We start from the raw sequence: 113,621 nt of genomic DNA on the forward strand, positions 1-113,621 counted from the left end.
CGGGGTGCCGGGGCGATCGCGGTCGCGCCGGCGCAGCCGACGACGGCGGGCACGCCCATCGAGCGGGCGAGGATCGCCGTGTGGCTGGTCGGCCCGCCCTGCTCGGTGACGAACGCGGCGACCACGTCCTTCGACAGCAGCGCGGTGTCGGCCGGGGCGAGGTCCTTGGCGATGAGCACGAACGGCTCGGCGGCGCTGGCCGGCACGCCCGGCATGGGCAGGCCGGTGAGCACGGCGATCACCCGGTCGCGGATGTCGTCGAGGTCCGCCACGCGCTCGGCCAGGTAGCCGCCGGCCGCCGCGAGCAGGTCCCGATACTTGCCGAATGCGTCGAAGACGGCGCGCGGGGCGGCCACACCCCGGTCGATGAGCTCGCCGACCTCCATGGCCAGGCTCGGGTCGCGGGCCATCAGCGCCTGCGCGCCGAGCACCTCCTGGGCCTCGCCGCCCGCCCTGGCGCCCCTCGCCTCCAGGGCGGCGGCCACCTCCTCGACCGCCCGCTCGGCGCGGGCCCGTTCGGCGGCGGCGTCGCCGTCGTGGCGCGCCTCCTTGTCGGGCTCGGGGATCTCACCCGCGAGCACGTGGGCCGGGCCGTACCCGGCCCCGGGGCTGACCCCGGTACCGGCAAGCACAGTAGTACCGGGAAGCACAGTGCCGGCCGACGACCGCGCGCCGTTGTCGTCCCCCGCCGTCGTCCCCGTCTTCTCCTGCCCGTCCACTGGCGTCAGGAGGCCGAGGCGATCTGGGCGAGCTCGTCGAGCAGCTCTTCGGCGCCCTCGCCCTCCGCGCTGATCACGATCGACTCCCCCTGCCGTACGTCGAGCGCCAGAACCGACAGGATGCTCTTCGCGCTCACCGGCGAACCGCCCGCCTTCGCGATGGTGACGTCGAAGGGCACCTTCGCCGCGGTCTGCACGAACGTCGCCGCCGGGCGCGCGTGCAGCCCCACCTCGGACGCGACGCTGACTGTGCGTTCGGCCACGTTTCCTCCTCCTGCAGCGGTGGTCTAGACCGCCGGTAGTTCCGTCAAAGGCCAGTCAATACCCGACATATCGGGTATTACCAGATCCGCGTGCGAGAGTTCATCCGGATGATGGGTGGTGGCCACCGCAACGCAGGTCATACCCGCGGCCCGAGCCGCGGCTATCCCGGCGAGCGAGTCCTCGAACACCACGCATTCGGCCGGATCCACCGCGAGCAGGTCGGCCGCCATGAGATAGCCGGACGGGTCGGGCTTGCCCACGGTCACGTCCTCAGCGGAGACGATGGTCCGTACCACCTCCACGACGCCGATGTCGGTGAGCCGCTCCACCGCCCACCATCGCTGAGCCGAGGTGACCAGGGCCAGCGGAGCCCCCTGCTCCGCGACCCGGGACACCAGTTCCGCCGCCCCCGGGACCGGCACGATGCCGGGCAGGTCCGGATGGTCGTAGTAGGAGCGGATCTCCTCCATCACGACCTCAGGATCCATTCCGGGCAGCACCTCGGGGATCACGTCCACCCCGCGCCTGCCCATGACGCGCCGCAACAGCGTCTCGTCGTACGTGATGCCGCGGTCGTCCAGGAACATCCGCCACAGGGCGCGGCTGCGGACCTCGGTGTTGACCAGGGTGCCGTCGAGATCGAAGAGCGCCGCCTCCGTCACCTGAGCATCACGACCACTCGAACAGCGGGTCACCCGCGGCCACGCCGCCCTCGGCGATCTCGCCGACCGAGCCCGCCACGGCGTCGAGCGCCACCACGGGGCAGACCGGCGAGCGCCCGCCGGCCTCGACCGTCGCGGGGTCCCAGGCGACGACGGGCTGCCCGGCGCTGACGCGGTCCCCCTCCGCCGCGAGCAGGCGGAAGCCCTCGCCCTTGAGTTGCACGGTGTCGATGCCGAGATGCACCAGCACGCCCCTGCCGTCGTCCCCCACCACGACGTACGCGTGCGGGTGCAGCTTCACGATCGTGCCGTCGATCGGGGCCAGGGCCTCGACGGGCTGCCTGAGGGGGTCGATCGCGGTTCCCGGGCCGACCATCGCCTGCGAGAACACCGGGTCCGGTACGGCGGCCAGGCCGATGGCCGCCCCCGCGACCGGGGCGAGAACAGTCGTCAATGAAGAGCCCTTCCCTGAGATCCGGGCAGGCGTCGCCACAGGTCCGCCGAGACCGGCGGACCCGCGACGATCTCCCGGGTTCAGCCGATGATGTCCTCGATGTCGCTGGCGATGGTGTCGGCCTCGGGGCCCACCACGACCTGGACGACGTTGCCCGCCGCCATCACTCCGTGGGCGCCGGCCGCCCTGAGCGCGGCCTGGTCCACCTTCGAGGCGTCGTGCACCTCGGTGCGCAGCCGGGTGATGCACGGCTCCACTTCGATGATGTTGTCGGCGCCACCGAGCCCGGCGATGATCGCCTCGGCGTCTGCAGCCATGGGGGTCCTCCTGTTGTTCGGCCGGTCTGTCGGTCAGTCGGTCTGCGTGACCTTCTTCAGACCGCGGGGGGAATCGGGGTCGATACCGAGCCTGCGCGCGAGCGCCTCGGTGAGCAACTGCCCGGGGACGATCAGTCCCAGCGGAGCCACCCACTCGGGCAGGTCCGGACCGTTCAGGGCGGCGGTCGAGGCGGAGGCGAGCCGTTCGCCGCCCCCGACGCCGAAGGCGGCGGCGCCCGCGCCGGTGACCCGCTCGGCCAGCGCGACCGTGCCCGCCAGGGTCGGGCCCTGCCCGGCCGCCACCAGGATCGCCGGGGTCTCGGCGTCCACGACGGCGATCGGGCCGTGCAGCAGGTCGGCGTACGACAGGCCCATGGCGTGCAGGTAGCACGCCTCCTTGAGCTTCAGCGCCAGCTCCAGCGCGGTCGAGAAGGCCAGGCCGCGGCCGGAGACGACGACGCCGGGCTTGTCGGCCAGGCCCTCGACCACGGCGTCCAGGTCGCCGGGGTCGGAGATCAGCTTCTCCACCGCGTCCGGCACCCGGCGCAGGTCGTCGGGGTCCACGTCGGCGCCGAGGCCGATCGCGAGGACGGCCAGCGCGGCGAGCTGGGTCGTGTAGGTCTTCGTGGCCGGGACGGCCTTCTCCTCGCCGGCGAGCGTGCACAGTGCGAGGTCGGCGGCCTGGGCCAGCGGCGACTCCTCGCCGCCGTTGGTGATCGCGACGGTCTTCGCACCGCAGTCCTTCGCCCACTGGAGGGTGTCGACGATCTCCTCCGTACGGCCGGACTGGGACAGGCCGACGGCCAGCACCCCGTCGAGGTCGAGCTTGCGGCGGTAGGTGGTGGCCACCGAGGGGGCGCCCATCGCGGCCATCCGGCCCGCCCGCGCCTCGATCAGGTAGCGGCCGTAGACCGCCGCGTTGTCCGAGGTCCCGCGGGCGACGAACAGCAGGTGGCGGGTGCCCCGCGCGACCGCCTCGACTTCGCCCGTCCTCGGAAGGAGGGCGTCCAGCGTCGCCCGAATCGCGGCGGGCTGCTCGGCGATCTCACCGCGCATCCTGGTCGTCATCGATGATCATCCTCTGCTTGGCGAGATTTGTCCGTTATCGATCCGTCGCCGGCCCATACATTGACACACATTTCCCGGCTGTGGTCTAGTCCGGACTAGACCAGTAAGAACCTTAACTTATTCGGACGATCCAGAGCGAGAGGGGAGGGATCAGTGGCCCAGATCGATCCGGCCAGCCCGGTGCCCAAGTACTTCCAACTGCGGGAAATCCTGCTCGATCTGATCGAGAACAACGAGCTGCCGATCGGCGCGGCGATCCCCTCCGAACGTGACCTGAGCCAGCGCTTCGACCTGTCCCGTATGACGGTACGGCAGGCCGTCGACCACCTGGTGTCCGAGGGCCGGTTGCACCGGGTCCCGGGCAAGGGCACGTTCGTGGCCCGCCCGAAGATCGAGCTGGCGCTCCAACTCACCTCCTTCACCGACGACATGCGGGCGCGCGGCATGGAGCCGGGCTCCCGCGACCTGGACCGGCGGGTGGTCCGGGCCAGCGCCCACCTCGCACGGCAGCTCGGCATCCAGCCGGGAGACGCCGTCCACTTCATCGAGCGGCTGCGCACGGCGGACGGGGAACCGCTGAGCATCGAGCGCGCCCACATCCCGGTCGCGCTCGCACCCGATCTCGATGCCTACGACCTGACCGGACGATCCCTGTACGCCCTGCTCGAGTCGCGCTACGGGCTCGTGATGGACGCCGGGGAGCTGACCATCGACGGCGGCCTCGCCGATCCGAGCGACGCCGACCTGCTCAAACTCCCCCGTGGCGGGGCCGTCCTGCTGCTGCAGCGCCGGTCCTTCGCCGGCGGGGTATGCGCCGAACTCGGCGTCTCCACCTATCGCGCCGACCGCTACCAGCTCCGGACGCTCCTCGGAGCCCCGGCCACGACGCCTCTAGTAGTCCCCCCATCCTGGAGGAACACCCGATGAGTTCCACCTCCGCCGACGCGGGCCTGCCCGCAGCACCTTCCAGCCAGAACGCGCTGATGACCGCGCTGTCCCGCATCGGCCGTTCCCTGATGCTCCCGATCGCGGCGCTGCCCGCCGCGGCTCTCCTTCTCCGGATCGGCCAGGACGACCTCCTCGGCCGTACGGACAACGCGACACTCGACAAGATCGCACAGGTCATCGGCGGCGCGGGCGGCGCCCTGTTCGACGCGCTGCCGCTGCTGTTCGCGGTGGGCGTCGCAGTCGGCTTCGCCCGGCGGGCCGACGGCTCGACCGCTCTGGCGGCCGTGGTCGGCTACCTCGTCTGGGACCGGGTCACGCACCTGATGTTCTTCGACGCCTCCGCGGACGCGGCGGTGCACAAGAAGGTGGCCCAGACGCTCGTGGGGGCGGACGGCAAGCCGGCGGAGGCGCTCAACCTCGCGGCGGCCAACCCGACCGGAGTGCTCGGCGGCATCCTCATGGGTCTCGTCGCGGCCGTCCTGTGGCAGCGGTACTACCGGACGAAGCTGCCCGCCTACCTGGCCTTCTTCGGCGGCCGCCGCTTCGTGCCGATCCTCACCGCGCTGGCCGGGCTCGTCCTCGGCGTCGTCTTCGGCCTGATCTGGCCGCCCATCGGGCAGGGGCTGACCAACTTCGGCGACTGGCTCGCCGGCAACTCCACGCTCGGCGCGGGAATCTACGGCGTCGTCAACCGCGGCCTCATCCCCTTCGGCCTCCACCACTTCGTCAACTCGATCGTGTGGTTCACCGTGCCGGAGTGCACCGTCGGCGCGACCCACGCCGCGGGCGACCTGAACTGCTACTTCGCCGGGCAGGACGGCGCCGGCGCGTTCATGGCGGGCTTCTTCCCGGTCATGATGTTCGGCCTGCCGGCCGCCGCGATCGCCATGTGGCGGGCCGCGCCGCCGCACCGCCGCGCCACCGTCGGCGGCATCATGATCTCCTCCGCCCTCATTTCGTTCGTCACCGGCATCACCGAGCCGATCGAGTTCGCGTTCATCTTCGTGGCCCCGATCCTGTTCGCCGTTCACGCACTGCTCACCGGCGTCTCGATGGCCCTGGTCGCGGCACTCGACGGCCGGCTCGGCTTCGGGTTCTCCGCGGGCTTGATCGACGCCGGCCTCAATGCGTCCAAGGACAACACGCACAACTTCTTGCTGATCATGCTGATCGGCGTCGTCTACTTCGTCCTCTACTACCTGATCTTCAGCTTCCTCATCAAGAAGCTGAACATCATGACGCCCGGTCGCGAACCCGAGCCCGACGTGGACTCCGGGGAGAGCGCCGACACGGCGCGTGCCCGCGCCTGACGCGTCAGGTCCCCCTCTCAGGGAGCAGGGGCGCCCGGTGATCCCGGGCGCCCCTGTTGTGTTTCCCGCCATTGCGGATGCTGCTAATTGCCGATCAACCCGTGCTCAAATCCGAGGCGGCCACGCCAACCCGGAGGAATCTTCCCGGACGAACGGCGGCACAAAGGCTCGCGACTCGGCAAAGTTGGCGTTTCCCCGTATCAGGGCGGCTGACCGCAACCTCTATTAGGCGTCAGATTCACGGCGCACGAGAGCGGAGTCCCCCGATGCCCAAGCCCGTCCCCCCTGCCACGGCTCGCGTCCGTCCCCCCCGGCCGATCCTCCGTACGACGAGCGTGACGGCGGCGGCCACGTGACGCGTCCCGGCACGTACGGCGCGCTCGCCCTGGCACCCGTGCCGCGCCGTACGGGCACGCCCACGGACGAGCGCCGCCTGCGGGGGCTCGGCCAGGCGCTCGCGGAGATCCTGGCGGGCCGCAGGCGCCGGAGACCGTCCAGGACCGGCTCGACCGAGCGGGCCTACCGCGAACTGGTCCGGGCCGGGAAGATGATCGACACCGAGCGGCCGCCGCTGACGGGCCTTCCCCACGTGCAGCGGCCGCGTGACGGCGTGATCGAGATGTGCCTGCTCGTCCACTGCGGGCCGCGCAGCCGCGTGCTCGCCGTACGGCTGGAGCGGCAGGGCGTGCAGTGGCTGGTCACCGAGTTCGAGACCGCATGACATGCGAAGGACCCCACCGGAACGGCCGGCGGGGTCCTTCTCACGTCACGTCACGCCTGCTGGTTGCGCGGGTCGCCGTGGCAGCGCTTGAACTTCTTGCCCGAGCCGCAGGGGCAGGGCGCGTTGCGCTCGGTGTCGCCGTACGCGGCGCGCTGCTCGGGGGTCGACCGCACCCGGCTGACCTCCACGTCGCCGCTCTCGCCCGGCGCGGTGTAGACCATCTCCGTCGGCCGCGACGGCTGCCGCAGCGCCCGGGCGATGATCGAGCCGGTCTCGGAGAGCGCCGTGTCCTCCTCGGCGTTCTCCTCGACGATCGGGTTGGCCTGCACCTCGACCTCGAGGTTGAACAGGTAGCCGACCGACTCCTCCTTGATGCCGTCGAGCATCGCGGAGAACATCTCGTAACCCTCGCGCTGGTACTCGATCAGCGGGTCCTTCTGGGCATAGGCACGCATGCCGATGCCCTCCTGGAGGTAGTCCATCTCGTAGAGGTGCTCGCGCCACTTGCGGTCGAGCACCGAGAGGATGACCCGGCGCTCCAGCTCGCGCATCGCCTCGGCGCCGAGCTGCTCCTCGCGGCGGTCGTAGGCCGCGAACGCGTCCTCCTTGACCTTCTCGGCGATGAGCTCCGCCGTCAGCTCCTCCCGGTCGCCGCCGGCCTGCTCGATGAGCTCGTCGACGGTGAAAGAGATCGGGTAGAGCTGGCCGAACGCCTTCCACAGCTTCTCGAGGTCCCACTCCTCGGCGAAGCCCTCGGCGGTGGCGCCCTTGACGTAGTCGTCGATGACGTCGCCGACGAAGCCGCGCACCTGCTCGTGCAGGTCGGCGCCCTCCAGCACCCGCCGCCGCTCGGCGTAGATCACCGTGCGCTGGCGGTTCATCACCTCGTCGTACTTCAGGACGTTCTTGCGGATCTCGAAGTTCTGCTGCTCGACCTGGTGCTGCGCGGAGGCGATGGCCTTGGAGACCATGCCCGACTCGATCGGCACGTCGTCCGGGATGTTGAGCCGCGTCATGATCATCTCGACCCTGGCCGAGTTGAACAGCCGCATGAGGTCGTCCTCGAGCGACAGGTAGAAGCGCGACTCGCCGGGGTCGCCCTGACGGCCGGAACGGCCGCGGAGCTGGTTGTCGATGCGCCGCGACTCGTGCCGCTCGGTGCCCAGCACGTAGAGCCCGCCGAGCTCGGTGACCTCCTCGTGCTCGGCCTTGACGGCCTCCTTGGCCTTCTCCAGCGCCTCGGGCCAGGCCTTCTCGTACTCCTCCGGAGTCTCGGACGGCGACAGGCCGCGCTGCTGAAGCTCCAGGTCGGCGCGGAACTCGGGGTTGCCGCCGAGCATGATGTCGGTGCCTCGACCGGCCATGTTGGTCGCCACGGTGACGGCGCCCTTACGGCCCGCCTCGGCGACGATCGCGGCCTCACGGGCGTGGTTCTTCGCGTTCAGCACCTCGTGCGGGACGCCCTGACGCTTGAGCATCCGCGACAGCTTCTCGGACTTCTCGACGCTGGTGGTGCCGACGAGGACCGGCTGGCCCTTCTCGTAGCGCGCCTTGATGTCCTCGACGCACGCCTGGAACTTGGCGTCCTCGGTCTTGTAGACGACGTCGGGCTGGTCCTTGCGGATCATCGGCCGGTTCGTCGGGATCGGGACGACGCCCAGCTTGTACGTCTGGTGGAACTCGTTGGCCTCGGTGGCGGCCGTACCGGTCATGCCGGCGAGCTTCTCGTAGAGGCGGAAGTAGTTCTGCAGCGTGATCGTGGCGAGAGTCTGGTTCTCGTCCTTGATCTTCACGCCCTCCTTGGCCTCGATGGCCTGGTGCATGCCCTCGTTGTAACGACGGCCGTGCAGGACGCGCCCGGTGAACTCGTCGACGATCAGGACCTCGCCGTCGACGACGATGTAGTCCTTGTCCTTCTTGAACAGTTCCTTGGCCTTGAGGGCGTTGTTGAGGAACTGCACGAGGTGGGTGTGCTCGGGCTTGTAGAGGTTGTCGATGCCGAGCCAGTCCTCGACCTTCTCCACACCCGCCTCGAGGATGCCGACGGTGCGCTTCTTCTCGTCGACGACGTAGTCGCCGGTGCTCTCCTCGCCGTCCTTGCCCTCGGTGCCGCGCCGCAGCCTCGGCACGATCTTGGCGAACTCCTGGTACCACTTGCCCGACTGCTCGCCCGGGCCGGAGATGATGAGCGGGGTCCTGGCCTCGTCGATCAGGATCGAGTCGACCTCGTCCACGATGGCGAAGTTGTGGCCGCGCTGGACGCACTCCTCGATCGACCACGCCATGTTGTCGCGGAGGTAGTCGAAGCCGAACTCGTTGTTCGTGCCGTACGTGATGTCGGCGTTGTACTGCTTGCGGCGCTCCTCCGGCGGCATGTTGGCCAGGATGACCCCGACCTCCAGGCCCAGGAAGCGGTGGACGCGGCCCATGGTCTCGGCGTCGCGCTTGGCCAGGTAGTCGTTGACCGTGACGACGTGGACGCCCTTGCCGGAGATCGCGTTGAGGTAGGCGGGAAGCGTACAGGTGAGCGTCTTGCCCTCACCGGTGCGCATCTCGGAGATGTTGCCCATGTGCAGGTTGGCGCCACCCATGAGCTGCACGTCGAAGTGGCGCTGCCCGAGGACCCTGCGGGCGGCCTCGCGGACGGTCGCGAACGCTTCCGGCAGCAGGTCGTCGAGGGACTCCCCCTCGGCGTGACGCTGCTTGTACTCGGCGGTCAGCGCGCGGAGCTCGGCGTCGGACAGGCTCTTGAAGTCCTCTTCGATGGAGTTGACCTGCTCGGCGATGCGCTTGAGCTTCCGCAGAGTCTTGCCTTCGCCGGCGCGAAGGATCTTGTCGAGAATGGCTGGCACTTTTAGTAAAGCTCCTCGCAGGTCTACCCCGGCCGATCACCGGGGTGTGAGGACGAGACATACTTCCCCGCTAGCCATCGTAGGCGGTTCCCGTACCAGACACACCCACCTGCAATCGACGGAGCGCCGCGGCACAATCGCATATCTCAAAGGGGAAAACCGCCCCCAAGGTTCCCCCGATGTTCCGACCACCTCCGCCATCAGGTAGAAAACGGGGTATGGCACAGAGCGGACACCAGGGCAGCCACGCGGGAAGCGCCAAATCTTGGCTCGCCGTCATCATCATCCTCATCGGCTTCACGTTCGGGGGTGTGGCGCTGACCCTCGGGCCGAACTGGCTCTTCGTCTGGATCGGCGTGGGCATCTGCGCCGTGGGCGGGCTGCTCGCGCTCGCGTTCGACATCTTCTCGGACGTGATCGTGGACGCCCCCCGGCAGGTTCCGGTCCAGGAGCACCACTCGCCGTTCGAGCACCGGTCCATCACCTCCTGAGGCCTTCCAGGCCCGCGCCCCAACCGCCGTAAGCGTTTTGTCGGTCACGGCGTCTAGCATCTCTGGCTGTGACCGACCTGACCGCCGACGAGGCCCGCAGGATCATCCTCCGGGCCCAGGGTTTCCTCGGCGCCACCGCCCGCGGCGGCGGCGTTTCCGCCATGCTGCGGCGCGTCGGCGCCGTCCAGCTCGACACCATCTCCGTCCTCGCCCGCTCCCACGAGCTCGTCGCGTACGCGCGCCTCGGGCCGGTCGGCCGCTCCGTGGTCGAGCGGGCCTACTGGGACGATCCCGCCCGTGCCTTCGAGTACTGGTGCCACGCCGCCTGCATCCTGCCCATCGAGCAGTGGCCGCTGTACGCCTTCCGCCGCCGCGCCTACCGGGAGCGGCGCTTCCGCTGGCACGAAGTGCCGCCCGTGGTCGACAAGGTCCTGGAGCAGGTGCGCTCGGACGGCCCGATCACGACGGCCGACATCGGCGGCGCCAAGAACGGAGGCCCGTGGTGGGACTGGTCGGACACCAAGATCGCCATCGAGTTCCTGCTCGACATCGGTGAGGTCGTCTGCACCCGCCGCGTCGGCTGGCGGCGCGTCTACGAGCTCGCCGAGCGCGCGGTCCCGGCGGACCTGCTCGCCCAGGACCTGTCCGACGACGAGTGCGTGACCCGGCTGACCACGATCGCCGGGCGGTCGCTCGGCGTGGCGACCAGGGCGGACCTGGTCGACTTCACCCGCGTCAAGGGCGGGCACGCCGCCATGCTCGACGAGGCGCTGCTGAGCGGCGCCGCCGGCCTCGTGCCCGTACGTGTGTCTGGCTGGCCCGCACGGCGCGGCGCCGGCGCGGACGGGCCGAACGCCTGGGCGGACCCCGCCGCGCTGGAGAGCGAGCCGCGCGGGCGGCACCGCACCACGCCGCTGTCGCCGTTCGACTCGCTCATCTGGGAGCGGGCGCGGGCCGAGCGCGTGTTCGGCCTCAACCACCGCCTGGAGGCGTACGTGCCGAAGGACAAGCGGGTGCACGGCTACTTCGCGATGCCGGTGCTCGCGGGCGGGCGCATCATCGGCCGGTCGACCCGGCCCGCGAGGGCGCCACGCTGGTCGCCCGGCAGGTCGGATTCAAGCCGGGCGGCGGCCGTGCCAGGGCCGTGGAGGCGATGAGCGACGCCCTGTGGGAGGCCGCGAGCTGGGTCGGCTGCACCGACGTGCGGGTGGAGCGGGTCGGCACGCCGGACCTGGAGGCCCCGCTGCGCGCCGCTGTGGCCCGCGGCCCTCTCTAGGCCGGCGCAGCCGGGCGTGCCGTCGACCGCAGGGGCGACAGCCCGGTCACGGCGGACCCTCGTACCCCGCCGGCGGCGCGGCGGCGGTGTAGGAGGGAAGAGGCAAGGGCCGATGGGTGAGGAACGCCGTGATGGCGGCCACCACCGTCGTGTTCCCATCGTGGTAGACGTTGTGGCCGGCGCCGTTCACGTAGATCAGCCGGGAGTTCGGCAGCAGATCGCGGTACGTCGTGGCGGAGCGCCAGGACAGGTAATCGCAGGAGCCCTTGATGATCAGCGTCGGCGTGGGCAGGCCGGCCAGCGCCGGGCGGGGGTCGCTCGGCCGGGGGGCGGTCGCCGACTGCGGGTACTGCATCGCGTAGAAGCCGGTGCCCTGCACGGGCCGCTCCGCAGGCATCGCGCCCCGGCAGTACAACGCCGGCCGGGCCAGTTCGAGCACAATGTCGTTACGGGCGTCGGCCTCGGCGTCGGGCAGGAACGCGTGCGCCGCGGCCGGATTCACCTGCAGCAGGAGGTAGCCGAGCAGCGAGCGCGGCTGCAGCAGGGTGCCGTAGAGCTGCGCCTTGCGGGCCGGGTCGAGCCGGCCGCTGACCAGGTTGACGCTGGTGTCGGCCGGATCCAGCGGCCCGGGAGAGGTCAGGACCAATCCGGCGACACGGTCAGGATGGGCGGCGAGGTATCTCGCGGCGATCTCACCGCCGTTTGAGTGGCCGATCAGGATGACCTTGGACAGTCCGAGTCGGCTGCGCAGGCCTTCCAGGTCCGCCACCGCGCGTCCGCGGGTGTAGCCGCGCGGATCGTCCAGCCGCGTCGAGCCGTCGGTGCCGAGCTGCGCGTAGAGGTAGACATCGAATCCCTGGTCGGTGAGGGAGGCGAACGCTTTGGCGTTGTCCTGCAGTTCCGGCACGCCCGGGCCCCCGTGCACGACGACGATCGGCGAGCGGCTCGCCCCGCCGCGTGCGGGCAGCTTGATCACGGTGAGCGTGGACCCGGTGGACACCTGGACCGGCGAGGCGCCGGCCATGGCCGTGGCGGGCGACGGGGGCGCGGGCGCCAGGGCCGCCCAGGCGAACACCGCGCCGGGCACCAGCGAACCTGCCGTGAACGCCACCCGTCGTGCCGTGCGCCGGTGTCCGGGCGACACCCGCCTCGCCGTGACAAGCACTGCGCCGGCGTAAGCGACGGCCAGGAAGACGATTGCCGCGGCGGTCATGGAAAGGATCGGCACAGGGGTGACGACGGCGGCCGCCAACAGCACGGCCAGACCGCACAACCCCGCCCCGGCGGTGACGGCGGCTACGGCCAGGCAGGTCACCAGCCGCGATCGTCGCCGAGACGTCGGCCGCGATCCCGGCTCAGCGCTCTCGTCCATGGTCTCCTGGGTCACGGAGCCACAGTCAATCCCAACCCCGGCTCCGCGCGCCTCAGGGAAAAACCTGAACGTCCCCCTGAAAAAGCCTGAATGATCAAGGCTGACGCGGTCGCCCCGCTGCCCTGCACCGGCCCGCACCGCGACGACCCGGCGCTCACCTCCCGCCGGACCGGGGCGACGGCGGCCCGGGTCCACCTACGTCAGGCTCCCTCGGCGGCCCCTTCGGGTCGCCTCGGTCAGGTGATCTCCAGCAGCCGTTCGCGCACCGCGTAGACCACGGCCTCCATCCGGGAGTGGAGCTGGAGCTTCTCCAGGATGTTGCGGACGTGGTTCTTCACCGTGTTCTCGGAGATGAACAGGTCCTTGGCGATCTCGCGGTTGTTCATGCCCTTGGCGACGAGGCGCAGGACCTCCATCTCCCGCTCGGTCAGGCGGGGGACCGGGAGCTGAGGGGGCCGCTCGGCCTCCTTGCGGCTCATGTTCGCGAACTCGCTGATCAGCTTGGCCGCCATGGCGGGGTTGATGAGCGACTGGCCCTCGTGGACGCCGCGCACGGCGTCGGGCACCTCGTCGATCTGGACGTCCTTGAGCAGGTAACCGGTCGCACCCGCCTTGATCGCCTCGAAGAGGTCCTCCTCCTCGTCGCTGACGGTCAGCATGATGATCCGGGTGCTCGGCACCGACTCCTTGATCTTCCGAGTCGCGCCGATACCGTCCAGCTTCGGCATGCGGACGTCCATCAGGACCACGTCCGGCATCAGCCGGTCCGCGAGCTCGACGGCCTCCTTGCCGTCGCTCGCCTCGCCTACCACCTCGATGTCCGCCTCCGCGGCCAGCGCGAGCTCAAGGCTGCGGCGGATCAACGCGTGATCGTCGACGATCAGCACACGAATCGGCTCACTTCGACCGGCTGCTCGGGCCGCCTCGTCGGGTCGGGTCACGGAACCTCCTTGCGGGGGTCAAGGACGCTGTCGCTCCGCCCGGCGAACCGTGGCGGTCAGCGCGCTGATCGCCATCATGGCACGGTTCCGGAACCGGTGCGGATCTTCATCGAGGCGTTACTACCCCCGGCACCAGGACATACCTGGGCGAACAACACCTGATGCGGCACGCGCCCTTCCTCCTCACGATAGGTGCCCGCACCCTCCGATTCATGCACTCCGCTTCGATGCCGCAGGCTTGTGTCCGGCGTCGTACGGCCCGGCTCCGTCAGAGGACGCCGTACCGGGAGAGCACGTCCGAGACAACGGGACCCACCGGGCTCATCTGACGGAGGACCCCTCTCAGCACATCCTCTGGAGACAGCGGCTGCGGGATCCCCGGCGTGAGCGTACGCGGGACGGCCGCCGCCGCATCTCTGAGTAGCACGGCCCGCTCTCGCAGGCTGCTGCTGACCGTCCCGGTGCCGCGCCGCATCGCCCCCAGCTCGGCCTGCACTCGGTCCCGATGCGGGCCCTTCCACCGCATCCGGTCCATCAAGGCGCTGATCGGCTGAAGCACTTCATCAATCGCCTCGGCCAGATCCTCATGTTCATGCGCCAATCGGCTCAAATCATCATGCAGCGACATCCCCGTAATCCCATCCGATCGAGTCGGGCGGTGTGAGAATACTTCCACATTGTGTAAAGACGGGCTAGGTTCTAGTCCCGTGGAGCCGGAACGGGTGGTCGACGCCGACGATCTGGAACGACTGGCCAAGCTGCTCACCGACAAACGACAACTGGCGGAGCAGTACTACGCACGGGCATGCCGACTTGTGGGACAGGCCCAGGCCACCCCGCTGGCGGCCATGCTGCGATGGGCCGGGGAAACCGCCACAGAACTGGGCAACCGCGCCGCGATCGCCCGCTCCGCGGAAAGGGCGGAGACCCATTCGGCGCGTTGTCGGAATTCGGCCTCACCACTGCGATCGGCACAGTTTCCGGCCAGGATAGAACACGGCTCAAAAAAGACCTAAAATCAGTCATCGATCGCAGTGCGACAGCCCGTCCGGAACAACGCACAGAGGCGATCCGTCAATTCTTCGCAAAACTGACCGCGGCCGAACGAGCCTCGCTCGCCATCGAACAGCCCGACGTCGTCGGGCGCCTGGACGGCGCTCCGGCCACAGTGCGCTACGCCGCCAACCGGCTCCTGATCGAGCGCGCCCTCGCTCATGAACAGAAGGACCTGGCCGCGTTGAAGGCCAGCGACCCGAAAAATCCCCAGGTGACACTCCTGGAGAAGCGGGTGGCCCGCATGGCGGAATTCCTCCAACCCCGGGTGACCGGCGACGGCCGGTCCGTGCCGCGCCAGTTCCTGCTGTTCGATCCGGCCGGCGACGGCCGCGTCGCGGAGGTCTTCGGCGACCTCGCCAAGGCCAAACACGTCGCCGTCATGGTGCCGGGCATCACCAACCGACTCGACAACTACGACAGCATCGCGAACGATGCGGTGGCTCTCTTGAAGGATCGTGCCTCTGGTGGGGAACTCCCGGAGAGCGCCGTCATCACCTGGCTCGGATATGACACACCCGAGTTCGGCGACTCGGTGCTGCCCACGAAGGCCAAAGCAGGGGCTCCGGCTCTTCATTCGTTCCGGGCGGGGCTGGAGGCGGTCAAGGGGGCGAAGTTCGCGCTGTTCGCCCATAGTTACGGCACGCTGCTGTCCAGCAAGGCCCTACAGGAGGGGACCCCGTTCGACTCGGTCGTGTTCATGGGGAGCCCCGGGCTCGGCCCCACCATCAAGAGCGCGGCCGATCTCAAGCTTAAGCCCGCCACCCAGGTGTTCGCCATGCGTGCCCCGGGCGACTGGGTCTCCTACACGGAAGCACACGGCAGGGATCCCGCGGAGATGGCCGACATCCGACGGCTGGCCACCGGCCGATCGTCCGGTCACTCCGAGTACTACATACCGAAGAACACGAGCTTGGATAATCTACAGACCATCCTCACCGGTGACGGGTGTGTTCAGACCTTCATGGGGTCGCCGAAGCTGGATGACGAGCAGTTCGGCGCCGCCAACGTACGGGTCCTGGTCAAGGAACTGCAGAGCAGGGTTCCGCAATGGAAGGCGGGCGAACTCGCCACGGCGTTCGAGCCGATTATCAAAGGGGTAATGAACGGCGGCACGGACATACCCACGCTCGTTGCCCTGACGACGAAAACGCTCGCCGACTCCGGCCTCGGCGGCTACTTCGCCTCACAGGACATCGCACAAATCGTCGGCAGGTCCCTCACGGAAGCCGGACCCAATCAGAGATGACCTTCCCGCTCAGGCTTCGCCTCCTCGCCGCAGTCTTGGCCCCGCTCGCGCTTGTGAGTGCCTGCACAAGAGAATCGGAGATGAAAATGACCCCTGGGGAGTCTCGGCAGGTCTTCATCGCCGAGGCCAAGGCCATCATCCAGGCAGTCTTCCCCGACGCCGACCCTCTCGTCGTCGTACAGGTGAAGGACGCACCCTGCGGTGGGCCAGTCGGCACCGAACACACCAGCGTCAAAAGCGCCATCAATGTCCACAGCGACGCAACCGACAAGAACCTCAACCCGGACGACGTGTTCCAGAAAGTCCTCACAGTGCTGCGCCAACGCGGCTGGACCATCAACTACAGCCATACTCGCGTAGCCGGCGCCGAACACGCAGGTGTGGGCGGCATCAGCGCCGGAGTGGGAGAGTCACCCGTCGGAATCAACATCTTCGGTGACACGGAATGTGTGAAGAACCCCCGCGAGTAACCTGACCTCAGTTTCCCTGATCCTGTCTCCGGGTGCCCATAAATGGGCCATGCGAGACGTGGGCCGGGCCCCGCCGGGCGGGGCGGCCACGGAGGGCGAGGTGCTAGCTCTCTACGAGCCTGAGAACTCCGTAGTCGTAGCCACGGCGCCGGTAGACGACGCTGGGCTGGCCCCCTTCCTTGTCCCGGAAGAGGTAGAAGTCGTGACCCACGAGCTCCATCTCGAGGAGCGCCTGGTCGATCGTCATGGGGTCGGCCTTGTGGAACTTCTCGCGTACGATCAGTGGTCCTTCGCCGTCCATCTCGATGGGCACGATGGGCTCGGAACTCTCGGCCCGCCCTCCGGCGGTCTCCGCCGGGATCTCGGCGACCGGCTCCGGCTCCTGCCGGACGGTCGTGATCACCCCCTGCGCGCCCTCCGTCACCGCGGTGAGCTCTGCCATCGAGGGAGGGCAGTTCTTCCCGTGATGGATCTTGCGGCGATCGGCGAGCCGCCTCAGCCGCTCCTCCAGCTTGCCGATGGCTATGTCCAGCGCCGAGAACCGGTCGTCCGCGCAGGCCTCCGCGCGGATTGCTGGGCCCCGCGAGTGGATCGTCAGCTCCACCCGTTCACGCTGCCCGCTCTGCCGGTGATTGGGCTCCTTCGAGACCTCTACGTCGATCTGGATGAGCTTGTTGTTGAGCTTCTGGATTCTGGCCAGCTTGGACGTCACTTGATCGCGGAACCGGTCACCCACAGTGGTGTGCCGTCCCTTGACGATGATTTCCACGCAAAGCCCCCCTTCGCACATCGACGGTGGTGCACGCGCTCCTGGACACCCGTCCGGCCGACCTGGTCTTCGTCCCCACATCCGCCTGCTGAGGGGTTCGCAGCTCACTCGCCACTACTGCCCTTCTCCTCTTACGGGGGACATCTGGACCCCCGGGAGGGCAGGACTTACCTCTAAGCCGCACCGTGATCGGTCGACCAAGAGTCGCCTTACGTGGGCCGTTTCGCCTGCGGCTGGCATCGGCTAGCCAGGCCGGACCCCACGAGGGAGTCGGCCCGGCGCAACCACGGACCCGAACGGGTGCCATGTCTGAACGCTAGTCGCTACCGCCTCGAATGTCAGCCAGGAGATCGGCTAAACGATCACTTTGCGTGATCCCGGTTGCCGTCTCGCCGCCGGAAAATTCGTGGTCATATTCTGGGAATCCCCGCAACCGCGGCATCCACACCTGCATTGAGCAGGGAAGTCGCCGCGAACCAGGCCGATAGCCGCGCCCCGGCGGGAAGCCGCGAACTTGCCCCAGTCTTTACGGTGAGTAATGTTCACCAATCCGGCGTCTCCGGCGTGTCGCGGCTACGGTCACCGCCGCGGACGGCTCCGCCCCGGCGGCACGCAGCGCCCTGGCCGCCTCCGCCAGCGTCGTCCCCGTCGTGACGACGTCGTCCACCAGGACCACGGCGACGGCCCCAGGACCGCGCCCAGCGGCCCGTAGCCGCGCCACCGGGCCCGGCACGGCCTCGAACGCCCCGGACAGGTTGACGGCCCGCTCCGCCGATCCCAGCCCCGCCTGGTCGGCGACGCGCCTGCCCTGCCGCAGCAGGGGCGCGAGGACGGCGGGCCGGCCTCGCCGGCACAGCTCGCGGGCCGCCGCCGCGGTGAAGGCGCGGACGGGGTCGTGTCCCCGGCGGCGGGAGGCGGCCCGGGCGCTCGGCACCGGCACCAGCCACACCTCCCGGTACGCTCCCCCGCCCGCCGCCCACGCGGTCACGCAGGCGCTCACGGAGGCCGCCAGGACCGGCACGAGGGCCGTACGGCCGCGTTCCTTGCAGGCGAGGATCATCCGGCGGGCCGCGCCGTCGTAGGCGGTGGCCGACCAGCAGTCCGGCAGGCCCGCAGGCGGCGGGTCAGGCGGGCGGGGAGCCGGTTCCCGCAGCAACTCGGCCGTGCAGGACGGGCAGGCCGAAGCGCCCGAAGCGCCGCATCCGGCGCAGCGGGGCGGGAGGATCAGATCGAGCAGGGCGGACGGCACGCCCTCAGGATGCCGCCCGGCACCGACAATCCACGTCGCGCGGTCAGCCGAGGGGATAGACGGGGTTGGTGGCGCCGTTGTCGGCGCGCGGGGTCCAGGCGTGCTTGTCCACGCTGTAGGTGAGCACCTGGCCCTCGTCGGCCGCCGCGAGGACGTGGTCGGGGACGGCGGCGATCGACTTGATCTTCGAGTCGAGTTTGATGGGGCCGTCGTTGGGGACCACGCCCTCCATCACCGACCAGGTGGCGAGCTCCTGACCGCTGCTGCCCTCGGACAGCACGAGCAGATCGGCGGCGTCCTGCCAGGCGATGTCCTTGATCTTCCGCGCGTCGCGCGGCTCGATGAGCGACCGTACGGACTCGATCCGCGTCTGCTGGCCGTTGCGGACGATCGTGCCGATCTTCACGGAGGTGCCGAGTCCGTCGTCGACGATCGCGGCGATCCGGGCTCCGTCGCGGGAGACCCGCAGCTCGATGATCCGCCCGTACGACAGGTCGTCGTCGATGTCCACGCGGCGGGCCCGGCCGTTCTCGGCCGTCCAGACCCGGCTCTCGTGCGGGTTCACCCTCTCGGCCGACCAGACGGCCCCGTAGCGGTCCCAGGAGGGCGGGCTCATGTCCCCGCCCGCGATCCACCGCTGCCACTGGCTGTTCGGGGTCATCGGGGCGACGTAGACGCCGTCGCCGTTGACCAGGGCGGCCACGAGGGGCGGGAACTGGTTGGTGTTGGAGACGGCCGGCTGGGAGAACTTCCCGGCCTGCTCGCCGGCCGCGCCCGGCACCGGCGTGCCGTCGCCCTTCTCCTTGAACTGCAGCAGCCTGCCGCCCTGCATGTAGTACGCCTGCAGGGAGCCGGCCAGCACGTTCGGGTCGTACCGCGCGTAGTCGGCGGGCCGGAACCGCATCCCGGACTCGCCGTTCACGCGGATCTCGACGGTCCGGCCGGTGACCAGTTCGCCGAGCGTCCACACGAGCTGCGCCTTCAGCGCGTCGAGGCGGTCGGTGGGCACCGACTCCAGCTCCGAGGAGAAGTCGAGCACGACCGTGTCGCCCTCGACGGTGATCCGGTTGAGCCGGGTGCCCGGCGGGAACGCGCTGCTCACCGCGTTCCTGATGGACGAGGTCGGCCCGGCGAGCAGGCGGCGGACCAGCGTCTCGGGCACGCCCCTGCTGGGTTCGATCGGCACCCACACCCGGTCGGCCACGAGGCCGATCTCCCGGGTGGCGGGCGGGTAGTAGAGGTCTACTTTCCGGTACGCACGCCACAGGTCGTCGTACGACAGGAGGCGGGCGTCGGGCGGCACGTCGATCCGCCACTCGCCGTTCTGCTTGACCAGCGTGAACGGCTCGACGAGGTTGCCGGCGGCCGGGGTGGACCTGCCCTCCGCGTCGATCGTGGCGACCGCCGTGCCCTTCAGCGTCACCGTCGTCCGCGTGGCCTCCTGGAGATTCTGCGCGCGGTCCGACTCGATCTTGCCCTCGTAGATGCGGGTCTGCCGCCACGGGTTCCAGTGCTTGGCCGCGCCCGGGGTGAGGTACTCCCTGGCGATGGTGAGCTCGGAGTCGTCGAAGGCCGCCATGGCGGCCTGGAAGCCCTTGACGATGTCCTCGGGCGGGGCGCCCTTCTTGGGCGGGGTCGCGATGAGCCGCACGTACGGCTGGCTGAGCGTGTCCTTGCCGTGGTCCTCCTGGGCGGCGCGGGGACTGCCGCTCGTGGGCACGGTCGGCGCACCCGGCCCCGCCGGAGACCAGGACGAGCGCCGCGCCCGCGGCGGCGGTGAGACGGCGGGCGCCGAGCCGCTCACTCCGCATCGAAGGCCCCCGCATCCACGTTCTCCCGCGCCCTCGGCGCCGTCTCCGCCGGCGCCGGGGTCAGGACCGGTGTCGTATGGCCGCGCCACGTGCGCCGCATCTCGACCTCCGGCGGCACGAGCGGCAGCGGCGATCCGCGCAGCGGGGCCCCGGCCACGCGCGGCAGCGACAGGCGGAACTGGCTGCCCTCCCCCGGCGCGCCCCACGCCTGGAGCCAGCCGCCGTGCAGCATGGCGTCCTCCCGCGAGATCGCCAGGCCGAGCCCGGTGCCGCCGATGGTCCGGGCACGCGAGGGGTCGGCCCGCCAGAAGCGGTCGAACACCATCGTCTCCTCGCCCGGCTTGAGGCCGACCCCGTGGTCGCGTACGGCCACGGCCACCGCGTCGCGGTCGGCGCCGAGCGTGACGACGATGTCCTTGCCCTCGCCGTGCTCGATGGCGTTGAAGAGCAGGTTGCGCAGGATGCGCTCGACCCTGCGGCTGTCCACCTCGGCCATGCACGGCTCGTTGGGCAGGCGCAGCTCGAACCGGGTGGCCTGCCGCTCGGCGAGCGTCTCGGAGTCGCCCACCGCGCGCAGGACCACGTCGCGCATGTCGACGGGCTCCAGGTCGAGGGTGGCCGCCCCCGCGTCGTAACGGCTGATCTCCAGCAGGTCGGCGAGCATCGACTCGAAGCGTTCGAGCTGGTTCTGCATGAGCTCGGCGGCCCGCGCGGAGGCGGGGTCGAAGTCCTCGCGGCCCTCGTACAGCAGGTCGGCGGCCATGCGGACGGTCGTCAGCGGTGTGCGCAGCTCGTGGGAGACGTCGGAGACGAACTGCCGCTGCACCTGGGAGAGCTCCTCCAGCTGGTGGATCTTCACGGCGAGGTTGGACGCCATCTCGTTGAACGACGTCGCCAGCCGGGCGAGGTCGTCCTCGCCGCGCACCTTGAGCCGCTCCTCCAGCCGGCCGGCGGCGAGCCGTTCCGCCGCCTGGCGCGCGAGCCGTACGGGGGTGACCACCTGCCGGGTGACCAGCGAGGCGACGCCGGCCAGCAGCAGCACGAGCGCGGCTCCCGCGCCGAAGACCATCTGCTGGACCGTGAGCAGCGTCTTCTCCTCGTCGCCGAGCGGGAAGACGTGGTAGATCTCGTAGGTTCCGTTCACCCGGCCGCCGACGACCCAGGCGCTCTCGGGCTGCTTCGCGCCGATGTACCGGATCTTCACGGTCTGCACCCAGAGCGACTGCTCCTCGCTGCTCTGGACCTTCGCGCGCAGCAGGGCCGGGATGCTCGACCAGTCGACCTGACCGGACGCCCGGCCCTCGCCGACCGAGCCCTCGTTGAAGATGACGACGTCGTAGCGGCCGCCGGAGCGGTCGGTCAGCGCCTTGGCGGCCGCGTCGACGGGGTTCACCGTCTGCCCCTGGGCGGTGCCGTCCTGCGAGATGTCGGTCGAGTCCGCGGGCTGCGTGAGGTAGCCGCTCGCGGTCGCGATGTTCGCCCGCGACTCCTCGACCGCGGACACCTCGGTGCTGGTCAGCACCGAGGCGACGATCGACTGCATCAGGAAGACGCCGAGGACGACCACGACGGCCATCGACAGCACCAGGGTGCTGGTGACGACGCGAAGCTGGAGCGAGCGCCGCCAGGCGTGCCGCAGCCGGCCCGCGAGGCGGCGCGCGCGCCTGCGGACCCCGCGGGCGATCTGCCCCGGGGTCCGGCGACGGCGTTTCCTCGCGGAGACCGGCATGACGGTGACGTGCGGCTTACGCCGGGCCGGCCTTGTAGCCCACACCCCGGACCGTGACGACGATCTCCGGGTGCTCGGGGTCCTTCTCGATCTTCGCGCGCAGACGCTGGACGTGCACGTTCACCAGACGGGTGTCGGCGGCGTGCCGGTAGCCCCAGACCTGTTCGAGCAGCACCTCGCGGGTGAAGACCTGGCGGGGCTTGCGGGCCAGCGCGACCAGCAGGTCGAACTCCAGCGGCGTGAGGTTGATGGTCTCCTCGCCGCGCTTGACCGAGTGGCCGGCCACGTCGATGGTGATGTCGCCGATCTGCAGGATCTCCGGCGTGGGCTCGTCGGTGCGGCGCAGTCGGGCGCGCACGCGGGCGACGAGCTCCTTGGGCTTGAACGGCTTGACGATGTAGTCGTCCGCGCCGGACTCCAGGCCGAGCACCACGTCGATGGTGTCGCTCTTGGCCGTGAGCATCACGATCGGGACCCCGGACTCGGCGCGGATGCGGCGGCAGACGTCGATGCCGTCGGCACCGGGGAGCATCAGGTCGAGCAGGACGAGGTCCGGCCGGGTGTCCCTGAAGGCGTCGAGCGCCTTGTCGCCATCGGACACGAACGACGGCTCAAAGCCCTCCCCGCGCAAGACGATGCCGAGCATCTCGGCGAGAGCGGCGTCGTCGTCGACGACCAGCACGCGTCCTTTCATGGCCCCTCATTCGTACGCGTATGGGAGATTTGGGCGTTTGTCACAGTTTCCCCCGCAGGCTACCGTGGCCACCGCTTTGGTGTTACACGACCACGACAGAGGTTGGAGTTTAGGCGCAGCAGACGAAGCGCGCGATTATCTGACCAGATGCGGTCACACCGGCGGGAATCCCGTGGTGCGGTCACGTTCCAAGTGTGCGCCCACACCCCCGTTTCGGCCATCCCCCAACAGCCCTCCCGTACGGCCGCGCGGCACGCGCGTACATCATGCCAGGATTGGGACATGACAGACGGCCCCGGCTCCACCCCCGACATGCCCTCCGGCTGGGCGGCCGAGCAACCTCCCCCGTACGGCGGGGCCGCCGGGGCGGCCGGGCCCTCCTGGGCCTCTCCCGGCGCCGGCGCGCCGCAGGGCGCGAACCCGTCCGCTTCGTACCCGTCCACCCCGCCCCCGTCCACTCCGTACGCGCCCTATGCGGGCGGGCAGTACGGGTACCGGGCGCCGGACGCGCCCCGGCCGGGCATCATCCCGCTGCGCCCGTTGACGCTCGGCGACATCCTCGACGGCACGATCAAGCTGATCCGGTCGAACCCCAAGGCCACGCTCGGCCTGTCGGCGATCGTGGCGGCGGTGACCGGAATCCCGGCCGCGATCGGGCAGGCCATCTCGTTCGGCTCGATCGGCGACCTCATGGCCGACCCGTACGCCACCGACGCGGTGAACGGGCCGCTCGCCGGAGTGGCCGCGCAGTACATCGGGGCGATCATCAGCTACATCATGACGTTCGTCGGCACCACGATCCTCACGGGCGTCCTCACCCGGGTGCTGGGCCGCGCGGTGTTCGGCGGGCGCATCACGGTGGGCGAGGCGTGGCGGCTGGCGCGGTCGCGGGTGCCCGCGCTCTTCGGGCTGGTGCTGCTGCAGGCGCTCATTCTCCTGCTGCCGTTGCTGGCGCTCGTCGCGGTGCTCGTGAGCCTCGCGGCGGCCAACGCGTTCGACGGCACGGGGAACGCCGGCGCGGGGGCCGCGGTCCTCGTCGTCCTGCTGTTCTTCGCGGCCTACGTCCCTTATCTGCTGTTCTTCTACACGCGCCTGTCGCTGTCGGCCCCCGCCATCGTGCTGGAGGGCCGCGGGGTCACCGACGCCATGAGCCGGTCGTGGCGGCTGGTGAAGGGCGACAGCTGGCGGGTGCTCGGCATCCTGCTGCTCACCGCCATACTCGCGGCCATCATCAGCAGCGTGCTCGCGATCCCGTTCACGTTCGGCGGCTCGCTCATCGGGATGCTGAGCGGCGGCACCGCCGGCGGCACCGCGATCGCGGCGCTCCTCCTGGCGGTCGGCCAGGTCATCGCCTCCATGATCACTTATCCCTTCCAGGCGGGCGTGGCCGGGCTGCTGTACGCCGACAGGCGGATGCGGGCCGAGGCGTTCGACCTCGTGCTCCAGACGGCGGCGGCGCAGAACCAGTCGCAGGGCTGGGTCCACGCCGGGGTCGACGACCTGTGGCACCCCAGCTACGCCGCCGGGACGGGACCGGGCTCCGGGCCGTACCACGGGGCTCCGCCGTACGGGCCGTACGGGCCGTACGGGCCGCAGGCGTGACGACCGTGCGGGCGGCGGCGCTGCTCGCCTCGCCGGTCGACGTCGGCCGCGACCAGGCCGCGCGGGAGGCCGCGCGCGAGCTGTCCGGGGCGGGCTACCAGCACGAGGCGCTGGTCGACCGGCTGCAGCGGGAGATCTCCCAGTTCCTCGGCGATTTGATGAGCGGCGGCGGGACGGGCGGGGGCGGCGTGACGTCGCTCGTCGTGATCGCCGTCGTCCTCGCGGTCCTGGCCGTGCTGCTCCTGTGGGCCCTGCGCCGTTTCTCCGGCGGCCGGCGTACGGCGAGCGGCGCCGTTTTCGGGCAGCGTGAGCGGACGGCCGCCGAACATCGCGCCGAGGCCGAACGCCTGGCGGCCGAGGGCGGCTGGGCCGGGGCCATCCGGGAGCGGCTGCGCGCGATCGCCCGCGAACTGGAGGAACGCGCGATCGTCAGCCCGATGCCGGGCCGTACCGCCGTGGAACTGGCCGAGGTCGCCGGGCAGGCGCTGCCGCCCCACGCGGCGGACCTGCGCGCGGCGGCACGCCTGTTCGACGACGTGACCTACGGCGGGGCGGGCGGCACCCGGGAGGGCTACCTGACGCTCACCGCCCTGGACGAGCGCCTGCGGTCGGCCCGCGCGGGCGTGGCCGCATGACCGCCGTGACCGGCCCGGCGAAAGCCCGCAGCCGAGGACGGCAGACGGCCTGGGCCGCGCTGCTGGTGGTGCTCGTGCTGGTCACGGCGGTGCTGCCCCTGCTGCTGACGGGAGGCCAGTCCGGCGGCCGCACCCTCGATCCCGACGACACCTCGCTGAACGGCAGCGCCGCACTCGCCCGGCTGCTGGAGGCGCACGGGGTGGAGGTGACCCGGGTGGAGACCCCCGGCGCGGCGGTGGCCGCCGCCGGGCCGCACACCCTGCTGCTGGTCACCGAGGCGAGCTTCCTGGACCGCGCCGCCGCCGGTCGCGTCTCCGCGGCTTTCGGCGACCGGCTCATCGTGGGCTTCGTGCCGTACCTCGACGTGCTCGCCCCCGGCGTACGCAGGCAGGGCGAGGCGCGCACCCGGTCCCGGGCCCCGGAGTGCGCGCTGCGGGAGGCGGTGCGGGCCGGCAACGCCTACACCGGGGGCGTGTCCCTCACCGGGCCGTCGGGGGCCACGGGCTGCTACCCGGCCGGCGACGGGCACACCATGGTCCGCTACACGCTGGACGGGCACACGGTGACCGTGCTGGGCGACGCGTCGTTCATGACCAACCTGCGCCTCGCGGAGGACGGCAACGCGGCGCTCGCGCTGAACCTCGCCGGGGCGCGGCAGAAACTCATCTGGCTCGCCGAGCCCGACGACCCGGCCGAGGCGGGCGGTCCCGGCGACCCCGGCGAGGGGGCGGACGGGCAGGCCCGCTCGCTCGGCGACCTCATCCCCCGCGGCGTGAAGTGGGCGGTCCTCCAGCTCGCCGTCGCGGTGGCCCCTGGCCGCCCTGTGGCGAGGGCGCAGGCTCGGGCCCGTCGTGGCCGAGCGCCTGCCCGTGGTCGTGCGGGCCGCGGAGACCGTGGAGGGGCGCGGACGCCTGTACCGGTCCCGCCGGGCCAGGGACCGGGCCGCCCTCGCGCTGCGGGCCGCCGCGGCCGACCGGCTCGCCCCCCCGCCTCGGACTGCCCCGCACCGCGACCGCGGAGGAGGTCGCCGTCGCCGCGGCCACGCGCACCGGCCGCGACCCTGAGCCGGTGCTGACGCTGCTGTGCGGCCCGCCGCCCAGTGACGACACCGCGCTGGTGACCCTCGCCGCCCACCTGGACACACTCGAAAGGCAGGTACGAGATTCGTGACCACACCTGAATCGGACGCGGACGCCGCCCGCGAGGCGCTCGCGGCGCTGCGGGCGGAGGTGGCCAAGGCGGTCGTGGGCCAGGACCCGGTCGTCACCGGCCTGGTCATCGCGCTGCTCTGCCGGGGTCACGTGCTGCTCGAGGGCGTGCCCGGCGTGGCCAAGACCCTGCTCGTACGCACGCTGTCGGCCACGCTCGCGCTGGACTTCAAGCGGGTGCAGTTCACCCCCGACCTGATGCCGGGCGACGTCACCGGGTCGCTGGTCTACGACGCCAGGACGGCGGAGTTCGAGTTCCGCGAGGGGCCGGTCTTCACCAACCTGCTGCTCGCCGACGAGATCAACCGCACGCCGCCGAAGACGCAGGCCGCCCTGCTGGAGGCGATGGAGGAACGGCAGGTCAGCGTCGAGGGCTCGGCCCGCGCGCTGCCGGACCCCTTCATCGTCGTGGCGACGCAGAACCCCGTCGAGTACGAGGGCACCTACCAGCTCCCCGAGGCGCAGCTCGACCGGTTCCTGCTCAAGCTGACCGTGCCGCTGCCGCCGCGGGAGCAGGAGATCGCCGTCCTCGAACGGCACGCGCTCGGCTTCGACCCGCGCGACCTGACGGAGATCAAGTCCGTGGCGTCCGCGGCCGACCTCGGCGGCGGGGCGCCGGGCGGTCGCGCAGGTCCGACGCGGGCGCGAGGTGCTCGGCTACATCGTGGACGTCGCACGGGCCACCCGGCAGTCGCCCTCGCTCCAGCTCGGCGTCTCGCCGCGCGGGGCCACCGCCCTGCTGGCCGCCGCACGGGCGTGGGCGTGGCTGTCGGGACGGTCGTACGTGACGCCGGACGACGTGAAGGCCCTGGCGCGGCCCGCCCTGCGCCACCGGATTGGGCTGCGCCCGGAGGCCGAACTGGAGGGTGCCACCCCGGACGGCATCCTGGAGGGCATCCTGGCCGCCGTCCCCGTTCCCCGGTGAGGGCCGCGTGGCGCTGACCGGACGCGCGGGACTGCTCGCCGCCCTCGCCGCGATCGTCGTGCTCCTCGCCCCCGAGCCCGGCCTGGTCGTGCTGGCCGCTGCGCTCGTGCTCACCGTGCTCGTGGCGGCCGACCTGCTGCTCGCGGGCGCGTGCGCGGGCTGCGGTTCCAGCGCGACGGCGAACGGCGGGTGCGGCTCGGCAGTCGGCGGCGATCGGCCTCGTGGTGGACAACCCGGGCCCGCGGCGGGTCCGGGGCGTGCTGCGGGACGCCTGGCAGCCCTCGGCCGGGGCCGCCGTGCGCCGGGTGACGCTCGACGTGCCGGCTCGCCAGCGGCGGCGCCTGGTCACGACGCTGACGCCCACCCGCAGGGGCGACCGGGAGGCCGTCGCCGTGACGGTCCGCTCGGTCGGACCGCTGGGCCTGGCGGCGCGGCAGCGGACGTTCCACGTGCCGTGGACCGTCCGGGTGCTGCCGCCGTTCCTCAGCCGCAGGCACCTGCCGGCGCGGCTGGCCCGGCTGCGCGAGCTCGACGGACGGCACCCCGCGCTGGTGCGCGGCCAGGGCACCGAGTTCGACTCGCTGCGCGAGTACGTGGTGGGCGACGACGTCCGCTCGATCGACTGGCGGGCGAGCGCCCGGCGCAGCGACGTCGTCGTGCGCACCTGGCGGCCCGAGCGCGACCGCCGCGTGCTGATCGTGCTCGATACGGGCCGCACCTCCGCGGGGCGGGTCGGCGTGGCGCCTGTCGGCGGTGACCGGCTCTCCGGCTGGCCGCGTCTGGACTGGTCGATGGACGCCGCGCTGCTGCTGGCCGCGCTCGCCGCGCGGGCCGGCGACCGCGTCGACTTCCTCGCCTACGACCGGGCCGTACGGGCCCAGGTGTCCGGCGCGTCGCGCACGGAACTGCTGTCGTCGCTGGTGAACGCGATGGCGCCGATCGAGGCGGAGCTGGTCGAGGCCGACGCCGCCGGGATGGTGGCGGCCGTGCTGTCCAGGGCCAGGCGGCGCTGCCTGGTCGTGCTGCTGACCGACCTGAACGCCACGGCCATGGAAGAGGGCCTGCTGCCCGTGCTGCCCGGCCTGTCGTCCCGGCACATGGTCCTGGTGGCCTCGGTCGCCGATCCACGGGTGGCCGGCATGGCGGCCGGGCGCGGCACCGCCGAGGCCGTCTACGACGCCGCGGCGGCCGAGCGGCTGCGCGGCGAGCGGCGCGAGATCACCGCGGTGCTGCGCCGCCACGGCGTGGAGGTCGTGGACGCCCTGCCCGAGGACGTCGCCCCGGCGCTCGCCGACGCGTACCTCGCTCTGAAGGCCGCCGGTCGGCTCTGAGTCTCCCGCGGTGGTCTCAGGAGGTCGGGGCGAGGTCGGGGGCGTGCTCGATGTCCCCCGTCTCGTTCGCGCGTTCCGCCCGGCGGCCGAAGACGATCACGTACGCGAGGAAGAGCACCTCCGCGAGGGCCCCGATCGAGATGCGCGCCCAGGTCGGCAGGCCCGACGGGGTGACCCCCGCCTCGATGAGCCCGGAGACGAACAGCACCACGACCAGGCCGAGCGCGACGCTCATCACGGCCCTGCCCTGCTCGGCCAGCGCCTCCGCGCGCCGCCTCGGGCCGGGGTCGACGACGGTCCAGCCGAGGCGCATCCCGGCGCCCGCCGCCAGGAAGACAGCGGTCAGCTCCAGCATGCCGTGCGGCAGGATCAGGCCCCAGAACACGTCCGCCTTGCCGTGCGCGTGCATGAGACCACCGATCAGGCCGACGTTCAGCGCGTTCTGCAGCAGGACGTACGGGATGAACACGCCGAGCAGGATCGCGGAGACCACGACCTGCATGGACAGCCAGGCGTTGTTCAGCCACACGTGCCCGGCGAACGACGCGGCCGGGTTCTCCGAGTAGTAGTCGGCGAAGTCGTGCTCGACGAGTTGCCTGATCTCCTCGGGCGTGCCGACCACGGCCTGCACGCCCGGGTCGTTCGCCACCCACACGCCCACGACGTACGCGACCGCGAGTGAGGCCACTGTGGCGCCGATCCACCATCGGCGCGCCCGGTAGGCCACCACGGGGAACGACACCGTGAAGAACCGGACGACCTCTCGCCAGGCCGGGCTGTGGGCGCCGGTGACGGCCGCGCGGGCCCTCGCCACCAGCGACGACAGGCGTCCGACGAGAAGGGCGTCGGACGACCCCGACCGCACGATGGACAGGTGGGTCGCCGCCCGCTGGTAGAGCTCGACCAGTTCGTCGACCTCCGCGCCGCGCAGCCTGCGCTGCCGCCGTACGAGATCGTCCAACCGGTCCCAGGACGGCTTGCTCGCGGCGACGAACGCATCGATGTCCACGGATCGGACCCTATCGGCGGTAGCCGCGAGGTGCGCGGCCGTGTCTGGACTGAGGAGCGCGCGCAGCGAGGAACGAGCGAGCACGCACCGAGGGAAGACACGGACTGTCGGCGCCCGAGCCGCCGTGCCGAAGGCGTGGCAATCAAACACAGTAGGGTGCGCAGTGTGTCCGAAGTCGTGACCGGCGAGGCGGTCGTCGTAGAGGTTCGCGTCGCCCAGCTCCCCAGCCGCGCCCTGGCCTTCCTCATCGACTGGGCCGTCCAGTGGGCCGTCATCATCCTGGCCGTCGTGCTGGTCGCGCAGGCGTCCCTGGTGACCGACGAGTCGCTGGCCACCGGGCTGCTCATCCTGTTCGTCGTGCTGGTCACGGTGGGCTACCCGGTCGCGTTCGAGACGATCACCAGGGGCCGCTCGCTGGGCAAGCTCGCCCTCGGCCTGCGCGTGGTGAGCGACGACGGCGGGCCGGAGCGCTTCCGGCAGGCGCTGTTCCGCGGGCTCGCCGGGTTCCTGGAGTTCTGGACGTTCGTCGGCGCCCCCGCGCTCATCACGTCGCTCCTCAACCAGCGCGGCAAGCGCCTCGGGGACGTGTTCGCCGGGACGACCGTCATCGGGGAGCGTTCGCCGCACCAGGCGCCGCCGCCGGAGATGCCTCCGCCGCTCGCGTCGTGGGCCGCGACGCTGGAGCTGTCCGGGCTGTCCGACGACCTGGCCAACACCGCCCGGCAGTACCTGTCCCGGTGGCACCAGCTCAGCCCGCGGATGCGCGAGGAGATGGGGCTGCGCGTGGCCGGGCAGATCAGCGCGCAGGTGGCGCCGCCGCCCCCGCCCGGCGTTCCGCCGTACGCCTATCTGGCCGCCGTGCTGGCCGAGCGCAGGCGCCGCGAGGAGATGCGGCTCGCCCGGGCCCGTTCCACGCCCCCGCCGTACGGCCCACAGGGGTACGGCGCGCAGGGGCACCGGGTGCCGGCGCCTCCCCCGCCGCCACCGCCGCAGCCGAGGGAGGCGGGACCGCCGCACGGAGAGGCTCCGAGGACATCGGGCGGATTTGTTCCTCCCGTTTAGGTGTAGATCCCGATTTGCGGGGCACCTGTGGTCATTGCAGGTCATGGGGCATACCTGCAGTGGGGTTGAGGCGGGCATCGCCGGTGCGTTGCGGGAGAGGCCGCACCGGAGATGCCCGCCTCCTTGTATCACTCGGACGGGTCACTCAGGCTTTCAGTGGCCGCCAGGCACACCCTCGCCGTGCTCACGGTACGAGCCCTGGCTCTGCACGTTGAGGATGTCCATCTTCACGCTGCCGGCCTGGTTCGTACGCGAATCGTTGATCTTCAGGACGTCGAGTCCCAAGTTGAAGTCGCTGCCGTAGATGTAGCCGTTGTAGTAGTACGCCGACCAGAAGCCGCCGCTCAGCGGCTGCGACCACGGGCCGCGCTCGAAGTAGCCGATCTCCTGCGGGTGGGCCGAGTCGGTGAAGTCCCAGATCGAGACGCCGCCCTGGTACCACGCCTGCACCATGATGTCGCGGCCCTTGACCGGGATCAGCGAGCCGTTGTGCGCGACGCAGTTCTCGGTGTCCGCCTGATAGCGGCCGATCTTGAAGTAGCTCCTGAAGGTGAGCTTGTTGCCGGGGGCGATGTCGTAGATGGCGTCGGCGCCGCGGTTCGGGCCGATCGCCTCGTTGCAGGTGGCCCGGGAGCCGCCGCCGAGCTCGTCGGTGAAGACCACCTTGGTGCCGTCGTTGTTGAACGTCGCGGAGTGCCAGAAGGCGAAGTTCTCGTCGTCGCGGACGACGTCGAGAACCTTCGGGTGCTCGAGGTCACGGATGTCCATCAGGATGCCGTCGCCCATGCAGGCGCCCGCCGCCAGGCCCTTCTCGGGGTAGGCGGTGATGTCGTGGCAGCCCTCCGTCGCCGACGTGCGGTACGGGTACTGCTTGCCCGGCTCACCGGGGTTGCCGCCGTCCGGGAACAGCACCGGCGTCGCGATGACGGACGCGGCGGTGGGGTTCTTGAGCGGCACCCTGACGATCGAGATCAGGTCGTGCGGCGGCTGGCAGTCGGGGAAGGTCGCCAGCGGTGCGTAGGAGGAGACGTAGACGTAGACGTTCTCACCGGTCTTGTCCGGCACGAGCGTGTGGGTGTGGGACCCGCAGTTCGTCTCCACCGACTTGATGTACTTCGGATTCGACTTGTCGCTGACGTCGAAGATGCGGATGCCCTCCCATGACTCCTTGACCGACGCCGGCTGTGCCGTGCTGGAGCACGAGTCGTTGTTGCGGGAGGAGTCGACGGAGCCGATCAGTAGGTCGCCGTACACGGACATGTCCATCTGGGAGCCGGGGCAGACCACCGAGCTCACCACTGCCGGCTGCTTCGGGTTCCTGATGTCGAAGATCGTGAACCCGCCGTAGTTGCCGACGTAGGCGTAGTCGCCCTGGAAGGCGATGTCGGTGTTGATGGTGCCGGCCAGGGCGGCCGGGGTCGGCACGTTCGCGACGTGCGTGACGTTCGCGCTCATCGCGATCTCGTCCGGGGCCAGCACGTCGGCGGCCTGCGCGGGGCCCGCGGACAGGGCCAGGACGACCGCCGCTCCTGCCACGGCCAGCGCACGACCGCTGCGGCGTAAGGTGAACAACTTGCTGTCCTCCATATAAGAGGGAGATAAATGATCAGATCGTCACCTTTGACAGGGATGTCCCGCCAGTTGTCAATCTGTCAAGAAAACTGGCACATGTAGGCCTTTGACCAATTGCCCATGTCGGGTTAGCGTCGTGATCTCTATACGCTCCGTGACAGGGAGGCAGGGTGCGAATCGCATGGCAGGGCGGGGCGCGGCTGGGGCTCGTCCTCGTGGCCGGTGCCGCGTTCTTCCTGAGCGCCTGCGCGGAGGACGTACGCGGAAGTGCCCCCGTCTCGACCGCCCCCGTGATCGCGCCCGGCCGGCCCGGCGAGGAGGCCAGGACCCTGAGCCCGGCCGAGGCCGCCACCGCGGTCCCCTCCCCCTCCGTGAACGCGGCCGACGTGCGGTACGTCCAGGACATGATCGTCCACCATCGGCAGGCACTGGACATGACGGCCCTGGTGCCCGCACGTGCCTCCTCTCCGAAGCTCAAGGCGCTCGCGGACCGCATCCACGACGTGCAGGAGCCGGAGATCCGGGCCATGACGACCTGGCTGGACCAGGAACGCCTCCCCCGGCCCGACCATCACGCGAGCCACGAGGGCATGCCGGGCATGGCCTCCCCGGAGCAGATGAACGCGCTCAGGGCGGCGTCCGGCGCCGCGTTCGACAGCCTGTTCCTCCAGCTGATGGTCGCCCACCACGAGGGCGCGATCACGATGGCCACCACGGTGCTCACCGAGGGCTCGCACCTCACCGTCGAGCAGTGGGCCACGGACGTGATCGCCGAGCAGACCGCCGAGATCCGGCGGATGCGCGAGATGCAGGGGACCTGACGCCTTCTCCGTGCCGCGGGGGACGGTCGACGGTCTGCTGAAGGATTAGGACCCGATGCGCCAGGAGTGGAGATACTCCTCCTGCACGTCGGTGAGCGCGTCGATCGAGATCCCGGCGGCGGCGAGCTTCAGGCGAGCCACCTCGGCGTCGATGTCGGCCGGGACGTCGTACACGCCGGGTTCCAGCCGGGCCGACTCCCGGACCAGCCACGCGACGGCGAGCGCCTGGGCGGAGAACGACATGTCCATCACCGCGGCCGGGTGGCCCTCGGCGGCGGTCAGGTTCACCAGGCGCCCCTCGGCGAGCAGCAGCAGCCTGCGGCCGTCCTCCAGGACGTACTCGTCGGTGTTGGGCCGGATCCCGAAGCGCACCTCGCGCGCCATCTCCTCCAGCGCCCGTACGTCGATCTCGACGTCGAAGTGGCCCGCGTTCGCGAGGATCGCGCCGTCCTTCATGACGGCCAGGTGCTCGGCGCGGATGACGTCACGGTTGCCGGTGACGGTCACGAACACGTCGCCGGTCTCGGCGGCCAGGCTCATCGGCCGTACGTCGTAGCCCTGGAGGGCGGCGTCGAGGGCCTTGACCGGGTCGATCTCGGTGACGATGACCCGCGCGCCGAGGCCCTTGGCCCGCTCCGCGACGCCCCGCCCGCAGAAGCCGAAGCCCGCGACGACCACGGTGCGGCCCGCCAGCAGGACGTTGGTGGCCCGCATGATGCCGTCGAGCGTCGACTGGCCGGTGCCGTAACGGTTGTCGAACATCCGCTTGGTCCGGGTGTCGTTCACCGCGACCATCGGGAAGCGCAGCGCGTTCTCGGAGGCCATCTGGCGCAGCCGGATGATCCCGGTCGTGGTCTCCTCACAGCCGCCGATCACGCCGTCGAGGAGTTCGACCCGCTCGATGTGCAGGGTGTTGACGAGGTCGCATCCGTCGTCGAGCACGACGTTCGGCGCGATGTCGAGCGCCTGGTGAATGTGCCGGTAGTAGGTCGCCTTGTCCACCCCGGCGCGGGCGTGCACGGCGATTCCGTACGTTCTCAGCGCCTCGGCGACGTCGTCCTGCGTGGACAGGGGGTTGGACGCGGCCAGGGCGATCTGGGCGCCGCCCTCCCGCAGCGCCCCGAGGAGCACCGCCGTCTCGGCGGTCACGTGCATGCAGGCGGCGATGCGCAGGCCGTCGAGCGGCCGGTCGGCGCCGAAACCGGCGCCGATCGCCTGGAGGACCGGCATCGACCGGGCCGCCCACTCGATGCGCCGCTCCCCGGCCTCCGCGATGTCCGGCTGAATCACGCCGTCTGCCTCCTGACGAGGGGCGCGGGCCGGGCCCGCGCCCCCGTCGTGTGAGTCGCCTCAGTAGCGGTAGTGGTCCGGCTTGTACGGGCCCTCGACGTCGACGCCGATGTACTCCGCCTGCTTCTTGCTGAGCTTGGTCAGCTTCACGCCGAGCGCGTCGAGGTGGAGGCGGGCGACCTTCTCGTCGAGGTGCTTGGGCAGCACGTACACGCCGACCGGGTAGTCGTCGGTCTTCGTGAACAGCTCGATCTGCGCGATGACCTGGTTGGTGAACGAGTTCGACATGACGAACGACGGGTGGCCGGTGGCGCAGCCGAGGTTCATCAGGCGGCCCTCGGCGAGCACGATGATCGAGTGCCCGTCGGGGAACACCCACTCGTCGACCTGCGGCTTGATGTTGACCTTCTTGATGCCCGGGATGCGGGCCAGGCCGGCCATGTCGATCTCGTTGTCGAAGTGGCCGATGTTGGACACGATCGCCTGGTGCTTCATCTGCGCCATGTGCTCGGCGCTGATGATGCCGTAGTTGCCGGTGCAGGTGACGAAGATGTCCGCGATGCCGACGACCTCCTCCAGGGTGGTGACCTGGAAGCCGTCCATGGCGGCCTGGAGCGCGCAGATCGGGTCGATCTCGGTGACGATGACCCGGGCGCCCTGGCCGCGCAGCGCGTCGGCGCAGCCCTTGCCCACGTCGCCGTAGCCGCAGACCACGGCGACCTTGCCGCCGATCAGCACGTCGGTGGCGCGGTTGAGGCCGTCGATCACCGAGTGGCGGCAGCCGTACTTGTTGTCGAACTTCGACTTGGTCACCGAGTCGTTGACGTTGATCGCCGGGAACAGGAGCGTGCCGGACTTGTGCATCTCGTAGAGGCGGTGCACGCCGGTCGTGGTCTCCTCGGTTACACCCTTGATGCCCTCGGCCACGCGGGTCCACCACTTGTCCTCGGAGACCGTACGGCGGAGCGTGTCGAGGATGACCGCCCACTCCTCGGGGTCGTCCTCACCGGCGACCGGCACGGCGCCGGCCTTCTCGAACTCCACACCCTTGTGCACGAGCAGCGTGGCGTCGCCGCCGTCGTCCAGGATCATGTTGGGGCCGGAGCCGTCGGGCCAGCGGAGGGCCTGCTCGGTGCACCACCAGTACTCCTCGAGCGTCTCGCCCTTCCAGGCGAAGACCGGGACACCGGAGGGGTTGTCCACCGTGCCGTCCGGGCCGACGACGACCGCGGCGGCGGCGTGGTCCTGGGTGGAGAAGATGTTGCAGCTCACCCAGCGGACGTCGGCGCCGAGCGCGACCAGCGTCTCGATCAGCACGGCGGTCTGGATCGTCATGTGCAGGGAGCCCATGATCTTCGCGCCGCGCAGCGGCTGGGCCGCGGCGTACTCCTTGCGGGTCGCCATGAGGCCCGGCATCTCGTGCTCCGCGAGGCGGATCTCTTTGCGGCCGAATTCCGCAAGCGAAAGGTCGGCGACCTTGAAGTCCATGAGTGTCTCCTCCGTTGTCCGTCGGTGCGAGTTTAGGCGTCGCGGACGCACGAACGCATACGGAGGCGTGCGAACCTGACACAAGAATGTGAGATTCCCTCGCCGACGGGTGCCGGAGGGTCGCTGGACTGTCTAGCGTGGACCCCAGGGAACGGGGACCGGAGGCACGATGCGCATCACCGAGGCGGCCAGGCGGCTCGGCATGTCCCCCCGGATGTTGCGCTACCGGGAGGCTCTCGGCCTGCTGCCGCCCGTACGGGACAAGGGCGCCCATCGGCGCTTCGGGCCCGACGAGCTGGAGGCGGTGCGTCAGGCGATGGAGCTGGAGCGGCGGTTCGACGTCTCCCCGGCCGAGCTGGCCTTCGCGCTGCGTGCGCTGTCCGAGCCCGCGGTGGCCCAGGCCGTACGCGACCTCGGCGTGCGCATCGGGCGTATCCAGGCGCCGCGCCGGGCGCTGGACTTCGAGAAGGAGAAGGCCCTGCGGCTGCTACGGCACCGGTGAGTCAGGCGCTCGGAGGTCAGGCGCCGACCACGAGGTGGAGGTCGTCCGCGCGCAGGGAGTCGGCCGTGACGTACGGCTGCTCGCTGACGATGTCGGTCATCGTCAGCGGGACGTTCAGGGACGGCACCAGTTTGAGTGCCCTGACCAGGAGGTTCGGGTGATCCGCCGTGAACTCCTGGGGCACGCCGAGGAGCTTGGCGGTCATCTTCGTCGTGCAGATCACCACGTTGCCCTCGAAGGTGAACGCGCTGCCGGTCAGCGTCGTCGAGCCCATCGTCTGCTGGGGCCGCTCCAGCACGGCCTTGTCCATGGTGAAGCGGAGCATCTTGACCGTGCCGGTCGCAGTGGGCATCTTGACCACGCCGGTGAACTTCATCCCGGTCATGGTCAGCGAGGGCGCGCGGACGGCGGCCGTCTCGGTCGCGACCGTCACCGCTCCCAATGCGCCGCCGCCGGGCGTGGAAGAGCCCTCCGGTCCGTCCTCGCCGTTCTGCCCGGGCGACGGTGAGGGGCTCTTCCTGCCGGTGAGCGACCCCACGGCGTCCTGCAGATCCGAGGGCAGGCCCGAAGGGACCGCGCTGGGCAGGACGCCGCCGAGGACGTCGGACAGGCCGCTGGGAACGGCGCTCGGGACGACGCCGGGCAGGAGAGAGCCGCCCTGCCCGTCCGGTGCGGGGTCCTCCCGGGCCATGCCCGTCCCGGCCGCCAGGATGACGGGCAGCACGGCGATGGCCAGCGCCTTGGCCGCGGGACCCGGACCGGTGTCCCCGCGCCCGCCGCCGTCCGGCCGTACGCCTCCGTCGTCGTGGCCCTCACCAGAGCCCTCACCGGAGCCGTCGGGACCGTCATCGGGGCCGTCACCGGGGTCTTGTAAGGCGGGATCGGCTTCGCGGCGGACGCGGGCGACCAGGACGCGCGGGGCCTCGTCCGCGGGTTCTGCGGGCTGCTGCGGCCAGGTGGCCTCCAGGCGCTCGTCGCCGCTGACCACCCGGCGCTCGGTGAAGGTGATTCCCCCTTCCGACAGCACGGGCGGCGCGGCGGGCTCGATCGGCGCCCCGCCGGCCTCGGTGGTCTCCGCGGGTGCCCAGGCGACCGCGAGCGCGCCTCCGACCAGGCCGAGCAGCATGCCGATCAGGAAGCCGCCGAGGTTGGCGTAGACGAACGACGCGATCGAGACCAGTACGGCGACCACGCCGAGGAAGGCCCGCTGGCCGGGCTGGAGCCAGATCATCAGGCCCAGGATGATCAGCACCAGCGCGATCAGGTAGGTGGCGCCGACCGTGCCCGACTGGATGACGAGCGGCAGGGCCTGCGTCGCGAACGGGATGCTCAGCAGTTCGAGACCGGCCGCGAGCACCAGCAGGCCGCCCCAGAACGGCCGCGACCGCCGCCATTTCACCGGCCGCTCCATCAGAAGCACTCGTGCTCGCCCGGCTCCACGGCCAGCTTCAGCCCCGGCAGCTTGAACGTGGCCGCGTTGACCGCCCAGGAGACCTGCCGGAAGTCCTTGATGGTGATCCCGCTCGCCTGCTGGCCGAACATGCCCGCCGCGCCCTGGCCGTCCGGCAACTGGTCGAGGGCGCTGGCGTCGCGGCCCGCCTCCAGCTTCGTGAAGACCGCGTTGCCCTCGATCTGGGTGGCGTCCACGATCATGTTCTCGGCGGTCACCGGGTCCTTGCCGGTGCCTGCGGTGATCCGGATGGTCACGGCGCCGACGGGCGACTTCACCAGCACCGTCTGGCACATGTTGGTCAGGGTGGCCTTCCGGATGCCGGAGACGGCGACCGGGATCTTCTGGCCCTTCTTGTTCTCGACCGTGCTGCCGTACTGCACGAAGCCCTGGCCCTGCAGCGTGTCGGCGGAGACCTTGAACGTGTCACCCGAGACCACGAACGACGCGCCGATCGCCCCCTCGGCGGTCGCGCCGACCAGCACGGAGGCGACCGCGAGCGCGGGCACGAAGACGAGAGCGAATCGTTTCCACCGCACGCGTCCCTGAATCATGAGTCACCTCCGGGGTAACCAGCCGTAATGTAAGGGTAAAGTTACCGACCGGTACCGCCAGGGCTGAAGTGACTGTGCATCACATTTCAATTACGGTGCGCAGTGAGAAACGGCTCCCCGTAACGGGGGGTTATGCGCCGGTACGCTGCCCCGAGGCGGCGTCCGCCCGGTAGAGGTCCGGCTCCAGGTAGATGACCCGAGCCATCGGAACCGCCTCGCGGATGCGCCGTTCGGCCTCGTCGATGCCTCGCGCCACCTCGCCGGCGGTGTCGTCGTGCTCCACCGCGATCTTGGCGGCGACCAGCAGTTCCTCCGGGCCGAGGTGCAGGGTGCGCAGGTGGATGACCCGGCTGACCTCGGGCGCGGACTCCAGGGCGGCGCAGATCTTGTCCTCGACCTCGGGCGTCGCGCTCTCACCGATCAGCAGCGACTTGGTCTCGGCGGCCAGGATGACCGCGATCACCGCGAGCAGCAGGCCGATGACGAGGCTGCCCACACCGTCCCACGCGCCGTTGCCGGTGACCACGGCCATCGTCACGCCGAACAACGCGAAGATCAGACCGAGTAGCGCGCCGAAGTCCTCAAGCAGCACCACGGGAAGTTCGGGGGCCTTCGCCCGGCGGATGAACGCCACCCAGGATTGGTCGCCCTTGAGCGCGCTCGACTCCTTGATGGCCGTGCGGAACGAGAAGCCCTCGGCGACGATCGCGAAGACCAGCACCGCGAAGGCCCAGACCGGCGACTCCACGGGCTGCGGGTCGGCGATCTTGTGCCAGCCCTCGTACAGGGAGAACAGGGCGCCGATCGTGAACAGCACGACGGCGACGACGAACGCGTAGAAGTAGCGCTCCCGGCCGTAGCCGAAGGGGTGCTTGCGGGTCCTCCCCTTGGCGGCGCGCTTGCCGCCGAGCATCAGCAGCGCCTGGTTGCCGGAGTCGGCCACGGAGTGGACCGACTCGGCGAGCATCGACGACGACCCCGTGAACAGGAACGCCACGAACTTCGCCACGGCGATCGCCAGATTGGCGCCGAGCGCCGCGAGGATCGCCTTGGTACCGCCACCCGCACTCACGTTGAACTCCTCAATTCGATCGGCCGAGGCGATCCTATTGGGAAATCCCTATTGGGAAATCCTGGCCTGGAGCTCCGTCGCCGCCGCGGCGGACGCCGGATCCATCCCGTACCCGAGAGCGAGGTAGACACTCGCGTAGTCGCACAGGCCGACCAGGGCGGCGAACCGGTCCAGCGGGTGCACGCCCTCGGCCAGGATCTCGGACACCGGAACCCCCCGGTCCTCGGCCAGCCGTACGGCGGCCGTGCGGGACCTGGTCACCTGCGGGTGCTCCTCCACGTCGCGCAGCAGCAGCAGGCGCAGGCGCGCACCCTCCCCCGGCTCGTCGGCGAACGGGTCGGCGAAGATGTCCCGCCCGGCGAGGGGGCCGTCGAACGTCACGATCTGGTTGTGGGCGGCCTCGGGCAGCTCCCCCCAGACCGCCGGGTAGCCCGCGTCCTCGCTCAGCCGGCCGGCCAGGCGGTGGGCCGCCACCGCGGCGAGCGGCGAGGTGCCCCAGATGACCGGAAGCGTCCCGGCCAGTTCCATCGCCAGCGTCTTGCCGGGATTGATGAACGACTCGCTCGACGGGCGGCACCGATGGGCCAGGTCCTCCAGCCGCTTGGCCACCGACTCGAACTCGCTCTCTCCGGCCGAGACCAGCCCGAGCGCAGCCGCCGCCAGGATCGGCGGCACCATGAGCGACCACAGCGTGGCCCTGGGCTGCCCGGCCACCCCGGTCGCCCCGCCCACCGGCACGTACGGCCCGCCCGCCCGCTCGACCAGGGCCGACAGCGGCGTGTCGGGCGTGCCCACGCCGACGAGCGCGCACCCGCGCCGTACGGCCTCGGCGGTAACGGCGACGGTCTCCTCGGTCCTGCCGGAGCGGGAGACCGCGATGACGAGATCGGCGGCGCCGACCCAGCCGGGCAGCCGGTGGCCGCGCACCGTCACCACCGGGACCGGGGCGCCGTAGCGGCACAGCGCCTCGAGCACGTCGCCCACGAGAGCGGAGGCGCCCATGCCCGCCACGACGATCGCGCGGGGGCGGCCGTCCCGGCCGACCCGCGCCACGCCGTTCTCCACCGCCGACCGGTACGCCGCCCGCACCTGGGCGGCCGACGACGCGACGGAGCGGAGCATGCCGGAGGGGTCGCCCTCCACCAGATATGCCTGGTCGTCGAGCCGGTCGGGCTCGAACCGGGCCCCTCCGGCAACGCTCATGCCTTGCGGGCCTCGTCGACGAGGAGGACCGGGATGTCGTCACGCACCGGATAGACCAGCCCGCACGACTCCGAGGTGCAGGCCAGCTCGTCCGCGTCGGGCACGGCGCGGAGCGGGGACTTGCACGCCGGGCAGGCGAGGATGTCCAGCAGCCAGTCGTCGATCTTCAACTCGTCAGCTCCTTACCACGGCGAGCACTTCGTCGCGGACCGCGGCGACCTTCTCCTCGTCGCCGGCCTCCGCGTTGAGCCGGAGCAGCGGCTCGGTGTTGGACGGACGCAGGTTGAACCACCAGTCCGGACCGCTGACGGTGAGTCCGTCCAGCTCGTCGAAGGTAACACCCTCCCGGCCCGCGAAGGTCTCGCGTACCCGGGCCAGGGCGCCGGCCTGGTCCTCGACCCTGCTGTTGATCTCCCCGGACGCGGCGTAGCGCGAGTACTGGGCCAGCACCTCCGACAGCGGCCGGTCCTGCTCGCCCAGCGCGGCGAGCACGTGCAGTGCGGCCAGCATGCCCGAGTCGGCGAACCAGAAGTCGCGGAAGTAGTAGTGGGCCGAGTGCTCGCCGCCGAAGACGGCGCCGGTGCGGGCCATCTCCGCCTTGATGAACGAGTGGCCGACGCGGGTGCGAACGGGCTTGCCGCCGTGCTCGCCGACGATCTCCGGCACGCCCTTGGAGGTGATCAGGTTGTGGATGATCGTGGCGCCGGGGTTCTTGGCCAGCTCCCGCACCGCGACCAGCGCCGTGATCGTGGAAGGCGAGACCGACTCGCCCCGCTCGTCGATGACCCAGCACCGGTCGGCGTCGCCGTCGAAGGCGATGCCGATGTCCGCCCCCTGCGAGACGACCGCCTTCTGCAGGTCGCGCAGGTTCTCCGGCTCGATCGGGTTGGCCTCGTGGTTGGGGAAGCTGCCGTCGAGCTCGAAGTAGAGCGGGGTCAGCTCGATCGGCAGGCCCTTGAAGACCTCCGGGACGGTGTAGCCGCCCATGCCGTTTCCGGCGTCCACGACCACCTTCAGCGGCCGGATGCCCGACAGGTCGACCAGCGTCTTGAGGTGGGCGGCGTAGCCTTCCAGCAGGTTCCGCTCGGTCACCGCGCCCTTGCCGGGGTCGCCGCCCAATCCCGCGTCGAGCAGTTCGGCCGCGCGGTCGCGGATCTGCAACAGGCCGGTGTCGGTGCCCACCGGCACGGCGCCCGCCCGGCACATCTTCATGCCGTTGTACTTGGCCGGGTTGTGGCTCGCGGTGAACATGACACCCGGCAGGTCGAGGCTGCCGCTGGCGTAGTAGAGCATGTCGGTCGAGCCGAGCCCGGCGTTGATCACGTCGGCGCCCCGGGAGGTGGCCCCGCGCGCGAACGCCGCGGCCAGCGGGCCGGACGAGGTGCGCATGTCGTGCGCCGTCACCACCGAGGACGCGCCGGTCAACTCGACGAAGGCCGCCCCGACGGCCTGTGCGATCTCCTCGTCGAGTTCGTCCGGCACCACGCCGCGCACGTCGTACGCCTTGAAGATCCTGCTGAGGTCGGCCACTGCACGCCCCTAAAAGTCGTTAAGTCTTCGCACCTGAGCCTATAGCGCCCGATTGCCCACACAATGAGCCCTCCAACGCGCCGCGTGCGGTCTCATCGCGGGGTGTCATGGCGGGGTGTCATCGCTCCCTGTTGGGCTGGGCGGACTTGAGCACCCGCAGGTGACCTCGGCGGCCCACCTCGACCGCCTGGCCGACGGGTTCGCCGGCGGCGGGAGCGGGGCGCGCGGCCTCGCGGACCGCGTTCGCCAGGGCCTCCAGGTCGTCCCCGCTCGGGGCGACGGACTCGGACGGGAGTCGCACGACCTCCCATCCCCTGGGCGCGGTGAGCCGTTCCGCGTGCTCCGCGCACAGGTCGTAACAGTGTGGCTCGACGTACGTCGCCAGGGGGCCGAGTACGGCGGTCGAGTCGGCGTAGACATACGTGAGTGTGAAGACGGCAGGCTGCCTGCAGGCGGTACGGGAACAGCTGCGGACGGGGCTCACGGAGGGACCGTATCCGGTCCGCGTTCACATTGCCACCACCCCGCCGCTCTTATTGAACGTGTCGCCACAATTCAGCGATCTCTGAAGTCGACATGACGTTGATGGGCAAAGCGGACACGACCCGCCGGACCCACCGCACCGGCGGGACGGGCTTTAAGCTGACTGCGTGAGCGATCGGAGCGGTGACAGGCCGGATCGAGGGCGGCGGGTGCGCCGGCGTGACCGGCACGGCCGCGGCATGCGCGGCCCCCTCGCGCCCTCGCACGTGCCCATCGCCAAGTCCCGCGGCGAGCGGTTCGACGACCTGGTGCTCGACGCGGTCGACCGGCTCAAGCCGCGGTGGGGCACCCAGCTCGCGTCGGTCGAGTTCGCGGTCGAGGAGGTGCCGCCGGCCGCGGAGCTGGTGGACGGGCCCGCCCGGCTGTCCTCGGACCCGATCCCGCTGGGACGGGCGGAGTCGGCCTCGGGGGACGAGCCCGCCTCCGTCGTGCTCTACCGCCGCCCACTGGAGGCCCGCGCCCGCGACCGCGACCAGCTCGGCACACTGGTCCTGGACGTGGTCGTCGAGCAGGTGGCCAGCCTGCTCGGCCTCACGCCGGAGACGATCGACCCCGGCTACGACGACCGGCACTGACGACCGGCACTGGGGCCCTACGGCAGCACGGCACCCGGCGAGTCGACGGTCGGGGGCACCAGCGCCCAGGTCCTGGCCATGGCCAGCGGCTGCGCGGTCACCAGCTGGCCGTCCTTGGCCGTCTCGTCGAGAGCGCGCCCGCCGTACACGGGCCCCGAGCCCGGCATCGGCCGTACGACCACGCTGAAGCCGCCCTTGCTTCCCTTCGGCGGCGCGAGCCTGAGCTCCTTGGTGCGGCCGGCGGGCAGCTTCACCTCGACCGGGGCCGGCGCCGCACCCTTCGAGGGCACCAGCCGGACCTCCACGGTGGCCGCGGCGAAGGGCGCCGACAGCACCAGCCAGGAGGTCTGCTTGCCTTCCGCCCGGCCGTCCGCGACGACGCTGCCGAGGTCGACGGAGGCGGCGCCGGCCGTGAAGGCGACGTCCTGCCTGGTCCCCGTTCCGGTGATCTTCAGGCCCGCCACGATCGGGACGTCGGACTCCAGCACCAGCGCGGCCGGCTGCCCGCCGATCCCGGTGGACAGGTCGAGCGAGGCCGCCGATCCGGCCGGCACCTCGATCGTCTCCTTGTTCTTCAGCGCGTAGGAGCCGTCCTCCAGCACGGCCCTGATCCGCACGACCGTGTCCCGGTCCCCCGGCGTGGCGACGTACAGCTCCCGCTGCCCGGCGGTGCCGGGGATGCCGGGGACGACGACCCGGGTGGCGGGGGCGGTGGCGACGGGCAGCCAGTCGACGCCCCTGCCCTCGCCCAGCACGGCCTTCACCGCGGCGGCGACCCGGCCGCTACGGGTGCTCACCTGGAGGGCCATGATCAGCGGGGAGGGCGCGAGGTCGCGCAGCCTGATCACGCGGTGCTGGCCGGGCTTGACGACGACGCCGTTGCCGCGCTCGCTCAGCACGGGGCCTTCCCCCGAATAGACCATGAACGAGACGTTGGCCGGGGCCGAGTCGGGGTTGGCGAGGTAGAGCGTCATCTCCGCCGCGGCGGGCCCGGGCCCGACGAACCAGCTCTCGGCGCCCGGCTCGACGCAGCGCACCCCGGCGAGCCCCCGCTGGGCGCCCGACGTCTCCCTGGCGGTCTGGGCGCTCTCCAGCCCGGCGGCCATCGAACCGGTGGCGTCGACCACGAGAGGGCCGCCCCCGGGGGCGATCTCGCGCTGCCACAGCAGGCCCGGTCGGTCGATCACGTCGGCCTTGCCGCCGCTCTTCTCCTCCGGAGCCTTGATCGCCGACAGGGTGGCGCTCCCCTGCCCCCGGTTCTGCTGCTGGTCGGCGGGAGTGACCACGCTCACCCGGCTGCCGGACGGCGCGGGGCACACGGCGGTCACCGACTCCACCGGCGCCTTTACGGCCTGCGGGCGCACCTGCGCGGCCGGCGCGGGCCGGCTGACGAAGGCCACGCCGTACAACGCGCCCAGCGCGACCAGCACCAGGGCGAGCAGGCCGAAGCGGTTCTCGATCAGTCTCCTCACGCGGGCACCCGATCTTCCTTTGCTCGGCGGCGGCCCCGCGGCCCCTCCTCGACGGGCGCGTCGGCGTAGTCGCCCTCCGGCTCCTTCGTACGGGCCCCGGGCGAGGCCAGGATCAGCACGAGCACGAGCAGCGCGCCCTGGGCCCACAGCCAGCCCCGATGCAGCGCGCCCGCGGTCGCCGGACGCGGGGGCACCGTCACCTGTCCGGCCACGCGCCACAGCCCGCCCGTCTCCGAGAGGCTCACCCTGACCAGGGCTGGCTGCGAGTCGAGCGCCCGTTGCAGGGCGGGGTCGACCGGGCCCGGCACCGTCACGAAACGGACCCCGGACGACGCGAGCGTCTGGACGTACGTGCTGCCCCGGCCCGAGGCGAGCCCGGCGACCGCGGTCGTGAACCGGTCGGTCGCCTCCCGGGGCGATTCGAGGTCGGACTCGCCGATCAGCGGGCCCCGGCCGCGCATCAGCGTGTAGCCCACCACGCCGTCCCTGGGACGCAGCAGGAGCGTGCCCTCGCCGGGCTCCGACTGGAGTTCGGCGAGCACCGGCACCGGGTCGCTCAGGTCGCCGCGCAGCGGGTCGTCCGCGCCTCTGGCCACCCACAGCGCGGCGGCGGCGAGCGGGGTCGCGAAGGCGACCACGACGATCAGCATCGCGCCCAGGCGGCGCAGCCCGCCCGCGGCGCGGAACTCGGCGATCCGGTGCGCCTGGTGTCCCGCGGCCACCAGCAGGCCCGTCGCCGCGAACGCCAGCGGCACCCCCGGCCACCGCCGCGTCGTTGATCCGGCTGACCACGATCGCCACCAGCAGCCCGAAGAGCATGACGCCCCAGCCGATGGCGACGATCATCTGGTGACGCCGCAGCAGCAGCGCGGCCAGCGCGACCGCGATCAGGCCCGCCGTCGCCCACACGGGCGGCACCCCCGGCCCGCCGGGGCTCAGCATGAGCAGGGATTCGGCGCCGAGGCGGGGGGCGGTGAGGCGCCCGTCATGAAGGCCGGACTCGAGCAGGATGCGGCCCGGCTCTCTGACGATCTGGACCAGCCACGGGAACAGCAGGACGACCGGGGTGCCGAGGCCGATCACGAGCGACCGCCTGACGCCCCTGCGGATACCGCCGAACGACACCGCGGCGAGCCCGCCGAGGATCGCCACCAGCACGTACACGAGGGGGACGAAGGCCGTGCCCACGGTCAGGAGCAGGCCGAAGCCCCAGGCAGCCCGCCGCGACCCGGCGATCACCCGCGTGGCGAGCGCCGCGTAGACGGGCAGCAGCACGATCACGATCGCGGTGCCGAGCCGCCCGCCCGCCACCGCGCCCGTCGCGACCGGCAGCAGGGCGTAGGTGGCGGCCAGCCAGACCCGCGCGGCGTGTACGAGATCATCCGCTTGGTCGCCGCGTACGCCGAGATCCCGGCCAGCGGCACGCAGCCGAGCAGCACCACGGCAACGGCCAGCCATGTCTTGCCCAGCGCGACCGCCGACAGCCCGGCCAGCACGGCGACGTACGGCGGGGCCCAGGTCTGCGAGCCGAGGCCGGCGGCGTGGTGGTCCTCGATGTAGAGCCGCCACAGGTCGGACGCGCCCCCGGTGACCGGCACCAGAGCGCCGCCGCCCAGGTGCCCGTCGGAGGACAGCAGCCCGGGCAGCAGCGTCCTTTCGGCCGCCAGCGTGAGCACCACCAGGATCAGGCAGAGCACCACGCCGGGGCTGCTGAAGACGCGCTGGACGCCGCCCGAGTCGGTCAGCAGTTCGTCGCCGTCGTCCTCTTGGGCGCGGTCCGTGGCCGCGTGGTGGCGGCCCGCCGAGTCCACCGGACCGGCTCCGGCGAGGAAGCCCTGCACCATGTCGGTCAGCCGCCGCAGCGCGGCGCCCGGCGGGGTGAGCTTGCGCCGGATCGCGGGCCAGCCCTGCTTCCTGCCGTTCTTCCTGGCCTTGCGGGCCCGCCGCAGGCGCAGGGGGTGGCCGATGACCGAGCCGAGCGCGGCCAGTTCGTCGAGGGCGTTGGCCGGCTGCTTGGCCAGCAGGAACAGCAGGGCCCGCAGCGTGGACGCGAGGACGTTGCGCAGCACCGATCGCACGAGCGCGCCGAACGGCAGGTTCGCCATCAGGACGAACAGGCCGTTGCGCCGGTCGAGCCTGCGCGGGTGCTCCTCGCTGGTGGCGATCCTGCGGCGCCGCCGCGCCGACGCCTCGGCGTGCCAGGCCACCGCGTCGCTCACGTTCAGCACGCGGTGTCCGGCCGTACGGGCCCGCCAGCACAGGTCGAGGTCGTCGCGGAACAGCGGCAGCGCGGTGTCGAGGCCGGACAGTTCGTCCCAGACGTCCCTGCGGATGAGCATGCCGGCCGTGGACACCGACAGGACGTCGGCGATCCCGTCGTGCTGACCCTGGTCGTACTCCCTCGGCTCCAGGCCGGTGTCGCGCCGTCCCGACCTGCTGACGGTCACGCCCATCTCCAGCAGCACCCGCCGGTCGAGCCAGTCGCGCAGCTTCGGGCCGAGGATGGCGGCCTTGGGGTCCTGCTCGGCGGCCCACAGCAGGGCCTGCAGCGCCTGCGTGTCGGGCGCGCAGTCGTCGTGGAGCAGCCAGACCCATTCCTGGCCGGGCGCGGGCGGCAGCCGCCGCAGCACCTCGTGGACGGCCTCGCCGAATCCGGTGGACCGGGGCAGGGTCAGCACGTTGCCCGAGCCGAAGGCCTCGGTCAGCAGCTTTCCGCTGCCGTCACGGCTGCCGTTGTCGACGCCGACGACACGGTCGAGAGGCCGGGTCTGGCGCAGCACCGCCGCCAGCGTCTCCTTGAGCCAGCGGGCGCCGTCGTGGGCGACGACGATCGCGGTCACCGAGTGCACGTCGAGTCCTAGGGGGGTCGTACGGCTGAGCGCCGACCACGATACGGCAACCCGGACTCACCCGATCACATCCAGGCGAAACAGGATGTCAGCAGCAACCCAGACATGAGTGCGGGGCCGCGCGCCGAGCGCACGGCCCCGTCGACGTCGTCCTCAGGGACACGACCCGGACCTAGACGGCCTGGCGCTTGATCTTGCGCCTTTCCCGCTCGGACAGGCCGCCCCAGATGCCGAAACGCTCATCATGCTGAAGCGCGTATTCAAGGCACTCCGCGCGCACCTCACACGAACGGCACACCTTCTTGGCTTCCCTGGTGGAACCGCCCTTTTCAGGAAAGAACGCTTCGGGGTCGGTTTGCGCACACAAAGCGCGCTCCTGCCACCCAAGATCTTCACCATCGAGCGCCTGTGCCATGACCAGATCGGTCATTGCACACCTCCCTGTCGCTCGCCCGCCCACATGGAGCCCCCCATAAAAACGCCTGCCCTATACCCACCCTTGGGAAGGCGTAACAACATGTCTGTAATTACACGCGCGTGGCGCGTGTGGCGTCAAGCGGCATAACGATACCCGGGGAAAGACCTGCTCGCCCCGGTTCGTACGCCCCGATCTACGGTCCTATCAGCGTTCGGAACCATACCAAGGGAGGTCGGGGTCGGTTCTGCGGCCTGCCTGATCAGGGGCGGAACCTTCCTCATACTTTGCCTGCGACCGGTCCGGGGTGTAGATGGCCGTCGGATCGAGCGGCTCCTCCCTGCGCAGCGGGTCGCTGAGCGGGTCTCCGTGGTAGGCGGAGGGGTCGAAGCGGACCGTCTGGTCGGCGGGGCCGGGCGCCGGGGGCTGGAACGGCGCGGGCTCGGACTGGGGGTGGCCGAGCGGGTTGTCGTAGTACTCCGGCATGTCCTGCGGGCCGGTGGGGTGGTCCGGCAGGGCGCCCTTCTGGTAGCTCTGCGCCTGCTGGTAGGCCTGCGCGAGCTGCTGCTCCCTCGGGTCGGCCGGGCCCTCGTACGCGGGGGGAGCGTCGAAGGCCGGGCCACCGGCGGCGTGCTCGGCGGCCTGGCGGGCGAACGCCTGGCCCGAGTAGCCGGAGAACGGCGACCCCTGTCCGTACGCCTGGTCCTGCTCGTACGGCCTGGCCTCGGGGGCGGGGCTCGGGCTGTAGGAGGAGGGCTGGCCGTAACCGCCGGGGGCGTTGTCGGGCGCGGCGGGGGGAGCGCTCGGGAACTGCCCGTAGCCGCCGGAGTCCGTCTGCTGGCCCGCGTAGCCGTACTGGTCGAACACCGGGCCCTGCGGCGGCGGGGAGTAGTCGGGCCGCTGGGGGGCCGGCGCCTCGGGCTGCGCGCCGTACCCGCCGTAGTCGGGGTAGTGCGCGCCGGTCTGGACGTCCTGCAGCGACGGCCGGGGCTGCTGCTGCGCCTGTCCGTGGCCGGGACCCTGAGCGGGAGCCGAGGCGGGAGCCGGGGTGCTCGGCTGCCCGAACGGCGGGGGCTGCGGGGCGGTCGGGGCGGGGTTGTAGGAGGGCTGCGGCTCGTATTCCTGGCCGTAGACGTCCTGGGGCCGCTCCTGACCGAAGGCCCCCTGGCCCCGCTCCTGGCCGTACTGGTCCTGCGCGTACTGGTCCTGGCCGTACTGGTCCTGCGCGTACTGCTGCTGCTCGGCGTACCGGTGCTCGGCGGGCGGCAGCTGGGGGTGGGCCGGCGCCGGCGCGCTCTGCCCGTACGCGGGCCCCTGCGGCTGGCTGTGGGGCTGCCCCTGGGGCTGGCCCTGGTGGGGGGCGTCGTACTGGCCGGGGTGCGGGACGTTCTGCGGCGGGTTCTGCGGGCCGTTGTGCCGGCCCTGGTGGGGGGCGTCGTACTGACCGCCGGGGGCGGCGGCGTGCGGAGCGCCCTGGGGAACGTTCTGCGGAACGTTCTGGGGGACGTTCTGCGGGTCGCCCGGGGCGGGGTGGCCGAACTGCTGCTGACCGGGCACCGGACCAGGGTTGGCGTGGGGGTTGTGGGCCGGCGCGCCCGCAGCCGCCGCGCCCGGAACCTCGCCGTACCCCTGCGGCCCCTGAGGACCTTGAGGGGCCTGGGGGCCTTGCGGGCCCTGCGGCAACGCCGGAGCGTACGACTGGGGCGGGTAGGCGTCCTCGCGCCTGCCGAAGTAGTCGGCCGCCGGTTCCCTGGCGGGCTGGAGCGCCGATGCCGTGCTCAGCGCGAACAGCGCGCCGAAGACGGCGAGGACGATCATCGGCAGGCCGGTGATCAGGTGTTCGAACCGGTCGCGGAACGTGGCCAGGTCGCCCACGAGCACGCCCAGCACAGCGATCACGCCGAAGACCATGCCGAGACCGAGCGACCCGGCCGCGCCGAGCGCCACGAGGCGGGCCCTGGGGGTGGGCGCGCCGGCCTTGGCGACGAGCAGCACGGCGCCGGCCGCGAGCGCGGTCGAGACCGGGGACACGAGGGAGTACAGGCTCGCCGCCGCGCGGATGCCGAACGTGCTGCTCAGCGAGGAGCCGATCAGCATGCGCGCGATGCTGACGAGGACGGTGGTGATCACCACCGCGAGCATCGTCCACGCGGCCGGCTCACGGAGCCGGCCGGTATCGACCTTGAGCACGACTACCCCCATCGGTCCAAACGGCACTCGGGGAAGTTTTGCACATGACGGACTTAAGCGTCGGCAGACCCAAGAACCTCACAAGCCGAACACACCCTACATATGGCTGTTCATCCCGGTTCCCGGGGTGGGTGTCGGCGATCCCGCGGGCGGCCGATGGAAGACTGGCGGCATGCGCATCGTGTCCCTCGCCGGAGGAATCGGCGGCGCCCGGTTCCTCCGAGGTCTCAAGGCGGCGGCCCCCGATTCCGAGATCACCGTGATCGGCAACACCGGCGACGACATCACCCTTTTCGGCCTGCGCGTGTGCCCTGACCTCGACACGGTCATGTACACGCTCGGCGGCGGCATCAACGAGGAACAAGGCTGGGGACGGGCCGATGAAACGTTCACGGTCAAGGAGGAGCTCGCCGCGTACGGCATGGAGCCCCAGTGGTTCGGCCTCGGCGACCGTGACTTCGCCACCCACATCATCCGCACCCAGATGCTGGCGGCCGGTTATCCGCTCTCGCAGGTGACCGAGGCCCTGTGCGACCGGTGGCGGCCCGGGGTGCGGCTGCTGCCGATGTCGGACGACCGCACCGAGACCCACGTGGTCGTCTCCGACGAGACCGGCAGGAGGGCCATCCACTTCCAGGAGTGGTGGGTGCGGCTGCGCGCCTCCGTGCCCGCCGAGCAGATCGTGCTCGTCGGCGCGGACGAGGCCCGTCCCGCGCCCGGCGTGCTCGACGCCATCGCGGCGGCGGACGTCGTCATCCTCCCGCCGTCGAACCCGGTCGTCAGCATCGGCACGATCCTCCAGATCCCGGGCATCCGGGCGGCCCTGGAGGGCAAGACGGTCGTCGGCGTCTCCCCCATCATCGGCGGCGCGCCGGTGCGCGGCATGGCCGACGCCTGCCTGACGACGATCGGCGTGGAGACGAGCGCCCAGGCGGTCCTGGAGCTGTACGGCTCCGCGCTGCTCGACGGCTGGCTCGTGGCCGAGGAGGACAAGGGCGTGGCGCTCGACGGCGTAGTGGTGGAGGCCCGCCCGCTCCTGATGAGCGACCCCGAGGCCACGCGGGACATCGCCGCCGCGGCCATCGCCCTGGCCCAGTCACTCAAGTCCTGAATCCAGATGTCAGAGGAGCACATGCCCCAGATCACTGTCAGCGGCGTGCCCGGCCTTCCCGAGGTGCGGCCCGGCGACGACATCGCCCTGCTCGTGGCGCAGGCCGCGCCCGGCCTCCGGGACGGCGACATCCTGGTCGTGACCTCGAAGATCGTGAGCAAGGCCGAGGGCCGCGTCCGCCAAGACAGCAGCCGTACGGCCGCGATCGAGGAGGAGACCGAGCGCGTGGTCGCGCGGCGCGGGGACACGGTCATCGCGCAGACGCGGCACGGCTTCGTGATGGCCGCGGCCGGCGTCGACGCCTCCAACACCTCCCCCGGCACCGTGCTGCTGCTGCCCGAGGACCCGGACGCCTCGGCGGGCCGGCGATCCGGCCGGGGGCTGCGCGAGCGGCTCGGCGTGCGGGTCGGGGTGATCGTGTCCGACACCTTCGGCCGGCCCTGGCGGCACGGCCTGACCGACGTCGCCATCGGCGCGGCCGGGGTGCGACCGGCTCGAGGACCTGCGCGGCGGCACCGACGGCTACGGGCAACCCGCTCAACGCCACCGTCACGGCGCTGGTCGACGAGATCGCGGCGGCGGGCGACCTGGCGAAGGGCAAGCTGTCCGGCGTTCCGGTGGCCGTCGTCCGCGGGCTGGGCGACCTGGTGACCGACGAGGACGGCCCGGGCGGGCGGGTCCTCGTCCGCCCCGCCGACGAGGACATGTTCCGGTACGGCTCGTCCGACGTCGTCTTCGCCCGCCGCACGATCCGGGAGTTCTCCGCCGCCGAGGTCGATCCCGCGGCCGTACGGCGGGCCGTGGCCGCCGCCGTCGCCGCGCCGGCCCCGCACCACACCACGCCGTGGCGGTTCGTGCTGCTGGAGACCCCGGGGGCGCGTGCGGAACTGCTCGACGCGATGCGGGACGCCTGGATCGGGGACCTGCGTTCCGACGGCTTCTCCGAGGAGTCGATCGCCCGGCGGATCCGGCGCGGCGACGTGCTGCGGAACGCGCCCTACCTGGCGGTGCCGTGCCTGGTGATGGACGGCTCGCACACCTACAGGGACGAGCGCAGGAACGCCGCCGAGCGGGAGATGTTCGTGGTGGCCACCGGCGCCGGCGTGCAGAACTTCCTGGTCCAGCTCGCCGTGCAGGGGCTGGGCTCGGCGTGGGTGTCGTCCACGATGTTCTGCCGCGACGTGGTCCGCAAGGTGCTCGACCTGCCGCAGAACTGGGACCCCATGGGCGCGGTGGCCATCGGCCATCCCGCCGCGCCGCCGAAGGACCGGCCGCCGCGCGACCCGGCCGACTTCTACGTCACGAGGTGACCGTCACTTCTGGGTGCACGTCACTTCTGGGAGCACGTGGGGTGGCACAGCCGCCGGGCCAGCGCCGACAGGAACACGTCGATGATCTGGCCCGGCTCCTGCGCCACGTAGAGCTGCCCGTTGGTGGCCGAGACGATCTCGTCGAGCGCCGGCCGGTCGGCGGCCTTGCCGAACGCGACGATAATGATCTGCACCGGCCGGTCCGGGTCCCACTCCTTGCGCAGCCGGTCGACGAGCTCGCGCCGCGACACGCCCTTCCCGTCGTCCACACCCGCCGTCAGCACCAGCAGGGCGTTGCTCATCAGCGGGTCGTAGCCCTTCGACACCGACCGGAAGCCCGCGTCGATCGCGTCGTACAGTGAGCTGCTCCGGTCTCCGAACGCCTTGATGCCGTCGGCCACCCGGAACAGGGCGGTCTTCCGGATCTCCTCCTGACCGTCGTCGGGCTTGGTGATCGGGCCGAGGCCGATCAGCTCGCGGTGGTCCGCGCCGCCCTTCAGGTCGCGGGCGAACTCCCACAGGCCCATGTGGGTCTCGTTCGGGAACAGCTGCAGGCCGAGCTTGGCCGCCTCGACCGCGACGTCCAGCCGGGTCTTCCCGCCCGTTTTGATCGGCTCCGCGTTCTCCTTCGACACGTCGGCCAGCACGAGGATCCGGCTCGGCGGGGCCAGCCTGCTCCACGCCTCAAGCGCCTCGTCGATCACCTCGGCCGTGATCGACGGCCGCGGGCGGGGCAGCTCGGTCGAGATGCCCGCACCGCTGTCGAACGGCGGCTGCCCGTCGGCGCCGCGGAACCCTGCCTTCCGTACGGCCTCCTGCGTGGCCGCCGACCGCAGCCACGCCGCGAACAGCCGCGAGGCCGCCGCCCGGTCGGGGTCCGCGGCCGTCACGACGTACGGGTAGTCGAGGTTGATCGTGCCCTCCTTGGGCTGAAGGGCGACCACGGGCTCGGCGCCGCTCGCGCGGTTGTGCGCCCACACCGACTGCTCGGGGACGATCACCACGGGACGCGACCAGAAGCCGGGGGCGTCCACCGCGCCGAGCATGCTGCGGTAGTCGGGGGCCGACCCCGCCTGCGCCATGCGCACGAACGCCGTGAGGTCGCGGTCGGCCTTCTCGCCCGTGCCGACGATGTCGCGGGCCGCCGCGACGGTCGCGATCCCCGCTCCCGACACCGACGGGTCGGGGATGCGCACGATGTCGGGTTCGTGCTCGGTGGGCTGGAGGCGTCCCCGCACCGTGGCGGGGAAGACCATGTCCCAGCTCATGGCCGTCCCCCCCGGCGGCGAACCGCTCGGCGAGCGAGCGCCGGGTGGCGAAGACCAGCGGGGAGGTCGCGACGACGGTCTCGTCGGCGGCGATGTCCTGCCCGCCCTGCTTGCGGGCGAGCCGCACCCACACGGAGGAGTCGGCGATCCAGCCGTCCGGGCGGTCGGGCAGGACGCCGGCCCGGTCGCCGATCAGCGTGCGGAGCACCGGCGCCGGAGGCTGCTCGGCCACCTGGACCTGGACGCACCGCCCCTCCACGCCCGCGCCCGAGGCGTTGAACCGCCCGGCCGCGTCCATCACGGGCGGCGCGACGTCCACGGCCGCCGCGACGCTCACGAGGATCGGATCCCGGGCGGAACACGTTCCCGTCGAGCGCGTGAGGAAGAGGACGGCCCCCGCCGCGACGATCGCCGCGGCCGTCAGGACCGCGACCACGCCCTTCCACCTGGCCTGCCTGCGGCGCCGCTCGACGGTGAAGGCGGCGCGGTGACGACCGGACGGCACGGTGCGGGTCCGTCCCCAGTTCTCAGTGACCGGTGCAGCGGCATTGCGATTTTGCCCACCCACCCGCATGCGGCGCAAGAGCGAAATAGAACTTGTTATATACAGCGCGTCCAATTACTCCTGGCGTGCGATGGGCGAGATCGTGAGCAGCGGCCTGCGGACCGACTGGCACACCCCGTCGCTGCGCCGGGCCGCCTCGGCCCGCTCCTCGCTCGGCCGGCCGTACGACGTGGTGCGCTGGCGCAGCGGGCGGCCGGTCGGCGCGACCATGGCCGCGATCTCGCTGATCGTCTTGTAGGAGCCGTTCTCCGAGCCGGCCATCCGGCTGATCGTCTCCTCCATGAGCGTGCCGCCGAGGTCGTTCACGCCGCCGGCGAGCACGTCCCGGCACAGGTCGTCGCGCAGCTTCACCCAGGAGCACTGGATGTTGCGGATCGCGCCGTGCAGCATGATCCGCGCCAGCGCGTGGACGGCCCGGTTCTCCCGCACGGTCGGCCCCGGCCGGGCGATCCCCGCCAGGTAGATCGGGGCGCTGTGGTGCACGAACGGCAGCAGCACGAACTCGCTGAATCCGCCGGTCTCCTCCTGGATCGACCGGATCAGCCGGATGTGGCGCACCCAGTGCTCGTGGGTGTCCACGTGGCCGTACATCATGGTCGAGGTCGTCGGGATGCCGACCCGGTGGGCGGTGGTGATCACCTCGATCCACTCCCGGGCGGGCAGCTTGCCCTTGGTCAGCACCCACCGCACGTCGTCGTCGAGGATCTCGGCCGCCGTGCCGGGCAGCGAGTCGACCCCCGCCTCCCGCGCCGCGTGCAGCCACTCCTCGACCGACAGGTTCGTACGGCTCGCGCCGTTGACGACCTCCATCGGCGAGAACGCGTGGACGTGGATCTCGGGGCAGCGTTCCTTCACGGCCCGGGCGATGTCGAAGTAGGCCGTGCCGGGCAGGTCGGGATGGATGCCGCCCTGCATGCACACCTCGGTCGCCCCGGCCTCCCACGCCTCCTGCGCCCGGTCGGCCACCTCGCTCAGCGACAGGGTGTAGGCGTCGGCGTCGGTGCGCCGCTGGGCGAACGCGCAGAAGCGGCAGCCGGTGTAGCAGACGTTGGTGAAGTTGATGTTCCGGTTGACGACGTAGGTGACGTCGTCGCCCACAGCCTCGCGGCGCAGCCCGTCGGCGATCCGGCACAGCTCGTCCAGGCCGGCGTCGTCCGCGCCCGCCCCCGACTGGTCCCCGGCGAGGTCGAGCAGCGTCAGCGCCTGCTCGTCGGTCAGCCGCGCCGGGTCCGCCTCGGCCTGCCGCAGCGCCTCCCGCACGTCCGCCCTGACGGCGTGGCTCCGGGCGCCCGGCAGGCGTTCGCGCAGGGCGTCCCAGTCGCCGTACACGCTGTCGAAGTCGGCGCGGCGGTCGCCCGTGCGGCCCTCGGCGTCGACGGCGGTGTGCAGGTCGGCCCGTCCGCCGGTGACGAGCCCGCCGAGCCCGCCGTCGGGCTCCTGCCAGGGACGCCCCTGAAGCACGGCGTCCTCCCGCGCGAGCCCGGTGGCGGGGTCGGCCAGCGCCGCGACGTGCTCGGTGAGCCGGGGATCGAGCCACGGCTCCCCCGCGAGCACATACTCGGGATAGATCGTGAGGCGCTCGCGCAGCGTGAACCCGGCGGCGGAGGTGCGCGCCGCCAGGTCGTCGATCTGCGGCCACGGGCGCTCGGGGTTGACGTGGTCGGGCGTGAGCGGGGAGACCCCGCCCCAGTCGTCGATGCCCGCCCGCAGCATCAGCGCGTACTCCTCGCCGATCAGGTTGGGCGGCGCCTGCACGCGGACCTTCGGGCCGAGCACCAGCCGCGTCACCGCGATCGTCGCGGCCAGTTCGTGCAGGTCGGCGTCGGGCATGCCGCGCATCGCCGTATCGGGCTTGGCGCGGAAGTTCTGGACGATGACCTCCTGGATGCCGCCGTACTCCCTGGCCACCCGGCGGATCGCGAAGATCGACTCGGCCCGCTCCTCGATCGTCTCGCCGATGCCGATCAGCAGGCCCGTCGTGAACGGCACGCTGGAGCGGCCGGCGTCCTCAAGCACACGCAGCCGTACGTCCGGGTCCTTGTCGGGAGAGCCGTAGTGGGCCTCGCCCTTCTCGGTGAACAGCCGCCGTGAGGTGGTCTCCAGCATCATGCCCATCGAGGGCGCGACCGGCTTGAGCCGCTGCAGGTCCTTCCAGGTCAGCACGCCGGGGTTGAGGTGGGGCAGCAACCCGGTCTCCTCCAGCACCCGGATGGCCATCGCCCGGACGTACGACAGCGTGTCGTCGTACCCGTGGGCGTCGAGCCACTCGCGCGCCTGGTGCCACCGGTCCTCCGGCCGGTCGCCGAGCGTGAACAGCGCCTCCTTGCAGCCCATCGCCGCGCCCTGGCGGGCGATCTCCAGCACCTCGTCCGGGGACAGGAAGGCGCTCGGCAGCTTGTGCGGGGCGGTGGCGAACGTGCAGTAGCCGCACCGGTCCCGGCACAGCCGGGTCAGCGGGATGAACACCTTGCGGCTGTAGGTGATGACGCCGGGCCGTCCGGCGGCCTCCAGTCCCGCGTCCCTGACCCGTGAGGCGTGCGCGAGCAGGGCGTCCAGGTCGTCGCCGCGGGCGCGCAGCAGGATCGCCGCCTCGGCGAGATCGAGGGTCTTGCCGTCCCTGGCCCGCGCCAGTGCCCGGCGGGTGCCGCTGTCGGAGCTGACGTTCGGGGATCGCTTCGCCGTCATACGCCGCACCCTATGAGGCGTGGGTCCGTCCGGCGCACTCAGCCCCCGGCCGCACGTACGGGAGAAGTCATGGTGTACGCCCTCCGGGGAGTTTGCGGCCGGAGGGTATGAGTTCCGGGGCGGAATCGACGAACGGGTGGGTAATTGATGGCCGTTATGGGGGTGGATGGCGCGTTTTGTCTAGCCTCGGGGGTCCGGTCGCTGGCCGTCGCGACGCTCGTCATCGGGTTGTCGGCACTGCTCGCGGGTGAGGCGTTCGCGGCGCCGTACGCCGGGCACGGCGGCGGATCGGGCAAGAGACACGCCAAGCAGGTCACGGACGGCCGCAACACGGCCAACGCGCCCACGATCGCCAGCGCCCCCCGGCAGGTGTCCACGGGCAGGCGCAACGTGAACGCCCCCGCCGGCAACAACGGCGTCGCGGTCACCGGCCTCCAGCAGGAGACGAGCGTCAGCGTCTTCACCAACACCCTCAGCGGCAGGTGCCACGCGGGGGTCGAGCACTGCGGGATCAACCAGGACCTGAAGACGCGCGAGGCCGGTGGGGCTCGGCACACCGGGCGCGGTCAGAAGGACCGGTAGTCGCGCGGGGCCATGCGCGGGCCGCGCGCCGGCGGCCTGACGCCGCTGAGCTCGATCAGCCTGACCACACGGTGGCGGTGCCCCCGGAACGGCTCGAGCAGGTCGAGCATGCCGTCGTCGTCGGTCTTCCGCCCGGTCAGCGCGTAGCCGACGATTCCCGGCAGGTGGAAGTCGCCCACGCTCGGGGCGTCCGGGTCGCCGTGGGCCCGCTGGCGCACCTCGGCGGAGGTCCACACGCCGATCCCCGGCAGCGCCCGCAGCAGGCGGTCCGCCTCCGCCGACGCCTCCGTGGTGCGCTCAAGCTTCTCGGCGTGCCGGGCCGCGTTGACGATCGTCCTGGCCCGTACGGCCTCCGCTCCGGCCCGGTGCCAGTCCCACGACGGGATCGCCCGCCACACCTCGGGCGGCGGGATCACGTACATGCCCTCGGGGGCCGGGCCGGGGGCCGGCTCGCCGTACCGGCGCATGAGGAACCGCCAGGCCCGCCACGCCTCCCTGCCGACCACCTTCTGCTCCAGCACGGCGGGCGCGAGCGCCTCGAAGACCCGCAGGGAACGCCCGATCCGCAGCCCGGCGGCACGGTCGGCCAGGCCCGCGACGAACGCGGCGGCGCGGGCCTGCCGGATATCGCCCGAGCGGGTGAGCCGCGCGAGCATCGCGGCGAAGCCGGCCACGTCGTCGTCGGCGCCCAGCAGAGAGGGAAGCGTCTCCAGCAGCCACTCCGCCCCCGGCCCCCACGCCTGCCCGAGGACCTCGCCGTGGCTCGCCGTCACGCGCAGGGTGCCGGACCCCTCGGGAGTGCGCGAGGTGCGCCAGATCGCCCCGTCCGGGGTACGCCGCCAGGCCGGGTCGCCTCCCCCGTGCCGGTGCGGCGACAGCGTCAGCGCGACGTCGAACGGCGCGGACGGCCGCCAGCGCCGCTCGCTTCGCCGCCCGGTGGAAGCCGTACGGATCACTTCAGACGTCGCTGGAGAAGCGGACCGCGCACTCGGGCAGATTTACCCCCGGCCAGACGCGCATACCGGAGGTCAGCTCGTTGCCGGGGCCGATGAGCGCGCCGTCGCCGACCACGACCTCACGCAGCACGGCGCCGGAGGCGACGCGGGCGCCGATGCCGACGACCGAATCCACGACGGTCGCGCCGGACTCCACGTGGCAGTCCTCGGACAGCACGCTGCCGCGTACGTTCGCGCCTGCCTCGACCGTGGCCCGGGCGCCGACGACCGTGCCACCGGTGACCTTGGCCTCGGGCGACACGACGGCCCCGTCCAGGAGGAGGCTCTCGCCCACCGGTCCCGGCAGCGCGGGCGAGCCGAGCTTGCCCAGCACCAGGTCGGCCGAGCCCTGCACGAACGCCGCCGGGGTGCCCACGTCCAGCCAGTACGACGTGTCGGCGTAACCGAGCACCAGTTCGCCGGCCGCGATCAGCCCGGGGAAGGTCTCCCGCTCCACCGACACCACCTGGCCCTCGGGGATCGTGTCGATGACCGAGCGCTGGAACACGTAGCAGCCGGCGTTGATCCGGTTCGTCACGGGATTGGGCGTCTTCTCCAGGAAGGCGCTGACCCGGCCGTCGTCGTCGGTCGGCACGCAGCCGAACCTCGACGGGTCGTCCACCTCCGTGAGATGGAGGGTCACCGCGGCCCCCCGTGAAACGTGCAGGTCCACCTGCGCCGCGATGTCGTGGCCCGAGAGGATGTCGCCGTTCAGCACGAGCACCGGCGCCTCGGGCGGGCAGGTCAGCGCCCGCGCGGCGTTGCGGATCGCGCCCCCGGTGCCGAGCGGCGTGTCCTCGGTCATGTAGACGATCTCCAGGCCGAAGCCCGACCCGTCGCCGAACGCCTCGCCGAACATCGAGGCCCGGTAGGACGTCGCGAAGACCACCCGGCGCACCCCGTACGCCCGCGCCTTGGCCAGTTGGTGCGCGAGGAAGGGCACCCCCGCCGTCGGAAGCAGCGGCTTGGGCGTGCTGAGTGTCAGCGGCCGCAGACGCGTGCCCTGGCCGCCCACGAGAAGGATCGCCTCAAGAGCATCCGGCGACCGCACAGAACTCTCCCTCACAGCCGCGAGGGTAGCCTAGCCGGGCCCTCCGCATGGCTCGCCGCCGCCGACCGTTGTGCGGACGTTTCAAGACAGGCGCGGAATCTCCGTTCACGAACCCGGAACCGGGCGATACGCGGGGCTGAATTCACCTCAACATGAGCAACTAAAACGGACGCCCGAAACTGCGCGGTTCACGGTGGGATCCCGGTTTCCAGTGGCGCAGGCGGGGCCGTGCGAAAGACCGTGGAAACCCCAGGTGACGCAGGTCACCATCCTGATGGGAGGAATGAAGTGATGCCGGTGAACGGGGCCGCACACCCGGCGGCCGAGGTGAGGACCTCATTCGGAAATTGGCTGGCCGCTCGTCACGAGCTGGACGAGACCGTGGGGAGGCTCCTCGACACGCCGGGCAGATGGAGAAGTTGGGGCGCTGTGCAAGAACTCCGGGAGACGGAATCTCGCGCCTGGCAGCAATTCATCCACATCTGGACGTCCGCGATCGACAGCTGAAAGGCGTTTGTTCCTATGTCGTCGCAGGAGATCGCCGACGCGATGGAGGCGTTATTCCACGCTCGTGACGCGCTCAACGACGTCCTGGCGAACCTCGCCGGTGTCGATGTCACCGGGATCGATGTCGGCGGCATCGAGAAAGCACGCCAGGAGGAGGCGGCGGCCTGGCGATATGTCGAGGACGCGCTCGCGAGAGACGCACGCGAGCGGTAGGCCGGCCAGCGGGAAACGACCTGATGGTCCACGCGTCGTTGGACGCCACCCTCGCGGCCGTTCGCGCCCTCATCGAGCCCCTGTTGCCTGCCGCTGCACCAGGTCCGCGGCTTCGGCCGCCCGTTGGTAGGCGAGCAGATGGGCTTCCGCCGAGTGCCGCCAGGTGAACTCGCGCGATCGGGTGACCCCCGCCTGTGCCAGCGAGTCACGCCGTTCCGGCGACTCCAGCAGGGCGCGCAGTGCCCGCGCGATGCTGTCGGCGTCGGGCTCGGTGTAGGCCCGGCCACGCCCATCGCGCGCACGACGCCGTCGTGCTCGGCCGCGCCCGCCAGGCCGTGGGTGTGCGCGGCCACAGCCGCCAGCCGGGCGAGCCCGGCCTCCAGCACGGCCACGTCCTGCGGGCTCGCACCCTTCTGCGGGCCGTAAACCGCCGCCGCGCCGTACGGCCCGAGCAGCGGGTTGTCCACGTCGCTCGCCACGACCACCTCGAACCCGCGCAGCAGGCCGGAGGCGTCGATCGTGTGCAGGTCGCGGAGCGCGGCCCCGCCGGGCGGCAGGTCGGCTCCGTGGGCGTCCAGCAGCCGTACGCCGAGGGCCTGGGCCATCCCCGCGCCGCCGTCGGTGCAGGCGCTGCCACCCAGGCCGAGCACGATCCGCGTCGCGCCGTGCCGTACGGCGTGGGCGATCAGCTCGCCGGTGCCGCGGCTGGTGGCGGTCAGCGGCACCGGGCCGCCCGGCAGCCGGCGCAGGCCCGACGCCTCGGCCAGTTCGATCACCGCGACCCGCGCGCCGGGCTCGTCGCGCACGGCGTAGCTCGCGGTGACCGGGTCGCCGGCCGGTCCGGTCACCTCCGTCTCGACCCGGGTGAAGCCGCTCGCCACGACCGCGTCCACGGTGCCGTCGCCTCCGTCGGCCACCGGCAGCTCGACGACCGGGACGTCCCCCGATCCCGGGAGACGCAGTCCGGCGGCCACGTGCGCGGCCACCTCGGGCGAGGTCAGCGACCCGCGGAACTTGTCCGGCGCGATGACGACGTGTCCTGTCATGGTGCGGCTCACCTGTGGCCCTTCGATCGTGTCCGGGAACGCCTCAGACATGATCCATGGTGGTCAGCCTGCGGTGGGCGGCGGCCCCCGCCCGTGCGGCCTCCGCCCCCGAGACGGTGCGCAACTCCCCGTCGTCCACCACGGTCCGGCCGCCCACGAGCAGCCGGGCGAGCGGCGGGGTGGCGCCGTACGCGAACGCGACGACAGGATCGTCGATCGCGGCGTGGAAGCCGCCGAGCCGCCACAGCGCCACGTCGGCGAGCTTGCCGGGCTCCAGCGAGCCGATCTCCGCCTCACGGCCGAGGCAGCGGGCGCCGCCGAGCGTGGCCATCTCCAGGGCCTGGCGGGCGGTCAGCGCGCGCGGGCCGTACCTGGCCCGCTGCGTGAGCACGGCCATGCGGATCTCCCCGGCCAGCGGGGTCATCTCGCTGGAGGCCGCGCCGTCGACGCCGAGGCCGACCGGCGCGCCCGCGGCCAGCAGGTCGGAGATCCGGGCGATGCCGGCGCCGAGACGGCCGTTGGAGGACGGGCAGTGGGCCGTGCCCGTGCCGGTCTCGGCGAGGCGCCGCACGTCCTTGTCGGTCAGGTGGACGCAGTGGGCCAGCCACACGTCGGGGCCCAGCCAGCCGAGCCGGTCGAGGTATTCGACGGGCAGCACGCCGAACTGCTCCCTGCAGTGCTCGTCCTCGTCGGCCGTCTCCGCCACGTGCGTGTGCAGCCGTACGCCGTGGGAGCGGGCGAGGTCGGCCGAGCGGGTCATGAGTTCGCCGCTGACCGAGAACGGCGAGCAGGGGGCGACCGCGACACGCAGCATCGACCCGAACGACGGATCATGATATTTCCGGATCGCGTCGTCGGTGGCCCGGAGGATCTCGTCGACGTCCTCCACGACCTCGTCCGGCGGGAGGCCACCGCGCGAGGCGCCCCGGTCCATGGACCCCCGGCAGGGATGGAAGCGCAGCCCGACCCGGCGCGCGGCCTCGATCTCCGCCTCGAAGAGGTCTCCCCTGCCCTTGGGGAAGATGTAGTGGTGGTCGGTCGAGGTCGTGCAGCCCGACAGGGCCAGCCAGGCCAGCCCCGCCGTCGCGGCGCCCGCCACCACCTCGGCGTCCATCCGGGCCCAGAGCCGGTAGCTCGCCACCAGCCACTCGAACAGCGTGCCGTCCGGTGTCACCCCCTGGGACGCCCACTGGTAGAGGTGGTGGTGGGTGTTGACCAGTCCGGGGGTGACCAGGCAGCCGGAACCGTCGACGCGTTCCGCCCCCTCGGGCACGGCCGTCGCCGGTCCGGGGCCGACCGCCGTGATCAGGCCGTCCTCCACGACGACGTGGCCGGACGGGATCTCCTCCCCTGCGACGGGGACGACGTAGGCGTTCTCGACGACCACGGGACGTGGGCTCTCGGGCAACGGGACTCCCGGTGTGGACGATGCGGGCGCGGCCGGACGATCCGCGGACCCCGTCATGTGCGAAGGCCCGTTCATGTGCGGCCCCGTCATGTGCGAAGCCCCGTCATGCGCGGGAGCCGGAGTCGGCACCCGCGCGGCGGGCGGCGGCCAGGCGCACCGCGTCGAGGATCTTCTCGTATCCGGTGCAGCGGCACAGGTTGCCGGCCAGGGCCTCCCGGATGTCGGCGTCCCGTGGCACCCCCTCGGCGTCCGCGAGCAGCGCGTGGGCCTGGACGACGAGACCGGGCGTGCAGAAGCCGCACTGCACGGCCCCCGCGTCCACGAACGCCCGCTGCACGTCGCTCAACCCGGTGTCCGGCCCGCCGCCGGAGGTCGCCAGGCCCTCGACCGTCACCACCTCGCGTCCCTCCGCCTGACCGGCGGCGACGAGGCACGCGCAGACCGGGGTGCCGTCGAGATAGACGGTGCAGGAGCCGCATTCGCCCTGCTCGCAGGCGTTCTTGGCGCCCGGCAGGCCGAGCCGCTCGCGCAGGACGTACAGCAGGCTCTCGCCCTCCCACACGTCGTCGGCCGTCATCGGGCGGCCGTTCACCGTGAGGTTCACCCTCATGAGTTCCCCCTGAAGTCGTCCCACGCCCAGCCGAGCGCGCGGCGCGCCATCACGGTCAGGGCGTGCGTGCGGTAGGCGGCGCGGCCCCGCACGTCGTCGATCGGCGCGGCGGAGGCGGCCACGAGTTCGCCGAATCGGCGTGCCACACCGGGATCGAGCGGGCGGCGGCCGTCCCAGTCCAGTTCGCCGGACGCGAAGTCCTCGGCCCGCGGGGCGTGGCGCGGTGTCGGCGCGGCCGAGCCGATGCCGGTGCCCACCCGGCGCCCGGACGGGTGCAGCGCGACCGCGAACGAGCACACCGCGATCACCATGGCGTTCCTGGTGCCTATCTTGGAGAAGTACTGCGGGCCGGTGGCGGCCGGGACGCGCACGGCGCGGATCAGTTCGTCGGGGGCGAGCGCGTTGCGCTTCACGCCGGTGTAGAACTCCCCGATCGGGATCAGCCGGGTGCCGCGCACCGACTCGGCCTCCACGACCGCGCCGCAGGCCAGCAGCGGCGGGTGGCTGTCGCCCGCGGGCGAGGCCGCGCCGAGGTTGCCCACGACCGTGCCCCGGTTGCGGATCTGCGGCGACCCGACCGTGCGGGACGCCTGGGCCAGGCCGGGCAGCTCGGTCCCGAGCTCGGCGATCAGCCGGGAGTAGGTCACGCCCGCGCCCACGCGGATCTCGACGCCCTCCCGCGACCACTCCCGGAGCTCGGGGATCGGCGTGAGGTCGAGCAGGGCGGCCGGACGGCCCTTGTCGAGGTTGATCTCCACCATGACGTCGGTGCCGCCCTGGAGCGGCGTGGCCTCGGGCCGCCCGGCCTTCAGCGCCAGGGCCTCCGCCCAGGTCCGCGGTCGCAGGAAGTCCATCGGCTACTCCCAGGCCGGGCCGGCGGCGGGCGCGTCCTCGCGCAGCACCGTGCCCTCGATCAGCCCGTACGGCCGGTCGGCGGCGAAGAAGACCTCGCCGTCGTTGTCCAGCCCGAAGGGCGCCAGGTCCACCAGGAAGTGGTGCTTGTTCGGCAGCGACAGGCGCACCTCGCAGACTCCCGGGCACTCGGCCAGCACGCGCGTGCCCATGGCGTACAGCGTCTGCTGCAGGGACAGGCTGTAGGTGTCGGCGAAGGCCGCGAGCAGCGCGCCCCGCGCGTTCTCGTAGACCTTGTCCCAGTCCTGCGAGGCGGCCTGCGAGGCGTCCGTGTGCCGCCACGCCGCGTCCACGGCGGTGGCCAGGACGCGGTCGCGGGTCTCCGGCAGCGTCGTGTACTCGTCCTTGGCGAAGCCCCAGAACTCGGAGTTGGTCGTGTTGAGCACGACGAGGTCGCGCAGCCCGGAGACCACCCACGACCGCGTCCCGTCGTAGTGGGCCACGCAGGTGCGGACCTCCCGGCCCGAGCGGACGAACGAGTGCCCGAACGCGCCGTTGCGCTCCCAGGCGTGCTCCTCGACGGCGACCCTCGCATGGTGGATCGCGGGCTGGGAGTCCGCGAAATGACGCGCGAGCAGCAGCGCGAAGTCCTCGATCGCCCCGACGCCGTGCTTCTTGGCGAACGCGAAGACCGTGTTCTTCTGCGTGTCGGTGGGCAGGACTGCGGAGTTGTCCCCGCTCAGGTGCACCTCGGTCATGTCGCCCGACAGCGAGGTGCTGACGGTGAGGTCCTTGATCCGGTGGGCGTCGCCGTGCCGGGTCACCCGCACGACCCTCGTCTCGGCCTTGCCGTACCTGTTGGGCCCCAGAACGGCCACGTCAGCTCCCCCGGTAGGTCGAGTAGGCGAACGGGCTCAGCAGCAGCGGCACGTGGTAGTGCTCGCCGGCCTCCCGGATGGCGAACACGACGCTCACCTCGGGGAAGAACGCCTCGTCCCCAAGGTAGCCGCCGGTGTCGAACACGAGCCGGTAGGTCCCCGGGCGGGGATCCGCCGCCGGGTCCCACTCCCGGCCCAGCGGGGTCCACTCCCGGATGCGCCCGTCGCCGTCGGTGCGGCCCTCCGCCACCGGCACGAACCCGTGCGCGGCGCGCCGCGACAGCCGTACGGACAGGTCCTTGGCCGGCCGCCCGGCGGCGGTGTCGAGCACGTGCGTCGAAAGGCTCACCGGCCCTCCCAGAGCTTGGCCAGCCGCAACGCGACGATCTTGGACAGCTCGTCCCCGACCACCTTGCGCTCGGTCTCCTCGTCGTTGCCGAGCCGGTCCCGCAGCAGCGCCAGCAGTTCACCGGCCTCCCGGCCCGTGGCGCAGACCAGGTAGACGTGGCCGAACCGGCTCTCGTAGGCGGCGTTGCCCTCGCGGAGCGCGCCCAGCACGTCGCGTCCGGCCTCCGCGGTCCCGGACTGTTCCGCCCGCGACCACGCGGCCTCGCGTCCCCCGCCGCCGGGCCGCTCACCGATCCGCGGGTGCGCCGCCAGCGCCTCCAGCACGTCGTCCCAGGTCAGCTCCGCGAGAGCCGACTCGCTCGCGCGGCGGAGCCCGTCGAGATCCCGGAACGGCCCGCGCGCGGCGACCGCCTCCACCCACCTGGCGGAGGCGCAGCAGGACCGCAGGTCCTCCCGGCTGAGTTCGCGCATGCCCGTCAGTCAACCGCCGGGCCCGAGGCGGGTCCAGCGGCGCGAAGTCCGAACCGGACGCCCTGCTCGGGGGGCCGCTTTGTACGTTGTGACAAAGGGGGCGGCACCAGCCTGCAGCAACATCCCGTGCCAATACTCTGGGGGCATCATGACTTCTTCCAATCTCATCGGCGGGCACGTCTTCGTCGCCGGCGGCCTGGCCAAGGGCGGGCTGAAGTACGCGGCCGACATCGGCGCCGAGATGATCCAGGTCTTCGTCACCAACCCGCGGGGCTGGGCGCTCAGCGAGGGGAACCCCGCCGAGGACGCCAAGCTGCGCGAGTCGGGCGTGCCGGTCTTCCTGCACGCCGCCTATCTCGTGAACTGCGGGTCGCCGACGCCGGAGACCCTGGAGAACTCGATCGCGGTGATCCGCCACACCCTGCGCAGGGGCGTCGAGACCGGCGCGCTCGGCGTGGTCGTCCACACCGGCTCGGCCGTGAGCCAGCCGCGCGAGGCCGCGATGCGCCAGATCCACGAGCGCCTGCTGCCGGTGCTGGACGAGCTGCCCGACGACGGCCCCGACCTGCTGCTCGAACCGATGGCGGGCCAGGGCCAGATGCTGTGCGCGACCGTCCAGGACCTCGGGCCCTACCTGGAGGCCCTCGACCACCATCCCAAGGTCGGCGTCTGCCTCGACACCTGCCACGCCTTCGCGGCGGGCCACGACCTGGCCGCGCCCGGCGGGGTGAAGGAGATGATGGACGCGCTGAACGACGTGGCCCCCGGCCGGCTCAAGCTGATCCACGCCAACGACTCGAAGGACCCCTGCGGCTCGAAGCGCGACCGGCACGAGAACATCGGGGCCGGGCACATCGGCGCCCAGGCGTTCGGCGAGCTGATGCGCCACCCCACGACCGCCGGGGTGCCCATCTGCATCGAGACCCCGGGCAAGGTGGAAAAGCACCGCGAGGACATCGAACTGCTCAAGAAGCTGCGCGGCGACTGACCGGTCGCGTTCCCCGGCCCGCCGGTCGCCGCACCGCAGCGGGGTTTCTCGGCAGCACCCGCCGTCCGGGGCAGCGGCACCGGGCGTTCCGGAGGTGGCGGCGCCTGGTGTTCAGGGGCAGCGGCCTCGCGGGGAAAAGCAGGAATGGGGCGTTCGCGGCGATCCGGCGCCCCCGTATGGCCGGATCGCCGCGCACCCCCCGATACGCGTGGGCGGGGCCCTTCCCCCCCGAGTAGGGCCCCGCTTGGTAACCACTTGGTGACAACCTGCTCACTTTGTGATTACCCCGCGTGTCTTGCGACGTGCGAAAGACTACGAGGTGTAGTCGGGCGGCGGGATGGCCGTTCGGACGAGCGGTCTCTAGTTAGCGCCATGCGGCCCGCTCCCGCACGACGAGCGGGCCCCGGGAGACGACGAGCGGTAGATCGGGGCGCGCGAAGACACGCCCCCGCCCAGCCGCGCGCCCCCGGCGAGTGTGCACGGCTCACCTGCCGAGGCGGCGGTAGCGGCGGGCCGACAGGGGCAGGAAGACGAGCGTGATCAGCAGTGGCCAGCCGATCGCCAGCGTGAGGGCGTGTTCGGCGGCCCAGGACCCGCCCTGCCATCCGGGGTTGCCGAACAGCATCCGGCACGCGGCGACCGTCGCCGACAGCGGGTTCCACTCCGCGATCGCCCCGAGCCAGCCCGGCAGGAGCGCCGGGGACACGAAGGTGTTGGCCAGCATCGTGAGCGGCAGCAGCGGCAGCCAGGCCGCGCTGGCCGCCTCCGGGGCGAGCGCCAGGCCGAGGTAGATCCCCACCCAGATGAGCGCGAAGCGCAGCAGGAGGAGCAGGCCCACGGCGGCCAGGGCGTCGCCGATCCCCCGGTGCCAGCTCCATCCGGCGACCAGGCCGCACGCGAGCAGGACCAGCAGTTCGAGCACCGAGTTGACGATGTCGGCGAAGGCGCGGCCGAGCACCACGCCGGGCCGCGATATCGGCATCGAGCGGTAGCGGTCGGTCACCCCGCGGGCGGTCTGCAGGCTGACCACCGTCATCGTGGTCATCACCCCCATCGCCATCGTCTGGGAGAACATGCCCGGCATCAGGAACTCGCGGTAGTCGCCGCCGCCCGCGACGTTCATCGCGCTGCCGAGGACGTAGCCGAACAGCACGACCATGACGATCGGATACAGCGTCAGGTTGAGGACCGCGGCCGGGTTGCGGACCCAGTGCTTGAGGTTGGTGCGGGCGATGACCGACGCGTCCGACAGCGTCCAGCGCAGCCGCTCGCCCCAGCGGGGCGGCGCGTCCACCGGGGCGTCCACCGGGGCGTCCGGGGCGGCGAGGGCGCTCACGCGGCCGCCTCCGCCGTCAGGCTCAGGAACACCTCGTCCAGCGTCGGACGGCGCAGGGAGACGTCCTCGACCTCGATGCCGCGCCGCTCCAGCTCGCGTACGACCGTGGTGAGCGCGCCGACGCGATCGCGTACGGGGGCGGTCAGGCGGCGCGTGTCCGCGTCGGCCACGGGCTCGGCCTGCGCGACGCCCGCGAGGACCGCGGCGGCGTCGCCGAGGCGGGCGGGATCGCGCACGACGAGGTCGAGATGGTCACCGCCGATCAGCGACTTCAGACGCTCGGGGGTGTCGTCCGCGATCACCCTGCCTCCGTCGATCACCGCGATCTGCCGGGCGAGCTGGTCGGCCTCGAACAGGTACTGCGTCGTCATGAGCACGGTGCTGCCGGCGTCGGCGAGCCCGCGCACGCTGCGCCAGACCTCCGTGCGGCTGCGGGGGTCGAGCCCGGTGGTCGGCTCGTCGAGGAAGAGCACGCGCGGAGCCTGGATGAATGCGGCGGCCAGGTCGAGACGGCGCCGCATGCCGCCGGAGTAGTGCCTGACCCGCCGGTCGGCCGCCCCGGACAGCCCGAACCGCTCCAGAAGCTCACCGGCGCGGCGGCGCGCCGTCGCCGCGCCGAGATGGTGGAGCCGCCCCCACATCTCGAGGTTCTCCCGCCCGGTGAGGATCTCGTCCACGGCCGCCTCCTGCCCGGCCAGGCCGATCCGGCGGCGCACCTCGGCCGGCTGCCGCACGACGTCGAACCCGGCCACGAGCGCGCGGCCGGAGCCCGGCCGCGCCAGCGTGGTCAGCACGCGGACGGCGGTGGTCTTGCCCGCGCCGTTCGGGCCGAGAACCGCGCACACGCTCCCGTCGGCGACTCTCAGGTCGAACCCGTCGAGGGCTCTGGTGTCGCCGTAGCGCTTGCCCAGCCCCTCGGCGACGATGGAGTAAGATTTCATAAGCTCATAATGAGACATCGATGTCCCACGATCAAACGGTGAAGTCTCCTATTGGGCGCCGCTGCTAGCCTTCCGGGCGTGACCGACACCAGGGAATCGGGCACGCGCAGCCGCACGCGCCGTGCCATCCTCGCCGCGGCGGCCTCGGTCCTCGCCCGCGATCGCGGCGCGACGCTCGCGGACATCGCCGAAGCCGCCGAGATCGGCCGCAGCACGCTGCACCGCTACTTCTCCGACCGGCAGGACCTCGTGAACGCGGCCGTCGTCGATTCCTTCCGCGTGGTGGAGAGATCGACGGCCGAGGCGGCCATCGACCAGGGTCCGCCGCTCGAGGCGATGCGCAGGCTGATCGCCGCCCTGGTGGACGCCGGGGACCGCCTGGCGTTCCTGTTCGGCGACCCCCGGGTGCTCGAGGAGTTCACGGCCTGTTTCGAGCCCGACCTGTCGGTGCCGACCACCGTCGGCCTGATCGAGCGCGGCCAGGCCGAGGGCGTGTTCGACCCCGGCGTCAGCGCCGAGTGGATCCAGCAGGTGCTGTGGGCCCTCACCTATACCGGCTGGGAGGCGGCCGAGAAGGGGCTGCTCCCCCGGCACGGCGTCGCCGCCGCAGTGACCCGCGCCTTCGAGAGCGGCATGGTCGTGTCCCCGGCCCGCCCCTGAGCGCCGTACGGCCCGCTACGACGGGCGCGGGGACCCCGAGGTGATCGCGCGGAGGCTCAGGGACGGAACTGGCGGACGAGCTGCTCGCGCACCTGCCGGGTGTGCCGCCTGCTCACCGGCAGCGTCTCGCCGCCCACCTGCAGGACCACCCGCCCGGCGTCGAAGCGCAGCTCGCTCACGTGCCGCGCGTTGACCAGGGTGCTGCGGTGGGCCCGGACGAACCCCGCACCCGCCCAGCGGCGTTCCAGCGCCGCGAGGGACATGCGTACGAGGTAGACGGCGTCGGCCGTGTGCAGGCGGACGTAGTCGCCGTGCGCCTCGGCGTAGCACACGTCCTGCCGGGCCACGAACTTCGTGCGGCCCCCGAGCTCGACCGGGATCGTCTCCAGGTCCTCCTCGGCGCCGGGAGGCGCGACGGCGGCCGAGAGCCGGCGCACGGCCTCCGCCAGGCGTTCCGGGCGTACGGGCTTGAGCAGGTAGTCGACGGCCTCCAGCTCGAACGCCTGGACGGCGCAGTCGTGGGCGCTGACGAAGACCAGACGGGGAGGCGCGGGGAAACCGCCGATGAGCCGGGCCAGGTCGAGGCCGTCGAGGCCCGGCATGCGCACGTCGAGGAAGACGCCGTCGAGGCGCTCCCCGTCGGCGATCATCTGGACCATGTCGTGCAGGGCGGCCCCGCCGTCGGTCGCCGTCCTCACGTGCTCCACCCGGGCGCCTGGCGGAGCAGGAAGGCGAGCTCGGACAGGGCGGGGACCTCGTCGTCCACCGCGAGGACACGCAGCATGGCGTCCACCGTGCCGCGTTCCCCGCCCTCCGCGCAAGGGGTGACCGAGCGGTAGGTGACATTCCCGATACTCTCCGCCACCGTCGCGGTGGGTGCCCGGGCAAGCTCCAGGCCAAGACTAGGTAGAGCTATTCGGCTTTTGCCGCCTAAAGGGCTATTTGTTCGCCAGGGCTGCCTACCGTTGACAGGGAGACCAGGCCGAACGAGGAACTTCGATGAGCATCAGGCCGGGCGTGTTCCTTCCCCTCCCCCACTCCATCCGGGTGCGCGTGACCCTGACCGTGGCGGCGGTGTCCGTACTCGTCGCCGCGGTGATCGCGACCGGCCTGTGCCTGCTGATCCGGCACCGGGTCGAGAGCGAGGTCTTCAAGGAGACGCGTCGCGTCGCCACCGAGTGGATCGGCCTGATGGAACGCGGGCAGATTCCGCCGCCGTCGCCGACGGCGCGGGTCCCGCTCGTCCAGCTCGTCGACTCGCGGGGCCGGGTGACGATGGCCGGGCCCATGGCCGGCGACCGGCCGCTGAGCACGGTCCAGCCGACCGAGGAGAACCGTTTCCAGGACGTGACCGAGTGCCCCGAGAGCGAGCGGTGCGTCATGCTCACCGCCGGCCGGGTCCCGTCGTTGCAGGCCTGGGAGCTCTGGCACGGCGAGCCCCACTTCGTCTACGCCGGCACGGACCAGCCCCCCGCCCTGCGCGGGCTGCGGCTGGAGTTCCTCATCGGCTCCGGCGGGGCGCTGCTGGCGGCCCTGTGGACATGGACGACCTGGCGGGCGGCGGGCCGCATCCTACGGCCGATCGACGCGATCCGGCAGCGGATGTCGGAGATCACCGCCAACGACCTGTCCCTGCGGGTGCCGCAGCCGTCCGGCCGGGACGAGATCGCGCAGCTCGCCCGCGCCGCGAACCAGACGCTCGGCCGGCTGGAGGCGGCGGTGACCCGGCAGCGGGAGTTCGCCGCCGTCGTCTCCCACGAGCTCAAGTCCCCGCTCACCGGTCTGCGCACCGGGCTGGAGGAGGCGCTGCTCTACCCGGAGACGGACGCACGGCAGGCGATCGCCAGGTCGCTGCCGGCGGCCGGTCGCATGCAGCAGATCATCGACGAGCTGCTCGCCTTCGCCCGGCTCCGCAACACGCCGTGCTCGTCCGAGCCGGTCGACCTCGGGGCGCTCGTACGCGACGAGGCGGCGGCGCGCACCACGGGCGTGCCGGTGCACGCCAGGACCGAGCCGGACGTACGTGTCCTCGGCAACCGCGTGCAGTTGGCCAGCATCGTGACGAACCTGCTGGTGAACGCGCAGCGCCACGCCACCGGCCAGGTGGACGTGAGCGCCGAGCGCGCCGGCGACCAGGCGCTGGTGGTCGTGCTGGACGACGGCGACGGCGTCGACGAGGAGGACAGGGAGCGCATCTTCGAACCCTTCACCCGCCTGGAAGCGGGGCGGCGCCTCGATCCCGGCGGCAGCGGCCTCGGCCTGGCCCTGTGCCGGGCGATCGCGGTCGCGCACGAGGGCAGCCTGTGCGTCGAGGAATCCCCGCGCGGCGCCCGGTTCGTCCTGCGGCTTCCGCTCCTGACCGGCTGAGCGCAGGGATCCGGGGCGCCTGCCCCGGCACCTGCTCTACGGGAGCCGGCCTTTCAGGAGCGGGCGGGGACGGCGCGGGGGCGGGTCTTGGGGATGCGCAGCCGGATGCGGGTCCCCTTGCCGGGCGCGGTCTCGACCATGAGCCCGTAGTCCTGGCCGTAGAGGTGACGCATGCGCAGGTCCACGTTGCTCAGCCCGATCCCGCTGCTCTCCTCGGCGAGCGCGGCCCGCAGATGCTCGGGGTCCATGCCGACGCCGTCGTCCTCGACCCAGATGTGCGCCTCCGGCCCCGCGTCCCTGATCACGACCCGGACCTCCCCCGGCATGCCGTGCTTGATCGCGTTCTCCACCAGGGGTTGCAGGCACAGGAACGGCACGTCCACCCGCAGCACCTCGGGGGCGACCTGGACGGTGAAGCGCAGCCGGTCGCCGAACCTCGCCTGCTCGAGCAGCAGGTAGCGGTCCACGCAGCTCAGCTCGTCGGCGAGGGAGGTGAAGTCGGCCGCCCGGCGCAGCGCGTACCTGATGAAGTCGGCGAAGTCGAGCAGCAGCTCGCGGGCGCGCTCGGGATCGGTCCGGACGAACGAGGCGATCGTGGTCAGCGAGTTGTACACGAAGTGGGGCGAGATCTGCGCCCGCAAAGCCCGCGCCTCCGCCTCCAGGGTCCGCCTGCGGGAGGCGTCGAGTTCGGCGAGTTCGAGCTGGCCGGACATCCAGCGGCCCACCTCGGCCGCCGTGCGCACCAGGCCGGTGCCGATCTCGGCGTCGTACGCCGCGAGCGCGCCGACCGTCCTGCCCTCCACGGTCAGGGGGACGACCACCCCGTATCCGTCGCCGCCCGCGGCGCGGGCGAGGCGCGTCCTGCCGCCCGCCATGGCGGCGCGCACCTCGGCGAGGACCGCCTCGTCCGGCGGCGCACCCGTGCCGTCCCTGGCCAGGACGCGGTCGTTCGTGGCGACCACCAGGCCCGCGGTGCCGAGCAACGTCCGCAGGTGCCGTACGGCGCGGCGGGCGGAACCGCGGGTCAGCCCGGCGCGCAGCGAGCCCGCGGCCAGCCCGGCGACGCGCAGGGCGAGGAACGTCGCCTCTCCCGGCAGTTCGCCGGGAGCCGGCCCGCGACAGGCGAGGGCGCGGCCCAGCGCGCCGCCGCAGACCCCGCAGAGCGCGCACAGCGTGACCCAGACGGCTGAAGACACGCCGGACACCGTAGCCGCTCGGCGGCCTCAGGGAGGGCCGTCGCCCGGGTCCTCCTGGTATGAGTAGCGCTGCTCCTTCCAGGGATCGGCCACGTTGTGGTAGCCGCGCTCCTCCCAGAAGCCGCGCCGGTCCTCGGTCAGGTACTCGACCGCGCGCACCCACTTCACGCTCTTCCAGGCGTACAGGTGCGGCACCACGATCCGTACGGGGTAGCCGCGCTCGGGGGACAGCGGGTTCTCGTCGAGGTGGGTGGCCAACAGCGTGGTCGGGCGGTCGAAGTCGGACATGCGCATGTTGGCGCTGTAGCCGTACTCGGCCCAGACCATGACGTGGCGCACGCCCGGCGCCGGGGGGACGCGGTCGAGCAGCGCCGACGCGGGAACGCCGCCCCACTCGTTGCCCATGAGGGAGAACTTGGTGACGCAGTGGAAGTCCGCCACGACCGTCGTCCTCGGCAGCGCGGCGAACTCCTCCCACGAGAACTCGTGGACCCGGCCCGAGGCCGTGGCGCCGAACACCTGGAAACGCCAGGTCTCAGGGCGGAAGGCCGGGACCCTCCCGTAGTGGACGACGGGCCGTCCGCGTGGGACGTACTGGCCCGGCGGCAGGCGCGTCTCCTCCTCAGGTTTCTCCGGCACGCGTGCCATCCTGCCATCCGCCCGGAGGACGGCCGCACCGGACCCCGGAGGTGCGGGTGCGGCACGATCAAGGAAGCGTGCGCTATATTGCGTCACATGCGCACCGCTTGGTCGTTTTGGTATGGCGACGGACCCGTGAGGACCGATCGCCTCCATGCGCTGCGCTGACAGCCACGGCGAACGAAGGCCCCGGGTCCACACGGACCCGGGGCCTTCGTCGTTTTTCCTGACCCGCACCGTCGACAGCAACAGGAGTCACCATGGTCATCGTCATGACCCCCGAGGCCACGCAGGACGACATCGAGGCGATCACCGACCTCGTCGCCGCCGCCGGAGGGGAGGCGTTCGCGAGCCGCGGTGTGAACCGTACGATCATCGGCCTCATCGGCGACGTCGAGCAGTTCGCCACACTGAACCTGCGCGCCATGCCGGGCGTCGCGGACGTCGTACGGGTCTCCACGCCGTACAAGCTCGTGAGCAGGGAGAACCATCCCCAACGTTCCACGGTGACGGTGCGCGGCGTGCCGATCGGCCCGGACACCGTCACCCTGATCGCGGGCCCGTGCGCGGTCGAGACGCCGGAGCAGACGCTGGAGGCCGCGCTGATGGCCAAGGCGGCGGGCGCGACGCTGCTGCGCGGCGGCGCCTTCAAGCCGCGCACCTCGCCGTACGCCTTCCAGGGGCTGGGCGAGAAGGGCCTGCGCATCCTGGCCGAGGTGCGCGAGGAGACCGGCCTGCCGATCGTCACCGAGGTCGTGGACGCCCACGACGTGGCGCTCGTGGCGTCGTACGCCGACATGCTGCAGGTCGGCACCCGCAACGCGCAGAACTTCGCGCTGCTGCAGGCCGTGGGCGCGGCGGGCAAGCCGGTCATGCTGAAGCGGGGCATGACGGCGACCATCGAGGAGTGGCTGATGGCGGCCGAGTACGTCGCCCAGCGCGGCAACCTCGACATCGTGCTGTGCGAGCGGGGCATCCGCACCTACGAGCCCGCCACCCGCAACACGCTCGACATCTCGGCGGTCCCGGTCGTGCAGCGGCTGTCGCACCTGCCGGTGATCGTGGACCCGTCGCACTCCGGCGGCCGGCGCGACCTCGTGCTGCCGCTGTCGCGGGCCGCGGTCGCGGTCGGGGCCGACGGCCTGATCGTCGACCGTGCACCCCCACCCCGAGCAGGCCCTGTGCGACGGCCCGCAGGCCCTGGTGAACGGCGACCTGGACGACCTCGCGGCGGTCATGCGCGACTTCCCCCCGCTGGTGGGCCGCACCGCGACCGTCACGTCCACCGCGACGGCGTCCCCGATCCCCGCCTGAACCCGTCCCCGCCCGATCGCCTCCCGCCGGGCCGGCGGCGAACGCCGTCTCAGACGTCGAGCTTGTACGGCTGGATCGAGTCGGCGAGCTGGGCGGCGAGGTCCTCGGCGTCCAGGCGCCGCTCGATCTGCTTCAGATCCTCGATCTTCGCGCGGGTCTCGGCCTGCCGGGGCGCGAGCAGCGTGCAGCAGTCCTCGTCGGGCAGCTCGGAGATCTCCAGCGTCCCGATCCGGCGGGCCTCGGCCATGATCTCGGTCTTGTCCAGGCCGATCAGCGGGCGCAGGATCGGCAGGTCCACGGCGTGGTCCTGGGCCGTGATGTTCGCCAGGGTCTGCGAGGAGACCTGACCGAGGCTGTCGCCGGTGACCAGCGCCTCGGCGTGGATGCGGTGGGCGACCTCCTCGGCCGTCTTGAGCATCAGCCGCCGCTGCGCGATCACCGCGAGCCGGTCCTGGCCGGAGTTCCTGATCGACTGCTGCGCCTTGCCGAACGGCACCACCCACAGCCGCGACTTGCCCTGAAACTTGTCCAGGTTGCGCACCAGCGCGTACGCCTTGTAGATCGACTCGGAGGTGGTGAACGGGATGCCGGAGAAGTGCAGGAAGTCCACCCGCAGGCCACGCCGCATCATGCGGTAGGCGGCGACCGGCGAGTCGATGCCGCCGGACAGCAGCGCCAGCGCGCGGCCGCTGGAGCCGACCGGCAGGCCGCCCTGGCCCGGCCGGCCCCCGGTGAACAGGAACGCCTCGTCCTTGTCCACCTCGATGTGCACGGTCAGCTCCGGCCTGCTCAGGTCGACCGGCAGCCCGTAGGTGTCGTTGATCGCCCCGCCGACCACGCGGTCGAGCTCGTTGGAGCGCAGCGGGAAGCGCTTGTCGCGACGGCGCGACCGTACGGCGAAGCGCGCCTTGCGGGCCACCTCGTCGCTGTCCCTGATCAGCTCGATCGCGGCCTTGGTGATCGCGTCGGGGTCCTTCGGCACCCGCCAGGCCAGGTGGACCAGCACGATCCCGGGCACGTCGGCCACGCGGGCCGCCACCGTCTCGGCCTCCTCCACGTCGGTCCCGGCGGGCAGGAACAGGGCGATCACCCCGTGCCGCTGGCGGATGTCGACCCGGTGGTCCTTGAGAGCGTGCTTGATGTTCGCCCGCAGGCGCATCTCGAAGATCTCGCGGTTCCGGCCCTTCAGAACCACCTCGCCTAACTTGAGCAGCACCGAGGGCTCTCCGAGGGCGGTCATGGTCATCTGTGGAAACCTCCGGACGGACATGGACGGCCGGCACGCCGGGGAGGGCACGGCCGGGCGACATACTCCAAGGAACAACGCGTCACCGCGATGCGGGCTTCCCCACTGTAATGCCGCCGCCGCGACAGCCCTAGTCGAGTTCGGCCAGGCCCTTCTCTATCGCGTAGCGGACCAGCTCGACCCGGTTGTGGAGCTGGAGCTTGCTCAGCGTGTTCTGCACGTGGTTCTGCACGGTGCGATGCGACAGCACCAGGCGTTCGGCGATCTGCCGATAGGTCAGGCCCTTGGCGACCATGCGCAGCACCTCGGTCTCCCGGTCGGTCAGCCGGGGGCCGTCCCGCTCCGCGTCCCGGCCGGGCCGGGCGTCCGGTGGGCCAGCCTGCGGTACTCCCCCAGCACCAGCCCGGCCAGGCCGGGAGTGAAGACGGCGTCGCCCTCGGCGGTGCGGCGGACCGCCTCCAGGAACTCCTCCCGCCTCGCCGATTTCACGAGATATCCGGAGGCGCCCGCCTTGACCGCCTCCAGCACGTCCGCCTCCTCGGCGCTGGCCGACAGGACGAGCACGCGCGGCGGGACCGCGGACGCGCCGAGCCCCCTGGCCACCTCCACACCCGGCAGGTCGGGCAGCCGCAGGTCGAGCACCACCACGTCCGGCCGCACCGCCGCCGCGACGCGCAGCGCCTGGCGGCCCTCCCCGGTGGCGGCGACGACGTCGTACCCGGCCTCGGTCAGGTCGCGGGCGACCGCCTCCCGCCACATCGGGTGGTCGTCCACCACCATGACCCGCACCCGCGGGCGTTCCCCGCCGCCGGCCGCCACCCCGTCCTCGGCCACTGCCCCCGTGGGCGGGCGCGCGGAATCATTCGCGCGCAGCCGTTCGTCTCCGCTCACGACCGCCTCTCGTTCCCTTCGTCCGCCCACACCGGGACCGACAGCTCGATCTCCGTTCCCGCCCGCGACGAGGTGATCGCCACCGTGCCGCCGAGGTCGGCCACGCGGCCCCGGATCGAGCGGGCCACGCCCATGCGTCCCTCCCGGGCCGCCTGTTCCAGCCGGCCCTCGGGGATGCCCGGTCCGTCGTCGCGTACGGTGACGACCACCGCGCCGCCGTCCTCCTCCGCGAGTATCCACGCGCGGGTGCCCTCGGGGCAGTGCCGCACGACGTTGTCGAGGGCCGCGCCGACGGCCGCCGCCACCTCCCGGGCGCTCTCCGGCGGCAGCGGCAGCGGTGTCGCGGGCGCGGACACGATCACCCGGGACGTGCCGTACGGCCGCAGCAGGTCACGCAGATCGACCTCGGGCTCCGCCGTGAGGTCCGTTCGAGGAGGGATCCCTGCGCCGGCGGGGGAACGGCGAGCCCGCGCCGCGACCGGAGCCGGCCGCGAAGACCGGGCGGCGCGGCGGGTCCGGCGCGTCCGCGACGGGCGGCGCCTGCACCAGCGCCCGCAGCGCCGCTCCTGCTCCCCCCGCGAGCCTGCCCAGCTCCGCCGCCTCGCCGCCGATCTCCGCGCCCCTGCGCTGCACCAGGGCCAGCACCTGGAGCACCGAGTCGTGGATGCCCCGGGCCAGCCGCTCCCGCTCGCGGCCCGCGGCCTCGATCCGCGCGGCGCGCCGCATGCGCTCCTCGGCCTCCCGCGCGAGCCGGGCGACGTGCCCGACGACGACTCCGGCCATGAACATGAGCACGGCGCCGTTCACCGGGATCGAGGCGAGGTCGACCCCGTTGCCGCTGCGCAGCCACAGGTCGGCCGCCGACATGACCGCGGCGGCGACCGCACCGGCCCGGCGTCCCCGGGCCACGCCGTACGCCAGGACGGGCCCGGCCACCCAGGTCGCCGTGATCGGGATCGCCCCGGCCAGCATGTCGCCGCGGCTCTGCGCGTACGGCGTGGCCAGCAGGCAGCCCACCGTGACGAGGAGGTCGGCGGCCAGCAGCGGCCCGCGCCGCGCGGCGGCACGCGGGACGAGCATGACGACCGTCCAGACGGCCATCACGCCGACGACGGCCCAGGCCACGGCGGGACGGGCGTAGCCGCCTGCCCTGAGCACGAGCAGCGCCGCGTACGCGAGCGACGCCACGCGGAAGACCGCGATCGCCCGCCAGAACGGTCCCTCGATGCCCATCGCGCGGCGCCCTCTCCTGATCGAGTCCGAGAGGGCCGGGCCCTCCGCTCACATACTCAGGCAATCGCCGCGCCCCCGCGGCTCACATGGCGCCGTTCGGGGCCACGCATGCGTACGGCTCCCGCGGGGCGACGCGGGAGCGTACCGGATCGTGCGCGGGCCGTGGTGACGGGCCCGCGACCGATCAGCCGAAGAAGACCTCGGCCTCCTCGTAGCGGGAGGCGGCACGGTCTTGAGCTCGGCGGTCGCCTCGGCGAGGGCCACGCGGACGATGTCGGTGCCGCGCAGCGCGACCATCTTGCCGAAGTCGCCCTCGTGCACCGCGTCGATCGCGCCGAGGCCGAAGCGGGTCGCGAGAACGCGGTCGTAGGCGGTCGGCGTGCCGCCGCGCTGGATGTGGCCGAGGACCGTGGTGCGGGCCTCCTTGCCGGTGCGCTTCTCGATCTCCTTGGCGAGCATCTCGCCGATGCCGCCCAGGCGCACGTGGCCGAACGCGTCCAGCTCGCCGGTCTGCAGCGCCATCTGGCCCTCGAGCGGGTGGGCGCCCTCGGCGACGACGATGATCGGCGCGTAGCGGGTCTTGAAGCGCGACTCGACGTAGGCGCAGACCTTCTCGATGTCGAACGGCTTCTCCGGGATCAGGATGACGTTGGCGCCGGCGGCCATGCCGGCGTGCAGCGCGATCCAGCCCGCGTGGCGGCCCATGACCTCGCAGATCAGCGCGCGGTGGTGCGACTCGGCGGTGGTGTGCAGCCGGTCGATGGCCTCCATCGCGATGTTGACCGCGGTGTCGAAGCCGAAGGTGTAGTCGGTGGCGTTGAGGTCGTTGTCGATCGTCTTGGGCACGCCGACGACCTTCACGTCGCGGTCGAACAACTGCTTGGCCACGCCCAGCGTGTCCTCGCCGCCGATGGCGATGAGCGCGTCGACACCCTGCGCGGCGAGGTTCTCCTTGATCCGCTCGACGCCGCCCTCGATCTTGATCGGGTTCGTGCGGGAGGAGCCGAGGATCGTGCCGCCGCGCGGCAGGATGCCCCGGACGGCCTGGATGTCGAGCGGCATGGTGTCGCCCTCCAGAGGGCCACGCCAGCCATCCCGGAATCCGACGAACTCGTGCCCGTACACGCCGACGCCCTTGCGGACGACGCCGCGGATCACCGCGTTCAGCCCGGGGCAGTCGCCGCCTCCGGTCAGGACTCCAATACGCATGACGGGTTCTTCCTCCATCTGGGATTACGCGTGGAATGGCGCGGCCGGCCCGACGCAGACCCCGGCGCTCCACCGCACCGCATTCTGCATGAGCCTATCTCAATGGTCTAGACCAAAAGGAGAGGCTACGCCACCTGGCCGACCAGACCAACTCAGTCTCGCACGGCGAGACCGTCCGCGTCGTGAGAGGCGTCTTCCCAACGGCTCGCCGCGGATCTATGTTTGACTCCGTCAATCATTTCCTTGAGTTAGGCAAGGGAAAAATGGACATCGTTCCGGAAGTCCGCGCGTTCAACCGCTTCTACACGTCCGTCATCGGCGTGCTCGGGGCGGGAATGCACGACACCTCCTACTCTCTGACCGAGGCGCGGGTGCTGTTCGAACTCGGCACCCGGGAGGCGGCCGACGCCGCCGACATCAGGGCCATGCTCGGTCTCGACCCCGGCTACCTGAGCCGGATCCTCGCCAGGTTCGAGAGCGACGGGCTCGTGTCCCGTGAGCGTTCGGCCGAGGACGCCCGCCGCCAGGTCGTACGGCTCACCGCCAAGGGCCGCGACACCTTCGCCATGCTCGACCGGCGCTCGGGCGCCGAGATCGAGACCCTGCTGGCGAAGCTGACCGATCCAGAACGCCGGCGGCTCGTCTCGGCGATGGGCACCGTGCGGAGTCTGCTGGAGCCCGCCGAGCGGCGCGAGCCGTACGTGATCAGGCCGCCGCGGGCGGGCGACCTCGGCTGGGTGGTGCACCGGCACGGGGTCCTCTACAGCGAGGAGTACGGCTGGGGCGCCGCGTTCGAGGCCCTGGTCGCGCGGATCGTCGCCGAGTACGTCGAGAACCACGACCCCCGCAGGGAGGCGGGCTGGATCGCCGAGGTACGCGGCGAGCCGGTGGGATGCGTCTTCTGCGTCCGCAAGGACGACACGACGGCCCAGCTCCGCCTGCTGCTGGTCGAGCCGTCCGCGCGCGGCATGGGCATCGGCGGGCGGCTGGTCGAGGAGTGCCTGCGCTTCGCCACGGCGGCCGGCTACCGGCGGATCATGCTCTGGACCCGCGACGCGCTCGCGAGCGCCCGCCGGATCTACCAGGCCGCGGGGTTCGAACTGGTGGAGCAGCACCCGGGCGAGGAATCGGGCATCCCCGTCAACGAGCAGGTATGGGCCAGAGACCTGTGACCTTCCTGGCCCGTCCGGGCGGTCCGTACCATGATCCCCATGCGGCGAGTGGTGTGGCGGGGCGCGGGAGCGGTCGCCCTCGCGGTGTGCGTGGCCGGGAGCACGGCGGGATGCACGACCGCGGCTGAGCACGCACCGCCCGCCCACCCGCCGTCCGCCGGCCACACGGCCGGGGCTCAGGCCCCGGCCGCGCACAGCGTGGTGAAGGTCTGGGGGTTCGCCTCCTCCTGCGGCCGGCGGACGGAGGCGACCGGGTTCGTCTACGCGCCCGAGAGGATCCTGCTCAACGCCCACACCGTGGCGGGAGTGGACCGCGACCTGGAGGTGGTCCTCGACGACGGGCGGCGGTTCGCCGCGCGGGTGGTGGCCTTCGACCCTGAGGCCGACGCCGCCGTCCTGCGGGCACCGGGGCTCACCGCCCGGCCGCTGCGGCTCACGAAGGCCGCGAGGACCACCGCCGTGGTCGTCGGCTACCGCAAGGGCGCGGCCGCCCCGGCCGTGCTTCCCGCCACGGTGCGGCCGGATGAGCCCGCCGAGTCGTACGACATCTACAACCGCAGACGGGTGTCCCGACAAGTCCACCGCTTCCAGGGCGCGGCCATCACACCCGGCATGTCGGGCGCGCCGCTCGTCACCCGCGGGGACCGGGCGATGGGCATGGTCTTCGCGGTGAACATGGACAGGGCCGACGTCGGCTACGCGCTCACCGCCGCCCAGATCGAGGCGGTCGCGGCGGCGGGCGAGAACGCCAGCACCGCCGTGCCGCACGGCCCCTGCTCCTGACAGCCGGAGCACGACGAATCCGGCTCGGGAGCCGCGAGGCGTCGGCTCAGGCGCGGACGAGATCGCGAAACGGCCCGCGGACCTCGACGGTCACGGGGGCCGGGGCCGGCCGGGCGTCCTGCGGTGGTCGGCAGGAGAAGTAGAGCCTGTCGCCGGCCGGGGACATCGAGGGGCCGACGACGGTCCAGCCTCCCGTGAGGCGCAGGAACGGCACCGCCCGGTCCCCGGCGAGGAGGGTGATCTCGCCGTTCTCACCGCCGCCGGACCGGCCGGCGGTGTCGTGCGACACCGTCAGGCACTCGCGGGCGGCGTCGTACGCCCACACCCGGCCGTCGCCCTCGGTGACGAACCACACCAGGCCGTCGGCATAGTGACAGTCACCGCCGCCCGCGAATCTCCTGGCGCCTTTCACCTGCTCACGCAGGGGCACATGGTCAGGGAGGGCCGGGATCGGCACCCGCGCCCAGGCCACGGACTCCTCGCCGGGGGCGCCGGTCATCACCTCCAGCACACCCGTCGTGAGGTCGCCCCAGTCGTCCGGGCGGAACCGGTACAGGCATCCGTCCGGCTCCCCTTCGGTGAGGTAGACGACGCCACGGTCGGGATCGCAGGCCACGCCGCCGTGGGTGAACAGGCCCATCGCGAGCCGGGGCATGGGGGCGCGCAGGCCGTACGGGTCGCATTCGAAGACCCGGCCGTACGGCGTCCGCTCGCCCGACACCCAGGTGTGCCACGGTGTCGCGGCGCCGGCCCCGCTGCGGTCGGCGCCGGACAGGATGCGATATCCGCCGCGCAGGGTGCCGTCCGGCGCGAAGCGCAGCGCCGTGACGCCGCCGAGCAGCGGCAGCGCGCAGTTGGACACGTATATCCAGCCGTCCCCGTCCGGGAAGCATCCGCCGCCGTCCGGGGCCGCGTGCCAGACGACTCCCCCGGCCCGCTCTCCCGACCGCGCCACGATCCGGACCGCGAAGCCGGGCGGCAGGGCCCGCAGCACGTCCGGTGGGAAGGGGCCGTCCGGATCCCCCTGCCCGTACGGCTCGCTCCGGCCGGGCGGCTCGCGCCCGTCGCCGGGCCGTGCGAACGCCGCGCGCCACAACGCTCCCGGCAGCGCCGAGAGCGCCGCCGATCGGACGGAAGTACCCTGCACCGCTGACCGCCTCCTCGACCTGCCCCTGGTCATGCCGGTCCGGCCCCCGGCGGGCCGTTCTCTCGTTCCGCACGGCCGCCGAGCCCGGGCCGGGCGGGGGCCGCCCGCTCCCCCTACCCGCCCGGCGAGCTCCCGACCGGGTCGTGCTGTCCCACGTCTACTTGTCGGGCGTCTACTTGTCCGGGTCTTCGTTGTCCGGCGTCTTCTCGCCCCGCGTCTACTTCTCCCGCAGCGGCACATCGCACACGTCGCGGGCGCCCAGTCGACCCGTCCCATGTGAACGGCGGGAGAAGCGGCGTCCCTCGCCGAGACGAACTCTTCGAAAACCGTGGCGCCGCATGACGGAGACGACGTTGACAGTGTCATTGTGACAGTGTCATTGTGGAGGCATGAGCGATACCTGGACGATCGGCGAACTGGCGGAGCGGGCGGCGGGCCTGCTCGGCCAGGAGCGGCGTGACGACGGCCAGGAGCCTCGCGACAGCGGTCCGGAGTCGCGCGTCAACGGCAGAGTCCGCGAGGTGCCGAACGAACGTCTCATCCGCTGGTATACGACCATCGGGTTGCTCGACCCTCCGCTGGGCCGGCGCGGCCGGGTCGCCCTCTATGGCCGCCGTCACCTGCTCCAGCTCGTTGCCGTGAAGCGCCGTCAGGCGGACGGCCTGTCCATCGCCGCCATCCAGGCGGAGCTGGCGGGCGCGACCGACGCCATGCTCCAGCGCGCCGCCGGGCTCACCGGGCCGCCATCCGGACCGGCGCCCCGGCCGCTCGTTCCGCCTTCCCCGCGCGGCCCGGCGGCCCCGGCCGCCGCGAGCCACCTCTTGGACACGCCCGATACTGCGACACCGCCGGCGCCCGATCGGGGCGGGACGAGGCCGGAGAGGGCACCCCGCCCGCCGTTCCGGACGTCGCGCGGCCGGCGGCACGCGACCGCTTCTGGGTGCGCCCGGCCTCATCCGCCGCCACAGCGGCCTCCGGCCACTTCCCGGCCGATCCTTCCGACGCCGTCACCGCGCCTTCCGTGGCATCGGGCTCGGCCGGCTCCCCTCCTGATTCCGTCGCATTCCCGGGAGGTCTCCTGCCGGTCGCGGCGCCTCCGCGGGATGAGAGTCGCGCGCCGCGCGGGGAAACGCCCCGCACGCGGACGTCGTGCACGGTGTGCGGCTCGCACCCGGGGTGACGGTCCTGCTCGACCCGGCCCACCGGGTCCCGGACGGTCACGAGGTGGCCGCGCTGCGCCGGGCCGCGGCGCCGCTCCTCACGGCCCTCGCCACGCTCGGCCTGGCCGGGCCGTTCGAGGGCGCCCATCACACCGACGACGCCTCGGCACTCGATCCACACGCTTCCGACGCTGAAGGGATGACGTCATGACCGTTCCCATCACACCTCTGCGGCCGGAGGAGTGCCGGCCCGTGCCGGACGCCGGGCTCGGAGCGCTGGAGACCGAGAAGGGCAACCTTCCGCTGGAGAGCGTGGACGTCACCGCCCACGTCACCGGACTGGTGGCCAGCGTCGAGGTCGTCCAGACCTTCCGCAATGCCTTCGACGTGTCGCTGGAGGCGACGTACGTCTTCCCGCTGCCGCCGCGGGCCGCGGTCACCGCCTTCCGGATGGAGGCGGACGACCGGGTGGTCGACGGCGTGCTCAAGGAGCGCGGGCAGGCACGGGCCGACTACGACCGGGCGCTCGCCGAGGGCAGGCGGGCCGCGATCGCCGAGGAGGACCGGCCCGACGTGTTCACGATCAGGGTCGGCAACATCGTCCCCGGGGAGCGGGTGGTCGTCCGCCTCATGCTGAGCCAGCCGCTCCCCTACGAGGACGGCGCGGCCGAGTTCCGCTTCCCGCTGGTCGTCGCGCCCCGCTACATCCCCGGGGCTCCGCTGCCCGGGGCTCCGGCCGGTGACGGCGTGTCGCCCGACACCGACGCCGTGCCCGACGCCTCCCGGATCACGCCGCCCGTCCTGCTTCCCGGCTTCCCCTATCCCGTACGGCTGTCGCTCGCGACGACGATCGACCCCGCCGGGCTCGACCTGCGGGAGGTCCGCTCCAGCCTGCACGAGGTCGACCGGGAGGGAGACACGATCAGCCTGCGGCCCGGTGAGCGGCTCGACCGTGACTTCATCCTGCGTCTGGCGTTCGACGCCTCCTCGTCGCTCGCGCTCGTCCCGGACGCCGCCACAGACTCCGGCTCACGTGGTGAAGGCACGGCCGACGGCAGTGGTTCGGCGGAGGACGCGGCGGAGGACACGGCGGACGCCGAGGGGACCTTCGTGCTGACCCTGCTGCCGCCGGAGGACGACGCCACCCGGACCGTGTCCCGTGACGTCGTCCTGCTGCTCGACCGCTCCGGCAGCATGACGGGCTGGAAGATGGTGGCCGCACGACGCGCCGCCGCCCGGATCGTCGACACGCTGACCCGGAATGACCGGTTCGCCGTGCTCTCGTTCGATTCGGTGGTGGAGCGGGCCTTCTCCGGCGGCCTGGTGGACGCGAGCGACCGCAACCGATACCGCGCCGTCGAGCACCTGTCCCGGCTCGACGCCCGCGGGGGCACGGAGATGCTCGCTCCCCTGGAGGAGGCCCTGCGGCTGCTCGACGGCCAGAGCGCATCCGCCCCGGGACCGGCCACCGGCAGGGACCCCGGCCGGTTCCGCGAGGACGACCGGCCCGGCGCATCCGGTCCGTCCGGCGAGCAGGCACGCGATCGGGTTCTCGTCCTGGTGACCGACGGCCAGGTGGGCAACGAGGACGAGATCCTCGAACGCGTCGGCGCCCGGCTGCACGGCGTCCGGGTGCACACCGTGGGCATCGACAGGGCGGTGAACGCCGGGTTCCTCGGACGGCTGGCCCTGATCGGCTCGGGCCGGTGCGAGCTGGTCGAGTCGGAGGACCGGCTCGACGCGGCGATGGAGCACATCCACCGCCGCATCGGCTCGCCGCTGGTGACGGACGTCGCGCTGAAGGCGGAAGGCATGGATCTCGTGGCGGACACCGTCACGCACGCCGGGTCGCTCTACCCCGGCGTCCCTCTGGTCGTGAGCGGGCGTTACCGGGGACGGCGGCCCGCCGGAGCCCTCACCGTGCATGGCCGTACGGCGGACGGCCGCCCCTGGGAGGAGCGGATCGAGGGGCGTCCCGCCCACGGCCCGGCGGCCCGGGCCCTGTGGGCGCGGGCGCATCTGCGCACTCTGGAAGACCGGTACGCCATGGGCGACCACTCGCTCGAACAGCGGATCGTCGACGCCTCGCTGCGTTTCGGCGTGCTGTGCCGGTTCACCGCCTTCGTGGCCGTCGACACCCGCGTCACCGGCGAGGGCGGCCCGGAGCATCGGGTGATCCAGCCGGTCGAACCGCCGAGCGGCTGGGAGATGCCGACCGCGGTGCCGATGATGGCGGCGGGCGCGCCGATGATGGCGAGGATGGCCGCCTTCACCACGGCCGGGCCGGAGGCCGCTTCCGGATCGGCGGCGGACCGGCCCATCGCAGCGGCCCCGCCGCCTGGCGCGCCTCCTGCCGCGCCTTCCGCCCCGCCGTACGCCGCCGCGCCCGCACCGGGTCCGAGACGGGCTTCCCGCGGGTTCTCCGTCGGTCGCTTCCTTCCGCATCCCGGCGAGGGGACCGCACCGGTCACGGATTTCGAGGGCATCCGGCCGTTGCTGGCCGAGGAGCTCACGAAGCTGGGCCAGGCGGAGTCGCTGCCCGAGCGGGAGCGGCGGCGCTATCTGGCGGATCTCGCCAGTCGCCTGCGCGTCGTCGCCCAGATGGTGGGGGGTCACCCGGACCTCACCGCGCTCGCGACCGACCTGGAAAGGGCCGAGTGGGCCGAGGTCTCGCTCGACGACCTCTGGCGGCGGACGGCCGACCTGCTGACCGCGCTGACCGGCCGCTCCGGTTCCGCCGCAACGGGCCCCGCATCCTCGGGCTCCGCGACCCCGGGCTCCACGTCCCCGGGCTCCGCGACCCCGGGCGCCACGTCCCCCGGCCCTGGCGCGAAGGAGGGCCGGCGTCCCTTCTGGAAGCGATCGTGAGACGCCACCTGCGGGAGGCCGCCAGATGACGTGGCGAGGCTGAATCGAGTGCGGCCGGGACACCGGCGGGGAAGCCGGGCCCGGCCGCGTCGGTTCGGGTTCCGCTGTAGGCGAAGCCCCTACGAGGGTTCGGGTAGGCGAATGACGTCGGACGGCGGGGTGGGTGCGGGACGCCGCGGCTCCCTCACCCCTCCCGTGTCGGGCCGATCGTCGCGTCCACCTGCGGGGACGGGAGACCGGCGGCGCAGCAACCGATTGATGAGCCCTTTCAGCCCCATGTGCCGCCAACGCCTGGCATCGCCGATCGGTTCCTCACCGGGATGTTGCCCGCCACGACCACGTAGTGTTGCCCGATATGAACCCAATCGTCCTTGACGGCGGTCTCGCCACACACCTGGAGACGCTCGGCTGCGACCTGAGCGACGACCTATGGTCGGCACGGCTGCTCGCCGACGATCCCGGCGTCATCCGGCAGGCGCACCTCGACTACTTCAGGGCTGGGGCCGATGTCGCCACCACGGCGAGCTACCAGGCGAGCGTCCCCGGGTTCGTGCGGCACGGCCTCACTCCCCAGCAGGCCCGCGACCTCATCCGGCTGTCGGTGACGCTTGCCGTACAGGCGAGGGACGAGGCGGGGCACGGGCTGGTCGCCGCGAGCGTGGGGCCGTACGGCGCCTACCTGGCCAACGGCGCGGAGTACACCGGCGACTACGACCTGGACGAGGACGGCCTGGCCGAGTGGCATCGGGAGCGCTTCGAGATCCTCGCCGGCGCGGGGGCCGACCTGCTGGCGTGCGAGACGATCCCCTCGCGGGCCGAGGCGCGGGCGCTCGCGAGGCTCCTGCGCGAGACGCCGTCCGTGCGGGCGTGGGTGACCTTCTCCTGCCGGGACGGCGAGCACGTCAGCGACGGGACGCCGTTCGAGGAGTGCGCGGCGATCTTCGCGGACCTCCCCCAGGTGGTCGCCGTGGGCGTCAACTGCACCGCGCCGCGGTTCATCCCCGATCTGATCAAGCACGGAGCCTCGATCGTCTACCCGAACTCGGGCGAGACCTGGGACGCCGCCGACCGGCGCTGGCTGGGTCTCGCCGATCCCGTCGAGTTCGGCAGGGCGGCGGCCGGGTGGGCCTCGCTCGGCGCCCGTTACGTGGGCGGCTGCTGCCGCACCACCCCGGCCCACATCCGCGAGATCCGCTCCCACCTCACCTGAGCCCGCTCCGGGCGAGCGAGCCCTGCGACGTCGGCCACGCGCGGGGTCAGCCCATGGCGCCCGGGCCTTCGGTGCTCCGCGTGGCGAGCGGGATCTCCTTGAGGAAGAGAGCCACGACCAGCGCGAGGGCGACGAAGGGCAGGCTGGCGAGGAACACGTCGTCGATCGCGCTGGTGAACGCGACCAGCACGTGATCCTTGGCCGGTTGCGGCAGCTGCTGGATCGCCTGCACGTTGTTGGCGTCCACGCGTCCCGGCGGCATCCTGCCGCCGAACTCGGCGGTCAGATAGTGGGCGAGCCGGTTGGTGAGGACCGCGCCCATGATCGCCGTACCGATGGCGGCGCCCATCATCCGGAAGAACGTCGCCGAGCTCGTCGCCACGCCCATGTCGGCGCGCTCCACCGCGTTCTGGATCGCCGTGACGATCGTCTGCATCGTGAACCCGAGCCCGGCGCCGAAGAGGTACGCGTAGACCGCCACCTGCCAGTACGGCGTGTCCACCTTGATCGTGGACAGCAGCCACATGGCCACCAGGAGGACCGCCCCGCCCAGGATCGGGAAGATCTTGTATCGGCCGGTCCGGCTCATGATCTGGCCGGAGGTGATCGACGTGGAGAAGATGCCAAGGACGGCCGGCAGCAGCGCCAGGCCCGACACGGTCGGCGACATGCCCTGGACGGCCTGGAGGTAGACCGGCAGGAAGATCATGCCGCCGAACATCGCCAGGCCCGCGAGGAAGCTGAAGCCGTTGCCCACGCTGAAGATCTTGTTGCGGAACAGCCGCATCGGCAGGATCGGCTCGGCCGCCCGCAGTTCGACGAACACGAACAGGGCCGCGAGCGCCACGAACCCGGTCAGCAGGGCCAGCGAGCCGGGGGCGGTCCAGCCGATCTCGCCGCCCGCCCAGTCGAGGTAGAGCAGGAAGCACGACACCCCGGCCACGATCAGCGCCGCGCCCAGGTAGTCGATGCGGTGGCTGCGGCGGGTGAAGGGGATCCGCAGCGCCATCGAGGTCACGACGAGCGAGATCAGCCCGATCGGCAGGTTGATCCAGAAGATCCACCGCCAGCCGGGGCCGTCGGTGAAGAAGCCGCCGAGCAGCGGCCCGGCGACGCTGGAGGTGCCCCAGACGGCCCCGAAGTAGCCCTGGTATCGGCCGCGCTCGCGCGGCGGGATGACGTCGCCGATGATGCTGAACGCCAGCGCCATCAGGCCGCCGCCGCCCAGGCCCTGGATCGCCCGGAATCCGATGAGCTGGCCGATGTTCTGGCTCAGCCCGGCCAGCACCGAGCCGAGCAGGAAGATGCCGATGGCGGTCTGGAAGATCGTCCGCCTGCCGTACAGGTCGGAGATCTTGCCCCACAGCGGGGTCGCCGCGGTCGAGGTGAGCAGGTAGGCGGTGACGACCCACGACAGCTTGTCGAGGCCGCCGAGTTCGCTGACGATGCGCGGCAGGGCCGTGCCGACGATGCTCTGGTCGAGGGCGGCCAGCAGCATTCCGGCCGCCACTCCGGAGAGCACGACCAGGATCTGGCGGTGCGGCAGATATCCCGGGGCGGCCTGCTGCTCCTCGCGGACGCTCATGCGGGGCACCCGCGAGCGGCGTCACGGGCGGTGTCCCCCGCTCCGTGCCTCGCGGCGCCGGGCCGGGCCCATGTGCGGTGCCTGCGTGCTGGCATGCTCCTACGCCTTCCGATCCGGACGTGTCTGAACGTCCCAACGTGCGCGGTGGACACCGCCACGTTACCCCTCCGGTCCGGAAGTATTAGGAATTCTCGCGAGCTGCCCTGGTCGTTTCCGTCTTGGCCGAGGCGGCATACCTGTCGACGTACTCCTGACCCGACAGCTCCATCAGCGCGTACATGATTTCGTCGGTGACCGCGCGCAGCACGAGGCGGTCGTTTTCCATGCCGTAGTAGCGGGAGAAGTCGAGCGGCTTGCCGTACCGGACGCCGGGGCGGATGCCGAACTTGGGGATCGGCCGGCCGGGGGGCATCATCTCGAACGTGTTGACCATGGCCCACGGGATCACCGGTGCCCGGGACTCCAGCGCGAGCCGGGCCACGCCCGTCTTGCCCTTGTAGAGGCGGCCGTCGGGCGAGCGGGTTCCCTCGGGGTAGATGCCGAGCACCTGGTTCTCCCTGAGGATGCGCAGGCCGGTGCGGAGCGCCGCCTCGCTCGCCTTGCCGCCGGAACGGTCGATGGGAACGGTGCCGACGCCGGAGAAGAAAGCACGGCTCACCATTCCTTTGAGCCCGCGTCCGGTGAAATACTCGGCCTTTCCCAGAGAGATCACCTTGCGCGGCAGGAATCCGGCCCCGAAGAAGTGGTCGGCGAACGACAGGTGGTTGCCGGCCAGGATGGCCGGGCCCTCCTTCGGCACGTTCTCCACCCCCTCGGCCCAGGGGCGGAACACGAAGCGGAGGATCGGCCAGAGGATGGCCTTCACCACCCAATAAAACACGCGGGCACCCCCTCGGCTCGGATGTGCAGTCATCTTCGCACGCCCAGCCCTCTCGCACTAACGCTGACCAACGTGCGAGTATCGGGCGGAACACGCCGCCGTTTCACGGAGGTCACCCATGCCAGTGCTGCCCGGTGCGGAGCCGTACCACCACGAGGGCGGCGATATCGGCGTCCTGCTCTGTCACGGGTTCACCGGCTCGCCGCAGTCCCTGCGGCCGTGGGGTGAACACCTGGCCCGGGCGGGGCTGACGGTGTCCCTGCCGCGCCTTCCAGGACACGGAACGAGCTGGCAGGAGATGAGCCGCACGCGCTGGGAGGACTGGTACGCCGAACTGGACAAGGCGTTCGCCGACCTACGCGGACGCTGCGCGGAGGCGTTCGTGATGGGCCTGTCACTCGGCGGCTGCATGGCGCTGCGCCTGGCCGAGGTTCACGGTGACGCCGTCTCGGGCGTCGTGGTGGTCAACCCGTCCGTGGTCAACGACGTGCCGCTGCTGCGGCTGGCCCCGGCGCTCAAGTACGTCGTACGCTCGATCCCCGGGGTGGCGGGCGACATCAAGAAGGAGGGCGAGAGCGAGCTCGGCTATGCGCGCACGCCCGTCCGGGCCGCCGCCACGCTCCCCCGGCTGTGGAGGCTCGTCCAGTCCGACATCGCCAAGGTGACCCAGCCGGTGCTGGTGTTCCACAGCAGGGACGACCACGTGGTAAAGCCGGGGAGCGTCGCGTTCCTTCGGGCGAGAATGGGAAACAATCTGGAGGTCCGGGAGTTGGCGGACAGCTACCATGTCGCCACCCTCGACAACGACGCGCCTGTGATCTTCGAAGGGAGTCTGGAGTTCATCCGCTCCCACGCCTCGGTACCCTTGACGAAGGACTTGTGACCCGGGATCGACGTGACGCCGCAAAGTGACGAGGACGAGGTCTGGCGCCAGATCGTCGCCTCGTTCAACGAGACAGCCGAGGACGCCTCGGCCGAACAACCATGGCCTGACCGGGAGAACGTCACCGAGGAGGCCGACGCGGGCGACGGCGACGCCACCCCCGGCGGCAGGGCTCCCGGCGACACGGCTCTCGGAGACAGGGCTCCCGCGGACGGGGTCCGGGACGACGACCGCACCGGCGAGGAGCAGGCTCCCGCCGCGGTCGGCGAAGACGACGACCACTACATTCCGCCGCCCCCTCCGCCGCTTCCGCACGGCGACGCCCTCAGCCGGGCCTCCTGGCTGGCGCTGTTCGGCGGCCCCGCCTACCTGCTCCTGGCCGCTCTGCTGGAGTGGCCCATGGACGGCTGGATCGTGTTCGCCGCGGTGTCGGCGTTCATCGCGGGGTTCGTGATCCTCGTCGTCCGGATGGGCGACGGTCCGCCCGCCGACTCCGGCTGGGACGACGGCGCGGTCGTCTGACTCCCGGCGCACGCCCCCCGGCGCCGCACCCGGCCGGGCCCGCGTCCACGCCCGGGGCTCGCCTGAGCCCGCCATGCTGGACGCCCCCGCTGCTGTCACTCGGCTTCCGAGGCCGCCTTCACCGTGCCGCCGTCGGCGGGAGGCGGGCCGAAGCGCTCCACGAGGTCGGTGTAGCGGCCCTTGTCGTCCAGCGTGTGGCCGACGGCCAAGGTGAGGTCGCCGACGTGCGCGACCGCCTGGAGCCGCACCGTGCGGTCCTCGGCCGGCGCCGGGCCCCGCAGCGTGGTCCAGCGCGATCCGTCGTACCGGAGCAGGAAGCCCTCCGCCCCGTGCCTCGGGTCGTACCCGGAGATCCAGAACACGCCGTCGCCGTCCCCGGTGACGCCGTACAGTTCGGCGCGCCGCCCCGGCGGCGTCATCCGCTTCCAGTGCCTGCCGTCCCAGGAGAGGACCAGCGGGGCGATGCCGCCGTCGCTCCGGTAGACGCCGCCGACCGCGACCGCGCTTTTGCGGCCGTCCGCGTACACGTCCCGCAGGAAGCCGCCCTTGATCTCCGGCAGGTCGGCCTGTTTCCACCCGCTGCCGGTCAGGCGCATGGCCAGGGGCCCGGAGCCGGTGTCGCCCACCGCCCAGCCGTCCGACCGGCCCGCGAGCGCCACGCCGTACATCGCGCCCTCGGGGCCCTGGCCGGTCTTCCAGGTCGTGCCCTTGGTGGCGCCACTGCTGCTCATCAGGAACGCCTTGCCGTCCCGGCTGCCGACCGCGACCACCCGTCCGGACGAGGCGGCGACCCCGCCGAGCCAGTCCCCCACGCGCAGTTGCGGCACGCCGACGCGGTCGAACCCCTCGCGCGAGCCCTTGGCGACGTACGGCAGGCCGTCGTGGCCGTCGCCGACGGCCCAGATCTCGCCGGCGGAGGAGGCGGCGACCGACCGCAGGTGGCCGGCGCCGGTGGCGTCGCCCCGGATCGGCACCTCGCTCCAGGAGGAGCCGTCCCAGTGGGTGATGATCCCCTGGTTGCGCCAGAAGTCCCAGGCGTTCTGCTGGCCCACGGCCCAGACGTCCTTGGCCGACAGGCCGGCCACGTCGGACAGCGAGCCGTCGGGCCGGAGCCGTCCGGTGGAGGAGCCCGCGTCCTGGGCGACCTCGTCCCCCGACGGGCTGCGCTCCGCCTGGGCGCGGACGGTCCCTGCGTGCGCGTGCGCGACCGATGTGGCGCGCGGGAGGAGTCCGGCCAGCAGGCCGGCGGACAGCACACACAACGGCACCGCACGCCGTATGAGGCGGCGGGTCATGAAACGATCGTACGGGGGATCGGGCACTCCCCGTCACACAGGCCGCGAATCCGATTACCTAGAGATGCGGAGACGGTCCAGGAACCGGGGCACCGCCCGGCCCGCCGGCGGCGGCGTCAGGGCCGTACGGACGGCGTGAAGGCGATCTCGGCGACGACCGGCCGGTGGTCGCTCGCGGCGGCCAGGTCCTCGGCCGGGACGTCCGCGCCGCCGTACGACACGACGGTCAGGCCCGGGCCCGTGAAGATCGCGTCGATCCGCATGCGGGGGCACGGGCCGGGTACGTCGCGCCGGCCCGGCCGTCGTCTCCGCCGGCCCCGATCCGTGGCGCGGCGCCCCGCACGGCGGAGAAACCGTCCGTGTAGCGGCCGCCGAGAAGACGCCAGACCGGGCCGCCGGGGGTCTCGTTGAGATCACCGGCGAGCACCGGCGCGGCCCCGAACTCCCGGGCCGCGTGCTCGAGAAGCGGCACGATCTGGGCGGCGTGGCTCAGGCGCGCCCCCGCCTGGAGGTCGAGGTGGGCCGAGCACACGGCGTACCTCTCGCGGTCCTTGTCCACCGTCTTCTCCACGACGGCGAGCGCGATGGAGCGCCATTCGAGCCCGGCGAACCACCGCAGCCGGTGCCCGCGGCCACCCAGGAGCCGTACGGCCGGGGCGGTGAGCACGGCGGTGCCGCCCACCCGGCCTCCGGCCGCCACGGACAGGCCGGCCGCGCGGGCCAGCGCCCGCCGCTCCCGCTGCCAGCCCGGCAGGCGGGGCGCCTCCTGGAGGCACAGCACGTCGGGCCGCAGAGCGCGGATCACCCGGACCAGCGCCCGCCGGTCGTCCTTCAGCCCCCGGACGTTGTAGGTCGCGACCCGCAGCACGCCGTCAGCGGAGCCTGGCGAGGTCACCGGCTCCCACCAGCCCGGCCGCCGGGCCCATCTCGGCCACCCTGATCTCGGCGAGCGGGCGGTGTCCCCGGCCGGTCAGCCGCGCGGCGAACTCCTCGCGCACCCGGTCGACGAACAGGTCCGCCGCGCCGGAGACGCCGCCGCCGATGATGAAGCACCCGGGATCGAGGACCGCCGCCATGTCGGCCAGGCCCTGGGCGAGCCATCCGGCGAGCGACTCGAAGGCGGCCAGCGCCGCCCGGTCGCCCTGGCGCGCCGCCTCGGTCACGTGCTCGCCCTGGATGCCCTCGACCGAGCCGCCGAGCCGCAGCAGGTGCGCGGCGCCCGCCGGGTCGGCCTGCGCATTGTTCCTGGCCTCCATCAGCAGCGCGCTGCCGCTGGCGTACCGCTCCCAGCAGCCGCTGTTGCCGCAGCCGCAGGCACGGCCGCCCGGCACCGCCTGCATGTGGCCGAACTCGGCGCCCATCCCCCATCGTCCGCGGTAGAGCTCACCGCCGAGCACGATGCCGCCGCCGATGCCCGTGCCCACGGTCACGCACACGACGTGGCTCTCGCCCCGGCCCGCGCCGAAGCGGTACTCGCCCCAGGCCATGGCGTTGGCGTCGTTCTCGACGACGACCGGCAGGCCGACCAGCTCGCCCACCTTCTCGCGCAGCGGCTCCTCGCGCCAGGCCAGGTTGGGGGCGAAGCGGATGATCGACCGGGTCTCGTCGACGAAGCCCGCCGCGCCGATGCCGACGGCCTCGACCGAGTGCCGGGCCGCGAGCTCGGTCACCGCATCGGCGATCGTGAGCGCCATCTTCTCGGGGCTGCCCGCGGGACTGTGCCGCAGGCCGCGCTCGAGGATGGCGCCGTGTTCGTCGACGACACCATATGCGATCTTGGTACCGCCCACGTCCACGCCGATGGTCAGCGCCATGCCGTCTTCCTTCCGCCCGATCCGCTTCCGCCCGGGTCGTCACCGCCCGAGCCACACGCCGCGCCGATTGAAGCCGATCGAGCCGGGTTGTGGCAATCCCGCCGTCGCCCGCGCTTAACCGGCCCGTCAACCCAGGTCGATGCGCTCGACCTTCGGCTCGCCGGATCGCCGCTCTCCGCCCGGGCGCGACGAGGGGCGCTGCAGGGCGTCGACCGCCTCGCGGAACGCCGCGAACAGCTCTCCGCCCGCCGCGATCAGGTGGCCGGTGACGTCGCCGCCGGCCTCGCGCCGTGCCGCGATGACCCGGCACACCGGGCAGGCCCGGCAGACGTACTCGTCGTGGTCCTCGGAGACGGCCTCGCTCCACACGTCGCCGCCCCGGCCGCTCGCGCCGGAGCCGCCGAAGGCGGATCCGAAGCCGCTCACGCCGCCCTTCACCAGTCCCTTGCCGAACTCCCGGCCCATCCGCCGCTGCACGGCGTCCAGCAGCTTCATCGCCTCCTCCGCCGCCGACCCGAGCGGGTCCTGGCTGCGCGGAGTGGTGGTGTCGTTGGAATCCGTCATTTCGCCCCTCCTGCCTCGAACCGTACCCGCAGCCGGCCGTCCCGGAGCGCGGCCGAGGAGATCTCACGCCGGGCGAGGGCGGCGGGCAGGGCGATGACGCGCCGGTAGGACCCGGCGGTGACGATGATGTCGTCCCCCTTGCGGGCGAGATCGAGGTCGTCGCGGTCGGCGAGCGGCAGGGACAGCGCGAGCTCGTCGGTGGTGAACCGCAGCGGCGGCTCGACGCCGGGGCGCGCGAAGGGATCCCGGTCTCCGTACATCCGCGCGGCGAGGCCCGAGAGCGCGGCGGTGCCGACCGGCTCCGCCGGAAGGTAGGGGACGGTGAGGACGGGCAGCGGCGCGAACGACTCGTGCACCGTGGCGAGCTGCCTGGCCTGGGCCTCCACCCAGCCGAGGCGCCACTCGTCGGCGCCCTCGGCGGGGAAGACCCGGTTGGCGATCACCGCGTCGACGCGGTAGCCGTACAGGCTGAGGGAGGTGAGGGTGCGGCGGGCCTCGGCGACGACCACGGCCTCGGGGGTCAGCACGAGCCGCACGGACGCGTCGTCGCCGGTGAGCAGCGCGCGCACCTCCAGCAGGCCGCGGTGCAGCCGCTCCCCCGCCGAGACGACCTCGCCCTCGGGCACGCTCACCTTGGCGACGTGCCGGATGACCGGCGACAGCGCCCTGAGCATCCGCCTGCCCGTGGGAAGCAGGCGGTTGACGTGCCAGTCGAGCGCCTCCGGCAGGGCGAGCAGGCGCAGCGTCTCCGCCGTCGGCGCGCAGTCGACGACGATCACGTCCCAGCGGCCGGTGCGGGCCTGCTCGCGCAGTTCGAGCAGCGCGAGGATCTCCTCGGCGCCCGGCAGTACGGTGATCTCCTCGGCGGTGACCTCGTCGAGGCCGAGCTCCGCCAGCACGTTGCCGGCGTAGTCGCGTAACTCGCCCCAGTGGCGCTCCAGGGACTTCTGCGTGTCCACCTGCTGCAGGTGCAGGCCCGGCGCGGCCTCGACCGGCTCGGCCGAGGGCGGCACGCCGAGCGCGTCGGCGAGCGAGTGCGCGGTGTCGGTGGAGACGACCAGCGTCTTGTTGCCCCGCTCGGCGGCGAGCGTGGCGGTCGCGGCGGCCGCCGTGGTCTTGCCGACCCCGCCCTTCCCCGTGAAGAGGAGGATCCTCATCGGCTCTCGACGCGCCGCTTGAGCCCCTTCAGCGCGGTGTCGACGATGACCTTCTCGGCCTTGCGCTTGATCATGCCGATCATCGGGACCTTCAGGTCCACGGCGAGGTCGTAGGTGACCTCGGTGCCGCCGCCGTTCTCGGCCAGGCGGTAGCTGCCGGTCAGGCCCGACAGCATCTTCCCGGCGTCGACCATCCGCCAGCTCACGCCCGCGTCGTCGTCCCAGTCGTAGCCGAGGACGTACTCGTCGCTGATCACGCCCGCGTCGAGGACGAAGCGGACCCGGGAGGCGCGGCCGTCGGCGCCCGTCTCCAGGACCTCGGCCTTCTTCACCTGGCCGGCCCACTCCGGATAGGCCGGGAAGTCGGCGATGACGGCCATGATTGTCGACCGGCCGGCGCCGATCGTGATGCTCGACGAAGTGCGATCAGCCATGCGCCAACCGTACTTCACCATTCCAGGGCGAACGGCGTGCCACGGCCGCGGAAATGGCCGACGTTGACGCACTCCGTGCGCCCTACGCGGGTGCGGCCGACAAGGGGCTGGTGGACGTGGCCGAACAACGCGAAGCGCGGCTGCGTCCTCCTGATCGCCTCCAGCGTGGCCTCGCTCCCCCGTTCGAACCGCCGGGCCACCACGTCGTACAGCAGGTCGGGGATGGCGGGCGGGATGTGGCAGCACAACACGTCCACCTCGCCCACCGCCTCGACCTTGCGCGCGTACTCCTCGTCGTCGATCTCGTACGGCGTGCGGTACTTCGTGCGCAGGCCGCCGCCGACGAACCCGAAGGTCAGCCCGCCGATCTCGACCACCTCGCCGTCCAGGACCCGCTGCCCGGGCCGCAGGTGGTCCGGCCACAGGCGCGGCAGGTCCACGTTGCCGTACGTGAGGTAGGCCGGCGTCGGCATGGCGGTGAAGATCCGCTCGTACTGGCGGCGGACCGCCGCCTCCATGAGGTCGCGGGGGTCGCCGTCGAGCGAGGCCCACAGGCCGGCGGACAGTTGCCGCGCCTCGTCGAAGCGGCCCGCCGTGCGCAGTCCCACGTACTCGCTCGCCTTCTCCGCGCCGAACAGCTCGGGGAAGATTCCCTGCGAGTGGTCGGCGTAGTCGATGAACAGGAGCAGGTCGCCGAGGCAGATCAGGGCATCGGCCCCGTCGCCGCGCGGGCGAGCGCGTCGGCCCGGCCGTGGACGTCGCTGACGACGTGGATGCGCATGCGGACATGGTAACGGCCGCTTTACCTAGCATCCGCTTGGGTAACGGAAAGGTGTCGGGCCCGCCGCGCGGGGGACACTGATAGCGTCGATTTGTCCCTGGATAACGCCTGGGTGACGGACCTACCCATGCGTAACTTCGCGCGGTAGCGTCCGGTGAGACACGAAGAGTTATGCCCGCAACGCGGTCCCCGCCCTGCGCTCCGGGGGTCGCGCGGCCGTGCGCGAAGGAGTGACCCGTGCGCGAGTTCAGCGTTCCCGTGCTGGTGGACGTGCCCCCGTCCGCGAACTGCACCGACGTGGTGTTCCAGCGCGGAGTGGACGAGCCGGACGCCGTCGTCATCCGCCGCAAGGAGGGCGAGGACCCGGCCGCGCCGTGGACGCCGGTCACCGCCGCGCAGTTCAGGGACCGGGTGGCGGCCGTCGCCAAGGGACTGATCGCCGCCGGGATCGAGCCGCGACCGGGTCGGGCTGATGTCGCGCACCCGGTACGAGTGGACGGTCGCCGACTACGCCATCTGGGCGGCGGGCGCGGTCGGAGTGCCGATCTACGAGACGTCCTCCGCCGACCAGGTGAAGTGGATCCTGACCGACAGCGGCGCCAAGGCCGCGTTCGTGGAGACGGCCGCGCACGAGGAGACCGTCCGCGAGGCCGTGCCCGACCTGCCGCTGCTGTGGCGCGTCGGCGACGACGGGTTCGCCGAGCTGGAGCGCCTCGGCGCGGACGTGACCAACGACACGCTCGCCGAGCGCAGGGCGAGCCGCGGCGGGCGCGACCTCGCCACGATCATCTACACGTCCGGCACCACCGGCATGCCGAAGGGCTGCCGCCTGACCCACGACAACCTGCTGTTCACCGCGCGCAACGTCTCGCACGGGCCGCTGGAGACGCTGTTCGACGTGGAGGGCCGGGCCGCGCTGCTCTTCCTCCCCCTGGCGCACAGCTTCGCCCGGCTCATCCAGATCGTCCTGATCGAGACCGGCACGGTGCTTGCGCACAGCCCGAACATGAAGAACGTGGCCCCCGACCTGCGGGAGTTCAAGCCCACGTTCCTGCTGGGCGTGCCGCGCGTGTTCGAGAAGGTCTACAACGCCGCCGAGCAGAAGGCCAACGCGGAGGGCAAGGGCAAGATCTTCCACGCCGCCGTACGGGCCGCGATCGAGTGGAGCAAGGCCGAGAGCTCCGGCGGGGCCGGCCTCGGCGCCCGGCTCAAGCACGCGGCCTTCGACAAGCTCGTGTACGGCAAGCTGCGGGCGGCCACGGGCGGCGCGCTGACGGCGGCGGTCTCCGGCGGCTCGGCCCTCGGCGAGCGGCTCGGCCACTTCTTCCGCGGTGTCGGCATCGAGGTGTTCGAGGGCTGGGGGCTGACCGAGACCAGCGCGCCCTCGACCGTCAACATCCCGGGCGCCAACAAGATCGGCACGGTCGGCAAGCCGTTCCCCGGCGTGAGCATCCGCATCGCCGACGACGGCGAGATCCTCGTGAAGGGCCGCCACGTCTTCGACGGCTACTGGAACAACGAGCGCGCCACCAAGGAGGCGATCGACCCGGAGGGCTGGTTCCACACCGGGGACGTCGGCCAGCTGGACGAGCACGGCTACCTGAGCATCACCGGCCGCAAGAAGGAGATCCTCGTCACCGCCGGCGGCAAGAACGTCGCGCCCGCTCCGCTCGAGGACGCCATCCGGGCGCACCGCCTGATCAGTCAGGTCATGGTCGTCGGCGACGGCAAGCCGTTCATCGGGGCGATCGTCACCCTCGACCACGAGGCGATGGAGCAGTGGAAGGAGGCCAACGGCCGCTCCGGCGCCTCCATGGCCGAGCTCTGCTCCGACCCGGAGGTCGTCGCCGAGGTGCAGCGGGCCGTGGACGACGCCAACCGGATGGTCTCCAAGGCCGAGCAGATCAAGAAGTTCAGCATCCTCGACATCGAGCTGAGCGAGGAGACCGGCCACGTCACGCCGAAGCAGTCGATCAAGCGGCACGTCGTGGCCCGCGACTTCGCCAAGCAGATCGACGAGCTGTACGGCGGCTGAGCGAGCGGGCGCGCCGAAACTGTCGGAAGTTTCTTAAAACTTTCGGTCGTCTCGGCGCGCCGCTCCAGCACGGCCGGACGTGGGCGCGGATCCCGGCCGGACAGCCCGTGACTTGGGTGATTAGGGCGACCGGATCGCGGTGATTGGTGCGGATCTTCCACGCCCCGGCCGTAGACGACCTGCGCCGATGCCTGATCGACCTCATGGACCGCCGAAAATATCGCGATCGGTCCGCAACATTGCGCTTCGCTTGGTTATGCTCCAGACGCATCCATGATCGATGACTGGAGAAGGGCGGGAGATGGGCGACAGGGTCGGCAGCTGGAACTGGACGCACCGCGATCCCGACTACCTTCCCCCGGAGATCGACACCACCAAGCCCAGCATCGCCCGGGTGTACGACGCGTTCCTGGGCGGCAAGGACAACTTCGCGGTGGACCGCGCGGTCGCCATGGAGGGGATGCGGCACTTCCCCGACCGCGGCGAGGGCGCCCGCAACAACCGGGCCATGCTGTTCCGGGGCGTGAAGTACATGGCCGAGCAGGGCATCGACCAGTTCCTGGATATCGGCTCGGGCCTGCCCACGATGGACAACACCCATTCGGTCGCGCAGCGGATCAACCCCGCCGCGAAGGTCGTCTACGTGGACAACGACCCCATCGTGCTGGCCCACGCGCGGGCGATCCTGCAGACCGACGAGCGCACCCGCGTGATCACGGCGGACATGCGCGAGCCCGGGGTGATCCTCAACCACCCCGAGGTCGAGGGCTTCCTCGACTTCTCCCGTCCCGTCGGCCTGCTGCTGGTGGCCGTGGTCCACCATCTCGCCGACGCGGAGGACCCGAACGGCCTCGTGGACACCTACAAGGCGCGCCTGGCCCCGGGCAGCTACATGCAGCTCACCCACTTCTGCTCCTGCGCGCCGGAGATGCGCGAACTGGAGGCGGTGCTGCTGCAGATGCTCGGCACCGGCCGCGCCCGGGACATGCCCGAGATCGTGCGGTTCTTCGACGGCCTCGACCTGGTCGAGCCCGGCGTGGTGCACGTGCCCGAGTGGCGTCCCGAGGAACCCGTACGCTATCCCCTCGACCTCGGCGGCGTCTGCGTGGCCGGCGGCATCGGCCGCAAACCCTGACCGGCTCCTTTTCCGGCCCACTCGCGCACACCGGTGTGTCGCATATGCGCGGACAGCGGGTTCTTCAGGCCCAATCGCGGTGTGGGGCGGCACCTGTCCATCCATTGGACCCTTCGTTAGGTGTCGCTCCTGTGGTCCCGTTGCGCCACGTGTTGGGATTTATGCGTGACCCCCCGCCATACGTACCAGCGGGGTCGCGCCCTTAGCCCGCGTAAGGCCTGCGTCTCCCTGTGGTTTTCCCACGCAAGGAGTCATATGTTCCGGCACACCCGCCGCCTGCAGTTCGAGGCCAAGCCAGAAAAGCCCGACCCGGTCTACGCGCGGAAACTCCAGGAGCTCATCGGCGGCGCCTTCGGCGAGATGACGGTCACGATGCAGTACCTGTTCCAGGAGGAGCACGCCGAGCACGCGGAGACGATCTGGGACCTGTCCGACGGCGCCGAGGCCCAGGCGGGCGGCTGGGCCAGCGGGCCGCAGCCCGACGGCCGCCACCAGTTCGCCTATCTCCTCAACCCGGAGCCGCTCGGGGGTCTCGCCATGGCGCCGCCGCCCGACCCGAAGCTGTACGACACCTACGACGGCAGCATGGGCGAGCCCAAGAGTCCCGCCCTCGGCACCGAGGTGGGCCCCGTCGGCAAGCTCAAGGACAAGCTCGCCTGACCGAGCCCCTCGATGTGGTGAGCCGCACGCGGAGGCCGGTCGGACACCGGCCTCCGCTCTTTCCGCTCATTCCACCGCGGCTCACCCCACGGCACCTGCGCGTTCCGCATGTGCCGTACCCGCATCGCGGGGCTGCCGCCGCCGGCCGGAGAACGCGCCCGGGCCGGCGTGAGACCTCTTTCCTGTCAGGCTTTCGTGTTTCCTGTGAGGCTTTCGTGCTCGACTCCCGCCGTCCTCTGAACGGGCCCGCGCCCGCCGTTCACACCGCGGGGCGGGCGGCGCCGGGCCGCCTGGCGCGGCTGGCCGGCCTGTGCGGTCCCGCCTTCGTCGTCTCCGTGGCGTACATCGACCCGGGCAACTTCGCGACCGACATGGCGGGCGGCGCCCAGTACGGGACGATGCTGCTGTGGGTGATCGCCCTCGCGAACGTGCTGGCCATGTTCGTGCAGGCGCTTTCGGCCAAGCTCGGCATCGCCACCGGCCGCAACCTTCCCGAACTGTGCCGAGACCAGCTGCCGCGCCGGGTGAGCCTGCCGCTGTGGGTGCAGGCCGAGGTGGTCGCCGCCGCCACCGACCTGGCCGAGTTCATCGGCGGGGCGATCGCCCTGAACCTGCTGTTCGGCGTGCCCCTGCTGCCGGCTGCCGCCATCACGGCCGTCGTCTCCTCGCTGCTGCTCATGCTCGCGCCGCGCGGACGCCGCCGGTTCGAGGCGACCGTCGCGGCGATGCTCGCGGTGGTCCTGGCCGGATTCGCCTACCAGGTGCTGCTGTCGGGGTCCCTCGCGGGTGTGGCGGGCGGCTTCGTGCCCCGCCTGGCCGGGACCGACAGCCTGCTGCTGGCCACCGGGATCATCGGGGCGACCGTCATGCCCCACGTCGTCTACCTGCACTCGGCCCTCACCCAGCACCAGGGCGCGCACGGCGGGCCCGGGGAGGACGTGCACAGGGAGGACGTGCGCGGGGATGTGCGCAGGGAGGCCGTGCGCGCCAGCCGGATGGACATCGCCGTCGCCCTCGGCACCGCCGGACTGGTGAACATGGCGATGCTGACCGTGGCCGCCGCCGCGTTCGGCGGCGGCGATCCCGGCAGCCTGCAGGCCATCCACGCCGGTCTCGGGCAGGTCCTCGGCCCCGGGGCGGCCGTCGCGTTCGCGCTCGCCCTGCTCGCCTCCGGCCTGGCCTCCTCCAGCGTGGGGACCTACGCAGGTCAGGTGATCATGGCGGGGTTCCTGCGCCGCCGCGTGCCGCTCGTGGCGCGGCGGCTGGTCACGATGCTCCCGGCCATGGCGGTCCTGGCCGTCGGAGTGGACCCCACGCGGGCGCTCGTGCTGAGCCAGGTCGCGCTGTCCTTCGGCATCCCGTTCGCCCTGGTCCCGCTCGTGGCGTTCACCAGCAGCAGGAAGCTGATGGGCGACCTCGTCAACCGCCGCCTCACCACCGTCGCCGCCGTCGTCGTCGCCGCCGTGATCAGCGCGCTGAACGGCTTCCTGCTCGTGGAGGTGTTCACCGGCTGAGGCGGCGTCGCGTCACAGCAGTTCGGCGAACCGGGCCGCGACGAGGTCCCAGCGCCACTCCTCCTCGATCCAGGCCCGGCCCCGCTCGCCCATCGCGCGGGCGCGGGCCGGGTCGGCCAGCAGGTCGCACAGCGCGCGGGCCACCGCCGTGTGCGAGGTGCCGTCGACCACCAGGCCCGTCTCGCCGTGCCGTACGGCGTCGGGGGCGCCGCCGGAGGAGCCCGCGACCACCGGCAGCCCGGTCGCCGACGCCTCCAGGTAGACGATGCCGAGGCCCTCGACGTCCAGCCCCCCGAACCTGCTGCGGCACGGCATGGCGAACACGTCGCCCGCGTCGTAGTAGGCCGGGAGCGACGCCCAGGGCACGGACCCGGTGACGACCACAGAACCGGTCAGGCCGGCCCGGGCGGCCGTTCGCTCCAGCGACCGCCGCAGGGGGCCGCCGCCGACCAGGAGCAGGACCGCGCCGGGAACCCGCCGCAGGACGAGCGGCCAGGCCCGCAGCAGCACGTCCTGGCCCTTGCGCGGCACCAGCCGGGAGACGCACACGACCACCGGCCGGTCACCCAGGCCGAGCGACGCGCGCACCCGGTCGCCGCCCGCCCCCGGGTGGAAGGCGGCGGTGTCCACGCCGGGCGCGAGCCGTACGAGCCTGGAGGCGGGGACGACCCTGGCGATCCGGCGGCGGGTGTAGTCGCCGAGGTAGGTCACGACGTCGGCCCCCGCCCCGATACGGCGTAGCAGGGCGCGTGCGCCCGGCAGGCGGGCCCACGACGCCTCGTGCCCATGGGTGAGCATGACGATCCTCGCCGCGCCCGCGGCGCGCAGGACGGGGGCGAGCAGCCCCAGCGGCGCCGCCGCCCCGAAGACGACGGTGGCGCCGTCCTCGACCAGCGCCGCCGCCCTTCTCGCCACCGAGCGCGTCGGCAGCATCAGCGAGGAGGGATGACGGACCACCTCGTACGGCTGGCGGGCGTCGAACTCCTCGCATCCCTTCCAGCGCGGGGCGTACACGACCACAGAGCCGGGCGGCCTGCGCGAGGCGAGGCCGTGCACGAACGCCTGGATGCCGCCCGGTCTGGGCGGAAAGTCGTTCGTGACGATCAGCGTCCGCTTCGTCATCCTCACCCCCGCTGCCGGCGTGGTCGCGCGGTCCGCCCGGGAACGCATTGTCGCAGCCACCGCCACCACCGTCGCCCTGTGCAAAGCAGAGGCCCTGTGCAAAGCAGGCGCCCTGTCGCGATCAGGAACGGGCGAGCCGCTCGCGCGCGTACGACCGCCATTCGCGGGTCAGGCCGTCGGCGGTCAGCCCGAGCACCTCCCGCAGGGCGGCGCCGATCTCCTCGCGTAGCGCGGCGCGGTAGAGGGCGACCAGCCTCCGCTCCCCGAACCTCGCGGCGATGTAGCGGCAGGCCAGCCACGCCTCCTCGTACGCCTGGGCGGGCCTGGCGGCGAAGTCGGCGGGCCCCGGCAGGGCGTTCAGCGCCGCCCTCCCTGCCGCCACGTCGGCGGCCAGCTCGGCGGCGACCGCACGGACCGGCAGCCCGCTGTCCAGATAGCCCACGTAATCGGCGAAGCCCTCCATGAGCCACATCGGGACCGCGCGGCGACCGGCGGTCGCGACGTGCGTCAGCTCATGGGTCACCACGACCAGACGGCCGGTCGCGGACAGGCGGGCGAACGCGGCCGGCTGCACGATCACGCGGCCGCCGGTGGCGACGGCCGCCAGGCCGTCCACGTTCGCCGGCGCGGCCAGCACGGCGGCCTGCTCCTCGGTGCGCGGCACGAGGACCACCGCGCCGCCGTACCCGCCCCAGATCCTCCTCACCGTGCGGCCCGCGCGATCGGCCAGCGCGGCGATCTCGGCGACCAGCGGCCGGGGCGACCCGACGACGACGGCGCGCTCGCCGCGGGCGACGGAGGCGCCGGTCCACATGCCCGGGTGCTCCCGCACGGCGGCCCGGGCAGCCAGCCGCAGGGCGAGCAGCGGGTCGGGCGGGGCCGCGGCGGCGGGCCCGGCGAGCAGCACGGCCAGCGCGACGGCCACGGCCGTGGTCGCACGGGGACGGACCCGATGAGGCGGAGCTTCGGGGTGGCGCCGGCCGGCCTCGGGGCGTACGCCGGGCACGCCTCCGGGCACACCGCTCGTGGCAGTCACGCCGTGCATGGTAGCCAGCACACGCCACCGGCCCCGTCCACCTCGGCGAGGTGGACGGGGCCGTAGGGACGGCGCCGGTCGAGGGGGCTGGTGACCGGTGCCCGTCAGACGCCCGGGCGGACGGCACCCACGAAGGTGCTCCTCCTGTAGGCGTCCAGCTTGTCGATCCGCACCCGCGTGCCGCTGTGCGGAGCGTGGATCATCTTGCCGTGGCCGACGTACATGCCGACGTGGCCGCCGCCGCTGGTGAAGATCAGGTCACCGGGCTTGAAGTTCCCCCAGGACACCTTCTTCCTGACCGCGCTGCGGATGGACCACGTCGTGCGCGGCAGCCGTACGCCCGCCTTGCGCCAGGCGTACTGGACCAGGCCCGAGCAGTCGAACGCGCCCGGTCCCGTGGCTCCGTAGCGGTAGGGGTCGCCGATCTGCTTCTCGGCCACCTTCACCGCACGCTGGGCCTTGGCCCGCTGGAGCGCGACCCTGGTGACCTTCCGCTTGGCGGCGCGCTTCTTGGTCTGCTGCTTCTTCGCGGCGGCCCTGCGGGCGGCGGTGTTCGCGCTCTTCGCCGTGGCCGTCTTCGTGGCCGTCTTCGTGGCTGGGGCCGTCTTGACGACCGTGACCGTCACCGTGTCCGCCGCCGCCGGATGCGCACCGGCGACCCCGACGGATGCCGTCAAAGCAGCACCACCAAGGGCAATTCGGGCAAGACGGGACAGGCTAGAGGGGGTGGTAGACAGGATCTCTCCTCGGGTCTTCCGCTCACGCCTACCGGGTTAGCTGACGGGTTCGGGCGGGGAAGTCGCCCTACGGCGCGCGATGCGCCGATTCACCCCGGACCTTCGCGTGAAGGTCGATGGTTCCCCGGCTCCGTGCCTCCTGACTGCACGGACTCGGCAGCCACCGGCGCTGAGGGATCCCGCGAGGGGGAGGGTGATGGAGAGCGCCGGTGACGGTGGATGACTGCGCGACGGCCGGCCGGACCGGGTGCGCCGCGGCGAGGCGTGCTCGCCGCGGCCCAGAAGCTACCGAGGACTCGCCGCGTTCGGCAAAGCCCTCCCGCCGGATAAAGATCGGATAACAGAGGCGGCGAAGAAGAAACCGCAGCTTACCCGCATCGCGAAAGGCTAAGTGTGACTCTGCTCACAATCTCGGCATCAACGGGTAAACCGGGTCACATGAGTCACAAAAGGCACAGAAGTTCACATAGAAGGCCGGGCCCTCAGGGGCGGACAGCTCCGATGGCGTGATACTCGGCGAGTGTGACAATCTTCACAACATCGCCGGTCTGCGGCGCGTGGACGACCTTGCCGTCGCCGGCGTAGATGCCGACGTGCCCGTACCCGGCGTGCCAGAGCAGGTCGCCCGGCTGGAGCTCGTCCAGCGAGACCCTGCGGCTCGCACCCCAGGCCCACTGCTCGTAGCTGGTCCGGGGCAGCGTCACGCCCGCAGCCGCCCACGCGGCCTGCACGAGCCCGGAACAGTCCCAGGCGTCCGGTCCCGTGCCCCCGTAGCGGTACGGCTTGCCGACCTGCTTGTAGGCGAACTGGAGGGCCGCCAGCGCGTTGCCGGACGCCGGCCCGGTGTAGACGATGCCGGCGCTGTTGGGGTTGCCGGGGTTGTACGTCCCGAGCGAGCGCAGCAGCTTCATCTGCTCCCTGACGAGCTTGTCGACCTTCTCCTTCTCGTCGGCGAGCTCGCTCTTGACGTCGGCGGCCTCCTGGTACACCACCTTGCTCTGGTCGCGGCGGTCCTTGAGGTCCTTGATCGCGCCCTCGTACTCCCTGAGCCGCCCGGCCCGCTCGGCCGACATGTGGTTGAGCGTGGCGAGGCCGCTGAGCATGGCATCGGGGTCGGCGCTGTAGAAGACGCCGCCCCACGACCCCATCTCGCCGACCTGGTAGCTGCTGACGGCCATCGAGACCAGCCCGGAGCGGAGCGCCTCGACCCGGACGTTCTGCTTCTTGTAGTCGTCGTTGATCGCGAGGTACTTCTGCCTCGCCTTCTTCCACTTCTCGTTGGCCGCGTTGTAGCGGTCCACGAGCTTGTCGGCCTGCTCGTTGAGCTTGTTCAACTTCGCCTTGGCCTGCGCGACTGTGGGCTTCGGATCCGCCTGCGCGCCCGTCACCGGCGTCAGCAGGACCACGGCGGCCAGACCGGCGGCCACCGGCACACGCCCTCGCACTGAGCCCCCTTGAGGATCAACCTCTTAGATCAACGAAACCTGCGGCGCGACTCTATCTAGGCGATCTTGATGCTTCAACCTATTCGCAGGTATTCGCGGCAGTCATCACGTACGGTGACGACGCCGGGCCGGAGCGCGCGTACGGCGCCTCAGCCGCGCCCGAGACGGCGCAGCAGTAGGAGCGAGGGCACCGGCCGGGCGCCCATGCGGCGCACCGACTCGGCCACCTCCCGGTCGGAGGAGACCACCGCGATGGCCCGCCCCGGCGGCTCCGCGCGCACCAGCGTGCGGATGAGGTCGTCGGCGATCTCCCCGGGCGCGCTGAACATCACCCGCACCCCGCGCGGCGCGGACACCTGGACGGGCCCGTTCAGCTCGGCGCCGTCGAACACGCACGTCACCTCCGCCCGCGTCTGCACGGCGAGCCCGCCGAGCCCGGTCAGCAGCCGGGCCCGCTGGTCGGCGAGGGTCAGCGACGGATAGCCGGTCTTGGTCACGTTGTAGCCGTCGACGATCAGATGCAGATGAGGGATGGCCAGGAGCTGGTCGAGGAGGCTGGGGGTCGTCGTTGGCCAGCGCCCGCGCGGGCACGGCCGTCACGCCCGCCTCGCCCGGCAGCACCGCGTTCACGTAGTCGGCCGGCCTGCTGATCGTCGTGGGCAGGCCGAGCTCCTTGCGCAGGCCGGCGGCGGCGTCCTGGAGCGCGTCCAGCAGCACCCGCACCCCGGGCGTCCTCGATGCTGCGGCCCTCGCGGGCGGCCCTGCGGCTGGCCTCCAGCTGGCGCTCGGCGTCCGCCAGGCGCTCCCTGAGCCGGCGCAGCTCGGTCTCGGCCGCGCCGTTGGCGCTCGCGGCTTTGGACCGCGCCTCGGCCGTCTCCGCCTCCAGCTCGGCCGCCCGCGCCTCGGCGGCCCTGACCCGCTCGCGGGCGTCGTGCAGCTTGCGCCGCAGGTCGGAGTTCTCCGCGCGGGCCGCCTTGAGCTGCTCGCGCACCCGGTCGATCTCCTCCTTGGCGGAGGCGCGCTGCGCCGCGAGCTGCTCGCGCAGCCGCGTCTCCGCCTGCTCCCGCTGGGTGCCCGCGGCGGCGGCGTGTTCCAGATCGGCCCGCGCCTGCTCGATCAGGTCCGGCCAGCCGGGCGGGCGGGTCAGGTAGGCCGCCGCCGCGACCAGCACCGGCTCGGCCGCGGGGGGCACCGTGCCCTGCGGCCAGGCTCGCCACCAGCTCGGGCCAGGCGGCCTCCACCGTCTCGGCCACCCGCTCGCGGAACTCCTTGTCGTTCTCCAGCTGGCCGCGATCGGCGCGCTGCCCAGGCGGGCGCGCTTGCGCGGGTCGAACTTGGCGATGTTGCGCAGCGGCGGCGGCACGGCCGCGGCGGGCATCGAGCCCAGCACCTGCGCCGCGACCTCCACCACGTGTAAACGGACCTGCTCGGGCAACGGACGAGACAGGCCTTCTCCGGCTGAACTCATCTCGTCGCTCCTCGGTCGTGTCCTACAGATCTTCTGCTCACTGCGGTCGCCCCGGCGGCGCCTCGCGGTGCTGTCGCCCCCGAGTGCGAGAACGTCCCCGATGCCCGCCGTCCGCGAGGCGTGACCCTCGCGGCGCGCCCACCGGATCGCCCTCACACGGCAAGATCTGCGAGACACTCCCTTGTTCTTGTCTTCCTTCAAGGGTACGGCCGTCGCACCGTGTTCCATGTCGCGTTCATGATCTGTGACCGTGCTCGGCGGCGGGGCCGGGCCGGGCACAACCGGTTGGCGGTCGTCCCGCCCCCGTCCCTACGCTTGGCGGCGTGTTCGCTCCTCCGTACCCGATCACGACCCCCCGGCTGGTCCTGCGCCCCTTCACCGAGGCCGACCTCGACGACCTGTACGCCTTCCACTCCCTGCCGGAGGTGACCCGATACCTCTACTGGGACGCCCGCACGCGGGAGGAGACGAAGGCCGCGCTCGACCGGAAGATCGCCTGCGCGTCGCTCGGGGAGGACGGCGACGTGCTCAGCGTGGCCGCCGCGCTCGCCGGCGGCGGGCCCGTGATCGGGGACCTCACGCTGTTCCTGCGCAGCCGCGAGCACCGCCAGGGCGAGATCGGGTTCGTCTTCAACCCGGCGTACCAGGGCCGCGGCCTGGCCACCGAGGCGGCCCGCGAGTCCTCCGGATCGGGTTCGAGAGCCTCGGGCTGCACCGGATCCACGGCAACTGCGACGCGCGCAACACCCCGTCCGCCCGCCTCATGGAGCGGCTCGGCATGCGCCTGGAGGCCCGCCTGGTGGAGAACGAGTTCTTCGCCGGCGCGTGGAGCGACGAACTGATCTACGCGATGCTGGCCCGCGAGTGGCGCGCGGGAGCGGCCTCCGCGTAGCCGCTCACCCGACCGTTGCTTTGCCTGCCCGTGGGGCGGGGGCGGCAATTGTCGGTCGGGACTTCTATGGTCATGGGCGTGGATGCGGTACAGGGCACGCTGGACGAGCTCGGCACTCCCCTGCGGGAGGTGACGTTCGTCGTCTTCGACCTGGAGACCACCGGCGGGTCGCCCGCGGAGCACGCCATCACGGAGATCGGCGCCGTGAAGGTGCGCGGCGGCGAGGTGATCGGCGAGTTCGCCACGCTGGTCGACCCCGGCGGCCCGATCCCGCCGTTCATCTCCGTGCTGACCGGCATCACCGACGCGATGGTCGTGGCCGCGCCGAAGTTCTCCGAGGTGCTGCCGAGCTTCCTGGAGTTCATCGCCGGGACGGCGCTGGTGGCGCACAACGCGCCGTTCGACATGTCGTTCCTGAAGGCGGCCTGCCAGGTCAACGGCTACCCGCCGCCGGCCAACCCGGTGGTGGACACGGCCGACCTCGCGCGCCGCGTGCTCACCCGCGACGAGACCCCCAACTGCAAGCTGGCCACCCTCGCGCGGGTCTTCCGCAGTTCCACCGAGCCCTGCCACCGGGCGCTGGCCGACGCGCAGGCCACGGTCGACGTCCTGCACGGCCTCATCGCACGGGTCGGTTCGCTCGGCGTGCACACGCTGGAAGACCTGCGCGGCTTCGTGCGCGCCCCCACCCCGGAGCAGCAGCGCAAACGCCACCTCGCCGACGGGGTGCCCGGCGCGCCGGGCGTCTACGTCTTCGAGGACGCCAAGGGCGAGGCGCTCTACATCGGGAAGAGCTCCAATCTGCGCAACCGCGTGCGCAGCTACTTCACCGCGAGCGAGACCCGCCCGCGCATCCGCGAGATGGTCGGCATCGCCGAGCGGGTCAGGACGATCGTCTGCGCCACCGCGCTGGAGGCGGAGATCCGCGAACTGCGGATGATCGGGGCGACCAAGCCGCGCTACAACAGACGGTCCCGCTTCCCCGAGCGGGCGGTCTGGCTCAAGCTGACCGACGAGCCGTTCCCCCGGCTCAGCGTCGTGCGCGAGGTGAAGGACGACGGCGCGGCCTACCTCGGCCCGTTCGGCAGCAGCCGCACCGCCGACGACGCGCGGACCGCCATGCACGAGGCGCTGCCGCTGCGTCAGTGCACCGAACGGCTGTCGGCCCGCGTGCGGCGCCCCGCCTGCGCGCTCGCCGAGATCGGCCGCTGCGGCGCGCCCTGCGAGGGCCGCGAGAGCCAGGAGGGCTACGCCCGCCACGTCCGCCGCGCCCGGCACGCGATGGAGCTCGACGGGGAGGCGGTCTTCTCGGCGATGGAGGCGCGCATGCGGCGCCTGTCGGCCGAGCAGCGATACGAGGAGGCGGCCGTCGACCGGGACCGGCTCGCGGCCTACGTCAGGACCGCCGCGCGCATGCAGCGCCTGCGCTCGCTGACCCGCATCCCGCAGATGGTCGCGGCCAGTCCCGCCTTCGACGGCGGCTGGGACATCCACGTCATCCGGTACGGCAGGCTCGCCGCGGCCGGCGTGATGCCCCGGGGCGCCCACCCCACGCCGTACGTGGACGCGCTGGTCGCCACGGCGGAGACGGTCGTCCCCGGTCCCGGCCCCACCCCGGCCGCCAGCGCCGAGGAGACCGAGTGCGTGCTGCGCTGGCTCGACTCCCCCGGCGTGCGCCTCGTCCAGGTCGACGGCACCTGGAGCCTTCCCGCGTACGGCGCGGGGCGGCTGGTCGAGCGCATCGAGCGCGCCTACCGGCACCAGCGCGGCGACCGCCGTGAGGGACGGCCCCTGCGGTGACGCGGCGGGAGTGGCACTAAGGTCGGGGGCGACAGAGCCGAGCCGCGAGACAGCAGGAGAGAGCGAATGGTCACCGCGATCGTCCACATCAAGGCGGACGTCGACAGGATCCCCGAGGTCGCCGAGGCCATCGCCGAGATCGAGGGCGTCAGCGAGGTGTACTCGATCACCGGCGAGTTCGACCTGCTGGCCATGGTCAGGGTCGGCCGCTACGACGAGGTGGCCGAGGTCGTGCCCGGCCGCGTCAACAAGGTGCCCGGCGTGCGCCACACCGAGACGCACATCGCCTTCCGCACCTACTCCCGCCACGACCTGGAGGCGGCCTTCTCCATCGGCCTCGCCGACGCGGACTGACAGTGAGGGCGCGGCGGATCAGGCCGGGCGCAGCAGCCGGACGCGGACCTCGAACCCTCCGGGGAGCGGGTGCGCGGCGACCGAGCCGCCGAACAGCGCCGCGCGCTCCCAGGTGCCGACGAGCCGGTCGCGGGGCAGCCCGTCGTCGTGGACGGCGACCTCCAGGACGGCGGGCAGCCACCGCAGCGTGACCGTCGCGGTGCGGGCCATGCCGTACCACAGGGCGTTGCCCAGCGCCTCCTCCACGATGCGGTACGCCGACAGCTCCAGCGTGGGGCCGCTCCCCCGGGCGCCGACCTCGGTGAACGAGACCGCGAGCCCGCTCGCGCGGAAGTCGTCGATCAGCCCGGGCAGGTCTCCCAGGCCCGGCTGGGGGCCGCGGCGCTGCCCGTCCATGCGCAGCAGGCCCATCATCCGGCGCAGGTCGACAGGACCCGGCGGCCCGACTCCTCGGCCTCGCGGAAGGTCTGCCTCGCCCGTTCCGGGTCCTTGTCCATGATCACCCGGCCCGCTCCCACGCCCAGCGTCATCACGCTCAGGTCGTGGGCCACCAGGTCGTGCAGTTCCGAGGCGATCCGCAGGCGTTCCCAGACGACGTCCTCCTCGTCGGCGGGATGAGCGGGACGCCCGGGCCCCGCGCCGTTCCCGTCCTCCGCCCGGACCCGCCGTCCGCCCCTGCCGCGGTCCCGCTGCGGGGAGAGCGGGTCAGGGCGCGAACCGGCGGAGAGCGCACCGCGGAGACCGGCGGCGAGCATGGCCATCCCGCCGCGGGCCACGGCGGCCCAGCGGTGGATGACGCGAAGGGCGAGCAGGCGCATCATGGCGGGAACGGTACGGCTCAGGCCGAACCCGGCACGTCCCCATCAAGGCGGACGTCTGATCCCTCCCGCGGTGGAGGCGATCCGGACCAGGAGCGCGATCAGGCCGTGGAGCCGAGCGCGCGGCTGATCTCGACCCAGCGCTCCAGGGTCTGCGCGGCCCTGCCCGAGTCGACCGCCTCGGCCGCGCGGGCGTACGCCGCGCGCAGGTCGCCGATCAGGTCGTCGCCCGGGCCGTCGTAGGCGACCAGACCGGCCGCCGCGTTCAGCAGCACCGCGTCACGCACCGGCCCGGTCTTGCCGCGCAGCAGGTCGCGGACCGCCGCCGCGTTGAACTCGACGTCGCCGCCGCGCAGGTCGCCGGGCTGGGAGCGGGGGATGCCGAGGTCCGCCGGGTCGATCGTCGTCTGCGTCGCGGTGCCGTCCCGGACGACGAAGACCGCCGACGGGGCCGCGGTGGACAGTTCGTCCAGGCCGTCGTCGCCCCGGAAGACCAGCGCCGACACGCCGCGCTCGGCGAAGACCCCGGCCATGACCGGCAGCATGCGCGCGTCGAACACGCCGATGGCCTGGGCGGCGGGACGCGCGGGGTTGGCCAGCGGCCCGAGGAAGTTGAACACCGTCGGCACGCCGATCTCCTTACGCGGCGGGCCGGTGAAACGCAGCGCGGGGTGGTAGACGGGCGCGAAGCAGAAGGCGATGCCCGCCTCCA

General features: G+C 72.1%; 105 protein-coding genes, 11 pseudogenes and 1 riboswitch (1 of these 117 running past the window's edge). Of the genes and pseudogenes, 41 read left to right on the forward strand and 75 right to left on the reverse strand.

Annotation, left to right across the window (positions count from 1 at the left end):
• From B1L11_RS04215 to B1L11_RS04240, 6 genes are all read right to left on the reverse strand, one after another.
• On the reverse strand, positions 1-632 hold a 632-nt coding region (locus B1L11_RS04215), incomplete at its 3' end, for a phosphoenolpyruvate-utilizing N-terminal domain-containing protein (RefSeq protein WP_372974646.1).
• Between the two features lie 92 nt (positions 633-724).
• On the reverse strand, positions 725-982 hold the full coding sequence (locus tag B1L11_RS04220) for an HPr family phosphocarrier protein (RefSeq protein ID WP_079313265.1): 258 nt from the start codon (positions 980-982) through the stop codon (positions 725-727).
• A gap of 24 nt (positions 983-1,006) precedes the next feature.
• Positions 1,007-1,645, reverse strand: coding sequence for an HAD family phosphatase (locus B1L11_RS04225; protein ID WP_179154971.1), 639 nt, complete (start codon positions 1,643-1,645; stop codon positions 1,007-1,009).
• A gap of 7 nt (positions 1,646-1,652) precedes the next feature.
• On the reverse strand, positions 1,653-2,099 hold the full coding sequence (locus B1L11_RS04230) for a PTS glucose transporter subunit IIA (RefSeq protein WP_079313267.1): 447 nt from the start codon (positions 2,097-2,099) through the stop codon (positions 1,653-1,655).
• Positions 2,100-2,179: 80 nt separating this feature from the next.
• Entirely contained in the window at positions 2,180-2,416 is a 237-nt protein-coding gene (locus B1L11_RS04235) for a glucose PTS transporter subunit EIIB (protein WP_079313268.1), read from the reverse strand.
• A 33-nt stretch (positions 2,417-2,449) separates the two neighbouring features.
• Positions 2,450-3,484, reverse strand: a complete 1,035-nt coding sequence (locus B1L11_RS04240) for an SIS domain-containing protein (RefSeq protein ID WP_079313269.1) — start codon at positions 3,482-3,484, stop codon at positions 2,450-2,452.
• Between the two features lie 153 nt (positions 3,485-3,637).
• On the opposite strand from B1L11_RS04240, the gene B1L11_RS04245 reads away from it, so the two are divergent.
• From B1L11_RS04245 to B1L11_RS04255, 3 genes are all read left to right on the forward strand, one after another.
• Positions 3,638-4,411, forward strand: a complete 774-nt coding sequence (locus tag B1L11_RS04245) for a GntR family transcriptional regulator (RefSeq protein ID WP_079313270.1) — start codon at positions 3,638-3,640, stop codon at positions 4,409-4,411.
• A complete protein-coding gene (locus B1L11_RS04250; protein WP_079313271.1) occupies positions 4,408-5,742 on the forward strand; it encodes a PTS transporter subunit EIIC in 1,335 nt (444 codons plus the stop codon). The genes B1L11_RS04245 and B1L11_RS04250 overlap by 4 nt, the downstream gene beginning before the upstream one ends.
• Positions 5,743-6,094: 352 nt before the next feature.
• The gene (locus B1L11_RS04255; RefSeq protein WP_079313272.1) at positions 6,095-6,463 is read left to right on the forward strand and encodes an Rv3235 family protein; all 369 of its coding nucleotides are present in this window, start codon (positions 6,095-6,097) and stop codon (positions 6,461-6,463) included.
• Positions 6,464-6,513: 50 nt separating this feature from the next.
• On the opposite strand, the gene secA is transcribed toward B1L11_RS04255, so the two are convergent.
• A complete protein-coding gene (gene secA / locus B1L11_RS04260; protein WP_079313273.1) occupies positions 6,514-9,315 on the reverse strand; it encodes a preprotein translocase subunit SecA in 2,802 nt (933 codons plus the stop codon).
• A gap of 218 nt (positions 9,316-9,533) precedes the next feature.
• Between secA and B1L11_RS04265 the strand changes: the two genes are divergently transcribed.
• The 3 genes from B1L11_RS04265 to B1L11_RS49720 all read left to right on the forward strand — a co-directional run bounded on the left by B1L11_RS04265 (position 9,534) and on the right by B1L11_RS49720 (position 11,082).
• Positions 9,534-9,806: an HGxxPAAW family protein gene (locus B1L11_RS04265; RefSeq protein ID WP_079313274.1), complete on the forward strand. Its 273-nt coding sequence runs from the start codon at positions 9,534-9,536 to the stop codon at positions 9,804-9,806.
• Positions 9,807-9,874: 68 nt separating this feature from the next.
• Positions 9,875-10,963, forward strand: a complete 1,089-nt coding sequence (locus tag B1L11_RS04270; RefSeq protein ID WP_256862210.1) for a winged helix-turn-helix domain-containing protein — start codon at positions 9,875-9,877, stop codon at positions 10,961-10,963.
• Positions 10,960-11,082 (forward strand): hypothetical protein, encoded by a 123-nt coding sequence (locus B1L11_RS49720; protein WP_256862211.1) that lies wholly within the window; start codon positions 10,960-10,962, stop codon positions 11,080-11,082. The genes B1L11_RS04270 and B1L11_RS49720 overlap by 4 nt, the downstream gene beginning before the upstream one ends.
• Before the next feature lie 46 nt (positions 11,083-11,128).
• Here the strand turns inward: B1L11_RS49720 and B1L11_RS04275 are convergent, their stop codons facing one another.
• The 3 genes from B1L11_RS04275 to B1L11_RS04285 form a co-directional block, all read right to left on the reverse strand.
• Positions 11,129-12,454 (reverse strand): alpha/beta hydrolase, encoded by a 1,326-nt coding sequence (locus B1L11_RS04275; RefSeq protein ID WP_079313275.1) that lies wholly within the window; start codon positions 12,452-12,454, stop codon positions 11,129-11,131.
• 236 nt (positions 12,455-12,690) lie between these two features.
• Positions 12,691-13,395 carry a response regulator transcription factor gene (locus B1L11_RS04280; RefSeq protein WP_079313276.1) on the reverse strand — a complete coding sequence of 235 codons (705 nt, stop codon included), beginning with the start codon at positions 13,393-13,395 and terminating at the stop codon, positions 12,691-12,693.
• 268 nt (positions 13,396-13,663) lie between these two features.
• A complete protein-coding gene (locus B1L11_RS04285; protein ID WP_079313277.1) occupies positions 13,664-14,023 on the reverse strand; it encodes a hypothetical protein in 360 nt (119 codons plus the stop codon).
• Between the two features lie 94 nt (positions 14,024-14,117).
• On the opposite strand from B1L11_RS04285, the gene B1L11_RS46460 reads away from it, so the two are divergent.
• From B1L11_RS46460 to B1L11_RS04295, 3 genes are read left to right on the forward strand one after another with little or no spacing between them, the layout of a single operon-like run.
• Entirely contained in the window at positions 14,118-14,411 is a 294-nt protein-coding gene (locus tag B1L11_RS46460) for a hypothetical protein (protein ID WP_179154972.1), read from the forward strand.
• Entirely contained in the window at positions 14,336-15,697 is a 1,362-nt protein-coding gene (locus B1L11_RS04290) for an alpha/beta hydrolase (protein WP_179154973.1), read from the forward strand. The genes B1L11_RS46460 and B1L11_RS04290 overlap by 76 nt, the downstream gene beginning before the upstream one ends.
• A complete protein-coding gene (locus B1L11_RS04295; RefSeq protein ID WP_143736940.1) occupies positions 15,694-16,167 on the forward strand; it encodes a hypothetical protein in 474 nt (157 codons plus the stop codon). The genes B1L11_RS04290 and B1L11_RS04295 overlap by 4 nt, the downstream gene beginning before the upstream one ends.
• 103 nt (positions 16,168-16,270) lie before the next feature.
• Here the strand turns inward: B1L11_RS04295 and hpf are convergent, their stop codons facing one another.
• From hpf to mtrA, 5 genes are all read right to left on the reverse strand, one after another.
• Positions 16,271-16,936 carry a ribosome hibernation-promoting factor, HPF/YfiA family gene (gene hpf / locus B1L11_RS04300; protein WP_079313280.1) on the reverse strand — a complete coding sequence of 222 codons (666 nt, stop codon included), beginning with the start codon at positions 16,934-16,936 and terminating at the stop codon, positions 16,271-16,273.
• 526 nt (positions 16,937-17,462) lie between these two features.
• Positions 17,463-18,185 carry a ComF family protein gene (locus B1L11_RS04305; RefSeq protein WP_079313281.1) on the reverse strand — a complete coding sequence of 241 codons (723 nt, stop codon included), beginning with the start codon at positions 18,183-18,185 and terminating at the stop codon, positions 17,463-17,465.
• Between the two features lie 43 nt (positions 18,186-18,228).
• Positions 18,229-19,905, reverse strand: coding sequence for an LpqB family beta-propeller domain-containing protein (locus B1L11_RS04310; protein WP_143736942.1), 1,677 nt, complete (start codon positions 19,903-19,905; stop codon positions 18,229-18,231).
• Positions 19,906-19,985: 80 nt separating this feature from the next.
• Positions 19,986-21,725 (reverse strand): MtrAB system histidine kinase MtrB, encoded by a 1,740-nt coding sequence (gene mtrB, locus B1L11_RS04315; protein ID WP_079313283.1) that lies wholly within the window; start codon positions 21,723-21,725, stop codon positions 19,986-19,988.
• A 16-nt stretch (positions 21,726-21,741) separates the two neighbouring features.
• A complete protein-coding gene (gene mtrA, locus B1L11_RS04320; RefSeq protein WP_030509347.1) occupies positions 21,742-22,419 on the reverse strand; it encodes an MtrAB system response regulator MtrA in 678 nt (225 codons plus the stop codon).
• Positions 22,420-22,701: 282 nt separating this feature from the next.
• Here mtrA and B1L11_RS04325 point away from each other — a divergent pair, with 282 nt between their 5' ends.
• The 5 genes and pseudogenes from B1L11_RS04325 to B1L11_RS04345 all read left to right on the forward strand — a co-directional run bounded on the left by B1L11_RS04325 (position 22,702) and on the right by B1L11_RS04345 (position 28,121).
• Positions 22,702-24,021, forward strand: coding sequence for a glycerophosphoryl diester phosphodiesterase membrane domain-containing protein (locus B1L11_RS04325; RefSeq protein WP_143736944.1), 1,320 nt, complete (start codon positions 22,702-22,704; stop codon positions 24,019-24,021).
• Positions 24,018-24,656, forward strand: a complete 639-nt coding sequence (locus B1L11_RS04330; protein WP_256862212.1) for a DUF4129 domain-containing protein — start codon at positions 24,018-24,020, stop codon at positions 24,654-24,656. Before B1L11_RS04325 ends, B1L11_RS04330 begins: the two co-directional genes overlap by 4 nt.
• On the forward strand, positions 24,653-25,732 hold the full coding sequence (locus B1L11_RS04335; protein ID WP_143736946.1) for a DUF4350 domain-containing protein: 1,080 nt from the start codon (positions 24,653-24,655) through the stop codon (positions 25,730-25,732). Before B1L11_RS04330 ends, B1L11_RS04335 begins: the two co-directional genes overlap by 4 nt.
• Positions 25,733-25,823: 91 nt before the next feature.
• Positions 25,824-26,790: pseudogene (locus B1L11_RS04340) on the forward strand (AAA family ATPase).
• 7 nt (positions 26,791-26,797) lie between these two features.
• Positions 26,798-28,121, forward strand: a pseudogene (locus tag B1L11_RS04345) (DUF58 domain-containing protein).
• Between the two features lie 16 nt (positions 28,122-28,137).
• Here the strand turns inward: B1L11_RS04345 and B1L11_RS04350 are convergent.
• On the reverse strand, positions 28,138-29,130 hold the full coding sequence (locus tag B1L11_RS04350) for a stage II sporulation protein M (protein WP_079313284.1): 993 nt from the start codon (positions 29,128-29,130) through the stop codon (positions 28,138-28,140).
• Between the two features lie 165 nt (positions 29,131-29,295).
• Here B1L11_RS04350 and B1L11_RS04355 point away from each other — a divergent pair, with 165 nt between their 5' ends.
• The gene (locus B1L11_RS04355; protein WP_079313285.1) at positions 29,296-30,192 is read left to right on the forward strand and encodes an RDD family protein; all 897 of its coding nucleotides are present in this window, start codon (positions 29,296-29,298) and stop codon (positions 30,190-30,192) included.
• A 153-nt stretch (positions 30,193-30,345) separates the two neighbouring features.
• On the opposite strand, the gene B1L11_RS04360 is transcribed toward B1L11_RS04355, so the two are convergent.
• On the reverse strand, positions 30,346-31,779 hold the full coding sequence (locus B1L11_RS04360; RefSeq protein ID WP_079313286.1) for an LVIVD repeat-containing protein: 1,434 nt from the start codon (positions 31,777-31,779) through the stop codon (positions 30,346-30,348).
• A gap of 155 nt (positions 31,780-31,934) precedes the next feature.
• Here B1L11_RS04360 and B1L11_RS04365 point away from each other — a divergent pair, with 155 nt between their 5' ends.
• Positions 31,935-32,585 carry a DUF305 domain-containing protein gene (locus tag B1L11_RS04365; RefSeq protein ID WP_256862213.1) on the forward strand — a complete coding sequence of 217 codons (651 nt, stop codon included), beginning with the start codon at positions 31,935-31,937 and terminating at the stop codon, positions 32,583-32,585.
• A gap of 45 nt (positions 32,586-32,630) precedes the next feature.
• Here the strand turns inward: B1L11_RS04365 and B1L11_RS04370 are convergent, their stop codons facing one another.
• The gene (locus B1L11_RS04370; RefSeq protein ID WP_079313287.1) at positions 32,631-33,875 is read right to left on the reverse strand and encodes an adenosylhomocysteinase; all 1,245 of its coding nucleotides are present in this window, start codon (positions 33,873-33,875) and stop codon (positions 32,631-32,633) included.
• 60 nt (positions 33,876-33,935) lie between these two features.
• Positions 33,936-35,363 carry an adenosylhomocysteinase gene (gene ahcY / locus B1L11_RS04375; RefSeq protein WP_079313288.1) on the reverse strand — a complete coding sequence of 476 codons (1,428 nt, stop codon included), beginning with the start codon at positions 35,361-35,363 and terminating at the stop codon, positions 33,936-33,938.
• 169 nt (positions 35,364-35,532) lie between these two features.
• On the opposite strand from ahcY, the gene B1L11_RS04380 reads away from it, so the two are divergent.
• Complete coding sequence (locus tag B1L11_RS04380) at positions 35,533-35,865, forward strand: MerR family transcriptional regulator (protein ID WP_079313289.1); 333 nt, start codon at positions 35,533-35,535, stop codon at positions 35,863-35,865.
• A 16-nt stretch (positions 35,866-35,881) separates the two neighbouring features.
• Here the strand turns inward: B1L11_RS04380 and B1L11_RS04385 are convergent, their stop codons facing one another.
• The 7 genes from B1L11_RS04385 to B1L11_RS04415 form a co-directional block, all read right to left on the reverse strand.
• Complete coding sequence (locus tag B1L11_RS04385; protein ID WP_143736948.1) at positions 35,882-37,264, reverse strand: DUF6114 domain-containing protein; 1,383 nt, start codon at positions 37,262-37,264, stop codon at positions 35,882-35,884.
• 11 nt (positions 37,265-37,275) lie between these two features.
• Positions 37,276-37,869: a DUF6230 family protein gene (locus tag B1L11_RS04390; protein WP_079313291.1), complete on the reverse strand. Its 594-nt coding sequence runs from the start codon at positions 37,867-37,869 to the stop codon at positions 37,276-37,278.
• A gap of 130 nt (positions 37,870-37,999) precedes the next feature.
• Positions 38,000-38,941 carry a cation diffusion facilitator family transporter gene (locus B1L11_RS04395; protein WP_079313292.1) on the reverse strand — a complete coding sequence of 314 codons (942 nt, stop codon included), beginning with the start codon at positions 38,939-38,941 and terminating at the stop codon, positions 38,000-38,002.
• Positions 38,942-38,989: 48 nt separating this feature from the next.
• Positions 38,990-40,144 (reverse strand): SIS domain-containing protein, encoded by a 1,155-nt coding sequence (locus B1L11_RS04400; RefSeq protein ID WP_079313293.1) that lies wholly within the window; start codon positions 40,142-40,144, stop codon positions 38,990-38,992.
• Positions 40,141-40,314 (reverse strand): Trm112 family protein, encoded by a 174-nt coding sequence (locus tag B1L11_RS04405; protein ID WP_076432865.1) that lies wholly within the window; start codon positions 40,312-40,314, stop codon positions 40,141-40,143. Before B1L11_RS04405 ends, B1L11_RS04400 begins: the two co-directional genes overlap by 4 nt.
• Before the next feature lie 4 nt (positions 40,315-40,318).
• Complete coding sequence (locus B1L11_RS04410; protein ID WP_079313294.1) at positions 40,319-41,674, reverse strand: phosphomannomutase/phosphoglucomutase; 1,356 nt, start codon at positions 41,672-41,674, stop codon at positions 40,319-40,321.
• 118 nt (positions 41,675-41,792) lie between these two features.
• Positions 41,793-42,158, reverse strand: a complete 366-nt coding sequence (locus tag B1L11_RS04415; protein ID WP_030509365.1) for a DUF3499 domain-containing protein — start codon at positions 42,156-42,158, stop codon at positions 41,793-41,795.
• A 166-nt stretch (positions 42,159-42,324) separates the two neighbouring features.
• On the opposite strand from B1L11_RS04415, the gene B1L11_RS04420 reads away from it, so the two are divergent.
• Positions 42,325-42,792, forward strand: coding sequence for a metallopeptidase family protein (locus B1L11_RS04420; RefSeq protein WP_079313295.1), 468 nt, complete (start codon positions 42,325-42,327; stop codon positions 42,790-42,792).
• A gap of 17 nt (positions 42,793-42,809) precedes the next feature.
• On the opposite strand, the gene B1L11_RS04425 is transcribed toward B1L11_RS04420, so the two are convergent.
• Entirely contained in the window at positions 42,810-44,264 is a 1,455-nt protein-coding gene (locus tag B1L11_RS04425) for a DUF5719 family protein (protein WP_079313296.1), read from the reverse strand.
• Positions 44,261-45,019, reverse strand: coding sequence for a hypothetical protein (locus B1L11_RS49725; RefSeq protein ID WP_256862214.1), 759 nt, complete (start codon positions 45,017-45,019; stop codon positions 44,261-44,263). Before B1L11_RS49725 ends, B1L11_RS04425 begins: the two co-directional genes overlap by 4 nt.
• A 254-nt stretch (positions 45,020-45,273) precedes the next feature.
• Here B1L11_RS49725 and B1L11_RS49730 point away from each other — a divergent pair, with 254 nt between their 5' ends.
• On the forward strand, positions 45,274-45,525 hold the full coding sequence (locus B1L11_RS49730; protein WP_256862215.1) for a hypothetical protein: 252 nt from the start codon (positions 45,274-45,276) through the stop codon (positions 45,523-45,525).
• 16 nt (positions 45,526-45,541) lie between these two features.
• Here B1L11_RS49730 and B1L11_RS49735 read toward each other — a convergent pair whose 3' ends face one another.
• From B1L11_RS49735 to B1L11_RS04440, 3 genes are all read right to left on the reverse strand, one after another.
• Positions 45,542-47,113, reverse strand: coding sequence for a glycosyltransferase family 2 protein (locus B1L11_RS49735; protein ID WP_256862216.1), 1,572 nt, complete (start codon positions 47,111-47,113; stop codon positions 45,542-45,544).
• Positions 47,114-47,285: 172 nt separating this feature from the next.
• A complete protein-coding gene (locus B1L11_RS04435) occupies positions 47,286-47,543 on the reverse strand; it encodes a WhiB family transcriptional regulator (RefSeq protein WP_079313297.1) in 258 nt (85 codons plus the stop codon).
• Positions 47,544-47,735: 192 nt separating this feature from the next.
• On the reverse strand, positions 47,736-49,718 hold the full coding sequence (locus tag B1L11_RS04440) for a hypothetical protein (protein ID WP_079313298.1): 1,983 nt from the start codon (positions 49,716-49,718) through the stop codon (positions 47,736-47,738).
• A 172-nt stretch (positions 49,719-49,890) separates the two neighbouring features.
• Between B1L11_RS04440 and cofD the strand changes: the two genes are divergently transcribed.
• Both cofD and B1L11_RS04450 read left to right on the forward strand, forming a co-directional pair.
• Positions 49,891-50,829: a 2-phospho-L-lactate transferase gene (gene cofD / locus B1L11_RS04445; RefSeq protein ID WP_079313299.1), complete on the forward strand. Its 939-nt coding sequence runs from the start codon at positions 49,891-49,893 to the stop codon at positions 50,827-50,829.
• Between the two features lie 21 nt (positions 50,830-50,850).
• A pseudogene (locus B1L11_RS04450) lies at positions 50,851-52,139 on the forward strand (coenzyme F420-0:L-glutamate ligase).
• 20 nt (positions 52,140-52,159) lie between these two features.
• Here B1L11_RS04450 and B1L11_RS04455 read toward each other — a convergent pair.
• The 3 genes and pseudogenes from B1L11_RS04455 to B1L11_RS04460 form a co-directional block, all read right to left on the reverse strand.
• Entirely contained in the window at positions 52,160-53,407 is a 1,248-nt protein-coding gene (locus tag B1L11_RS04455; RefSeq protein WP_256862217.1) for a substrate-binding domain-containing protein, read from the reverse strand.
• Positions 53,408-53,501: 94 nt separating this feature from the next.
• Positions 53,502-53,981 (reverse strand): annotated as a pseudogene (locus B1L11_RS53705) (hypothetical protein); the annotation flags it as partial.
• Between the two features lie 45 nt (positions 53,982-54,026).
• Complete coding sequence (locus tag B1L11_RS04460; RefSeq protein ID WP_079313300.1) at positions 54,027-56,657, reverse strand: bifunctional FO biosynthesis protein CofGH; 2,631 nt, start codon at positions 56,655-56,657, stop codon at positions 54,027-54,029.
• Positions 56,658-56,813: 156 nt separating this feature from the next.
• Between B1L11_RS04460 and B1L11_RS04465 the strand changes: the two genes are divergently transcribed.
• Positions 56,814-57,239, forward strand: a complete 426-nt coding sequence (locus B1L11_RS04465; protein WP_143736949.1) for a hypothetical protein — start codon at positions 56,814-56,816, stop codon at positions 57,237-57,239.
• Here B1L11_RS04465 and B1L11_RS04470 read toward each other — a convergent pair.
• The 9 genes from B1L11_RS04470 to uraD all read right to left on the reverse strand — a co-directional run bounded on the left by B1L11_RS04470 (position 57,224) and on the right by uraD (position 65,618).
• Complete coding sequence (locus B1L11_RS04470; protein ID WP_143736956.1) at positions 57,224-58,192, reverse strand: DNA-3-methyladenine glycosylase; 969 nt, start codon at positions 58,190-58,192, stop codon at positions 57,224-57,226. The genes B1L11_RS04465 and B1L11_RS04470 overlap by 16 nt on opposite strands.
• Before the next feature lie 4 nt (positions 58,193-58,196).
• A complete protein-coding gene (locus B1L11_RS04475; RefSeq protein WP_256862218.1) occupies positions 58,197-59,300 on the reverse strand; it encodes a sugar phosphate nucleotidyltransferase in 1,104 nt (367 codons plus the stop codon).
• A gap of 347 nt (positions 59,301-59,647) precedes the next feature.
• A complete protein-coding gene (locus B1L11_RS04480; protein ID WP_079313304.1) occupies positions 59,648-61,051 on the reverse strand; it encodes a glycerate kinase in 1,404 nt (467 codons plus the stop codon).
• A 43-nt stretch (positions 61,052-61,094) separates the two neighbouring features.
• Positions 61,095-62,459, reverse strand: coding sequence for an 8-oxoguanine deaminase (locus tag B1L11_RS04485; protein WP_256862219.1), 1,365 nt, complete (start codon positions 62,457-62,459; stop codon positions 61,095-61,097).
• A gap of 103 nt (positions 62,460-62,562) precedes the next feature.
• Entirely contained in the window at positions 62,563-63,069 is a 507-nt protein-coding gene (locus tag B1L11_RS04490; protein ID WP_079313306.1) for a (2Fe-2S)-binding protein, read from the reverse strand.
• Complete coding sequence (locus B1L11_RS04495) at positions 63,066-63,923, reverse strand: xanthine dehydrogenase family protein subunit M (protein ID WP_079313307.1); 858 nt, start codon at positions 63,921-63,923, stop codon at positions 63,066-63,068. The genes B1L11_RS04490 and B1L11_RS04495 overlap by 4 nt, the downstream gene beginning before the upstream one ends.
• 3 nt (positions 63,924-63,926) lie before the next feature.
• On the reverse strand, positions 63,927-64,799 hold the full coding sequence (gene pucL / locus B1L11_RS04500; RefSeq protein ID WP_079313308.1) for a factor-independent urate hydroxylase: 873 nt from the start codon (positions 64,797-64,799) through the stop codon (positions 63,927-63,929).
• A gap of 1 nt (position 64,800) precedes the next feature.
• Positions 64,801-65,148, reverse strand: a complete 348-nt coding sequence (gene uraH, locus B1L11_RS04505) for a hydroxyisourate hydrolase (RefSeq protein ID WP_079313309.1) — start codon at positions 65,146-65,148, stop codon at positions 64,801-64,803.
• Positions 65,145-65,618 carry a 2-oxo-4-hydroxy-4-carboxy-5-ureidoimidazoline decarboxylase gene (uraD, locus tag B1L11_RS04510; RefSeq protein ID WP_079313310.1) on the reverse strand — a complete coding sequence of 158 codons (474 nt, stop codon included), beginning with the start codon at positions 65,616-65,618 and terminating at the stop codon, positions 65,145-65,147. The genes uraH and uraD overlap by 4 nt, the downstream gene beginning before the upstream one ends.
• 148 nt (positions 65,619-65,766) lie before the next feature.
• On the opposite strand from uraD, the gene B1L11_RS04515 reads away from it, so the two are divergent.
• A complete protein-coding gene (locus B1L11_RS04515) occupies positions 65,767-66,606 on the forward strand; it encodes a deoxyribonuclease IV (RefSeq protein ID WP_079313311.1) in 840 nt (279 codons plus the stop codon).
• A gap of 484 nt (positions 66,607-67,090) precedes the next feature.
• Here B1L11_RS04515 and B1L11_RS04520 read toward each other — a convergent pair whose 3' ends face one another.
• Entirely contained in the window at positions 67,091-67,942 is an 852-nt protein-coding gene (locus B1L11_RS04520) for an ABC transporter permease (RefSeq protein WP_079313312.1), read from the reverse strand.
• Positions 67,939-68,883, reverse strand: coding sequence for an ATP-binding cassette domain-containing protein (locus B1L11_RS04525; protein WP_079313313.1), 945 nt, complete (start codon positions 68,881-68,883; stop codon positions 67,939-67,941). The genes B1L11_RS04520 and B1L11_RS04525 overlap by 4 nt, the downstream gene beginning before the upstream one ends.
• A 78-nt stretch (positions 68,884-68,961) precedes the next feature.
• Between B1L11_RS04525 and B1L11_RS04530 the strand changes: the two genes are divergently transcribed.
• Positions 68,962-69,543 carry a TetR/AcrR family transcriptional regulator gene (locus B1L11_RS04530; protein ID WP_079313314.1) on the forward strand — a complete coding sequence of 194 codons (582 nt, stop codon included), beginning with the start codon at positions 68,962-68,964 and terminating at the stop codon, positions 69,541-69,543.
• A gap of 56 nt (positions 69,544-69,599) precedes the next feature.
• Here the strand turns inward: B1L11_RS04530 and B1L11_RS04535 are convergent, their stop codons facing one another.
• On the reverse strand, positions 69,600-70,241 hold the full coding sequence (locus B1L11_RS04535) for a LytTR family DNA-binding domain-containing protein (protein WP_306291596.1): 642 nt from the start codon (positions 70,239-70,241) through the stop codon (positions 69,600-69,602).
• Positions 70,238-70,408, reverse strand: a complete 171-nt coding sequence (locus B1L11_RS53710) for a hypothetical protein (protein WP_306291597.1) — start codon at positions 70,406-70,408, stop codon at positions 70,238-70,240. Before B1L11_RS53710 ends, B1L11_RS04535 begins: the two co-directional genes overlap by 4 nt.
• A gap of 134 nt (positions 70,409-70,542) precedes the next feature.
• Here B1L11_RS53710 and B1L11_RS04540 point away from each other — a divergent pair, with 134 nt between their 5' ends.
• On the forward strand, positions 70,543-71,910 hold the full coding sequence (locus B1L11_RS04540; protein WP_079313315.1) for a HAMP domain-containing sensor histidine kinase: 1,368 nt from the start codon (positions 70,543-70,545) through the stop codon (positions 71,908-71,910).
• 53 nt (positions 71,911-71,963) lie between these two features.
• Here B1L11_RS04540 and B1L11_RS04545 read toward each other — a convergent pair whose 3' ends face one another.
• Positions 71,964-73,106: a sensor histidine kinase gene (locus tag B1L11_RS04545; RefSeq protein WP_256862220.1), complete on the reverse strand. Its 1,143-nt coding sequence runs from the start codon at positions 73,104-73,106 to the stop codon at positions 71,964-71,966.
• A 27-nt stretch (positions 73,107-73,133) separates the two neighbouring features.
• Complete coding sequence (locus tag B1L11_RS04550) at positions 73,134-73,754, reverse strand: sulfite oxidase-like oxidoreductase (protein WP_079313317.1); 621 nt, start codon at positions 73,752-73,754, stop codon at positions 73,134-73,136.
• A gap of 251 nt (positions 73,755-74,005) precedes the next feature.
• Between B1L11_RS04550 and aroF the strand changes: the two are divergent.
• Positions 74,006-75,059: pseudogene (aroF, locus tag B1L11_RS04555) on the forward strand (3-deoxy-7-phosphoheptulonate synthase).
• Between the two features lie 49 nt (positions 75,060-75,108).
• Here the strand turns inward: aroF and thiI are convergent.
• The 5 genes and pseudogenes from thiI to B1L11_RS04580 form a co-directional block, all read right to left on the reverse strand.
• Positions 75,109-76,305 (reverse strand): tRNA uracil 4-sulfurtransferase ThiI, encoded by a 1,197-nt coding sequence (gene thiI / locus B1L11_RS04560; protein WP_079313318.1) that lies wholly within the window; start codon positions 76,303-76,305, stop codon positions 75,109-75,111.
• A gap of 130 nt (positions 76,306-76,435) precedes the next feature.
• Positions 76,436-77,085: pseudogene (locus B1L11_RS04565) on the reverse strand (response regulator).
• A gap of 107 nt (positions 77,086-77,192) precedes the next feature.
• Complete coding sequence (locus B1L11_RS04570) at positions 77,193-77,552, reverse strand: ATP-binding protein (protein WP_256862221.1); 360 nt, start codon at positions 77,550-77,552, stop codon at positions 77,193-77,195.
• Between the two features lie 34 nt (positions 77,553-77,586).
• On the reverse strand, positions 77,587-78,429 hold the full coding sequence (locus B1L11_RS04575) for a DUF5931 domain-containing protein (RefSeq protein ID WP_079313320.1): 843 nt from the start codon (positions 78,427-78,429) through the stop codon (positions 77,587-77,589).
• Between the two features lie 184 nt (positions 78,430-78,613).
• A pseudogene (locus tag B1L11_RS04580) lies at positions 78,614-79,638 on the reverse strand (6-phosphofructokinase).
• Between the two features lie 263 nt (positions 79,639-79,901).
• Here B1L11_RS04580 and B1L11_RS04585 point away from each other — a divergent pair.
• Positions 79,902-80,810 (forward strand): helix-turn-helix domain-containing GNAT family N-acetyltransferase, encoded by a 909-nt coding sequence (locus B1L11_RS04585; RefSeq protein ID WP_079313321.1) that lies wholly within the window; start codon positions 79,902-79,904, stop codon positions 80,808-80,810.
• Positions 80,811-80,849: 39 nt separating this feature from the next.
• Positions 80,850-81,593, forward strand: a complete 744-nt coding sequence (locus B1L11_RS04590; protein ID WP_179154974.1) for a trypsin-like peptidase domain-containing protein — start codon at positions 80,850-80,852, stop codon at positions 81,591-81,593.
• A 46-nt stretch (positions 81,594-81,639) separates the two neighbouring features.
• Here the strand turns inward: B1L11_RS04590 and B1L11_RS04595 are convergent, their stop codons facing one another.
• Positions 81,640-82,740: an alkaline phosphatase PhoX gene (locus B1L11_RS04595; protein ID WP_256862222.1), complete on the reverse strand. Its 1,101-nt coding sequence runs from the start codon at positions 82,738-82,740 to the stop codon at positions 81,640-81,642.
• 389 nt (positions 82,741-83,129) lie between these two features.
• Between B1L11_RS04595 and B1L11_RS49745 the strand changes: the two are divergent.
• Positions 83,130-83,372 (forward strand): annotated as a pseudogene (locus tag B1L11_RS49745) (hypothetical protein); the annotation flags it as partial.
• Positions 83,373-83,389: 17 nt separating this feature from the next.
• On the opposite strand, the gene B1L11_RS49750 reads toward B1L11_RS49745, so the two are convergent.
• Positions 83,390-83,569, reverse strand: coding sequence for a hypothetical protein (locus tag B1L11_RS49750; protein ID WP_256862236.1), 180 nt, complete (start codon positions 83,567-83,569; stop codon positions 83,390-83,392).
• A 329-nt stretch (positions 83,570-83,898) separates the two neighbouring features.
• On the opposite strand from B1L11_RS49750, the gene B1L11_RS49755 reads away from it, so the two are divergent.
• The 3 genes from B1L11_RS49755 (at position 83,899) to mmuM (ending at position 87,978) form a co-directional block, all read left to right on the forward strand.
• Entirely contained in the window at positions 83,899-84,111 is a 213-nt protein-coding gene (locus B1L11_RS49755; protein ID WP_179154970.1) for a hypothetical protein, read from the forward strand.
• Positions 84,108-86,768, forward strand: a complete 2,661-nt coding sequence (locus B1L11_RS04605; protein WP_079313324.1) for a VIT domain-containing protein — start codon at positions 84,108-84,110, stop codon at positions 86,766-86,768. Before B1L11_RS49755 ends, B1L11_RS04605 begins: the two co-directional genes overlap by 4 nt.
• A 355-nt stretch (positions 86,769-87,123) precedes the next feature.
• Positions 87,124-87,978, forward strand: coding sequence for a homocysteine S-methyltransferase (gene mmuM, locus B1L11_RS04610; protein ID WP_079313325.1), 855 nt, complete (start codon positions 87,124-87,126; stop codon positions 87,976-87,978).
• 46 nt (positions 87,979-88,024) lie between these two features.
• On the opposite strand, the gene B1L11_RS04615 is transcribed toward mmuM, so the two are convergent.
• Positions 88,025-89,563: an MDR family MFS transporter gene (locus B1L11_RS04615; RefSeq protein WP_079313326.1), complete on the reverse strand. Its 1,539-nt coding sequence runs from the start codon at positions 89,561-89,563 to the stop codon at positions 88,025-88,027.
• 181 nt (positions 89,564-89,744) lie between these two features.
• The gene (locus B1L11_RS04620; protein WP_079313327.1) at positions 89,745-90,443 is read right to left on the reverse strand and encodes a 1-acyl-sn-glycerol-3-phosphate acyltransferase; all 699 of its coding nucleotides are present in this window, start codon (positions 90,441-90,443) and stop codon (positions 89,745-89,747) included.
• Positions 90,444-90,561: 118 nt separating this feature from the next.
• On the opposite strand from B1L11_RS04620, the gene B1L11_RS04625 reads away from it, so the two are divergent.
• Positions 90,562-91,326 carry a carboxylesterase gene (locus tag B1L11_RS04625; protein WP_079313328.1) on the forward strand — a complete coding sequence of 255 codons (765 nt, stop codon included), beginning with the start codon at positions 90,562-90,564 and terminating at the stop codon, positions 91,324-91,326.
• Between the two features lie 12 nt (positions 91,327-91,338).
• The gene (locus B1L11_RS04630; protein WP_079313329.1) at positions 91,339-91,848 is read left to right on the forward strand and encodes a hypothetical protein; all 510 of its coding nucleotides are present in this window, start codon (positions 91,339-91,341) and stop codon (positions 91,846-91,848) included.
• Positions 91,849-91,943: 95 nt separating this feature from the next.
• Here B1L11_RS04630 and B1L11_RS04635 read toward each other — a convergent pair whose 3' ends face one another.
• The 8 genes from B1L11_RS04635 to B1L11_RS04665 all read right to left on the reverse strand — a co-directional run bounded on the left by B1L11_RS04635 (position 91,944) and on the right by B1L11_RS04665 (position 97,720).
• Positions 91,944-93,143, reverse strand: coding sequence for a hypothetical protein (locus tag B1L11_RS04635; RefSeq protein ID WP_079313330.1), 1,200 nt, complete (start codon positions 93,141-93,143; stop codon positions 91,944-91,946).
• A gap of 116 nt (positions 93,144-93,259) precedes the next feature.
• On the reverse strand, positions 93,260-93,406 hold the full coding sequence (locus B1L11_RS49760) for a hypothetical protein (protein WP_256862223.1): 147 nt from the start codon (positions 93,404-93,406) through the stop codon (positions 93,260-93,262).
• Positions 93,370-94,011: an endonuclease/exonuclease/phosphatase family protein gene (locus B1L11_RS04640; RefSeq protein WP_256862224.1), complete on the reverse strand. Its 642-nt coding sequence runs from the start codon at positions 94,009-94,011 to the stop codon at positions 93,370-93,372. The genes B1L11_RS49760 and B1L11_RS04640 overlap by 37 nt, the downstream gene beginning before the upstream one ends.
• A 4-nt stretch (positions 94,012-94,015) precedes the next feature.
• Positions 94,016-94,957, reverse strand: a complete 942-nt coding sequence (locus B1L11_RS04645) for an ROK family glucokinase (RefSeq protein WP_079313331.1) — start codon at positions 94,955-94,957, stop codon at positions 94,016-94,018.
• Between the two features lie 126 nt (positions 94,958-95,083).
• Positions 95,084-95,521: a DUF5304 family protein gene (locus tag B1L11_RS04650; RefSeq protein WP_079313332.1), complete on the reverse strand. Its 438-nt coding sequence runs from the start codon at positions 95,519-95,521 to the stop codon at positions 95,084-95,086.
• Positions 95,518-96,678 (reverse strand): ArsA family ATPase, encoded by a 1,161-nt coding sequence (locus B1L11_RS04655; protein WP_079313333.1) that lies wholly within the window; start codon positions 96,676-96,678, stop codon positions 95,518-95,520. Before B1L11_RS04655 ends, B1L11_RS04650 begins: the two co-directional genes overlap by 4 nt.
• On the reverse strand, positions 96,675-97,112 hold the full coding sequence (locus B1L11_RS04660) for an SRPBCC family protein (RefSeq protein ID WP_079313374.1): 438 nt from the start codon (positions 97,110-97,112) through the stop codon (positions 96,675-96,677). The genes B1L11_RS04655 and B1L11_RS04660 overlap by 4 nt, the downstream gene beginning before the upstream one ends.
• A 14-nt stretch (positions 97,113-97,126) precedes the next feature.
• Positions 97,127-97,720, reverse strand: coding sequence for a metallophosphoesterase (locus tag B1L11_RS04665; protein WP_256862225.1), 594 nt, complete (start codon positions 97,718-97,720; stop codon positions 97,127-97,129).
• Positions 97,721-98,130: 410 nt separating this feature from the next.
• Here B1L11_RS04665 and B1L11_RS04670 point away from each other — a divergent pair.
• The 4 genes and pseudogenes from B1L11_RS04670 (at position 98,131) to B1L11_RS04685 (ending at position 103,237) form a co-directional block, all read left to right on the forward strand.
• Positions 98,131-99,928, forward strand: a pseudogene (locus B1L11_RS04670) (long-chain fatty acid--CoA ligase).
• A 301-nt stretch (positions 99,929-100,229) separates the two neighbouring features.
• Positions 100,230-101,063, forward strand: coding sequence for an SAM-dependent methyltransferase (locus B1L11_RS04675; RefSeq protein ID WP_079313334.1), 834 nt, complete (start codon positions 100,230-100,232; stop codon positions 101,061-101,063).
• Between the two features lie 255 nt (positions 101,064-101,318).
• Positions 101,319-101,723, forward strand: a complete 405-nt coding sequence (locus tag B1L11_RS04680) for a manganese catalase family protein (RefSeq protein WP_079313335.1) — start codon at positions 101,319-101,321, stop codon at positions 101,721-101,723.
• 215 nt (positions 101,724-101,938) lie between these two features.
• Positions 101,939-103,237, forward strand: coding sequence for an Nramp family divalent metal transporter (locus B1L11_RS04685; protein WP_079313336.1), 1,299 nt, complete (start codon positions 101,939-101,941; stop codon positions 103,235-103,237).
• Between the two features lie 12 nt (positions 103,238-103,249).
• Here B1L11_RS04685 and B1L11_RS04690 read toward each other — a convergent pair whose 3' ends face one another.
• The 6 genes from B1L11_RS04690 to B1L11_RS04710 form a co-directional block, all read right to left on the reverse strand.
• A complete protein-coding gene (locus B1L11_RS04690) occupies positions 103,250-104,359 on the reverse strand; it encodes a glycosyltransferase family 4 protein (RefSeq protein WP_079313337.1) in 1,110 nt (369 codons plus the stop codon).
• Between the two features lie 121 nt (positions 104,360-104,480).
• Complete coding sequence (locus B1L11_RS04695; protein WP_143736951.1) at positions 104,481-105,395, reverse strand: hypothetical protein; 915 nt, start codon at positions 105,393-105,395, stop codon at positions 104,481-104,483.
• A 104-nt stretch (positions 105,396-105,499) separates the two neighbouring features.
• A complete protein-coding gene (locus B1L11_RS04700; RefSeq protein WP_079313339.1) occupies positions 105,500-106,072 on the reverse strand; it encodes a C40 family peptidase in 573 nt (190 codons plus the stop codon).
• 74 nt (positions 106,073-106,146) lie between these two features.
• Positions 106,147-106,301: riboswitch (cyclic di-AMP (ydaO/yuaA leader) on the reverse strand.
• Positions 106,302-106,614: 313 nt separating this feature from the next.
• Entirely contained in the window at positions 106,615-107,577 is a 963-nt protein-coding gene (locus B1L11_RS04705) for a C40 family peptidase (protein ID WP_079313340.1), read from the reverse strand.
• 149 nt (positions 107,578-107,726) lie between these two features.
• On the reverse strand, positions 107,727-108,074 hold the full coding sequence (locus tag B1L11_RS49765) for an NYN domain-containing protein (RefSeq protein ID WP_256862226.1): 348 nt from the start codon (positions 108,072-108,074) through the stop codon (positions 107,727-107,729).
• A 17-nt stretch (positions 108,075-108,091) separates the two neighbouring features.
• Positions 108,092-109,045, reverse strand: a complete 954-nt coding sequence (locus B1L11_RS04710) for a hypothetical protein (protein WP_256862227.1) — start codon at positions 109,043-109,045, stop codon at positions 108,092-108,094.
• A 323-nt stretch (positions 109,046-109,368) separates the two neighbouring features.
• Here B1L11_RS04710 and B1L11_RS04715 point away from each other — a divergent pair.
• The 3 genes and pseudogenes from B1L11_RS04715 to B1L11_RS04725 all read left to right on the forward strand — a co-directional run bounded on the left by B1L11_RS04715 (position 109,369) and on the right by B1L11_RS04725 (position 112,091).
• Positions 109,369-109,937: pseudogene (locus B1L11_RS04715) on the forward strand (GNAT family N-acetyltransferase).
• Positions 109,938-110,009: 72 nt separating this feature from the next.
• A complete protein-coding gene (locus tag B1L11_RS04720; RefSeq protein ID WP_179154975.1) occupies positions 110,010-111,737 on the forward strand; it encodes a DEDD exonuclease domain-containing protein in 1,728 nt (575 codons plus the stop codon).
• Between the two features lie 66 nt (positions 111,738-111,803).
• On the forward strand, positions 111,804-112,091 hold the full coding sequence (locus tag B1L11_RS04725; RefSeq protein ID WP_079313341.1) for an Lrp/AsnC family transcriptional regulator: 288 nt from the start codon (positions 111,804-111,806) through the stop codon (positions 112,089-112,091).
• Between the two features lie 18 nt (positions 112,092-112,109).
• Here B1L11_RS04725 and B1L11_RS04730 read toward each other — a convergent pair whose 3' ends face one another.
• The 3 genes and pseudogenes from B1L11_RS04730 to trpD form a co-directional block, all read right to left on the reverse strand.
• Positions 112,110-112,505: a hypothetical protein gene (locus B1L11_RS04730; protein ID WP_143736953.1), complete on the reverse strand. Its 396-nt coding sequence runs from the start codon at positions 112,503-112,505 to the stop codon at positions 112,110-112,112.
• Positions 112,502-112,912, reverse strand: a complete 411-nt coding sequence (locus B1L11_RS04735) for a histidine kinase dimerization/phosphoacceptor domain-containing protein (protein WP_079313343.1) — start codon at positions 112,910-112,912, stop codon at positions 112,502-112,504. The genes B1L11_RS04730 and B1L11_RS04735 overlap by 4 nt, the downstream gene beginning before the upstream one ends.
• Positions 112,913-113,010: 98 nt before the next feature.
• Positions 113,011-113,621: pseudogene (gene trpD, locus B1L11_RS04740) on the reverse strand (anthranilate phosphoribosyltransferase); it runs 438 nt beyond the window's last position.

The sequence above is a fragment of the Microbispora sp. GKU 823 genome (assembly GCF_002027145.1).
Taxonomy (GTDB): Bacteria; Actinomycetota; Actinomycetes; order Streptosporangiales; family Streptosporangiaceae; genus Microbispora; species Microbispora siamensis.

Coding starts and splice junctions, on each gene's coding strand:
- B1L11_RS04435 (WP_079313297.1), bottom strand. CDS start 47,543: ATGACCGATCTGGTCATGGCACAGGCGCTCGATGGTGAAGATCTTGGG.
- cofD (WP_079313299.1), top strand. CDS start 49,891: ATGCGCATCGTGTCCCTCGCCGGAGGAATCGGCGGCGCCCGGTTCCTC.
- B1L11_RS04495 (WP_079313307.1), bottom strand. CDS start 63,923: ATGGACTTCCTGCGACCGCGGACCTGGGCGGAGGCCCTGGCGCTGAAG.
- B1L11_RS04240 (WP_079313269.1), bottom strand. CDS start 3,484: ATGACGACCAGGATGCGCGGTGAGATCGCCGAGCAGCCCGCCGCGATT.
- B1L11_RS04265 (WP_079313274.1), top strand. CDS start 9,534: ATGGCACAGAGCGGACACCAGGGCAGCCACGCGGGAAGCGCCAAATCT.
- B1L11_RS04615 (WP_079313326.1), bottom strand. CDS start 89,563: ATGAGCGTCCGCGAGGAGCAGCAGGCCGCCCCGGGATATCTGCCGCAC.
- B1L11_RS04525 (WP_079313313.1), bottom strand. CDS start 68,883: ATGAAATCTTACTCCATCGTCGCCGAGGGGCTGGGCAAGCGCTACGGC.
- B1L11_RS04460 (WP_079313300.1), bottom strand. CDS start 56,657: ATGACGGCGAAGCGATCCCCGAACGTCAGCTCCGACAGCGGCACCCGC.
- B1L11_RS04400 (WP_079313293.1), bottom strand. CDS start 40,144: ATGAGCGTTGCCGGAGGGGCCCGGTTCGAGCCCGACCGGCTCGACGAC.
- uraD (WP_079313310.1), bottom strand. CDS start 65,618: ATGCGCGAACTCAGCCGGGAGGACCTGCGGTCCTGCTGCGCCTCCGCC.
- B1L11_RS04550 (WP_079313317.1), bottom strand. CDS start 73,754: ATGGCACGCGTGCCGGAGAAACCTGAGGAGGAGACGCGCCTGCCGCCG.
- B1L11_RS04650 (WP_079313332.1), bottom strand. CDS start 95,521: ATGACGGATTCCAACGACACCACCACTCCGCGCAGCCAGGACCCGCTC.
- B1L11_RS04455 (WP_256862217.1), bottom strand. CDS start 53,407: ATGAGCTGGGACATGGTCTTCCCCGCCACGGTGCGGGGACGCCTCCAG.
- mtrB (WP_079313283.1), bottom strand. CDS start 21,725: ATGCCGGTCTCCGCGAGGAAACGCCGTCGCCGGACCCCGGGGCAGATC.
- mmuM (WP_079313325.1), top strand. CDS start 87,124: ATGAACCCAATCGTCCTTGACGGCGGTCTCGCCACACACCTGGAGACG.
- B1L11_RS04625 (WP_079313328.1), top strand. CDS start 90,562: ATGCCAGTGCTGCCCGGTGCGGAGCCGTACCACCACGAGGGCGGCGAT.
- B1L11_RS04645 (WP_079313331.1), bottom strand. CDS start 94,957: ATGGCGCTGACCATCGGCGTGGACGTGGGCGGTACCAAGATCGCATAT.
- B1L11_RS04540 (WP_079313315.1), top strand. CDS start 70,543: ATGAGCATCAGGCCGGGCGTGTTCCTTCCCCTCCCCCACTCCATCCGG.
- B1L11_RS04380 (WP_079313289.1), top strand. CDS start 35,533: ATGCGCATCACCGAGGCGGCCAGGCGGCTCGGCATGTCCCCCCGGATG.
- B1L11_RS04390 (WP_079313291.1), bottom strand. CDS start 37,869: ATGATTCAGGGACGCGTGCGGTGGAAACGATTCGCTCTCGTCTTCGTG.
- B1L11_RS04360 (WP_079313286.1), bottom strand. CDS start 31,779: ATGGAGGACAGCAAGTTGTTCACCTTACGCCGCAGCGGTCGTGCGCTG.
- ahcY (WP_079313288.1), bottom strand. CDS start 35,363: ATGGACTTCAAGGTCGCCGACCTTTCGCTTGCGGAATTCGGCCGCAAA.
- B1L11_RS04480 (WP_079313304.1), bottom strand. CDS start 61,051: ATGACAGGACACGTCGTCATCGCGCCGGACAAGTTCCGCGGGTCGCTG.
- B1L11_RS04590 (WP_179154974.1), top strand. CDS start 80,850: ATGCGGCGAGTGGTGTGGCGGGGCGCGGGAGCGGTCGCCCTCGCGGTG.
- B1L11_RS04635 (WP_079313330.1), bottom strand. CDS start 93,143: ATGACCCGCCGCCTCATACGGCGTGCGGTGCCGTTGTGTGTGCTGTCC.
- B1L11_RS04490 (WP_079313306.1), bottom strand. CDS start 63,069: ATGAGGGTGAACCTCACGGTGAACGGCCGCCCGATGACGGCCGACGAC.
- B1L11_RS04515 (WP_079313311.1), top strand. CDS start 65,767: ATGACTTCTTCCAATCTCATCGGCGGGCACGTCTTCGTCGCCGGCGGC.
- B1L11_RS04660 (WP_079313374.1), bottom strand. CDS start 97,112: ATGGCTGATCGCACTTCGTCGAGCATCACGATCGGCGCCGGCCGGTCG.
- B1L11_RS04735 (WP_079313343.1), bottom strand. CDS start 112,912: ATGATGCGCCTGCTCGCCCTTCGCGTCATCCACCGCTGGGCCGCCGTG.
- B1L11_RS04465 (WP_143736949.1), top strand. CDS start 56,814: ATGGGGGTGGATGGCGCGTTTTGTCTAGCCTCGGGGGTCCGGTCGCTG.
- B1L11_RS49730 (WP_256862215.1), top strand. CDS start 45,274: ATGCGGCCCGGCTCTCTGACGATCTGGACCAGCCACGGGAACAGCAGG.
- B1L11_RS49720 (WP_256862211.1), top strand. CDS start 10,960: ATGAGCGACGCCCTGTGGGAGGCCGCGAGCTGGGTCGGCTGCACCGAC.
- B1L11_RS49760 (WP_256862223.1), bottom strand. CDS start 93,406: ATGCGGATCGACGCGATCTTCACGGGCCCGGGCCTGACCGTCGTGTCG.
- B1L11_RS04325 (WP_143736944.1), top strand. CDS start 22,702: ATGACAGACGGCCCCGGCTCCACCCCCGACATGCCCTCCGGCTGGGCG.
- B1L11_RS04275 (WP_079313275.1), bottom strand. CDS start 12,454: ATGGACGAGAGCGCTGAGCCGGGATCGCGGCCGACGTCTCGGCGACGA.
- B1L11_RS04720 (WP_179154975.1), top strand. CDS start 110,010: ATGGGCGTGGATGCGGTACAGGGCACGCTGGACGAGCTCGGCACTCCC.
- B1L11_RS04250 (WP_079313271.1), top strand. CDS start 4,408: ATGAGTTCCACCTCCGCCGACGCGGGCCTGCCCGCAGCACCTTCCAGC.
- B1L11_RS04285 (WP_079313277.1), bottom strand. CDS start 14,023: ATGTCGCTGCATGATGATTTGAGCCGATTGGCGCATGAACATGAGGAT.
- mtrA (WP_030509347.1), bottom strand. CDS start 22,419: ATGAAAGGACGCGTGCTGGTCGTCGACGACGACGCCGCTCTCGCCGAG.
- B1L11_RS04335 (WP_143736946.1), top strand. CDS start 24,653: ATGACCGCCGTGACCGGCCCGGCGAAAGCCCGCAGCCGAGGACGGCAG.
- B1L11_RS04710 (WP_256862227.1), bottom strand. CDS start 109,045: ATGAGTTCAGCCGGAGAAGGCCTGTCTCGTCCGTTGCCCGAGCAGGTC.
- B1L11_RS04295 (WP_143736940.1), top strand. CDS start 15,694: ATGACCTTCCCGCTCAGGCTTCGCCTCCTCGCCGCAGTCTTGGCCCCG.
- B1L11_RS04690 (WP_079313337.1), bottom strand. CDS start 104,359: ATGACGAAGCGGACGCTGATCGTCACGAACGACTTTCCGCCCAGACCG.
- B1L11_RS04605 (WP_079313324.1), top strand. CDS start 84,108: ATGACCGTTCCCATCACACCTCTGCGGCCGGAGGAGTGCCGGCCCGTG.
- thiI (WP_079313318.1), bottom strand. CDS start 76,305: ATGACCATGACCGCCCTCGGAGAGCCCTCGGTGCTGCTCAAGTTAGGC.
- B1L11_RS04235 (WP_079313268.1), bottom strand. CDS start 2,416: ATGGCTGCAGACGCCGAGGCGATCATCGCCGGGCTCGGTGGCGCCGAC.
- B1L11_RS04575 (WP_079313320.1), bottom strand. CDS start 78,429: ATGGGCATCGAGGGACCGTTCTGGCGGGCGATCGCGGTCTTCCGCGTG.
- B1L11_RS04655 (WP_079313333.1), bottom strand. CDS start 96,678: ATGAGGATCCTCCTCTTCACGGGGAAGGGCGGGGTCGGCAAGACCACG.
- B1L11_RS04675 (WP_079313334.1), top strand. CDS start 100,230: ATGGGCGACAGGGTCGGCAGCTGGAACTGGACGCACCGCGATCCCGAC.
- B1L11_RS04730 (WP_143736953.1), bottom strand. CDS start 112,505: ATGATGGGCCTGCTGCGCATGGACGGGCAGCGCCGCGGCCCCCAGCCG.
- B1L11_RS04585 (WP_079313321.1), top strand. CDS start 79,902: ATGGACATCGTTCCGGAAGTCCGCGCGTTCAACCGCTTCTACACGTCC.
- B1L11_RS04680 (WP_079313335.1), top strand. CDS start 101,319: ATGTTCCGGCACACCCGCCGCCTGCAGTTCGAGGCCAAGCCAGAAAAG.
- B1L11_RS04725 (WP_079313341.1), top strand. CDS start 111,804: ATGGTCACCGCGATCGTCCACATCAAGGCGGACGTCGACAGGATCCCC.